The sequence below is a fragment of the Pseudoxanthomonas sangjuensis genome, assembly GCF_010211755.1.
In the GTDB taxonomy this organism is placed as follows: domain Bacteria; phylum Pseudomonadota; class Gammaproteobacteria; order Xanthomonadales; family Xanthomonadaceae; genus Pseudoxanthomonas_A; species Pseudoxanthomonas_A sangjuensis.
The window spans coordinates 1-91,898 of the sequence record NZ_PDWR01000012.1; the positions used below are offsets into that span (position 1 = coordinate 1).

The 91,898-nt window shown below is 69.5% G+C and carries 82 protein-coding genes, 2 tRNA genes and 2 pseudogenes; 33 read left to right on the forward strand and 53 right to left on the reverse strand.

Annotation, left to right across the window (positions count from 1 at the left end; genetic code table 11):
* Positions 1–143: 143 nt before the first annotated feature.
* Positions 144–1,448, forward strand: a complete 1,305-nt coding sequence (locus CSC71_RS07865; RefSeq protein ID WP_162373817.1) for a hemolysin family protein — start codon at positions 144–146, stop codon at positions 1,446–1,448.
* Complete coding sequence (locus tag CSC71_RS07870) at positions 1,429–2,082, forward strand: exopolysaccharide biosynthesis protein (protein ID WP_162373818.1); 654 nt, start codon at positions 1,429–1,431, stop codon at positions 2,080–2,082. Before CSC71_RS07865 ends, CSC71_RS07870 begins: the two co-directional genes overlap by 20 nt.
* Before the next feature lie 53 nt (positions 2,083–2,135).
* Here the strand turns inward: CSC71_RS07870 and CSC71_RS07875 are convergent, their stop codons facing one another.
* From CSC71_RS07875 to CSC71_RS07885, 3 genes are all read right to left on the reverse strand, one after another.
* Positions 2,136–4,286: a putative bifunctional diguanylate cyclase/phosphodiesterase gene (locus CSC71_RS07875; RefSeq protein ID WP_162373819.1), complete on the reverse strand. Its 2,151-nt coding sequence runs from the start codon at positions 4,284–4,286 to the stop codon at positions 2,136–2,138.
* Positions 4,283–5,221 (reverse strand): phosphate/phosphite/phosphonate ABC transporter substrate-binding protein, encoded by a 939-nt coding sequence (locus CSC71_RS07880; protein ID WP_425501933.1) that lies wholly within the window; start codon positions 5,219–5,221, stop codon positions 4,283–4,285. Before CSC71_RS07880 ends, CSC71_RS07875 begins: the two co-directional genes overlap by 4 nt.
* A gap of 96 nt (positions 5,222–5,317) precedes the next feature.
* The gene (locus CSC71_RS07885) at positions 5,318–6,091 is read right to left on the reverse strand and encodes an RNA methyltransferase (RefSeq protein ID WP_162373820.1); all 774 of its coding nucleotides are present in this window, start codon (positions 6,089–6,091) and stop codon (positions 5,318–5,320) included.
* 94 nt (positions 6,092–6,185) lie between these two features.
* On the opposite strand from CSC71_RS07885, the gene CSC71_RS07890 reads away from it, so the two are divergent.
* Positions 6,186–7,013 carry an inositol monophosphatase family protein gene (locus CSC71_RS07890; RefSeq protein WP_162373821.1) on the forward strand — a complete coding sequence of 276 codons (828 nt, stop codon included), beginning with the start codon at positions 6,186–6,188 and terminating at the stop codon, positions 7,011–7,013.
* Between the two features lie 74 nt (positions 7,014–7,087).
* Here CSC71_RS07890 and secF read toward each other — a convergent pair whose 3' ends face one another.
* From secF to CSC71_RS07920, 6 genes are all read right to left on the reverse strand, one after another.
* On the reverse strand, positions 7,088–8,089 hold the full coding sequence (secF, locus tag CSC71_RS07895; RefSeq protein WP_162373822.1) for a protein translocase subunit SecF: 1,002 nt from the start codon (positions 8,087–8,089) through the stop codon (positions 7,088–7,090).
* 22 nt (positions 8,090–8,111) lie between these two features.
* Positions 8,112–9,998, reverse strand: coding sequence for a protein translocase subunit SecD (secD, locus tag CSC71_RS07900; RefSeq protein WP_162373823.1), 1,887 nt, complete (start codon positions 9,996–9,998; stop codon positions 8,112–8,114).
* A 58-nt stretch (positions 9,999–10,056) separates the two neighbouring features.
* A complete protein-coding gene (yajC, locus tag CSC71_RS07905; RefSeq protein ID WP_162373824.1) occupies positions 10,057–10,398 on the reverse strand; it encodes a preprotein translocase subunit YajC in 342 nt (113 codons plus the stop codon).
* A gap of 123 nt (positions 10,399–10,521) precedes the next feature.
* Positions 10,522–11,670 (reverse strand): tRNA guanosine(34) transglycosylase Tgt, encoded by a 1,149-nt coding sequence (tgt, locus tag CSC71_RS07910; protein ID WP_162373825.1) that lies wholly within the window; start codon positions 11,668–11,670, stop codon positions 10,522–10,524.
* Positions 11,667–12,701 carry a tRNA preQ1(34) S-adenosylmethionine ribosyltransferase-isomerase QueA gene (gene queA / locus CSC71_RS07915; RefSeq protein WP_162373893.1) on the reverse strand — a complete coding sequence of 345 codons (1,035 nt, stop codon included), beginning with the start codon at positions 12,699–12,701 and terminating at the stop codon, positions 11,667–11,669. The genes tgt and queA overlap by 4 nt, the downstream gene beginning before the upstream one ends.
* A gap of 161 nt (positions 12,702–12,862) precedes the next feature.
* Complete coding sequence (locus CSC71_RS07920) at positions 12,863–13,294, reverse strand: Lrp/AsnC family transcriptional regulator (protein ID WP_162373826.1); 432 nt, start codon at positions 13,292–13,294, stop codon at positions 12,863–12,865.
* A gap of 132 nt (positions 13,295–13,426) precedes the next feature.
* Between CSC71_RS07920 and CSC71_RS07925 the strand changes: the two genes are divergently transcribed.
* Positions 13,427–14,923, forward strand: a complete 1,497-nt coding sequence (locus CSC71_RS07925; RefSeq protein ID WP_162373827.1) for an aminotransferase class III-fold pyridoxal phosphate-dependent enzyme — start codon at positions 13,427–13,429, stop codon at positions 14,921–14,923.
* Between the two features lie 146 nt (positions 14,924–15,069).
* Entirely contained in the window at positions 15,070–15,702 is a 633-nt protein-coding gene (gene upp / locus CSC71_RS07930; protein WP_162373828.1) for a uracil phosphoribosyltransferase, read from the forward strand.
* 6 nt (positions 15,703–15,708) lie between these two features.
* On the opposite strand, the gene CSC71_RS07935 is transcribed toward upp, so the two are convergent.
* The 7 genes from CSC71_RS07935 to rsmD form a co-directional block, all read right to left on the reverse strand.
* On the reverse strand, positions 15,709–16,599 hold the full coding sequence (locus tag CSC71_RS07935; RefSeq protein ID WP_162373829.1) for an MBL fold metallo-hydrolase: 891 nt from the start codon (positions 16,597–16,599) through the stop codon (positions 15,709–15,711).
* Between the two features lie 116 nt (positions 16,600–16,715).
* Positions 16,716–16,949, reverse strand: coding sequence for a hypothetical protein (locus CSC71_RS07940; RefSeq protein ID WP_162373830.1), 234 nt, complete (start codon positions 16,947–16,949; stop codon positions 16,716–16,718).
* A 19-nt stretch (positions 16,950–16,968) separates the two neighbouring features.
* Positions 16,969–18,702 carry a gamma-glutamyltransferase gene (gene ggt / locus CSC71_RS07945; RefSeq protein ID WP_162373831.1) on the reverse strand — a complete coding sequence of 578 codons (1,734 nt, stop codon included), beginning with the start codon at positions 18,700–18,702 and terminating at the stop codon, positions 16,969–16,971.
* Positions 18,699–18,986 (reverse strand): YfhL family 4Fe-4S dicluster ferredoxin, encoded by a 288-nt coding sequence (locus CSC71_RS07950; RefSeq protein ID WP_162373832.1) that lies wholly within the window; start codon positions 18,984–18,986, stop codon positions 18,699–18,701. The genes ggt and CSC71_RS07950 overlap by 4 nt, the downstream gene beginning before the upstream one ends.
* Positions 18,987–19,162: 176 nt before the next feature.
* Positions 19,163–19,651 (reverse strand): hypothetical protein, encoded by a 489-nt coding sequence (locus tag CSC71_RS07955; RefSeq protein ID WP_162373833.1) that lies wholly within the window; start codon positions 19,649–19,651, stop codon positions 19,163–19,165.
* Between the two features lie 79 nt (positions 19,652–19,730).
* Positions 19,731–20,237, reverse strand: coding sequence for a pantetheine-phosphate adenylyltransferase (gene coaD / locus CSC71_RS07960; RefSeq protein ID WP_162373834.1), 507 nt, complete (start codon positions 20,235–20,237; stop codon positions 19,731–19,733).
* Positions 20,238–20,273: 36 nt separating this feature from the next.
* A complete protein-coding gene (rsmD, locus tag CSC71_RS07965) occupies positions 20,274–20,834 on the reverse strand; it encodes a 16S rRNA (guanine(966)-N(2))-methyltransferase RsmD (RefSeq protein WP_425501934.1) in 561 nt (186 codons plus the stop codon).
* 65 nt (positions 20,835–20,899) lie between these two features.
* Between rsmD and ftsY the strand changes: the two genes are divergently transcribed.
* Genes ftsY through CSC71_RS07980 form a run of 3 tightly spaced genes read left to right on the forward strand, consistent with a single transcriptional unit; the run spans position 20,900 to position 23,316 of the window.
* Positions 20,900–21,964 (forward strand): signal recognition particle-docking protein FtsY, encoded by a 1,065-nt coding sequence (gene ftsY, locus CSC71_RS07970; RefSeq protein WP_162373836.1) that lies wholly within the window; start codon positions 20,900–20,902, stop codon positions 21,962–21,964.
* Between the two features lie 12 nt (positions 21,965–21,976).
* Entirely contained in the window at positions 21,977–23,041 is a 1,065-nt protein-coding gene (gene mutY / locus CSC71_RS07975; RefSeq protein ID WP_162373837.1) for an A/G-specific adenine glycosylase, read from the forward strand.
* 5 nt (positions 23,042–23,046) lie between these two features.
* Positions 23,047–23,316 carry an oxidative damage protection protein gene (locus tag CSC71_RS07980; RefSeq protein ID WP_162373894.1) on the forward strand — a complete coding sequence of 90 codons (270 nt, stop codon included), beginning with the start codon at positions 23,047–23,049 and terminating at the stop codon, positions 23,314–23,316.
* On the opposite strand, the gene CSC71_RS07985 is transcribed toward CSC71_RS07980, so the two are convergent.
* Entirely contained in the window at positions 23,298–23,771 is a 474-nt protein-coding gene (locus CSC71_RS07985) for a DUF6491 family protein (RefSeq protein ID WP_162373838.1), read from the reverse strand. The genes CSC71_RS07980 and CSC71_RS07985 overlap by 19 nt on opposite strands.
* Before the next feature lie 173 nt (positions 23,772–23,944).
* Between CSC71_RS07985 and CSC71_RS07990 the strand changes: the two genes are divergently transcribed.
* Positions 23,945–24,020: transfer RNA gene (locus CSC71_RS07990), tRNA-Phe, on the forward strand.
* Between the two features lie 67 nt (positions 24,021–24,087).
* Here the strand turns inward: CSC71_RS07990 and CSC71_RS07995 are convergent.
* Together CSC71_RS07995 and mrcB are read right to left on the reverse strand one after the other, a co-directional pair.
* A complete protein-coding gene (locus CSC71_RS07995) occupies positions 24,088–24,663 on the reverse strand; it encodes a tetratricopeptide repeat protein (RefSeq protein ID WP_211367933.1) in 576 nt (191 codons plus the stop codon).
* The gene (gene mrcB, locus CSC71_RS08000; RefSeq protein ID WP_425501935.1) at positions 24,660–27,062 is read right to left on the reverse strand and encodes a penicillin-binding protein 1B; all 2,403 of its coding nucleotides are present in this window, start codon (positions 27,060–27,062) and stop codon (positions 24,660–24,662) included. Before mrcB ends, CSC71_RS07995 begins: the two co-directional genes overlap by 4 nt.
* A gap of 93 nt (positions 27,063–27,155) precedes the next feature.
* Between mrcB and CSC71_RS08005 the strand changes: the two genes are divergently transcribed.
* Positions 27,156–29,258: a glycosyltransferase gene (locus CSC71_RS08005; RefSeq protein WP_162373839.1), complete on the forward strand. Its 2,103-nt coding sequence runs from the start codon at positions 27,156–27,158 to the stop codon at positions 29,256–29,258.
* Here the strand turns inward: CSC71_RS08005 and CSC71_RS08010 are convergent.
* The 3 genes from CSC71_RS08010 to hrpA form a co-directional block, all read right to left on the reverse strand.
* On the reverse strand, positions 29,255–30,796 hold the full coding sequence (locus CSC71_RS08010) for a hypothetical protein (protein ID WP_246192086.1): 1,542 nt from the start codon (positions 30,794–30,796) through the stop codon (positions 29,255–29,257). The genes CSC71_RS08005 and CSC71_RS08010 overlap by 4 nt on opposite strands.
* Before the next feature lie 85 nt (positions 30,797–30,881).
* Complete coding sequence (locus tag CSC71_RS08015; protein ID WP_162373840.1) at positions 30,882–33,032, reverse strand: RelA/SpoT family protein; 2,151 nt, start codon at positions 33,030–33,032, stop codon at positions 30,882–30,884.
* Between the two features lie 9 nt (positions 33,033–33,041).
* Positions 33,042–36,962 carry an ATP-dependent RNA helicase HrpA gene (gene hrpA / locus CSC71_RS08020; RefSeq protein ID WP_425501936.1) on the reverse strand — a complete coding sequence of 1,307 codons (3,921 nt, stop codon included), beginning with the start codon at positions 36,960–36,962 and terminating at the stop codon, positions 33,042–33,044.
* A gap of 112 nt (positions 36,963–37,074) precedes the next feature.
* On the opposite strand from hrpA, the gene CSC71_RS08025 reads away from it, so the two are divergent.
* From CSC71_RS08025 to CSC71_RS08035, 3 genes are all read left to right on the forward strand, one after another.
* Positions 37,075–37,599, forward strand: coding sequence for a Dps family protein (locus CSC71_RS08025; RefSeq protein WP_162373842.1), 525 nt, complete (start codon positions 37,075–37,077; stop codon positions 37,597–37,599).
* An 80-nt stretch (positions 37,600–37,679) separates the two neighbouring features.
* A complete protein-coding gene (gene recQ / locus CSC71_RS08030; RefSeq protein WP_162373843.1) occupies positions 37,680–39,491 on the forward strand; it encodes a DNA helicase RecQ in 1,812 nt (603 codons plus the stop codon).
* Positions 39,492–39,582: 91 nt separating this feature from the next.
* Positions 39,583–40,056 carry a hypothetical protein gene (locus CSC71_RS08035; protein ID WP_246192077.1) on the forward strand — a complete coding sequence of 158 codons (474 nt, stop codon included), beginning with the start codon at positions 39,583–39,585 and terminating at the stop codon, positions 40,054–40,056.
* A gap of 98 nt (positions 40,057–40,154) precedes the next feature.
* On the opposite strand, the gene CSC71_RS08040 is transcribed toward CSC71_RS08035, so the two are convergent.
* The 19 genes and pseudogenes from CSC71_RS08040 to aspS all read right to left on the reverse strand — a co-directional run bounded on the left by CSC71_RS08040 (position 40,155) and on the right by aspS (position 55,814).
* Positions 40,155–40,230 (reverse strand) — tRNA-Lys (locus CSC71_RS08040).
* 72 nt (positions 40,231–40,302) lie between these two features.
* Positions 40,303–40,983 carry a 7-cyano-7-deazaguanine synthase QueC gene (queC, locus tag CSC71_RS08045; RefSeq protein ID WP_162373844.1) on the reverse strand — a complete coding sequence of 227 codons (681 nt, stop codon included), beginning with the start codon at positions 40,981–40,983 and terminating at the stop codon, positions 40,303–40,305.
* A 95-nt stretch (positions 40,984–41,078) separates the two neighbouring features.
* Positions 41,079–41,168: pseudogene (locus CSC71_RS08050) on the reverse strand.
* Positions 41,169–41,188: 20 nt separating this feature from the next.
* Positions 41,189–41,869, reverse strand: a complete 681-nt coding sequence (gene queE / locus CSC71_RS08055) for a 7-carboxy-7-deazaguanine synthase QueE (RefSeq protein ID WP_162373845.1) — start codon at positions 41,867–41,869, stop codon at positions 41,189–41,191.
* Between the two features lie 93 nt (positions 41,870–41,962).
* Positions 41,963–42,763 carry a tol-pal system protein YbgF gene (ybgF, locus tag CSC71_RS08060; protein ID WP_162373846.1) on the reverse strand — a complete coding sequence of 267 codons (801 nt, stop codon included), beginning with the start codon at positions 42,761–42,763 and terminating at the stop codon, positions 41,963–41,965.
* A gap of 139 nt (positions 42,764–42,902) precedes the next feature.
* The gene (pal, locus tag CSC71_RS08065) at positions 42,903–43,415 is read right to left on the reverse strand and encodes a peptidoglycan-associated lipoprotein Pal (protein WP_162373847.1); all 513 of its coding nucleotides are present in this window, start codon (positions 43,413–43,415) and stop codon (positions 42,903–42,905) included.
* A gap of 125 nt (positions 43,416–43,540) precedes the next feature.
* Entirely contained in the window at positions 43,541–44,860 is a 1,320-nt protein-coding gene (gene tolB, locus CSC71_RS08070) for a Tol-Pal system beta propeller repeat protein TolB (RefSeq protein ID WP_162373848.1), read from the reverse strand.
* Between the two features lie 96 nt (positions 44,861–44,956).
* Positions 44,957–45,955 carry a cell envelope integrity protein TolA gene (gene tolA, locus CSC71_RS08075; RefSeq protein ID WP_162373849.1) on the reverse strand — a complete coding sequence of 333 codons (999 nt, stop codon included), beginning with the start codon at positions 45,953–45,955 and terminating at the stop codon, positions 44,957–44,959.
* A gap of 7 nt (positions 45,956–45,962) precedes the next feature.
* Entirely contained in the window at positions 45,963–46,391 is a 429-nt protein-coding gene (locus tag CSC71_RS08080) for an ExbD/TolR family protein (protein WP_162373850.1), read from the reverse strand.
* Between the two features lie 15 nt (positions 46,392–46,406).
* A complete protein-coding gene (tolQ, locus tag CSC71_RS08085) occupies positions 46,407–47,180 on the reverse strand; it encodes a protein TolQ (protein ID WP_162373851.1) in 774 nt (257 codons plus the stop codon).
* A 47-nt stretch (positions 47,181–47,227) separates the two neighbouring features.
* Positions 47,228–47,650, reverse strand: coding sequence for a tol-pal system-associated acyl-CoA thioesterase (gene ybgC / locus CSC71_RS08090; RefSeq protein WP_162373852.1), 423 nt, complete (start codon positions 47,648–47,650; stop codon positions 47,228–47,230).
* A gap of 36 nt (positions 47,651–47,686) precedes the next feature.
* Entirely contained in the window at positions 47,687–48,739 is a 1,053-nt protein-coding gene (ruvB, locus tag CSC71_RS08095; RefSeq protein ID WP_162373853.1) for a Holliday junction branch migration DNA helicase RuvB, read from the reverse strand.
* Positions 48,740–48,831: 92 nt separating this feature from the next.
* A complete protein-coding gene (locus tag CSC71_RS08100) occupies positions 48,832–50,739 on the reverse strand; it encodes a potassium transporter Kup (protein ID WP_162373854.1) in 1,908 nt (635 codons plus the stop codon).
* A 39-nt stretch (positions 50,740–50,778) separates the two neighbouring features.
* Positions 50,779–51,363, reverse strand: coding sequence for a Holliday junction branch migration protein RuvA (gene ruvA / locus CSC71_RS08105; protein ID WP_162373855.1), 585 nt, complete (start codon positions 51,361–51,363; stop codon positions 50,779–50,781).
* Between the two features lie 13 nt (positions 51,364–51,376).
* Complete coding sequence (gene ruvC / locus CSC71_RS08110; RefSeq protein ID WP_162373856.1) at positions 51,377–51,901, reverse strand: crossover junction endodeoxyribonuclease RuvC; 525 nt, start codon at positions 51,899–51,901, stop codon at positions 51,377–51,379.
* Between the two features lie 130 nt (positions 51,902–52,031).
* Complete coding sequence (locus CSC71_RS08115; protein ID WP_162373857.1) at positions 52,032–52,763, reverse strand: YebC/PmpR family DNA-binding transcriptional regulator; 732 nt, start codon at positions 52,761–52,763, stop codon at positions 52,032–52,034.
* A gap of 46 nt (positions 52,764–52,809) precedes the next feature.
* Positions 52,810–53,424 (reverse strand): esterase/lipase family protein, encoded by a 615-nt coding sequence (locus tag CSC71_RS08120; RefSeq protein WP_162373858.1) that lies wholly within the window; start codon positions 53,422–53,424, stop codon positions 52,810–52,812.
* Positions 53,425–53,443: 19 nt separating this feature from the next.
* Positions 53,444–53,971, reverse strand: a complete 528-nt coding sequence (locus CSC71_RS08125; RefSeq protein ID WP_162373859.1) for a GNAT family N-acetyltransferase — start codon at positions 53,969–53,971, stop codon at positions 53,444–53,446.
* A 94-nt stretch (positions 53,972–54,065) separates the two neighbouring features.
* Positions 54,066–55,814: an aspartate--tRNA ligase gene (aspS, locus tag CSC71_RS08130; protein WP_162373897.1), complete on the reverse strand. Its 1,749-nt coding sequence runs from the start codon at positions 55,812–55,814 to the stop codon at positions 54,066–54,068.
* A gap of 275 nt (positions 55,815–56,089) precedes the next feature.
* Between aspS and CSC71_RS08135 the strand changes: the two genes are divergently transcribed.
* Together CSC71_RS08135 and CSC71_RS08140 are read left to right on the forward strand one after the other, a co-directional pair.
* Positions 56,090–58,216, forward strand: a complete 2,127-nt coding sequence (locus CSC71_RS08135; RefSeq protein ID WP_162373860.1) for a phosphoglycerol transferase I — start codon at positions 56,090–56,092, stop codon at positions 58,214–58,216.
* Between the two features lie 85 nt (positions 58,217–58,301).
* Complete coding sequence (locus CSC71_RS08140; RefSeq protein WP_162373861.1) at positions 58,302–59,015, forward strand: SIMPL domain-containing protein; 714 nt, start codon at positions 58,302–58,304, stop codon at positions 59,013–59,015.
* Positions 59,016–59,022: 7 nt separating this feature from the next.
* Here CSC71_RS08140 and CSC71_RS08145 read toward each other — a convergent pair whose 3' ends face one another.
* The gene (locus CSC71_RS08145; RefSeq protein WP_162373862.1) at positions 59,023–59,376 is read right to left on the reverse strand and encodes an FmdB family zinc ribbon protein; all 354 of its coding nucleotides are present in this window, start codon (positions 59,374–59,376) and stop codon (positions 59,023–59,025) included.
* Positions 59,377–59,590: 214 nt separating this feature from the next.
* Between CSC71_RS08145 and CSC71_RS08150 the strand changes: the two genes are divergently transcribed.
* Positions 59,591–61,915 (forward strand): glycogen debranching protein, encoded by a 2,325-nt coding sequence (locus CSC71_RS08150; RefSeq protein WP_162373863.1) that lies wholly within the window; start codon positions 59,591–59,593, stop codon positions 61,913–61,915.
* A 45-nt stretch (positions 61,916–61,960) separates the two neighbouring features.
* On the opposite strand, the gene CSC71_RS08155 is transcribed toward CSC71_RS08150, so the two are convergent.
* Positions 61,961–63,211, reverse strand: a complete 1,251-nt coding sequence (locus tag CSC71_RS08155) for a cation:proton antiporter (protein ID WP_162373864.1) — start codon at positions 63,209–63,211, stop codon at positions 61,961–61,963.
* A gap of 64 nt (positions 63,212–63,275) precedes the next feature.
* Entirely contained in the window at positions 63,276–65,135 is a 1,860-nt protein-coding gene (locus CSC71_RS08160; RefSeq protein WP_162373865.1) for an ABC-F family ATP-binding cassette domain-containing protein, read from the reverse strand.
* A gap of 201 nt (positions 65,136–65,336) precedes the next feature.
* On the opposite strand from CSC71_RS08160, the gene CSC71_RS08165 reads away from it, so the two are divergent.
* Positions 65,337–67,727 carry a TonB-dependent receptor plug domain-containing protein gene (locus CSC71_RS08165; RefSeq protein ID WP_162373866.1) on the forward strand — a complete coding sequence of 797 codons (2,391 nt, stop codon included), beginning with the start codon at positions 65,337–65,339 and terminating at the stop codon, positions 67,725–67,727.
* A 63-nt stretch (positions 67,728–67,790) separates the two neighbouring features.
* Here CSC71_RS08165 and CSC71_RS08170 read toward each other — a convergent pair whose 3' ends face one another.
* On the reverse strand, positions 67,791–69,437 hold the full coding sequence (locus CSC71_RS08170) for an alpha/beta hydrolase-fold protein (RefSeq protein WP_162373867.1): 1,647 nt from the start codon (positions 69,435–69,437) through the stop codon (positions 67,791–67,793).
* Between the two features lie 137 nt (positions 69,438–69,574).
* Here CSC71_RS08170 and ybaL point away from each other — a divergent pair, with 137 nt between their 5' ends.
* From ybaL to CSC71_RS08195, 5 genes are read left to right on the forward strand one after another with little or no spacing between them, the layout of a single operon-like run.
* Entirely contained in the window at positions 69,575–71,248 is a 1,674-nt protein-coding gene (gene ybaL, locus CSC71_RS08175) for a YbaL family putative K(+) efflux transporter (RefSeq protein WP_162373868.1), read from the forward strand.
* Positions 71,249–71,290: 42 nt separating this feature from the next.
* A complete protein-coding gene (locus tag CSC71_RS08180) occupies positions 71,291–71,701 on the forward strand; it encodes a hypothetical protein (RefSeq protein ID WP_170295392.1) in 411 nt (136 codons plus the stop codon).
* Complete coding sequence (locus CSC71_RS08185; protein ID WP_162373870.1) at positions 71,701–72,264, forward strand: nucleoside deaminase; 564 nt, start codon at positions 71,701–71,703, stop codon at positions 72,262–72,264. The genes CSC71_RS08180 and CSC71_RS08185 overlap by 1 nt, the downstream gene beginning before the upstream one ends.
* Positions 72,264–73,307, forward strand: coding sequence for a 23S rRNA (cytidine(2498)-2'-O)-methyltransferase RlmM (gene rlmM / locus CSC71_RS08190; protein WP_162373871.1), 1,044 nt, complete (start codon positions 72,264–72,266; stop codon positions 73,305–73,307). Before CSC71_RS08185 ends, rlmM begins: the two co-directional genes overlap by 1 nt.
* 11 nt (positions 73,308–73,318) lie before the next feature.
* Positions 73,319–73,657, forward strand: a complete 339-nt coding sequence (locus CSC71_RS08195) for a hypothetical protein (protein WP_162373872.1) — start codon at positions 73,319–73,321, stop codon at positions 73,655–73,657.
* 16 nt (positions 73,658–73,673) lie between these two features.
* Here CSC71_RS08195 and CSC71_RS08200 read toward each other — a convergent pair whose 3' ends face one another.
* Positions 73,674–74,465, reverse strand: a complete 792-nt coding sequence (locus CSC71_RS08200; RefSeq protein ID WP_162373873.1) for an SGNH/GDSL hydrolase family protein — start codon at positions 74,463–74,465, stop codon at positions 73,674–73,676.
* 228 nt (positions 74,466–74,693) lie between these two features.
* On the opposite strand from CSC71_RS08200, the gene CSC71_RS08205 reads away from it, so the two are divergent.
* Positions 74,694–75,419, forward strand: a complete 726-nt coding sequence (locus CSC71_RS08205) for a hypothetical protein (RefSeq protein ID WP_162373874.1) — start codon at positions 74,694–74,696, stop codon at positions 75,417–75,419.
* A gap of 1 nt (position 75,420) precedes the next feature.
* On the opposite strand, the gene CSC71_RS08210 is transcribed toward CSC71_RS08205, so the two are convergent.
* From CSC71_RS08210 to ubiH, 3 genes are all read right to left on the reverse strand, one after another.
* A complete protein-coding gene (locus CSC71_RS08210; RefSeq protein WP_162373875.1) occupies positions 75,421–76,551 on the reverse strand; it encodes a Gfo/Idh/MocA family protein in 1,131 nt (376 codons plus the stop codon).
* Between the two features lie 157 nt (positions 76,552–76,708).
* Positions 76,709–77,902, reverse strand: coding sequence for a UbiH/UbiF family hydroxylase (locus tag CSC71_RS08215; protein ID WP_162373876.1), 1,194 nt, complete (start codon positions 77,900–77,902; stop codon positions 76,709–76,711).
* A complete protein-coding gene (gene ubiH / locus CSC71_RS08220) occupies positions 77,899–79,107 on the reverse strand; it encodes a 2-octaprenyl-6-methoxyphenyl hydroxylase (protein ID WP_162373877.1) in 1,209 nt (402 codons plus the stop codon). The genes CSC71_RS08215 and ubiH overlap by 4 nt, the downstream gene beginning before the upstream one ends.
* Before the next feature lie 180 nt (positions 79,108–79,287).
* Between ubiH and CSC71_RS08225 the strand changes: the two genes are divergently transcribed.
* From CSC71_RS08225 to CSC71_RS08270, 10 genes and pseudogenes are all read left to right on the forward strand, one after another.
* Positions 79,288–79,884 (forward strand): hypothetical protein, encoded by a 597-nt coding sequence (locus CSC71_RS08225; protein WP_162373878.1) that lies wholly within the window; start codon positions 79,288–79,290, stop codon positions 79,882–79,884.
* Between the two features lie 166 nt (positions 79,885–80,050).
* Positions 80,051–80,608: a cob(I)yrinic acid a,c-diamide adenosyltransferase gene (locus CSC71_RS08230; RefSeq protein WP_162373879.1), complete on the forward strand. Its 558-nt coding sequence runs from the start codon at positions 80,051–80,053 to the stop codon at positions 80,606–80,608.
* Between the two features lie 119 nt (positions 80,609–80,727).
* A complete protein-coding gene (locus tag CSC71_RS08235; protein ID WP_162373880.1) occupies positions 80,728–81,636 on the forward strand; it encodes a histone deacetylase family protein in 909 nt (302 codons plus the stop codon).
* A gap of 132 nt (positions 81,637–81,768) precedes the next feature.
* Positions 81,769–84,261, forward strand: a complete 2,493-nt coding sequence (lptD, locus tag CSC71_RS08240) for an LPS assembly protein LptD (protein WP_425501937.1) — start codon at positions 81,769–81,771, stop codon at positions 84,259–84,261.
* A 13-nt stretch (positions 84,262–84,274) separates the two neighbouring features.
* On the forward strand, positions 84,275–85,666 hold the full coding sequence (locus CSC71_RS08245; RefSeq protein ID WP_162373882.1) for a peptidylprolyl isomerase: 1,392 nt from the start codon (positions 84,275–84,277) through the stop codon (positions 85,664–85,666).
* A 2-nt stretch (positions 85,667–85,668) separates the two neighbouring features.
* Positions 85,669–86,658 carry a 4-hydroxythreonine-4-phosphate dehydrogenase PdxA gene (pdxA, locus tag CSC71_RS08250; protein ID WP_162373883.1) on the forward strand — a complete coding sequence of 330 codons (990 nt, stop codon included), beginning with the start codon at positions 85,669–85,671 and terminating at the stop codon, positions 86,656–86,658.
* Positions 86,649–86,987 carry a tRNA-binding protein gene (locus CSC71_RS08255; protein WP_162373884.1) on the forward strand — a complete coding sequence of 113 codons (339 nt, stop codon included), beginning with the start codon at positions 86,649–86,651 and terminating at the stop codon, positions 86,985–86,987. The genes pdxA and CSC71_RS08255 overlap by 10 nt, the downstream gene beginning before the upstream one ends.
* Positions 86,984–87,784, forward strand: coding sequence for a 16S rRNA (adenine(1518)-N(6)/adenine(1519)-N(6))-dimethyltransferase RsmA (gene rsmA, locus CSC71_RS08260; protein ID WP_246192084.1), 801 nt, complete (start codon positions 86,984–86,986; stop codon positions 87,782–87,784). Before CSC71_RS08255 ends, rsmA begins: the two co-directional genes overlap by 4 nt.
* 23 nt (positions 87,785–87,807) lie before the next feature.
* On the forward strand, positions 87,808–88,188 hold the full coding sequence (gene apaG / locus CSC71_RS08265; RefSeq protein WP_162373886.1) for a Co2+/Mg2+ efflux protein ApaG: 381 nt from the start codon (positions 87,808–87,810) through the stop codon (positions 88,186–88,188).
* Positions 88,189–88,198: 10 nt separating this feature from the next.
* A pseudogene (locus CSC71_RS08270) lies at positions 88,199–89,044 on the forward strand (symmetrical bis(5'-nucleosyl)-tetraphosphatase); the annotation flags it as partial.
* Positions 89,045–89,059: 15 nt separating this feature from the next.
* Here CSC71_RS08270 and CSC71_RS08275 read toward each other — a convergent pair.
* The 4 genes from CSC71_RS08275 to CSC71_RS08290 form a co-directional block, all read right to left on the reverse strand.
* Complete coding sequence (locus CSC71_RS08275; RefSeq protein WP_162373888.1) at positions 89,060–89,569, reverse strand: dihydrofolate reductase; 510 nt, start codon at positions 89,567–89,569, stop codon at positions 89,060–89,062.
* 4 nt (positions 89,570–89,573) lie between these two features.
* Entirely contained in the window at positions 89,574–90,368 is a 795-nt protein-coding gene (locus tag CSC71_RS08280; RefSeq protein ID WP_162373889.1) for a thymidylate synthase, read from the reverse strand.
* 22 nt (positions 90,369–90,390) lie between these two features.
* Positions 90,391–91,269, reverse strand: coding sequence for a prolipoprotein diacylglyceryl transferase (gene lgt, locus CSC71_RS08285; RefSeq protein WP_162373890.1), 879 nt, complete (start codon positions 91,267–91,269; stop codon positions 90,391–90,393).
* A gap of 70 nt (positions 91,270–91,339) precedes the next feature.
* Positions 91,340–91,828: a TPM domain-containing protein gene (locus CSC71_RS08290; protein ID WP_162373891.1), complete on the reverse strand. Its 489-nt coding sequence runs from the start codon at positions 91,826–91,828 to the stop codon at positions 91,340–91,342.
* Positions 91,829–91,898: the final 70 nt, after the last annotated feature.

Genomic DNA, 91,898 nt, shown 5'->3' on the forward strand with positions numbered 1-91,898 from the left:
CCTATTGGCTTGTTTTCAAGCAAAAGACGGCACACTAAATTCGCCTTGTTCTCGTGGCCTCGGAAATTTGTATAAGAGCCAGGCCGCCCGCCAGCGCCGCCCAGGTACTTCCCCGACTGTCCGCACGGGCTGGAGAACGGCGCGTGCTTGAGCTGTTCGCCATCGTCCTGCTGCTGATCCTGTGCAATGCGTTCTTCGCCTTGTCCGAAATGTCGGTGGTCACCTCGCGCAAGCCGCGGCTGAAACAACTGCGCGGCAAGGGCGCGGACAAGGCGCTGGAACTGGCCGAGAACCCGGAGCGGTTCCTGTCCACGGTGCAGGTCGGCATCAGCCTGCTCACCATCCTCACCGGCATGCTCGGCGGCGACGCGCTGAGCGCGATGATCGGCGCGCAACTGGCGGAAGCGGTGCCGGCGCTCGGCGACTACGCGAAGACCGCGGGCGACGTGCTGGCCGTGGGCGCGATCACCTTCGTCAGCATCGTGCTGGGCGAGCTGCTGCCCAAGCGCCTGGCGCTGCTGGCGCCGGAACGCCTGGCTGCGTTCGTTTCGCTGCCGATGCACTGGCTGTCGGTCATCGCCACGCCGGCGGTCTGGCTGCTGAGCGTCAGCACGCGCGGGTTCCTGAAACTGTTGCGCCTGGAAAATGCCGGCGAAGCCCAGGTCACCGAAGAAGAGATCCGCCTGCTGGTCAGCGAAAGCCACGAGCAGGGCGTGATCGACGACGACGAGCGCAACATGGTCAACCGCGTGCTGCGCCTGGGCGACCGCACCGCCGACAGCCTGATGACCCCGCGCACCCGGATCGCGTGGCTGGACGTGGCGGCTCCGTACGAAGAAAACCTGAAGGCCATGCGCGAAGCGCGCTTCTCGCGCTTCCCGGTATACCGCGGCAACGACAGCGACGTGGTCGGCGTGCTGGAAGTGAAGAGCCTGCTCGACAACCTGGGCGAGGCCGTGCCGGACCTGTTCGGCGAACTGCGCGAAACGCTGTTCGTCTCCGAATCCACCCACGCGATGAAGCTGCTGGAAATCTTCCGCGAGGAACAGCAGTCGCTGGCGCTGGTGGTCGACGAATACGGCGAGATCCAGGGCCTGGTGACGGTCAGCGACCTGATGGGCGCGATGGTCGGCCGCCTGCAGGCCACGGAAAACACCGCCGACGACGCGCTGGTGGTGACCCGCGACGACGGCTCGCTGCTGGTCGACGGCTCGCTGCCGAACGACGACCTGCGCGAACTGCTCGGCGGCGTGGCCTTGCCCGGCGACGAGGACGACTACAACACCCTGGCCGGCATGGTGATCGAGCATTTCGGCCGCATCCCGCAGGTCGGCGAACACTTCGACTGGGCCGGCTGGCGCATCGAGGTGGTCGACCTGGACGGCGCGCGCATCGACAAGCTGCTGCTGCAGAAACTGCCGGAACACGATGACGCCGACGCCGACTGATTCCGGGCCGCGGCACGACCGGCGCGCGGCGCGGACCAGCACCCGCGCGGTGCTGGACCATCTGGCCGACGGCGATCCGGAGCAGCGCCTGCCACTGGGCGAACTGCTGGCCGGCCTGCGCCAGAGCGCGTTCGGCCTGCTGCTGTTCCTCGGCGTGCTGACCGCCTTCATCCCGATCCCCGGCCTGGCCGGCGCGATCAGCGGGCCAGTGACGATGCTGGTCGGCCTGCAGCTGCTGTTCGGCCTGCGCCGGCCGTGGCTGCCGCGGATCCTCGCCGCGCGCGCGCCGCACCGGCGCGCGGTGGTGCGCTTTCGCAACATGCTGGCCGGCACGCTGCGCTGGCTGGAAGTGCTGGTGAAGCCGCGGCTGGAATGGGTGCTGGACCACCGGCTGGCCAGCGCGACCACCGGCCTGCTGTTGCTGGCGCTGGGCGCGCTGCTGTGGCTGCCGATCCCGTTCACCAACTACATCTTCGGCGGCCTGCTGCTGCTGTTCGCCATCGCCCTGCTGGAGCGCGACGGCGTGCTGATGCTGATCTCGTGGCTGGCCGGCGCGGCCGCGGTGCTCGTGTTCGGCACGGCCGCGGGCAGCCTGCTCGAACTGGGTTTGTCCCTGCTGCAGCGCTGGCTCTGAATGGATGCCTTGCCCCGCCGGGGTTCGTGGAACGGGTGCCCGCCCGCTTCGCCCTACGAAGACTGCGACTGCATCCCGCCGTCGCCGCGCAGCAATTGCGCGAACTCCTCCGCGCCCAGCGGGTAACCCAGCCAGAAGCCCTGCGCCAGGTCGCAGCCGCGCTCGAGCAGCAGCTGCAGCTGGCCTTCCTTCTCCACCCCTTCGGCGACCACGGTGATGCCCAGCGAATGCGCCATCGCGATGATCGCGGTGGTCAGCGCCAGGTCGTCGGGGTCGCGCAGCACGTCGGCGATGAAGCTGCGGTCGATCTTCACCCCGTCCACCGGCACCCGGCGCAGGTGGCTGAGCCCGGAGAAACCGGTGCCGAAATCGTCCAGCCAGACCTTGACCCCGGTGCGGTGCAGCCGCGCCAGCAGCGCGCTGGCATGGGCTTCGTCGGCGATCACCGCGGTTTCGGTCAGTTCCAGGTGCAGGCATGGCGCCGGCAGGCCGGTTTCGTGCAGCGTGGCGGCCACCAGGTCGGCCAGGTCGCCCTTGCGCAGCTGCCGCGGCGAAACGTTGACCGAAACGAACAGCGGCTCCCGCCCCTCGGCCTCGCCCGGCCAGCCCGCCGCCGCGGCGCAGGCCTCGCGCAGCGCCAGCGGGCCGATGGTTTCGATCAGCCCGCTCTGCTCGGCGACGTCGATGAACACCGACGGCGCGACCGCGCCCAGGCTCGGGTGCTGCCAGCGCAGCAGCGCCTCGGCGCCGACCAGGCGCCGGTCGGCGACCCGGTAGATCGGCTGGTAGACCACGCTCAGTTCGCCGCGGTCCCACGCGCCGCGCAGCTCCTGCTCCAGGTGCATGCGCCGCTCCACCGCCTGGTTCATCGCCCGGCTGTAGAAGCGATAGCAGTTCTTGCCGGCGACCTTGGCCTGGTACATCGCCACGTCGCCGTTCTTCATCAGCGCCGAGGCGGCGGAGGCGTCTTCCGGGAACAGGGTGATGCCGATCGACGTGCCCAGCGACACTTCGCGGCCCTGCACCGCCAGCGGCTTGCCGAGTTCCTGCACCAGGCGCTCGCCGAGCCGCGCAGCGGCGGTGCGCACGTCGCCGTTCTGGATCAGGATCACGAACTCGTCGCCGCCGAAGCGCGCCACCAGCGAATCGTCGCCGCCCAGTCGCTCCACCGCATCGCGGATGCGCCCAGCGACCTGCACCAGCACCTCGTCGCCGGCCTCGTGGCCCAGGCTGTCGTTGACCCGCTTGAAGTCGTCGATGTCGGCGAACAGCAGCGCCAGCTGGCGACCGCTGCCGTGCAGCATCAGCAGGCGGTGGTCGAGGCTTTCGCGGAACGCGAGCCGGTTGGTCAGCCCGGTCAGCGAATCGGTGTAGGCCATGCGCCGCACGTCGTGGCTGTGGCGGGCGACGCTGTCGCGCATGTCGGCGAAGGCGCGCACCAGCTCGCCCACCTCGTCGCGGCGCTGGCTGGTCAACGGCTTGCCGTCGTAGTTGCCGGTGCCGATCGCGCGCGCGGAATCGGCCAGCAGGCGGATCGGCGACACCAGGGTGCGCTGCACGTACCAGATCGCGAACAGGCAGACCCCGGCCAAGGCCAGCAGCAGCGCCGCCAGCCAGCCGGTGTGGCGCCGACCCAGCTGCAGCAGCCGGTCCTGCAGCAAGCCGGCCGCATGCTGCTCCTCGGCGTGGATGTCGGCCAGCGAATAGCCGATCCGCACCCCGCCCAGGCGCTGGCCGCCGAGGCTGATCGATTGCGTCACGTCCATCACCTGCGGCGACCACTGGGTCAGCAATCCCTCGGCGGCGACGGCGCGCGCGGCCAGCGGGTCGGTCATCGGCCGGCCGTACGCGGAAATGTCGTCGGAGCCGTCGTGGACGATGCGGCCTTCGGCGTCGTAGACCAGCACGTAGCTGACGTCGGGCTGGCGGTCGATGCCGCGAGCAAGCGCGCCGATCGCGCCCAGGTCGGAGTAGTACAGCGGGTTGGTCACCGCGTCGGCGAACTGCTGCGCCATCACTTCGCCGCGCCGGGTCAGGCCGTCGGTGGCCATCTGGTGCACGGCATCGCGGCCGAGCACGCCGACCTCGCGCTGCATGCCCGCCTGCCGCATCAGCAGCACCGCCAGCAACGCGCACACCACCGCCGTGGCGATCAGCATCGCGAGCAGGAAACGGGCCTGCAGGCCGAAACGCGGCTTCTTCATTCCAGCTGCTCGCGCACGTGCATGGTGTCCTTGCGCAGGCGCTCCAGCGCCAGCCGCGTCCTCGCATCCAGCGGAAGGAAGCGGGTGGTGCCGAAGAAACGCTCCAGCGCCGGCCGCGCGACCGGGTCGTCGGCGGCCTGCAGCAGCACCTCGCGCAGGCGTTCGCGCACCTTCGGATCCAGGTCGCCGCGCACCACTTCCAGCGCCCGCGGGTAATCCTCGGTTTCCGCGATGATCCGCAGGTCGAGGCGGAACGCCGCCGGCACCCGCTGCGGGTTGCTCCAGTCCAGGTTGCTGACCACGCCGGCGTCGACCATGCGCTTGTGCACCCAGGCGGCGATGTTCTGCTCGGAGCGCGCGAACACGTAGCCCACCGTGTCCGGCGCCGGCCGGTCCTTCGGCGACAGCAGGATTTCCGGGACCAGCCCGGCGTCGAGCAGCGACGCCGCCGGCACCATGTAGGCGCTGGTCGAGGCGGTGCTCTGGAAGGCGATGCTGCGGCCCTTCAGGTCGGGCAGCGAAGAGATGTCGCTGTCGCGGCGGGCGAAGAACACCGAGTGGTAGCGACTGACCCCGTTGCGTTCGGTCAGCAGCAGCGGCTCGGCGCCGGCGCGCTGCTGCAACAGCATCGCGTTGCCCGCGGTCTCGGTGACCCAGTCGACCCGGCTGCGGCGCAGGTAGCTGGTCATCTGCTGCGGATCGCGCGCCATCAGGATGCGCCCGCCGGTGATGCCGACGTCGCGCATGCGCGGCACCACGTAGTCGAGCAGCGGCTTCAGCTGCTCGTAATGGGCCTTCGGATCGTCGCTGATGCGACCCAGCACCAGGATGCGCTGGTCGTCGCCGCTTGCGGGCGGGGTCGCGCGTTCGGCGGCATCCGCCACCATGCCCGAGAACGCCAGGGCCAGGCCTATCCAGGCTATGCGCAACTTCATGGAATCCCGCGGAAAAATGCCGCTCATAGCCTAGCCGATAGCCCGGCCGCGGAACAGTGATGACGGCTGCGGAAATCCGGGCCGTCGGCCGCCCCTTCAGCCGGTCCCGGCGGCCTGCCGGGCCATGCGCTGGGCATCGGCCAGCACCCCGCGCAGCAGCCGCACTTCCCGCTCGCTGAGGTCGGCGCGCAGGAACAGCCGGCGCAGCTTGCGCATCGCCGAGTCGGGGCTGCGGCCCTTGTAGAAATCGATCTCGTCGAGGGTTTCGGCCAGCTGGGCGAAGAAGCTCTCCAGTTGCGCGTGCGAAGCCGGCTGTTCCCGGCCCGCCGCATCCCGGCCCGCCGGCCCGTCCCCGGCCGGACCGCGCGCCAGCCACGCCATCCGCACCTCGTAGGCCAGCACCTGTACCGCCGCGGCCAGGTTCAGCGAGCTGTACTCCGGATTGGCCGGGATGTGCACCGCGGCATGGCACAGCTGCAGTTCCTCGTTGGTCAGGCCGGTGCGTTCGCGGCCGAACACCAGCGCGACCGGGCCGTCGCCGGCGAGGGCCAGCAGCTTCTCCCCGGCCGCGCGCGGGACGAGCTCCTCCAGCTGCACGCGCCGGCTGCGCGCGGTGCAGCCGAGCACGAAGCGGCAGTCGGCCACCGCTGCAGCCAGGTCCGGCACGACCGCCGCCGCGGCCAGCACGTCCTCCGCCCCGGCCGCGCGGCGGCGCGCCTCCTCGGAGGGGAATTCTTCCGGCGCGACCAGCACCAGCCGCGACAGACCCATGGTCTTCAGCGCACGCGCCGCCGCGCCGATGTTGCCGGGATGCTGGGTGCCGACGAGGACGAAACGGATGTCCTGGGCGATGTTCGCGGGGGTTTCCATGGACGGGATGTTAAACTGCGCGGGCCGGCCGCCGCGCCGTGCCGCTCTTTTCCACCGCCCCGCCCCCGCACCGCCTGTCCGAGGTCCGTCCGCCATGCTCAATCCCGTCGTCACCGTCATGGTCAAGGCCGCCCGCGCCGGGGGCAACGTGCTGCTGCGTTCGATCAACAAGCTCGATGCGCTGAACGTGGTGCAGAAGGACCGCATGGACTACGCCAGCGAGGTGGACCAGGACGCCGAGAAGGCGATCATCAAGGAACTCAAGCGCGCCTATCCCGACTACGGCGTGGTCGGCGAGGAAGGCGGCGCGGTGCCGGGCCGCAACCCGCGCTACCACTGGGTCATCGACCCGCTCGACGGCACCAGCAACTACCTGCACGGCATCCCGCACTACTGCGTGTCGATCGCCCTGGTCGACAACGGCGAGCCCAGCGACGCGGTGATCTTCGACCCGTTGCGCAACGAACTGTTCACCGCCAGCCGTGGCGCCGGCGCGCAGCTCAACGAACGCAAGATCCGCGTGGCCGAACGCAAGGGCCTGGACGGCGCACTGGTCGTCACCGGCTTCCCGCCGCGCGAACGCGCCCGCGTCGACGCGCACCTGGACTGCATCAAGGCGCTGCTGAAGGACGCCGAGGACGTGCGCCGCAGCGGCTCGGCCGCGCTCGACCTGGCCTACGTCGCCTGCGGCCGCGCCGACGCCTACTTCGAGGCCGGCGTGAAGGCCTGGGACATCGCCGCCGGCGTGCTGCTGGTACGCGAGGCCGGCGGCCGCGTCTGCGACTTCCGCGGCGCCAATACCGCGCGCATGGACGGCACTGGCCCCGAGACCCGCCAGCTGGTCGCCGGCAATCTGAAGGTCAGCGATGCGCTGCAGAAGCTGATCGTGTCGTCGGGTTACGCGAAGGCGTTCGACAAGTAGGTCGGCCGGTTCTCCGTCGCCCACGAAAAAGCCGCGCAGTGCGCGGCTTTTTCGTTCCCGGCGATGCACGGGGCCTACGGCCGGCGCGCCAGCGCCTCCACGTCCTTCGCCTTCGGCATCAGGTCCTGCTTGGTCACCTTCAGGAAGCCGATGGTCAGCAGCGGGCAGGCGACGAAGATCGACGAGATGGTGCCGATGACGATGCCGATCATCTGCGAGACCGCCATGCCTTCCAGCGAACCGCCGCCGTACAGGTACAGCGCCAGCACGGTCAGGAACGCGACGAACGAGGTGATGATGGTGCGCGACAGGGTCTGGTTGACCGAGCGGTTCAGCACCTCGACCGGATCGACGCGCAGCGAGCGGAAGTTCTCGCGCACGCGGTCGAACACCACGATGGTGTCGTTGATCGAGAAACCCATCACCGACAGCAGGCCGGCGAGGATGGTCAGGTCGAACTCGCGCCCGGTCCAGGCGAAGTAGCCGGCGCAGATCAGCACGTCGTGCAGCGTGGTCAGGATCGCCGCGATGGCGAACTTCTTCTCGAAACGGAAGCCGATGTAGACCAGGAAACCGATCACCACGAAGGCCAGCGCGTACAGGCCGTTCAGCGCCAGGTCGCGGCCGACCTGCGCGCCGACGAAGGTCGGCTGCCCGTTCACCACGGCGACGTTGTCCGCGGTGGACGCGGCCTTCGCCACCTCGCCGGCGGTGCGCGCGAGCACCTCTTCGCTGCCGGCCTTCGCCGCGTCGTCGCCGCTGTGCGGCTGCAGGCGCACCAGCAGGTCGCTGCCGCTGCCGTAGGTCTGGACCTGCGCGCTGGCGTAGCCGGCCGCCTCCAGCCGGTCGCGCACGCCGTCAACGTCGGCCGGCCTGTCGAAGCGCAGTTCGATCGAGGTGCCGCCGGTGAAGTCCAGCGCGTAGTTGAAGGCGGCGCCCTTGCCGAACTGGTTGTAGACGATCGCCCCGACCGCCGCCACCGCCAGCAGCAGCGCCACGGTCAGCGAGACCCAGCGCAAGCGCATGAAGTCGACGTTGGTGTCGTTCGGGATCAGGTGCAACGGGAAGATTTTCATGTGCGTTTCTCTGGTGTTCCCGTCAGATCGCGAGGCTCTTGAGCTTCTTGCGGCGGCCGTAGACCAGCGTGGCCAGCGCGCGCGACACGGTCACCGCGGTGAACACCGAGGTCAGGATGCCGACGATCATGGTGATGGCGAAGCCCTTCAGCGGGCCGGTGCCGAACGCGTACAGCGCCACGCCGGCCAGCAGCGCGGTCATGTTCGAGTCGAAGATGGTGCCCGACGCCTTGTCGTAGCCGGTGGCGATCGACGCCAGCGGCGGCACGCCGGCGCGCAGCTCCTCGCGGATGCGCTCGTTGATCAGCACGTTGGCGTCCACCGACATGCCCACCGACAGCGCCAGGCCGGCGAAGCCCGGCAGGGTCATCGTCGCGCCGAAGATCGACATCACCGCGACCACCATCAACAGGTTCAGCAGCAGCGCCACGCAGGTGAACAGGCCGAACATGCGGTAGTAGACCGTGAAGAACAGCAGCGCGAACAGGAACGAGTACAACACCGCGCGGGTGCCGCGGGCCACGTTCTCGGCGCCGAGGCTGGGGCCGACCACGCGCTGCTCGACGAAGTCCATCGGCGCGGCCAGCGAACCGGCGCGCAGCAGCTTGGCCAGGTTGTCGGCCTCGACCTTGTCCAGGCCGGTGGTCTGGAAGTTCTTGCCGAACACGCCGGCGATGCGGGTCGGCGCCAGCGCCTCTTCCTTCACCCGCACCGTGCGCACTTCCTTGCCGTCGACCACGGTCACCTGCGGAACGCGCTCGATGTACACCACCGACATCAGCTTGCCGACGTTCTGGCTGGTGAAGTCGAACATGCGCTGGCCGGCGACGTTGTTCAGGGTCACGTCGACCGCGGGCAGGCCGTTCTGGTCGGTGCCGACGCGGGCATTGACCATCTGTTCGCCGGAGGCGAGCACGCGCTTGTTCAGCAGCACCGGGCCGCCGCCGTTGCGCAGGGTGTAGACCCTGGCTTCCGGCGGGACGAGGCCGGTGCGCACGGCCTCGGCGGCGTTGCCTTCGACCACGGCGCGGAATTCGATGGTCGCTGTCGCGCCGATCAGGCGCTTGGCCTCGGCGGTGTCCTGCACGCCGGGCAGCTGCACGACCACGCGGTCGTCGCCCTGACGCTGGATGATCGGCTCGGCCACGCCCAGTTCGTTGACGCGGTTGCGCAGCGTGGTGATGTTCTGCTCGATCGCGTCGCCGGCGATGCGCTGCAGTTCGCTTTCCGGCAGGCCGATGGTGATCCGGTTGCCTTCGACGTTGTAGGTCAGCGGTTGCGCGCCGACCAGCGCGGAACTTGCCGAACCGCTGGACGCCTGCAGCGCCTTGCCCAGCTCGGCGCGCGCCTTCTCCACGTCGGCGGCGTCGGCCAGGGTCACGACGATGTCGTTGTTGGCGCGGCGCTCGACCGACTGGTCCCTCACCCGCGCCTCGCGCAGGGTCACGCGAGCGTCTTCCAGGTAGCCTTCGACGCGCTTGTCCAGCGCCGCCTTCTGGTCCACCTGCAGCAGGAAGTGGATGCCGCCCTGCAGGTCCAGGCCCTTGACCATCGGCCGCGCATGGAACCAGTCCAGCCAGTCCGGCACGGTCGACGCCAGGTTCGGCGCGACCACGTAGTCCTCGCCCAGCGCGGGGCGCAGGGCGTCGTTGGCCTTGGTCTGCGCCTCCAGCGAGGGCAGGCGCACCAGCAGGTTGTCGTCCTGCTTTTCCACCGCCTTGGCCGACACGCCGGCCGACTGCAGCGCATCTTCGACGCGCCGGTTCAGCGCATCGTCGATGGCGAAGCCGCGGTTCGGGGTGATCTGCACCGAGGGATCCTGCGGGTACAGGTTCGGCAGCGCGTACAGCACGCTCACCGCCACGACCAGCAGGATGACGAAGTATTTCCAGCGCGGGAATTCGAGCATTGCGATGACCCGCGCCGACCACGTGCGCGGCCGGCGCCTTGGCGTTAGCGGGAAAGGATCAGGCGGACTTCAGCGTGCCCTTCGGCAGCACGTTGCCGATGGCGCCCTTCTGCACGCGGATGCGCACGTTGTCGGCGATCTCGACGGTGACGAAGTTCTCGCCGATCTCGGTCACGGTGCCGGCGATGCCGCCGTTGGTGATGACCTCGTCGCCCTTGGACAGCTTGTCGAGCATGGCGCGGTGTTCCTTCTGCCGCTTCATCTGCGGGCGGATCATCAGGAAGTACATGACGGCGATCAGGATGATCGGCATCAGCAGCATGCCGAGGCCGCCCCCCTGCGGCGCGGCGCCGGCGGACTGGGCGTAGGCGGAGGGGATCAGGAAATCGAGCAGAGTCATCTTGATTGGGTCCGTATGGGCCAAAAACAGCCGGGAATTATGCCATGAGGGCGGCCGGGGGTGTCCGCAAGCCCCGGAATGCCCGAAAAGCGACGGATTTCACCCAAATCCGCCGCACCCGGGTCAGGCGCGGCCTGCGCCGGCGCCGCCCCGGGCCGCATGGAACGACCGGCGGAACGCGTCGAAGGTTCCCGCCTCGATCGCCGCGCGCATCCCGGCCATCAGCCGCTGGTAGTACCACAGGTTGTGCAGGGTGCCGAGCATCGGCGCCAGCATCTCGTTGCAACGGTCCAGGTGGCGCAGGTAGCTGCGGGTGAAGCCGTTGCGGCAGGCGTAGCAGCCGCAGCCGGGCTCGATCGGGTCGAGGTCGTGCTCGAACTTCGCATTGCGGATGCGCACCGTGCCGAACGAGGTGAAGTAATGGCCGTTGCGCGCGTTGCGGGTCGGCATCACGCAATCGAACATGTCGACGCCGCGCGCGACGGCCTCGACCAGGTCCTCCGGACGGCCCACGCCCATCAGGTAGCGCGGCTTGTCCTGCGGCAGCAGCGGGTGCATGTGGTCGAGCACGCGGTTGCGCTCTTCCTCCGGTTCGCCCACCGCAAGGCCGCCGATGGCATAGCCGTCGAAACCGATCGTCTGCAGCCCTTCGGCCGAGATCGTGCGCAGGTCGTTGTAGACGCCGCCCTGGACGATGCCGAACAGCGCCGCGTCGTTCTGCAGCCGGTCGTGCTCGTCGCGCGATCGCCGCGCCCAGCGCAACGACAGTTCCATCGACTTCTGCACCGCCTTCGGGTGCACGCGCTCGCCGTTCTTCTCCACCGGCGGGCATTCGTCGAAGATCATCACGATGTCCGAATCCAGGGTTTTCTGGATCCGCATCGACTCTTCCGGACCGAGGAACACCCTGCTGCCGTCGACCGGCGAGGCGAAGGTCACGCCCTGCTCGGTCAGCTTGCGCCGGTGCGCCAGCGAGAACACCTGGAAGCCGCCGGAATCGGTCAGGATCGGCCTGTCCCAGCGGGCGAAGCCGTGCAGGCCGCCGTGCGCCTCGATCACCTGCAGGCCGGGACGCAAATACAGGTGGAAGGTGTTGCCGAGGATGATCTCCGCGCCGAGCTCGACCAGGTTCCCGGGCAGGATGCCCTTGACCGAACCGTAGGTGCCCACCGGCATGAACGCCGGCGTCTGGATGGTGCCGCGCGGGAACGCGAGCCGGCCGCGGCGGGCGACGCCGTCGGTCTTCAGCAGTTCGAACGACATGCGGCTCATGCGCGCGCCTCCGGGAACAGCAGCATCGCATCGCCGTACGAGAAGAAACGATACCGCTCGCGCACCGCATGTTCGTACGCGGCGAAGATGCGCGAACGCCCCGCGAAGGCCGACACCAGCATCAGCAGCGTGCTTTCCGGCAAGTGGAAGTTGGTGACCAGCGCATCGATGCTGCGGATGCGGTAGCCGGGGAAGATGAAGATCCGCGTCTCGCCGGCGAACGGCCTCAGTTCGCCGTCCTTCATGGCCGACTCCAGCGCGCGCAGCACCGTGGTGCCGACCGCGATCACGCGGCCGCCGTTGGCGCGCGCCTTCCTCGCCTGCGCGACCAGCTCGGCGCCGACGTTGAGCCATTCGCTGTGCATGCGGTGCTCGCGCAGGTCCTCGACCCGCACCGGCTGGAACGTGCCCGCGCCGACGTGCAGGGTCACGTGGCCGAACTCGACGCCGATGCCGCGCAACGCCTCCAGCAACGCATCGTCGAAATGCAGGCCGGCGGTCGGCGCGGCGACCGCACCCAGTTCCTTCGCGAACACGGTCTGGTAGCGCTCGTCGTCGTCCGCGCCGGGCTCGCGCTGGATGTACGGCGGCAACGGCAGGCGGCCGACCTGCTGCAGCCAGCTTTCCAGTGCGGCAGGCACGTCGAAGCGCAGGTGGTAGAACTCGCCGTCGCGGCCCAGCACCTCGGCCGAGCCGCCGCCGTCGAGCGCGATGCGGCCGCCCGGCTTCGGCGACTTGCTCGCACCGATCTGCGCGCGCGCCTCGTTGCCGGGCAGCAGCCGCTCGATCAGGATCTCGACGCGCCCGCCGGTTTCCTTCTGTCCGAACAGCCGCGCCGGTATCACCCGGGTGTCGTTGAACACCAGCAGGTCGCCCTTGCGCAGCAACTGCGGCAGGTCGCGGACATGGCGGTCGTCGAACGGCGCATCGCCCGGCGGCACGACCAGCATGCGGCTGGCCGAGCGCTCCGGCAGCGGCGCCTGCGCGATCAGCTCGGGCGGCAGGTCGTAGTGGAAGTCGGTCTTCTTCATCGTTGCGGGGCTTTCCCTGTCCCGTTCGCCCTGGGCGCAGGCGCGCAGCGCCGGGGCGGACGGACGGTGCTTCGACTTCGCCTGCCTGGCGCGGGCTACGCTCGGCACGAACGGATATCTTGACTGGCCGCGCATTGTACCGGCGCGGCAACCACCCCGCCCTATCGCTCGAACTTGGTCGACAGGATGATCGAGGTCGTGGTCCGCTCGACGCCGTCGATCAGGCCGATGCGGTCGGTCAGCACGTCCATCTCCTCGGCCGTGGCCGTCGCCGCCAGCGCGATCAGGTCGTGGCCGCCGCTGACCGAATGCAGCATCCGCACCTCCGGCATCGCCTTCAGCGCCTTGACCACGGCCGCGATCTGCTTCGGCAGCACGGTGATCGAGATGTGCGCGCGGATCCGGCTGCGCTCGTAGTCGTCGTGCACGCGCACGGTATAGCCGTCGATCACGCCCTTCGCTTCCAGCCGCTCGATCCGGTTCTGCACCGTGGTCCGCGACAGCTCGAGCCGGCGCGCGATCTCGGCCGTGGAGGCGCGCGCGTTCTCGCGCAGGACGGACAGCAGCAGTTCGTCGGCAGCGGAAAGTTTCATTTCGACCAAAATTGTCGTCTTTTCGACGAAATAGCCCCGTTATTCGGTCGGATCATACCTGTGAAATGGCGCAAATATCCAGATAATGAGGCCTTCGAGCCGAAACCGGCCATTTGCCGAGGGAAGAACACCATGTCGCTCACCGCCAAACTCGCCCCGCTGCGCGCCCACGCCGGCCAGCGCCTAACCACCGGCCTGGACGACGCCACCGTCGAAAGGCTGGCCGCCTCGCACCCCGCCCTCGGCGCCGCGATCGACGCCGCCGTGGCCGAGTACGCACGGCTGAAGGACGAATTCGCCGACCTGCTCGACCTCGACGAGGAGGCGCAGCTGCGCGCGGTGCAGGCCGGCTACGTCAACTTCTACGCCGACGACGCGGTGCAGCCGTACGTCGCGCTGGCCGCGCAAGGGCCGTGGATGGTCACCCTGAAGGGCGCGGTGCTGTACGACGCCGGCGGCTACGGCATGGTCGGCTTCGGCCACAACCCGCCGAGCGTGCTGGCGGCGATGGCGAAGCCGCAGGCGATGGCCAACATCATGACCCCGTCGCTGTCGCAGCTGCGCTTCGACCAGGCGCTGCGCAGGGAAATCGGCCACGCGCGCGGCGGCAACCCGTATGCGAAGTTCATGTGCCTGAACTCCGGTTCCGAGGCCGTCGGCCTGGCCGCGCGCATCGTCGACATCAACGCCAAGCTGATGACCGACCCCGGCGCGCGGCACGCCGGCCGCACGATCAAGCGCGTGGTGGTCAAGGGCAGCTTCCATGGCCGCACCGAACGCCCGGCGCTGTACTCCGATTCGTCGCGCAAGACCTACCAGCAGTACCTGGCCAGCTACCGCGGCGAGGACTCGGTGATCGCGATCGAGCCCTACGACGTCGACGCGCTGAAGCGCGCCTTCGCCGACGCCGACGCCAATGGCTGGTTCGTCGAGGCGGTGTTCCTGGAGCCGGTGATGGGCGAAGGCGACCCCGGCCGCACCGTGCCGCCGGCCTTCTACGCCGCCGCGCGCGAACTGACCCGCACGCACGGCAGCCTGTTTCTGGTCGATTCGATCCAGGCCGGCCTGCGCGCGCAGGGCGTGCTGTCGGTCGTCGACTATCCCGGCTTCGACCAGCTCGATCCGCCGGACATGGAGACCTACTCGAAGGCGTTGAACGCCGCGCAGTACCCGCTGTCGGTGCTGGCGGTCAACGAGCGCGCCGCCGGGCTGTACCGCAAGGGCGTGTACGGCAACACCATGACCACCAACCCGCGCGCGCTCGACGTGGCCTGCACGACGCTGGCGCTGCTGAGCCCGCAGGTGCGCGACAACATCCGCCGGCGCGGCGCCGAGGCGGTGCAGAAGCTGGAGCAGCTGAAGGCCGAGCTCGGCGGCCTGATCACCAAGGTCCAGGGCACCGGCCTGCTGTTTTCGTGCGAACTGGCGCCGCAGTTCAAGTGCTACGGCGCCGGCTCGACCGAGGAATGGCTGCGCATGCACGGCCTCAACGTGATCCATGGCGGCGCCAGCTCGTTGCGCTTCACCCCGCACTTCCTGATCGACGGCGACGAGCTCGATCTGCTGGTGTCGATGGTCGGCAAGGCGCTGCGCGAGGGACCGCGCAAGCAGGAAGCGCAGGCGGCCTGACGCCGGGGCAGCCCCGCGCGCCCGGTCCATGCCACGGGAAAAGCCGGCCTAGCGCCGGCTTTTTTCATGGGCCGGGAACACGGGCCGGCCTTCAAAGACCCAGGGCTTTGCTGCAGACTTCCCGCATCGCGCCCGAGGAAGCCCGCATGAAGCACGTCGAAGTCCGCCACCCGCTGGTGCAGCACAAGATCGGCCTGCTGCGCGACGCCTCGCTCAGCACCAAGGGCTTCCGCGAGCTGGTCACCGAGCTCGGCACGCTGCTGGCCTACGAGGCCACCGCCGACCTCGAGACCGAGGCGGCGACCGAGCAGGGCTGGGCCGGCCCGGTGCAGGTGCGACGCATCGCCGGCGCGAAGATCACCCTGGTGCCGATCCTGCGCGCGGGCCTGGGCATGCTGCCCGGCGTGCTGGCGCTGATCCCGGCGGCGAAGGTCAGCGTGGTCGGCCTGCAGCGCGACGAGGAAACGCTGCAGCCGCTGCCCTACTTCGAGCGCCTGGTCGGGCGCATGGACGAGCGCGATGCGCTGATCCTCGACCCGATGCTGGCCACCGGCGGCACGCTGGTCGCGACCATCGACATGCTCAAGCGCGCCGGTGCGCGGCGGATCAAGGGCATCTTCCTGGTCGCCGCGCCCGAGGGACTGAGGGCGCTGGCGGCCGCGCACCCCGACGTCGAGGTCTACACCGCGGCGATCGACGAACGCCTCAACGACAAGGGCTACATCCTGCCCGGCCTGGGCGACGCGGGCGACCGGATCTTCGGCACCCGCATCGACTGAGGGGGCTCACGCCGCCAGCGGCCTCGCCTGCAACGACGCGAGTTCGTGCGCGGTAGCGAACCTGCCCTTGTCGTCGCGCGTGACCTGCGCCAGCGCGCAGTCGGTGTCGTGGGTGAAGAACAGGCGCACGTTGCGCGCCAGCTTGTCCTCGAGGAAGACGCGCTTCTCGTCGATCAGCAGTTCGGCGTTGCGGTCGTAGCCCATCGTGATCGGCACGTGCACCCAGAAGCGGCCGGGGATCAGGTCGGCGCAGAACGCGACGCCGCCATGCGGTTGGCCGCCGACGGTTTCGGGGCCGGCGATCTCGGCCAGCATCAGCCCCGGCGTGTGGCCGTCGCTGAAGCCGAAGCGGACGCTGTCGCCGAGCGCCTTCGAACGCTCGCCGTCGACCAGCTCCAGGCGGCCGCTGGCTTCGAGCAGGCCGGGCAGTTCGGGGATGAAGCTGGCGCGGTCGCGCGGATGCGGATGCCGCGCGCGCTCCCAGTGTTCCTTGCCGACGACATAGGTCGCGTTCGGGAACAGCAGCGACGGGGCCTTGCCTTCTGCCCACGGCGCGAGCAGGCCGCCGGCGTGGTCGAAATGCAGGTGGCTCAGCACGACCACGTCGATGTCCTCGTGCGAGAAACCGGCCGCGGCCAGCGAGTCGAGCAGGACGTGGCGGTCTTCCTGGATGCCGTAGCGCTGGCGCAGCTTCGGTTCGAAGAACGCGCCGATCCCGGTTTCGAACAGCACGGTCTTGCCGTTGAGCGGCGACGCGAGCAGGGCGCGGCAGGCCAGGTCGATGCGGTTCTGTTCGTCGGGAGGCGCCCATTTCTCCCACATCGCCTTCGGCGCGTTGCCGAACATCGCGCCGCCATCGAGCTTCTGCGAATTTCCGATGATCGACCAGAGTTTCATGCGCTTCTCCACGTTGCGAATGGCCACGATTATCGCCCATTCGACCCGTAGCCCCGCGGCACGAGAAGCGGCGCAGGCCCGTCGCCCCGTTCAGGACGACGGCCGGGGAAGTTCCCTCATTTCCTGTCGCGGGAACCCGCGGACAGCACGAACACGCAAATCGTCAGGAAAACGGCCGCCAGCACGAAGACCGCCCCGGAGGCCAATGCGATCCAGAGCAGCCGGACCGCGGCCGGCCCGTGGCCCAGCCAGGCGGAGCCGATGGACAACAGGCCAAAGACGGCAAGCGCAAGCAATGCGAAGAAGGCGATCCGCTTCGCCGCCACGATCGCCTTGCCATCGACGTCCATGATTCGCGCCTGCCCGGATTCAGTTCGACGGCCCGGCAAGGCTGACCTCGCCGCTGCCGACCGGATTGCGCGGATCGCTGCCCGCCGACAGCGTGTTCGTCTTCTTGTCCCACGCCACCGTCTGCAGGTTGCCCCACGGATGGCTGGAGCCCAGCGTGCCGCCGCCGGCGCCGACCACCTTGTGCCCCATCGCCTCCAGGGCCTGCGCCGTTTCCGCCGTGATCGCACCCGGCTCGGCCTCGATGACGTCCGGCAGCCACTGGTGGTGGTAGCGCGGCAGCGCCGCGACTTCCTGCGCGCCCAGCCCGGCGTCGTAGCCGAGGATGCCCAGCAGCACCATCGTGATGATGCGCGTGCCGCCCGGCGTGCCGAGTACCGCGACCTGGTCCGCCGATTCCATGAAGGTCGGCGTCATCGAGCTGAGCATGCGCTTGCCCGGCTTCGGCGCGTTCGCCTCGAAGCCCATCACCCCGAACGCGTTCGGCGTGCCCGGTTTCAGCGCGAAATCGTCCATCTCGTCGTTGAGCAGCACGCCGGTACCCTTCGGGATCAGGCCCGAGCCGTACAGCAGGTTGACCGTCTGCGTGCCGGCGACGCGGTTGCCCTCGCCGTCGATGATCGAGAAGTGGGTGGTTTCTTCGTCCTCCAGCGGCGTTTCCTTGCCCGACAGCAGGTCGCTCGGCGTCGCCCTGTCCGGATGGATCGTCGCGCGCAGGCCCTGCGCATAGTCGCGGCTGGTCAGCACCGCCTGCGGGATGGCGGTGAAATCGGGATCGCCGAGGAAGAAGGTGCGGTCGCGGAACGCGCGGCGCATCGACTCGACCACCAGGTGCACGCGGTGCGCCGCGTCCATCTTCTGCAGGTCGTAGGGCTCCAGGATCTGCAGCATCTGCGCCAGCGCGATGCCGCCGGAAGAAGTCGGCGGCGCGGTGGTGATCTTCCAGTCGTGGTAGTCGAAGCTGATCGGCGTGCGCTGCTTCACCGCGTACGCGGCGAGTTCGTCCTCGGTCCAGTGGCCGCCGGCCTGCTTCACCCCGGCGATCAGCTTCTTCGCCGTTTCGCCGCGGTAGAAGCCGTCGAAACCCTTTTCCGCCAGCAGCTCCAGCGTGTGCGCCAGCTCCGGCTGCTTGAACACGTCGCCCTCGGCGATCGGCTTGCCGTTGCGCTCGTAGACTTCGCGCGTGCCCGGATAGCGGCGCATCACGTCCATGCGCTGGCGGTAGCCGCGCGCCATGCGCGGGTACCCCGGGAAACCTTCGCGGGCGATGCGGATGGCCGGTTGCAGCGACTGCTTCAGCGGCAGGCGCCCGTGCTTCGCCGCCAGGTCGACCAGCAGCGCCGGCAGGCCGGGGATGCCGGCCGACCAGGGGCCGTTCTGCGCGCGGTCGCGATCGAGCTTGCCGTCCTTGTCGAGGTATTTCTCCGGCGTGGCCGCCGCCGGCGCGTATTCGCGCCCGTCCAGGAACAGGTCGTCGCCGCTTTTCGCGTCGTGCAGCAGGAACAGGCCGCCGCCGCCGAGGCCGGAACTGATCGGCTCGACCACGCCGAGCGTCGACGACACCGCTACCGCCGCATCGAAGGCGTTGCCGCCTTCGGCGAGGATCTGCATGCCCGCGTCGGTCGCCAGCTTGTGCCCCGAGGCGATGGCTGCGCCGGGCGGATGCTGCGCCGTGCCGGAAGCCGCGTCGGCCGCCCATGCGGCCGGGGTGGAGAGGAAGGCGATCAGCAGCCAGCCAAGGGCGCGCGGTTTCATCTGGGCGTGGGCTCCGTGGTTTCGTAGAGTTCGGGGTGGTCGTGCTGCAGGCGGCGCAATTTGGCCAGTAGGTCTTCCTGCGTTTCCGGGCGTTCGGGGTCGGGGTCGATGCATTCGACCGGGCACACCGCCACGCACTGCGGCTCGTCGAAATGGCCGACGCACTCGGTGCAGAGCGCCGGGTCGATCACGTAGATGCTTTCGCCCATCGAAATGGCCTTGTTGGGACAGACCGGTTCGCAGACGTCGCAGTTGACGCAGAGTTCGTTGATCTTCAGCGACATGGGGCGGGATCATCCTTCGTCCGCTCGCGGGCGGAAGAAGGCCGTGTGGGGTTCGGGACAAGTCTAATGCGATCCGGGGCAACGATTCGTCGCGCCCCGCAAACGCTCGATTCCACGGGCCCCCATCCGCCCGCGGCGCCCTCTCCCGCGCGCGGGAGAGGGCCTGGAACCGGCGGTTACTTGGCTTCGATGAACACGAAGTCGGCGCCCGACGGCGCCACCGCGGCCGCGACGCGGTCCTTCTCGGTCGCCTGGCCGATGAACAGGATGCGCACGCCCTTCATCGTGTCCGCCGGCACATCCTTGAACCCGGCCTCGACGATCTCGGCCATCTTCGCCGATTCCGGCGAGGCGAAGGCGATCAGGTTGCCGCCGACGACGCCGCGGCCCAACGCCGTCTTGACCTGGTCGAGCTGGCGGTCGTACTTGTCCTGGAATTCCGGATCGGCCTGGCTGGTCAGGTAATACACGAAGGGCTGGTTGCTGATGTTGCCCATGTTGCGCGGGATCACGTCCCGCAGGTAGTCCTTCCACGCGTTGTCGTCGCCGTTGGTCGGCGCCGCCACCGGCGCGGCCTCGGCGGGCGCGGCGGCTTCCTGCTTCTTGCACGCGGCGAACGGCAGCACGATGCAGGCGATCAGCAGCAAGCGGGTAATGGCATTCATTGGTTTTCCCCTCCGGTGAGTCATGGTTGGATCGGTTGTTGTTGCGGACCGCGACGTCCGTGTGCCGCGCCTGCGTTCCTCAGGCGACGTTGCGCTGCTTCCACTGCTCGCGCAACGCGGCGACCACGCCGGGCGGCACGAAGCCGGATACGTCGCCGCCCAGGCGCGCGATCTCGCGCACCAGCGACGACGAGATGAAGCCGTATTGCTCGGCCGGGGTGAGGAACAGTGTCTCCACCTCCGGGATCAGGTGCCGGTTCATACTGGCCATCTGGAATTCGTATTCGAAGTCGGACACCGCGCGCAGGCCGCGCAGCAGCACGCCGCCGCCGACCGTGCGGACGAAATCCGCCAACAGCGTGTCGAAACCGCGCACCTCGACGTTGGCGTGGTGCGACAGCGCTTCCTGCGCCAGCGACACGCGCAGTTCCAGCGGCAGGGTCGGTCCCTTGGACGGGCTCTGCGCCACGCCCAGCACGACCTTCTCGAACAGCGGCGCGGCCCGGTCGACCAGGTCGACATGGCCGTTGGTGATCGGATCGAAGGTGCCGGGGTAAACGGCGATCCGGTTGCGTGCTGTCGTCATCCTGCAAACACCGCCGTTGCGTCGGCGCGCAGTGTATCAGCCATGCACCGCCGCGGCACGGAACAGGGCGTAGCGCACCTCGCGGGTACGGCCCTCGCGGTGCGGCACCCAGTCCTCGGGCAGTTCCGGAGCCACGCCGGCCGGCGATTCCAGGTACAGCCACGCGTCGGCGGCCAGCTTCGGCAGCAGCGCCGCCAGCGCCGGCCGCCACAGGTCCCGTGCGAACGGCGGATCGACGAAGGCGATGTCGAAACCGCCGTCGGCCTGCTGCGGCAGCCACGCCAGGGCATCGCCCTGGACGACTTCGACGCTGTCGCGCGCACCGAGCCGGTCCACGACCAGGCGCAGGTTCGCGGCCAGTGCCGCGTCGCGCTCGACCAGCACCGCGCTCGACGCCCCGCGCGACATCGCCTCCAGCCCCAGCGCGCCGGTACCGGCGAACAGGTCCAGCACGCGCGCGCCGGGCAGCTTCGGCATCAGCCAGTTGAACAGGGTTTCGCGCACGCGGTCGCCGCTGGGGCGCAGGCCGGGACGGTCCGGCACGACCAGTTTCGTACCCCGCCAGCGACCGCCAATGATGCGGACCGAGCCGGGCATGCGATTCATCGGGATGCTGCGAAAGCGGGTGGTAACATTCGCTCATTCGCCGCGATTTCCCCGCCATGGTCAGTTGGTTCCGCCGCAAGAAGCCCGATACGCCCGCCGACAACGCGGTACCGACCAGCCCCGAGGACGCCAGACCCGAAGCAACGCCCGAGGCCGGGGCAGCACTCGAACCCGCTCCCGCCCCGGCCGGCAGGCTCGGCTGGATGCAGCGCATCGGCAAGCTGCTGAACACCGACGTGGCCGAACTGATCGGCCGCAACCCGATCCTCGACGACGACCTGCTGGACGAACTCGAAACCGCGCTGATCACCGCCGATGTCGGCGTCACCGCCAGCAGCGAGATCGTCGACGACCTGCGCAAGCGGATGAAGGCGCGCGAATTCGCCGATGCGAACGCATTGCTCGCCGCGCTGCGCGCCGACCTGGTCGCGCTGCTGAAGCCGGTGGCGAAGCCGCTGGTCATCGATGCGAGCGCCAGACCCTTCGTCGTGCTGACCGTCGGCGTCAACGGCGTCGGCAAGACCACGACGATCGGCAAGCTGGCCAGGCGCTTCAAGGACGAAGGCCGCAGCCTGATGCTGGCCGCCGGCGACACCTTCCGCGCCGCCGCGGTCGCGCAGCTGCAGGCCTGGGGCGAACGCAACGGCGTCGCCGTGATCGCGCAGGGCCAGGACGCCGACCCGGCTTCGGTCGCGTTCGACGCGCTGCAGGCGGCGAAGTCGCGCGGCATCGACGTGCTGATCGCCGACACCGCCGGCCGCCTGCACACGCAACAGGGCCTGATGGCCGAACTCGGCAAGATCCGCCGCGTGCTCGGCAAGCTCGACCCGGCCGCACCGCACGAGGTGCTGATGGTCATCGACGGCACCACCGGCCAGAACGCGCTGTCGCAGCTGCGCCAGTTCAACGCCGCGGTGCAGGTGACCGGGCTGGTCGTGACCAAGCTCGACGGCACCGCCAAGGGCGGCGTGGTGTTCGCGCTGGCCCGCGAATTCGGCATCCCGATCCGCTTCGCCGGCATCGGCGAACGCCCGGAGGACTTGCGCGTGTTCGACGCCGAAGCCTTCGTCGACGCCCTGCTGCCGGAAGCCCTGGGCTCCTCACCCGCGGGAGCGGCGTAAGCCGCGACTGCCATGCCTCCGGCCGCGGCCCGCACCGCCCCCGCAAAAACTTTCGCCGGACGCCTGCTGTCGTGGTTCGACCGCCACGGCCGCCACGACCTGCCCTGGCAGCATCCGCGCACGCCCTACCGCGTGTGGTTGTCGGAAATCATGCTGCAGCAGACCCAGGTGGCGACGGTGATCCCGTACTTCCTGCGTTTCGTCGAAGCGTTCCCCACGGTAACCGCGCTCGCGAACGCGGCGACCGACGAAGTGATGGCGCACTGGGCCGGCCTCGGCTACTACGCCCGCGCCCGCAACCTGCACGACGCGGCGAAGCGCTGCGTCGAACTGCACGGCGGCGACCTGCCGCGCGACTTCGACGCCCTGCTCGCCCTGCCCGGCATCGGCCGCAGCACCGCCGGCGCGATCCTCGCGCAGGCCTGGGACGATCGTTTCCCGATCCTCGACGGCAACGTCAAGCGCGTGCTGGCGCGCTACCACGGCATCGCCGGCCATCCGGGATTGCCGGCCATCGAAAAACGGCTGTGGTCGCTCGCCGAATCGCACCTGCCTTCGTCGCGCCTTGCCGACTACACGCAGGCGCAGATGGATTTCGGCGCGACGCTGTGCACGCGCTCGAAGCCTGCGTGCGCGCTGTGCCCGCTGCAGGAAGACTGCGCCGCCCTGCGCGACGGCCTGACCGACGCGCTGCCGACGCCGAAACCGGGCAAGGCGATCCCGGAGCGCGAAGCCGTCGCGCTGTGGCTGGAGAACGCCGCCGGCGAAATCCTGCTGCAGCGGCGCCCGCCAAGCGGCATCTGGGCCTCGCTGTGGACGCTGCCGCAGGCCGACAGCGACGCGGCGATGCGCGAATGGTTCGACGAGGCGGTCCACGGCGATTACGGCCGCGCCGAGGCGCTGCCCGTCGTCGTCCACGCCTTCACCCACTTCCGCCTGCGCCTGCAACCGCTGCGCCTGCGCAAGGTCGCGTTGCGCGGAGTTGTGCGCGACAATGACGGGATGCGCTGGGTCGCGCGCGGCGAACTGGTTTCGCTGGGCCTGCCGGCGCCGATCCGCAAACTGCTGGAAGCATGACCGCGATGGCGAGGATGGTGTTCTGCGAATGCGAGAAGCGCGAGGCCGAGGGCCTCGACTTCGTGCCGTGGCCCGGCGAACTGGGCAAGCGCATCTACGCCCACGTCGGCAAGAACGCCTGGGCCGCGTGGCTGGCGCACCAGACCATGCTGATCAACGAGAACCGCCTGTCGCCGCGCGATCCGAAGCACCGCGCCTTCCTCGAGGGCGAGATGGAGAAGTTCCTGTTCGGCGACGGCGCGGAGAAGCCTGAAGGCTACGTGCCGGAAGGCTGAGCCTCGCGCTCGACCACCTTCGCTTCGCGCAACTCCTTCTCGGCCTGCTTCAGCGCCTTCACGTCGAGCGGGCGGATCGTCTCGATGCGGCACGGTATGCGGAAGTGCGACGAGCCGCCGCCATGGACGTAGACGTTGTCGAAGCGCGCCGACACCTGGCCCATCAGGTTGCTGATGCTGATCGCCGGCGCATAGTCCAGGTCCATGCACGGGCCGGTCAGCTCCAGCAGATAGGCCTGGCGGGGCCGTGTCCAGACCGCCAGCGCCTCGTCGCCCAGCGGGGTCCAGCCGCTCAGGCCGCTGCTGAAATAATGGAAGTCCTTGACCGGCTCGCCGGCGTGCTCGCGATACAGGGCCAGCCGCTCGGCATCGGTCTGCTTCGGATAGCTGGAGCAGGCGGCGATGGCGGCGATCAATCCCATTGTCAAACCCAACTGCGGAATCTGGCGCTTCATGACTTTCTCCCGGGCGTTCCTGACGATCCGGGGAAATGATGCCTCCGCGGCACGCGGCCGGGAGATCGCCGCCGAAGGCACATTCAGCGAACATCCGGCTTGCCGTCCGCCAGCTGTATCCGTATCATTCCGCATCTTTCGCGGCGCCTGCCGCGGCACAATCCGGTTTCTCTGGCCGGGTAGCTCAGTTGGTAGAGCAAGGGATTGAAAATCCCTGTGTCGGGGGTTCGATTCCCTCCCCGGCCACCATTTGAAATCAAAGGGTTGTGTGGAAGAAGGGGCCGCAAGGCCCTTTTCTTTGTCCGGCGTTTGCGCGCTACATGCGGTTGACGCCCGGCACGGTGCAGGATTCGAACTTGCCCGTGGCCTCCGCCACCTGCATCGCCAGGAACGCTACCTGACCGGCCTGCTTGGCGGCATCCTTCACTTTCGGCTGCGCCGATGCTTCATCCAGTCGCGCCTGGCGCACCTGGCGGATCGTTTCCCAGTGGCGGCGACACAAGGGGCCGACTTCCGAGCCCAGGCCAACGGCCCGCTGCGCCAGGGTTTCGGCGCGTTCGTACTCGCCCTGCACCAGCGCGACCTCGGCGCGTTCCTGCAATACCGCCGGGTCGTCGGCGACGATCAGCAGCGCCTGGTTCAATGCCTCGGCGGACGATGCGTAGTCGTGCGCGGACATCGCCTGCGCCGCCCTCATGCGCAGGTCCTCGACTTCCGGATCGCGCAATGGCTGCACCGACAACTCCTTGTCGTCGCCGCCGGCCGCGGCCAGCACCGCGGACAGGCGCTGTTGCGGCGACACCGCCGGCGCGGCGGGCTTGACCGGCTGCACCGGCGCGCAGGCCGGCACCGACAATACCGCCATGCAGGCGACGAGGGCGCAGCGTTTCATGGCGTTTCCCCTTCGGGTTGCGGTTGCGGCGTTTCTTCCCGCTTCGGCGGCAAGCCGAACCAGCTGCGCCAACCGCCGCCTTCCTGCGCCGGCCCGGGCTCGGCGCCGAACGTGCACGGCTGGTACGGCGGCGCATAACCGGCCACGAACGGCAGGCGGCGCGCACCCGGGCAACCGGCATCGGTGCTGTTGCTGCCCACCACCCACTGCCAGTCCAGGCCCTTGCCCGATACCCGCAGCGGCGCGCTGGGCAGGCGCGAGAAGATCCCCGACCACACCCGCATCGCGCCGGTGGCGCCGTACAGGCCGGTTTCCAGGTTCTGGTCGTTGCCCATCCACACCACCGCGAGGTGGTCGCCGGTGTAGCCGGCGTACCAGCTGTCGCGGCCGTCGTTGCTGGTGCCGGTCTTGCCGGCCGGCGACAGCCGGCCGAGGCCGTCGCCGAGCAGTTGCCGGCCGGTACCGCTGCTGACCACCTGCTGCAGGGCCACGGTGATCAGGTGCGCGGCGATCGAATCGCCTTCCTGCGCCGGCGCCGGCGCCTTGTCGTAACGTTTGAGCAGCTTGCCATCGGGGTCGAGCACGCCGCGCACCGCGTGCAGCGGCTGGATCTCGCCGCCGGAGGCGAGGAACTGGTACAGCTGCGCCATCGCGTACGGGCTCTGGTCGGTGGAGCCGAGGATCAGCGCCGGGTTCGGTTCGGCCTCGATGCCGGCGAGCACGCGCAGCAGCGAGGAAAGCCGCTTCGGATCGACCTTCATGCCCACGCGCACCGTGGCCTGGTTGTACGAATGCGCCAGCGCGTCGACCAGGCGCACCGTGCCGTGGCTGCGATTGTCGGCGTTGGCCGGCTGCCACTTGCGGTTCTTGCCCAGTTGCACGGTCACCGGCGAATCGTCGACCCAGGTGGCCAGCGACCAGTTGTCCGGCCGCGCCAGCGCCAGCAGGTAGACGAAGGGCTTGAGCAGCGAGCCGACCGGGCGCTTGGCCTCGACCGCGCGGTTGAAGCCCGGCTGCGCCACGTCGCGGTTGCCGACCACGGCCAGCACGTCGCCGTGGTGCACGTCGGTCAGCACCAGTCCCGCCTGCAGCGGCGGGCGGGTCTTGTGCTCCAGCGACTTGATCGTGCGCGCCACCGCGCCTTCGGCATAGGCCTGCGCCGACGGCGACATGCCGGTGAGCACGGAGAGGCCCGCGCCCTGCAGCGCGCTCTCCGGATAGTCGTGCGCCAGCTGGCGGCGGACCAGGTCGACGTAGGCCGGGAAGCGGTTCGCGGCGAGCAGGCCCGGCGCTTCGGTCACGCCCAGCGGCGCGGCGCGTGCGCGCTGGTATTCGGCATCGCCGATCAGCCCGCTTTCGTGCATCTTGTCCAGCGCCAGGTTGCGCCGGTCGAGCGCGCGCTCGGGATGCCGGCGCGGATCGTAGTACGACGGCCCCTTGACGATGCCGATCAGCAGCGCGATCTGCTCGGTGCTGAGCGAGTCGAGGTCGCGGCCGAACCAGAATTCCGACGCCGCCGACACGCCGTGGATCGCCTGCCTGCCGCGCTGGCCCCAGTAGACCTGGTTGAAGTAGGCCTCGAGGATGGTGTGCTTGTCGTAGCGCGCCTCCAGGATCAGCGCGTAGATGATTTCCTTGAACTTGCGCACCGGGGTCTGCTCCTTGCCGATGCCGAGCAGGCCGCTGCGCGCCAGTTGCTGGGTCAGCGTGCTCGCGCCCTGGCGGATGCGGCCGCCGGACTTGACCGCGACCCACAACGCGCGCGCCATGCCGCTGAAGTCGATGCCGTGGTGGCGGCTGAAGTCGCGGTCCTCGACCGCCTGCAGACCGGTGACCAGCTTCTCCGGCACGTCCTCGAGCCGGACCAGCCGGCGTTCCTCCTGCTTCTGCCCGTACAGCGTGGCGATCCGCGCCGGGTCCAGCCGCGCCGCCTTCAGGCCCTGCTTGCGATCGGCATCGCGCAGCGAAGCGACCTGGCCGCCGGACAGCGCCACCTGCACCCGGCGCGGCGCGACCCGACCGTCGACGTCGATGTAGCCCCGGCTGGAGATCGTGAAGCGTCCGCCGTCGCGCGCATAGGTGCCCGGCGCGGCGCCCTTGCCGTCGTCGCGGTACGCGGCCGCGTCCAGTTCGGTCTTCAGCGTCTGCGCGTCCATCGCCAGCCCCGGCGCCAGCTGCAGCGGCCGCGCGTAGACCCGGGTCGGCACCTGCCACTGCAGCGCGCCGAACCTCTCGCTGACCTGGTGGTTCAGGTAGAACACGTACGGGACCAGGAAGCCCAGGCCGAGGCCCAGCGCCGCCAACGCTCCCTTCAGCAACCAGTCGCGCCAGGCCGGCGCCCGGGTTCCACCCTCGTCTTCGTCGTCGAGGTAATCGTCTTCTTCGTCGTACTGGGCCACGGGGATGCGACAATGGGGACTCCGGCGAGTCTAGCGCAGCCCGTGGTGGCGCGGCCGGGAACCGGTCCATGCCTTGCGGGAGTCGTTCACATAATGCCGTTCCTTGCCGATGCGCGCTTCGGGTGGGCCAATGCGCGGTTCCTGCTGCGCCGCCTAGTCACCAGCCTGCGCGAGGACGACCTGGGCACCACATGGCAACGGATCGCGCGCCGGCTCTACCCGGCCAAGGTCGCGCTTGGGTTGCGTGGCGACCTCTACCAGCCCGCCGACACGCCTTTCGCCCCCTTCGCCCTGCCCCGCGACCCGGAGCCGTCGGCCAGCATCATCATCCCCGTCTATAACCAGGCCAGGCATACCCTTGCCTGCCTGCGGGCGATCGCCGAACACTCTCCCGCCGCCAGCATCGAGGTGATCGTCGTCGACGACGGTTCCAACGATGAAACCGTCGTATGGATGCCGCAGATCGAGGGCTTGCGCTACAGCCGCCGTACGCGAAACGAGGGCTTCATTGCCGCCTGCAACGGTGGTGCGGCGCAGGCGCACGGCAAGTACCTGGTCTTCCTCAACAACGATACCGTGCCACAGCCTGGCTGGCTGGACGCGCTGCTGGCGACTTTCGACCTGCACGCGAATGTCGGTCTTGCCGGCGCGCAGCTGCTGTATCCGGACGGCCGCCTGCAGGAGGCCGGCGGCGTGGTGTTCTCCGACGGCTCGGCATGGAACTACGGGCGCTTCGAATCGCCGTACGACCCGCGCTTCGGCTACGTGCGCGACGCCGACTACTGCTCCGGCGCAGCGATCGCGATCCCGCGCGCGCTGTTCGAATCGCTCGGCGGTTTCGACACGCGCTATACGCCGGCGTACTACGAAGACACCGACCTGGCTTTTGCAGTACGCGCCGCTGGCAAGCGCGTTCTGTACCAGCCAGAAGCGCGCGTTGTGCACAAGGAGGGCACCACCGCCGGCACCGACACGTCGAGCGGGACCAAGGCTTACCAGGCGCGAAACGCGAAGATTTTCGCCGAAAAATGGAAGCGGGCACTGGCGTCGCAATTGCTGCCGGATACGACTCTAGAACCGGCAAACCTGCACCGCCGCCAGCTACAGGTACTGGTGGTGGATGCGCTGCCACCGCAACCCGACCGGGACTCCGGTTCGATGCGCTTACTCAACCTGTTGCGCCTGCTGCACGACGAAGGTGCGCACGCATGCTTCCTCCCGCTGCATACCGCCGGACTGGAATCCTGCCTGCTCCCCCTGCAGCGGCTGGGCGTGGAGACCTGGTATAAGCCTTGGGCCGGACGAGTCGCGCGCTTCCTGCAGCGACAAGGCGCCCGTTTCGACGTAGTGATGCTCAGCCGCCACTACGTGGCCACGCCGCTGCTGCCGCTGGTCCGCCGGCACGCGCCGCAGGCGCGGATCGTGTTCGACACGGTCGACCTGCATGGCCTGCGCGAACAGCGCGCCGCCGATCTCGGCAACGATGCGGTGCTGCGGCGCACGGCGCGAGCCACGACCAAGGCCGAACTGGCGGTCGCCGCCACCGTCGACGCGACCGTGGTGGTCAGCGCCTACGAACGCGACTGGCTGCGCGAAAGGCTGCCGGACGCGCGCGTCGAGGTGCTGTCGAACCTGCACGAGGTGCGCGGCCCTGGCCTGCCGTTCGCGCAACGCCACGACCTGGTCTTCGTCGGCGGGTTCCGCCACCCACCGAACGTCGATGCGGTGCTGTGGTTCGCGAACGCGGTCTTCCCGCCGGTCCGCTCGCGCCTGCCGGGCGTGCGCTTCCACTGCATCGGCGGCGATTGCCCGCCGGAAATCCTCGCGTTGTCGGCGCTGGACGGCGTCGTCGTGCATGGCCACGTGCCCGACATCGCGCCGTACATGGACGGCGCGCGCGTCGCACTGGCGCCGTTGCGCTATGGCGCCGGGGTGAAGGGCAAGGTCAACCTGAGCATGGCGCACGGCCAGCCGGTAGTGGCGACCTCCTGCGCGGTCGAAGGCATGCACCTGCAGGACCGCTACGACGTGCTGGTCGCCGACGACGCGGCCGGGTTCGCCGACCGCGTGGTCGAACTGTACCGGGACGAAGCGCTGTGGAACCGGCTGTCCGCCAACGGCCTGGACAACGTGCGCACGCATTTTTCGCTGGAGGCCGCGCGCGGCACCGTGCGGCGCCTCTTCTTCGAAGGCTAGTTGCGCCCCGCCCGCGCGTCGCGCACCCGCTGCGCGAACTGCGCCAGCCCCGGCGCGCCCGGATCGAGTTCGCGCGCCTGCCGCGACGCCCGCTCGGCGAAGGCGATGTCGCCGGCGCCGAGGCGCTCGTCGCCGACCGCCAGCCATTTCAGCGCCAGCCGGTGCCGCGCCGTGGCCAGCGTCGCCTCGCCCGGCGCCATCGCCGCCCAGGCGTCGTAACAGGTACGCGCCAGGGCCGGGCGGTTCGCGTTGAGTCCGCCTTCGAAGCAACCGCGCACCGACGCCAGCAGCTTTTTCGCCGCGGCCGACACCGCCGGATCGCCCGGCGCCAGCGCCTGCGCGGCGCGCAGCCGGTCGTAGGCGCTTTCGCCCGGCGGCGTCAGCCAGTCGCCGCGCGCCTGTGCGGCATCGGCCTGCGCGAGCAGCGCCTGCACGCGCTGCCGGCGCTGCGGCGACGGCGGCGTGGCCGGCGCCTCCTGCGCGTGCGACTTGCGCACGCGTTGCAGGTATTGCCCGGCGGCGGCGACCTCGGCACCCTGCGGCGCGATCTCGCGCGCCTGCGCCAGCGCCTCCTCGGCTTCGGCGAAACGGAAATCCCCGGCCAGCCGGTGCGCCTTGTCCGCATAGGCCGCGGCAACGCGGGCCAGGCCCTGTTGCGCCGGCCCGGCCAGTTGCGCGTTGTCGCCCGCGGCCTCGGCCAGGGCGCGATAACCGGCCGCCGCGCGTTCCAGCCGGCCGTTGCGCAGGTCGGCATCGGCCCGCTTCGAAGCGGCTTCCAGCGCGGCCGACAGCCGCGCCTGCGCGTCGGGCAGGTCGATGTGCCCCGGGTCGTAGCCGCGCACGGCAGCGACCAGCGCCGCGCCGCGCTGCATTTCCCCGGCGGCCAGCGCCTTTTTCGCTTCCTGCAGCAGGTCGGTCAGCGCGTCCTCGCGCCCCTCCAGCGCGGCGGTGTGGTCCGGTTGCAGGGTGAGGATGCGCGAATACAGCGGCAACGCCGCGCCCGGATCGCCATCGAGATGGCCGGCGGCCTGCGCCTCCCGCGCCTGCCGCAGCAACTGGTCGAGGCCGGCGTGCGAAGCGTCGCGCCGGCGCAATTCATCGGCGACCGCGTTGGTTTCGACCAGCGGCGCCTGCAGTTCGCGGGCCAGCGCCAGCGCCCGCTCGGCCTCGTCGAGGCGGTTCGCGCGCAGCGCCGCGCGCGCCTGGCCCAGCGCCGCGTTCGCCACCCGGGTCAGGCCGGCGCGCGCCTCGCTGCGGTCGTTGTCGAGCGCCTGCGCGGCCTCGTACAGCTGGCGCGCGCCACTGCCGTCGGCGGCGTCGAGCTTGCCCGCCGCCAGCGCGGCATCGGCCGACTGCAGCAGTTGCTGCACCTGGCTGCCCGGCCAGAACGCATCGGCCAATGGCTTGCGCAACAGGAACAGCACCAGGAACACCGCGGCCAACACCCACAGCACCCGGCGCCACGCCCGGCGGTTGCGCCAGCCGGGCGCCGGCTCATATTCGGCCGAACGGAACTCGACGGTATCCCAGCCGCCCATCGTCGGCTCGACGCGTTGCCTGGCGTTCTTTCCGCGCTTGTCGTTCACGCGCGCAAGGATAAGCCCTGCACCTGAACGCCGGTCTTCACCCCGGGCGCCGTGCCGCCTCGACCCCCGGCAGCGCGTCCAGCTTGCCCAGCAGGGTCGACAACTGGCCGTAGTCGGCCACCTTCAGCCGCAGGCGCAGGCGGATGCGTCCGCTGTTGCGCAAATTCTCGCTGTGGATGGCCAGCACGTGCGCGTCCTCCTGCGCGATCAGGTTGGTCACGTCCTTCAGCAGCCACTTGCGGTCGATCGCGGTGACCTCGGCGTCGACCTCGTAGCCGCCGCCGGCCACGCCCCATTCCACCGGCAGCACCCGTTGCGGGTTGAGCGCGGCCAGGCGCCGCAGCGAAGCGCAATCGGCGCGGTGCACGGTGACGCCGCGGCCGCGGGTCAGGTAACCGGCGATCGGTTCGCCGGCGACCGGCTGGCAGCACTTGCCCAATTGCACCAGCAGGTTGCCGACGCCCTGCACGGTGAAGCGCGATTTCTCCGCGCCGGGCGCGCGCGAAGGAACGCGGCGCGACGCGCTGGAGACCGCGGGATGGACGACCGGCTGCGCGAGCCTGGCCTGCGCTTCCTCGTGCAGCGCGCGGCCGACCTGGTTCGGCCCGGTGTCGCCGAGCGCGACCTGCACGTACAGGTCGTCGACGTTGTCGGCGTGGAAGCGCTTCAGCACCGTGTTGAGATCGTGCTGGTGCAGGCCGAGGCGCTTGAGCTCGCGTTCGAGCATGTCGCGTCCGGCCTGCACGTTGTTGGCCTTGTCGAGCTTGTGGAACCATGCGCGCACCTTGTCGCGCGAACGCCCGCTGGCGAGGAAGCCGTTCGCCGGCAGCAGCCAGTCGCGGCGCGGCTCCGGCTCCTTCGCGGTGAGGATCTCGACCCGGTCGCCGCTGCGCAGCTTGTGGTTGAGCTGGACGATGCGGCCGTTGACCTTGGCGCCGCGGGTGCGGTGCCCGACCATCGTGTGCACGTGGTAGGCGAAGTCGAGCGGCGTCGAGCCGGTCGGCAGGTCGATCACCTCGCCCTTCGGGGTCAGCACGTAGATGCGCTCCTCGACCAGCTCGGCATCGAGCCCGCCGCCGACTTCGTCGCCCTGCTCCAGCAACTGCCGCATCCACGCGATCTTCTTCTCGAAGGCCTTGTCGCCGCCCTTGCCGCCTTCCTTGTATTTCCAGTGCGCGGCCACGCCGAGTTCGGCCTGCGCGTGCATCTCGTGGGTGCGGATCTGCACTTCCAGCGTGCGCCCCTCCGGGCCGACCACCGCGGTGTGCAGCGAACGGTAATCGTTGGCCTTGGGCCGCGCGATGTAGTCGTCGAATTCGCTGGGGATCGGCGCCCACAGCGCGTGGACCACGCCGAGCGCGGCGTAGCAGGCGGCGACGTCGTCCACCGCGACGCGCACCGCGCGCAGGTCGTAGAGCTCGTCGATCGACGCCTGCTTGCGCTGCATCTTCCGCCAGATGCTGTAGATGTGCTTCGGCCGGCCGCTGATTTCGGCGGCGATGCCGTGTTTCTCCAGTTCGACGCGCAGCTCGCGCTTGACCCGCTCGATGTAGCGCTCGCGCTCGGCCCGCTTCTCGTCGAGCTGCTTCGCGATCCGCTTGTAGGTATCCGGCTCGAGATGGCGGAACGCCAGGTCCTCGAGCTCCCATTTCAGCTGCCAGATGCCGAGCCGGTTGGCCAGCGGCGCGTGGATGTCGCGGGTCAGCAGCGCCAGTTCGCGGCGTTGCCCTTCGGGCAGCCTCGCTGCCGCGCGCATCTTCGCCAGTTGCCGCGCCAGCAGGATCGGCACCACGCGCAGGTCGCGGACGATCGCCAGCAACAGCCGGCGCAGGCCCTCGCTGTTGCCGCCGCGGCCGGGCGCCGCGTTTTCCGCATGCAGCGCCCAGACCTGCCCGGCCGCGGCCTGGCCTTCGAGCAGCGGCGCCACGCCCGGCAGCTTCGCCAGCACCGCCTTGCGCGAGTCCGCGGGCCATTCGGGCAACGCGAAACCGAGCGCGGCGACCAGCGTTTCCGCATCGGCCGACAGCTGCGCGAGGATGTCGAGGGTTTCGGCGATCTCATTGCCCGCGGCCGGTGCCGGTGGCGCAGCCTCCAGCGCGGCCCGCAACACATCGCGCACCGCCGGCGGCAGGGATTGCAGCGCCGGATGCGAAAGCAGCCTGGTCGGTTCGTCGCGGGGAATGCCCATGGCGGCATCCTAGCCCGCTTTCAGCGCCGAGAGGCGTTGCGCCAGCTTCTTCGCCGACACGCCGCCGCGCGCGGCGAGCTCCTGCGCGAACAGCGAAACGCGCAGTTCCTCGAGCTCCCAGCGCAAGGCCTGCCACTCCGGCTTCGCCGCGACGCCCCGCGCCGCGGCGTCCTTCAGCGCGTCGGCGAACGGCTTGAGCCCGAGCATGCGCTGCTGGTCGCGGGTCGGGTCGCGCTTGGCACGCTCGCAACGCAGGATCATCGCCTTCAGGTAGCGCGGGAACTGCGCCAGCGCGTCGGCCGGCGTGTCGCGCAGGAAGCCCGGGCGCACCAGCGCGGCAAGCTGTTCGCGCAGGTCGTCGAGGTTGCCCTTCGCCCAGCCCATCAATGGCGATTCCAGCTGCGGCTTGAGCTCGCCGGCGAGGGAAAGGATGCCTTCGGCGAGCTTGAGCCGCTCCATCGCCTCGCCGAACAGCTTCTTTCCCGCCTCGTCGCGACGCCCGTCGAACGCGGCGCGGTCGCGGATCCCGCCCAGCCCCTGCGCGAGGACCGCATTCATCGCCGCATCGACCAGGTCGCCACGCAACCGTTCCTGCGATTCGATGGCCGCGTACAGCAGCCCGGTCTTCGGCGACACCGGCAACTGCTTGCGCGCCTGCCTGGCCTTGTCGGCGAGCGCGATCTCGAGCAGGCGGCGCACGCCCTGCGGATGCGCGGCGTCCGCCTCGTTGCGGTCGGCGAACATGCGCAACGCGACCGATTCGCCTTCGTCCGCCAGCGCCGGGTACGCCGGCACGCCGGCCTCGCCGGGGACCTGCAACGGAATCGGCTGCCGCGGGAATTCGCGCAGGCCCTCGGCCGCCATCGCCCGGCCCGCGCGCGCGGCGAAGGCATGGCCGGCGCGTTCGCCGAACTGCGCGCGCAAGGCATCGAGGTCGCGCGACTCGGCGATCACCCTGCCCCTGTCGTCGCGCAGGCGCAGGTTCATGCGCAGGTGCGGCTCGACCGCGGCCTCGTCGAAATCGATCGCCGCGACCGGCGCGCCGGTGGCCTTCGACAGGAAGCGGGCGAGTTCGCCGCGGATGTCGTCGGCGCCCGGCTTCGGGAACGCCTCGAAGAACGCGCGGCCGAAATCCGGCGCCGGCACGTAATGGCGGCGCTGCGCCTTCGGCAGGCTGCGGATCAGGCCGGAGGCCTTGTCGGCGACGAAGCCCGGCGCCAGCCACGACAGCCGCGCCGGATCGAGCGCGTTGAGCAGGTGCAGCGGCACCTCCAGCGTCACGCCGTCGTCCGGCGCGCCCGGCTCGAACTTGTAGTGCAGCGGCAACCGCGCGTCGCCGAGCGCGAAATACTTCGGATAACGGTCTTCCTCGCTGCCCTCGCCCGGCAGCAGGTCGGCGGGCGACCAGTGCAGCGCACGGCGCTTGTCCGGCGCGAGCGACTTCCACCACGCATCGAGGCCGGCGGCGGAATGGATGTCCGGCGGCACGCGGTCCAGGTACCAGCGCGCCTGCCAGTCCTCGTCGGCGACGATGCCGGCGCGGCGCAGCTTGGCTTCCTCTTCGCGCGCCTGCTCCAGCGCCTTCAGGTTGTCGGCGACGAAGCCCGCCCGGGTGTTGATTTCGCCGGTGACCAGCGCCTGGCGCACGAAGATGTCGTGCGCGCCGACCGGGTCGATGCGACCGTAATGCACCGGCTTGTTGGGGGCGAGCACCAGGCCGAACAGGCCGATCTGCTCCGACGCGACCACGTGGCCTTGCGCGCGCGACCAGTGCGGATCGAAATGCTTGCGCGCCAGCAGGTGCGGCAGCTCGGCGACGACCCAGTCCGGCTCGATCGCGGCGTTGGTCAGGCCCCAGACGCGCGCGGTGTCGAGCAGGTTGGCGCTGAGTACCCACGGCGGCGGTTTCTTCGCCAGCGCCGAGCCGGGAAACAGGTGGTAGCGGCGCTGGCGCGGGCCGGTGTAGTCGCCCTTTTCGGTGCGGTGGCCGACCTGGGTCGGCAGGCCGGCGATCAGCGCGCGATGCAGGAACAGGTAGGCGCCCTGCTTCTGCTTCTCGGTGGCGCCTTCGTCGAGCAGCGGCGAACCGCCGTTCGGCTTCCAGCCGAGTTCTTCGCACAGCAACAGCAGTTGCCGGTGCAGCTCGCGCCACTCGCGCATGCGCAGGAAACCGAGGAAATGCCTGCCGCACCAGTCGCGCAGCTTCGACTGGGTGAGGTCCTCGTGCGCGGCGCGGTAGGCCTCCCACAGTTTCAGGATGCCGACGAATTCGGAACGCGGGTCGGCGAACTTCGCGTGCGCGTTGTCGGCGGCCTCGCGCGCTTCCGGCGGGCGTTCGCGCGGGTCCTGGATACCGAGGAACGACGCGATCACGAGCATCTCGCGCAGGGTGCCGTTCGCCTGCGCGGCGACCAGCATCCGCGCCAGCTTCACGTCCACCGGCAGGCGCGCCATCTGCCGGCCGATGCCGGTCAGCTTGCGCTCCTTGTCGACGGCGCCGCGTTCGGACAACTGCTGCCAGCCGTCGGCGATGGCGCGTTCGTCCGGTGGTTCCAGGAACGGGAAGTCCTCGATCCGGCCGAGCCCGAGCTGCAGCATGCGCAGGATCACGCCGGCCAGCGACGAACGGCGGATTTCCGGATCGGTGAACTCGGGGCGCGACGCGAAATCCGCTTCCGCGTACAGCCGGTAGCAGATGCCTTCGGCGATGCGTCCGCAGCGGCCCTTGCGCTGGTTGGCGCTGGCCTGCGAGATCGGTTCGATGTGCAGGCGGTCGAGCTTCTGCCGCGGGCTGTAGCGCTTGACCCGCGCGTAGCCGGGATCGACCACGTAACGGATGCGCGGCACGGTCAGCGACGTCTCGGCGACGTTGGTGGCGAGGACCAGGCGCCGCTTCGTGCCGGGGTTGAACACGCGGTCCTGGTCCTTCGCCGACAGCCGCGCGTACAGCGGCAGCACTTCGGTCTCGCGGTACTTGCGCCGTTCCAGCGACTGGTGCGCGTCGCGGATCTCGCGCTCGCCCGGCAGGAACACCAGCACGTCGCCGCGCGGGTCGTGGCGGGTGATCTCGTCGATGGCGGACACGATGGCGTCGTTGACGGTGCGATCGCTTTCGCGCGCCTCGCCTTCCCCGTCGACCTCGCCTTCGAGCGGGCGATAGCGGACTTCGACCGGGTAGGTGCGGCCTTCGACCGAGATCACCGGCGCGCCGTCGAAATGGCGGGCGAAGCGCTCGGTGTCGATGGTCGCGGAAGTGACGATCAGCTTCAGGTCGCGGCGCTTGCGCAGCAGTTGCTTCAGGTAACCGAGCAGGAAGTCGATGTTGAGGCTGCGCTCGTGCGCCTCGTCGACGATGATGGTGTCGTAGGCGGACAGCCAGCGGTCGGAAGCGATCTCCGCCAGCAGGATGCCGTCGGTCATGAACTTGATGCGGGTGTCGTCGCCGACGTTGTCGGTGAAGCGCACCTGGTAGCCGACCGCGCCGCCGACCGGCGCCTTCAGTTCCTCGGCCACGCGCCGCGCCACCGCGCGTGCGGCGATGCGGCGCGGCTGGGTGCAGCCGATCATGCCGGCGGCGCCGCGGCCGGCGGCCAGGCACAGCTTCGGCAACTGCGTGGTCTTGCCGGAGCCGGTTTCGCCGGCGACGACCACGACCTGGTGGCCGCGGATCGCGGCGACGATGCTTTCCGCCTCGCGCGCGATCGGCAACGCCTCGTCCAGCGTCACTTCCGGCGCCGAGGCTTCGCGCGCCTGCCGCGCCGCCAGCGACGCGGCCAGCGCCTGCGCGAACGCGGCCTGCGCGGCGGCGTCCTTCTGCTGGCGCTGCCAGCGCGACCACAGGCCGTGCAGGCGGCCGTGGTCGCGGCTCAGCGCGCGGGCGATCGCGCGGCGGCCGGCCTCGAGCCCGGTCGTTCGGGAAGGGGATTCCATCGGTTCCATCAATGCAAATAAGCCGGAACGGCCATCGGTCCGGGAAGTTGAAGCGCGCTATTGTGCCGCCATATAAGATGTGGCATCGAGACCCGAACCCAAGGAGCGCCCCATGGCCAAGGCCAAGCCGAAGAGCAAGCCCGCGATTTCCGCCGCCGGCACGCCCGCGATCGACATCGGCATCGACGCCGGCGACCGCAAGAAGATCGCCGATGGCCTGTCCGCCTTCCTCGCCGACAGCTACACGCTGTACCTGAAGACCCACAACTTCCACTGGAACGTCACCGGGCCGATGTTCAACTCGCTGCACCTGATGTTCATGGAGCAGTACAACGAGGAATGGACCGCGCTGGACGAGATCGCCGAGCGCATCCGCGCCCTCGGCTTCAAGGCGCCCGGCTCCTACGCCGAGTACGCCCGGCTGTCCACGGTCGTGGAACAGGCCGGTCGCGACGCGCCGGAATGGATGGAAATGGTGCGGCAGCTGGTCGCCGGCAACGAAGCCGTGTGCCGCACCGCGCGCAAGGCGCTGCAGCTCGCCGACAAGGCCGGCGACGATCCCAGCGTGGACCTGCTGACCCAGCGCCTGCAGGTCCACGAGAAGAACGCGTGGATGCTGCGTTCGTTGCTCGAATGAGGCGCTCCCCCGGCGTTTCCCGACGTTCCGCCGGGCCGCACCCCGACTGACCCGCCGCCCCGGCGGGTCGAACTGATCGCATGACCGAAACTTCCCCCGACCTGCCGCCCGCACGGCGATTGCTGCGCGACGTGTTCGGCTACGACGCCTTCCGCGGCCCGCAGCAGGCCATCGTCGAGCACGTCGCCGCCGGCAACGACGCGCTGGTGCTGATGCCCACCGGCGGCGGCAAGTCGCTGTGCTACCAGGTGCCGGCGCTGCTGCGCGACGGCTGCGGCATCGTCGTTTCGCCGCTGATCGCGCTGATGCAGGACCAGGTCGAGGCGCTGCGCCAGCTCGGCGTGCGCGCCGAATACCTCAATTCGACGCTGGACGCGGAGACCGCGGCGAAGGTCGAACGCGGGCTGCTGGCCGGCGCCATCGACCTGCTCTACGTCGCGCCGGAACGGCTGCTGACCCCGCGCTTCCTGTCGCTGCTGGACCGGGCGGACATCGCGCTGTTCGCCATCGACGAAGCGCACTGCGTCTCGCAATGGGGCCACGACTTCCGCCCCGAATACCGCGAACTGACCGTGCTGCACGAGCGCTGGCCCCGCGTGCCGCGCATCGCCCTGACCGCGACCGCCGACCCACCCACCCAGCGCGAGATCGCCGAGCGGCTGCAACTGAACGATGCACGCCGTTTCGTCAGTTCGTTCGACCGCCCGAACATCCGCTACCACGTGGTGCAGAAGGACAATGCGCGGCGGCAGTTGCTCGACTTCCTGCGCGGGCGCGCCGGCGAGGCCGGCATCGTCTATGCGATGTCGCGCCGCAAGGTCGAGGAAACCGCGCAGTTCCTCGCCGACCACGGCCTCGCAGCCCTGCCCTACCACGCCGGCCTGCCGGCCGAGGTGCGCGCCGCCAACCAGCGCCGCTTCCTGCGCGAGGACGGCGTGGTGATGGTCGCGACGATCGCCTTCGGCATGGGCATCGACAAGCCCGACGTGCGCTTCGTCGCCCACGTCGACCTGCCCAAGTCGATGGAAGGCTATTACCAGGAAACCGGCCGCGCCGGCCGCGACGGCGAAGCCGCCGAGGCCTGGCTGTGCTACGGCCTCGGCGACGTGGTGCTGCTGAAGCAGATGATCGAGCAGGGCGAGGCGAGCGAAGAGCGCAAGCGGCTGGAGCGGATCAAGCTGGACCAGCTGCTGGCCTATTGCGAATCGACCGAATGCCGGCGCCGGGTGCTGCTCGCGGGTTTCGGCGAAGCCTATCCGCACGACTGCGGCAACTGCGACAACTGCCTGGAGCCGGCGGCGACCTGGGATGCCACCGTCGCCGCGCAGAAGGCGCTGAGCTGCGTCTACCGCAGCGGCCAGCGCTTCGGCGCGGCGCATCTCATCGACATCCTGCGCGGCGGCGAAAGCGAGAAGGTGCGCCAGTTCGGCCACGACAAGCTGAGCACCTACGGCATCGGCGCCGACCTCGACGCGAATGCATGGCGCGGCGTGTTCCGCCAGCTGGTCGCCGCCGGCCTGCTCGCGGTCGATGCCGAGGGCTACGGCGCATTGCGCCTGACCGAAGCCAGCCGTGAAGTGCTCCAGGGCAAACGCCGGATCACGATGCGCCGGCAGCAACCGCGCAAACGCGACCGCAGCGGGCAGCGCACCGGCCTGTCGGTGCTGCCGCAGGACCTGGCGCTGTTCAATGCGTTGCGCGAATTGCGCGCCGGGCTGGCGCGCGAGCAGAACGTGCCGGCCTTCGTGATCCTGCACGACAGCACGCTGCGCGCCATCGCCGAGGAACGCCCGACCTCGCTCGACCGGCTGGCGCGGATCGGCGGCATCGGCGGCAGCAAGCTGGCCCGCTATGGCGAACGGCTGGTCGAAGTGGTGCGCGAACACGGCTAGCCGGCGCGACAGCACGCGTTCAAGCGGCGCTTGCTAGCTTGCCGGCAGCGGGCATTCCCGTCCGCCGCACGACCACAGGTGGTATCCGCACATGAAGACTGCCCTTCCGCTGCTTGCCTGCCTGCTGGTCGCCGTTCCGGCACTGGCCGAAGACAGGCCCGCCGGCGCAGACGCCGCGACCAGCGCCGGGAAACTGGACCTGAGCCTGCCCCGGTCCGCGGCCGACTACCGCAACGATCCGCCCGGTACCTGGTACGGCGACACCAGCGGCGTTCCCGCTTCCGCCGAATCCAAGGAGCGCGGGGAAGCGACGGCGCGCGAGGAACAGTGCCAGGGCGAGCTGCACGGCAGCGTCGCCGCCGGCATCGGCCATGCCAGCCGCGGCGGCAACAGCAACTGGCAGGCGGTCAACCTGCACGGCTGCAAGACCTACTACAACGACGACGGCGAAGCCCGCGAAGTCGGGGTCAGCATCAGCGTCGGCCAGTACGACGGGCCCGATGGCCGTTACCGCGGCGGCCGGCGGCCGATGGCGCCGCCCCCGGCGGGCGGTCCGCGGCGCTGAAGATGCGCACGCACTTCGCCGACCGCACATGCACCGAAAGCCCCGCGCTTCGCGGGGCTTTTCGCATCCGTTCGCCGGATGCCCGGCGGCGTCCTGCATGGTGGGCCGTGTTGGAATCGAACCAACGACCAGCGGATTAAAAGTCCGATGCTCTACCGACTGAGCTAACGGCCCGGGTTGCAGAAAACGCGTCCCGGCCTTGCGCCGGGGTGCGAATTCTAACCCACGCCGCGCAGCATCGCGAAATCATGCGTAGCGCGTCGGATCGGCCACGCCGGCGTCGGCGAACCCCTGCGCGCGCAGGCGGCAGGCATCGCAGTGGCCGCAGGCACGGCCGTCGGCGTCGGCGCGGTAGCACGACACGGTCTGCGCGAAATCCACGCCCAGGCGCGCGCCTTCGCGGACGATGTCGGCCTTGCTCAGGCGGATCAGCGGCGCCTGGACGCGCAGGCCCGCGCCTTCGACGCCGGCCTTGGTCGCCAGGTTGGCCAGCTTCGCGAAGGCCTCGATGAATTCCGGCCGGCAGTCCGGGTAGCCCGAGTAATCGACCGCGTTGACCCCGCAGAAGATGTCGCTGGCGCCGAGCACTTCGGCCCAGCCCAGCGCGATCGACAGCATCACCGTGTTGCGCGCCGGCACGTAGGTGACGGGAATGGCCGCCGCGTTCGGATCCTTGTCGGTATCGACCGGCACCTCGATGTCGTCGGTCAGCGCCGAGCCGCCGATGCTGCGCAGGTCGACGTTCACCGTCTTGTGCGCGACCGCGCCGAGCGACTGCGCCACGCGCGCCGCGGCCTCCAGTTCCGAAGTATGGCGCTGGCCGTAGCTGACGCTGAGCGCGTGGGCGGCGAAACCCTGCTCGCGGGCGATGGCGAGGACGACGGCGGAATCCATGCCGCCGGAGACGAGGACGACTGCTTTTTTCATCGCATTAAACTTGAAATTAAAGATTTAGAGGGAGTCATAACCATTTCTGCCCGCCATCCAGCGAGACAGGAATACGGCGCGGCAGCAACTCAAGGAGCCGACGACAGGGCTTGAACCTGCACCCTTCCGGGATATCCCATGGAGACCACTGTAGTGGTACGTCTACCAAATTCCGTCACGTCGGCGAAAACGATTGTGTAGCTTCTTACCTGCCCGGCTCGTCGTTCCAGAGCAGCTTGTGCAGTTGCATCTGGAAGCGTACCGGCAGGCGGTCGGCGACGATCCAGTCGGCCAGGTCGCGCGCCGGCAGTTCCGACTTGCTCGGCGAGAACAGCACGTCGCAACGCTGGTCCAGCCCGTGCTCACGGACCACGTCGCGCGCCCATTCGTAGTCGGCGCGGCCGCACAGCACGAACTTGACCTGGTCGCGCGCGGTCAGCAGCGGCAGGTTTTCCCAGCGGTTGCGCCCGGCCTCGGCCGAGCCCGGCGTCTTGATGTCGAGCACGCGCGACACGCGCGGGTCGACCGCGGCGATGTCGATGGCGCCGGACGTCTCCAGCGACACGTCGTGGCCGGCGTCGCACAGCCGCTTCAGCAGGCCGATGCAGCGTTTCTGCGCCAGCGGCTCGCCGCCGGTCACGCAGACGTGGCGCACGCCGTAACCGGCGACCTCGGCCAGGATGTCGTCGATCTCCCGCCACTTGCCGCCGTGGAAGGCGTAGGCGGTATCGCAGTACTGGCAGCGCAGCGGGCAGCCGGTCAGGCGCACGAACACGGTCGGCCAGCCGACGGCGTCGGCCTCGCCCTGCAGCGACAGGAAGACCTCGGTGATCTTCAGCCGGTCGAGCGACGACTGCACGATTTCGCTGGGAACGGAAAAGTCCATGCGCCCATTGTAGAGCGGGGCTTGCCCCGCTGCCTTGGCTTGCATGTCGGAAACGGCGAGAGCAGCGGGGCAAGCCCCGCTCTGCGGCGCGAATCAGCGGATGCTGCGGCCGAACTGGATCGATTTCAGGCGATCGTCGGCGGTACGGGCGACGTCGCTGCCGGGATACTTGCTGACCACGGTGGCCAGCGTGCTCTCGGCCTGCTCGACCTTGCCCAGGCCGTATTCGCACAGGCCGAGCTTCAGCAGCGCGCCCGGCGCCTTGTCGTGGGTCGGATAGCGGCCCAGCAAGGTATTGAACTGGTCGGCGGCGAGCTGGTAGTTCTGGGTGACGTAATAGCTCTCGCCCAGCCAGTACAGCGCGTTCGGCGCGTACACGCCGCCCGGGTACAGTTCGAGGAAGCTGGTGAACAACCGCGCCGAATCGACGTAGTTGCCGGCCTTCAGCGCGTCGAAGGCGACGTTGTAGGCGGCGCGTTCGTCGCCGGCCTGGGCCATCGCACCGACATCGCCATGCACCGACGGCGCGCTGTCGGCGGCCACGGCGGGCGCCGCCGCGGGCGCATTGGCCGCGGAAGGCGGCGCGGGCAGGGCCACCGGCGGCGCAGCGGAGGGCGGTGCACCGCCCTCGATGCGGCTCAGGCGGCTGTCGAGGTCCAGGTACTGGTCGCGGTTGCGCTGCTTGAGCTGCTCGTTCTCGTTCTGCAACTGCTCGACCATGCCGCGCAGCTGGACAACCTCCCTGCGCAGCTGGTCCAGCTGGTTCAGCAGGTCGACGTTGCCGCGGTCGTTGGCCGCGCGTTGCTCCAGCGCGGCCACGCGGTCGGCCAGGCTGACGCGCTGCGCGTGCGCCGGCGCGGCGCCGAGGCCGAGCAGCACGGGAACGAGCAGCATGGGGGCGAGCGACGTGTGGAGCGGACGGAACGGATTCATGGTCGTCGGTTATCGCAGGGCTGGAACGGAGGGCCGAAAAACGGATGGCTCGCGGCAGGATACCCGCCGCGAGCCATCTTTGCCTTTCCCGCCTGAACGGTTACTTGGCCGTGTAGATGATCTCGACGCGGCGGTTGCGGGCCCAGCACTCCTCGTTCGACTCGGTGCAGACCGGGCGCTCTTCGCCGTAGCTGACCACGCTCAGCTGGCCGCCGGAGCCGCCGTTGGCCTGCAGCGCGGACGACACGGCGTTGCCGCGGCGCTCGCCCAGGCCCTGGTTGTAGTCGCGGCTGCCGCGCTCGTCGGCATTGCCTTCCAGGGTGATGCGCGAGGACGGACGGTCGCGCAGGTACTTGGCGTGGCAGCCGACGATGGCCTGGAATTCCGGCTTCAGCGCATCCTGGTCGAAATCGAAGTAGATCACGCGCTGGCGCAGGCAGGCGTCGGTGTCCAGGTCCTCCGGGCCGTACAGGCCGTCGTCGACCGGGGCCGGGGTGGTGGCGACCGGGGCCGGGGTTTCGGCCGGCGGGGTTTCCTTGACCTGCTTCTTGCAGCCGGCGATGACGGCCACGGACAACATCGAAAGCGCGATGACTCGAATGCTGGTGTTCATGGGGAAAAATCCTCGGGTTCAGCGGGGTGGAAAACGCTCGGCAGTCTACTCCGGAATCGGTTCAGCTTGTGCGAACCGGACCCCGGAACCTGCACCGGATTCCGGTTGTTCACTGCAGCATGGCCTCAGCGCGGGGTGCGGAACGGCCCCCACGCCGGTTCGCGCACGTCGCCGTCGGCCAGCACCAGGCGCTGGCGCACGCGCGCATCGGCCGAGACCGCGTACAGCACGCCGCGCCCGCCTTCGCGCGCCGCATACAGCACCATGCTGGCATTCGGCGCGAAGCTGGGCGATTCGTCCAGCGAGCCCGGCGACAGCGTGTTCCAGCGCGGCGAACCGAGGCTGCTGTCCATCAGCACGATGCGGTAGGTGTTGCCGCTGCCCTGCGCCAGCGCGATCTTCTGGCCGTCGTAGGACACGCTGGCCGAGGCGTTGTAGCTGCCCTGGAAGCTCACCCGCGTGGCGCTGCCGCCCGAGGCCGGCATGCGGTAGATCTGCGGGCCGCCGCTGCGGTCGGAGGTGAAGTAGAGGGTATTGCCGTCGGCGCTCCAGGTCGGCTCGGTATCGATGCCGAACTGGTTGGTCAGCTGGGTCAGCGCCTTGCTGCCCAGGTCCATCACGTAGATCTCGGGGTTGCCGCTGCGCGACAGGGTCAGCGCCAGCTTGCGGCCGTCGGGCGAGAACGCCGGCGAGCCGTTGATGCCGCGGAACGCGGCGACCAGTTCGCGCGCGCCGGTGGACACGTCCTGGATGTAGATCGACGAATTGCCGCGTTCGAAGCTGACGTAGGCCAGCTTGCGCCCGTCCGGGCTCCACGACGGCGACAGCAGCGGCTCGGACGAACGCACGATGGTCTGCGGGTTGAAGCCGTCGGAGTCGGCCACCATCAGCGTGTAGCGCGCGGCGCTGCCGACGCCGGTCTGGGTGATGTAGGCGATGCGGGTCCAGAACGCGCCGCGCACGCCGGTGATCTTCTCGTAGATGGCGTCGGCCATCTGGTGGGCGACGTCGCGCATCGCGTTGGCGCGCGCGGTCAGCGCCAGGCCGAGCAGGCGCTCCTGCTTGGCGATGTCGTACAGCTCGTATTCGACCCGGTAGCCGCCATCGCCGCCGTCGACCACGCGGCCGACCACGATGTAGTCCTGGCGCAGCGCCTTCCAGGTCGGGTAGTTGATCTCGCCACCCCGGACCGGATGCTCGACCATGGCGCCCTCGGGCAGGGTGCGGAACTGGCCGGAGCGGTTCAGGTCGGCGGCGACCACCTTGGCCACGTCGGTCTGCGGGGCCGCGGCCGACCCCTGGTACGGCATCGGCACCACGGCGATCGGCAACGCCGAGGCGTTGCCGCCGATGATGTCGATTTCCAGTCCCTGCTGCTGCGCCGAAGCGGCCAGCGGAACCAGGACCAGGGCGATTGCGGCGAGCCAGCGCGGCAGTGTCTTCATGGGCACGTCGTGTGATTTTTGGGGCCGGCTAGGGATACCAGCCCGAGCGTGAACGTTTTCGCAATTGTGAACGAAAACCGGGAAATATCGGCCGGGTCAGCGATCCTGCGCGACGAAATTGAAGTTGAGCTGGCGGCTGAACACCGGCTCGAAGCCACGGTATGGCAGCGGCTGCGCCTTCAGCACCGCGCGCTCCAGCGAGTCCCGCCCGGCCTGATCCATCGCGCAGCCCGGCTGCACCTGCGCGTCGATGACCTCGCCGCCCGGCAACTGCTTGATGATGACGCGGCACTTGGTGCCCAGCGGCACCGAATCCGGCCGGGTCCACTGCTGGCTGACCGCGGCCTGGATCGCCGCGACGTACTGCGCCAGCAGGCCATCGTCGGTACCGCCCTGCCCGACCGGACCTGTGGCGGCGGCCGGGGCCGTGGCGGCGGCGTTGCGCGAACGCGCGTCGGCCAGCTGGCGCAGCTTCTGCTCGGCCAGTTGCGCCTCGCGCGCGGCCTGCTCGCGCTTGCGGCGGATCTCGGCCAGCTTCTTCTGCTTTTCCTCTTCGGCCAGCCGCTGCCGCTCCTCTTCCTGCTGCCGCGCCAGCCGCTGCCGCTTCTCGGCCTCTTCCTGGCGCTGGCGTTCGGTCAGGTCGATCTGCTCCTGGCGGCGCTTGGCTTCCTGTTCCTGGCGCAGCTTCTCCTGCGAGATCGCCTCGCGCCGCGCCTCTTCCTGGTCGATCTGGTCGGGAACGGGGATGCGTTCCTGCGCCTCCACCTGCCGCGGCACCGGCGAATCCTGCGGCACCGGCTCGGGCAGCGGCTGCGGCGGCGGCGCGGCTTCCTCCTCGACCGGCTCCGGCTGCGGCGGGACCACGGGCTCGGCGTTCAACGCGCGCTGCACCGCGCGGTCCTCCGCCGCGCTGCTGACCATCGTCGCCTCGATCGTCGCGCCCGCCGCCGAGGAAACGTCGTGGTCCCACTTCAGCCACGACGACAGCCACAGGAACAGCGCCAGCAGCACGTGCAGGCCGATCGCGAAGGCGAGCGGTCGGCCGATGCCTTCTTCGTCGTAGCCGTTGTTGCGCGGAAGCGTTCCGGCGTTCACTGCCAACCTATTGCTTGGTCCACAGCACGACGTTGGTCACCTTGGCCTTCTTCAGCGCCTCGGTGGCGTCGATGACGCGCTGGTACGGGGCTTCGCCATCGCCGGCGAGCAGGACCCGCAGGTCGTTGCCCTGTTGCTCCCTGATCGGGGCGAGCAACGTCGCCAGCCCCGCTTCGTCCACCTGCCGCGGCTGCTTGTCGCCGGGCAGTTGCAGGCCGAAACGCCCGTCCGGGTAGGCGATGACGATGATCGGCTCCTGCTTGCTGTCCAGCGCCTTCGCCGTCGACGACGGCAGCTTGACGTCGACCGACAGCGTCAGCAGCGGCGCGGTGACCATGAAGATGACCAGCAGCACCAGCATCACGTCGATGTACGGCACGACGTTGATCTCGGACTTCAGCTTGTGCCGCTTGCGGTGGAAGATTCCGGAGGCCATGGCGGATCGGGTCCGTTACTCGTGCGTCGCCTGGCGCTGCAGGATCGAGCTGAATTCCTCGGCGAAGGTCTCGTAGCGCACCGACAGCCGGTCCACGCGCGTGGTGAAGCGGTTGTAGGCCCACACCGCCGGGATCGCCACGAACAGGCCGATCGCGGTGGCGAACAGCGCCTCCGAGATGCCCGGCGCCACCGAGGCGATGCCGGCCTGCTCGCCGCTGCGGAGCATGTCGTGCATCGTCACCATGATCCCGAACACGGTGCCGACCAGGCCCACGTACGGCGCGGTCGAGCCGATGTTGGCCAGCAGCTCGAGGTTGCGCTCCAACTGGCCGACCTCGCGCACGTAGGTCGCGCGCATCGCGCGCTGCGCGCCTTCCAGTTGCGCGCGCCCGTCGTGCACGCGCTTGTCGCGCAGGCGGGTGAATTCGCGGAAGCCGGCCTCGAACACCGCTTCCAGCCCGCTGACCACGCGGTTGCGGTCGGCCGCGGCCGAATACAGCTTGTGCAGCTCGGCGCCGGACCAGAAGCGGCCCTCGAACTCGTCGGCGTCGCGGTCGGCCAGCTTGAAGACGCGCGCCTTGCGGAAAATGATCACCCAGCTGATCAGCGAACCGAGCAACAGCAGCACCACGATCAACTGCACCGGCAGGCTCGCCTTCGCCACCAGTTCGAAGTAGTTGATGCTGCCGTGCGCGGCCTCGGCGGCGGCCGCCGCGGCGGTCGAGGCCGCGTCTTCCGGCAGCGCTTCGGTCACGGTGGCCAGCAGGGCCGTGGGCATCGCGATCATCCGTTTTCCTCAGTCATTCTTTCGGTTCGTTCGGGGGAGGTCCGGCTTCAACCAGGCGTTTCCAGCGCCTTCAGTTGCCGGTACAACGCATCGGGGATCGCGACGGGGTTGAACGCCGAGGCCCGCACCGCCGCCGCCCGCACCGTCGCGGTCAGCAGTACGGTCCCGTCGCGCGCGATCGACTGCGCGAACACGAAGCTGGCCTTGCGGCACTGGCGCAGTTCCGCGCGCACCTCGAGCAGGTCGTCCAGCTTCGCCGGTTTCAGGAAATCGATCTGCATTTCCCGCACCACGAACACCACGTCGTGCTCCTCGCGCAGCTTCTCCTGCCCCAGCCCGATGGCGCGCAGCCACTCGGTCCGCGCGCGCTCGAGGAAGGCCAGGTACTGCGCGTGGTAGACCACGCCACCGGCGTCGGTATCTTCCCAGTAAACCCTTGTCGGAAGGCTGAACACCCGGTTATCGGCCATGACGCAGTCCACGTTTTCGGCAATCCGGCATCGCGCTCAGGCTCCGCCCCCGGTTTCCCCGCCGGCGGCGTCGAACAGGTCCGCCGCCGCCGATTTCGGCTTCAGCCCGAGGTGCAGGTACGCCTTGCGCGTGGCCATGCGCCCGCGCGCGGTGCGGACCAGGAAGCCCTGCTGGATCAGGTACGGCTCGACCACGTCCTCGAGCGTGCCGCGCTCTTCCGACAGCGCCGCGGCCAGCGAGTCCACGCCGACCGGGCCGCCGTCGAAGCTGTCGACGATGATGCGCAGCAGGCGGCGGTCCAGCTCGTCGAAACCCTCCGGATCGACCTTCAGCATCGCCATCGCCGCCGCCGCGACCGCGGCATCGATGCGACCGCCGGCCTTGACCTGCGCGTAGTCGCGCACGCGCCGCAGCAGGCGGTTGGCGATGCGCGGGGGGCCGCGCGAGCGCTTGGCGATTTCCGCCGCGCCCTCGGCCGCGCACTCGATGCCGAGGATGCGCGCCGAACGCTGCACGATGCGGGTCAGCTCGTCGGCGGTGTAGAACTCCAGCCGCTGCACGATGCCGAAGCGGTCGCGCAGCGGCGCGGTCAGCAGGCCGGCGCGGGTGGTCGCGCCGATCAGGGTGAACGGCGGCAGGTCGAGCTTGATCGAGCGCGCGGCCGGGCCCTCGCCGATCATGATGTCGATCTGGAAATCCTCCATCGCCGGGTACAGCACTTCCTCGACCAGCGGCGACAGGCGGTGGATCTCGTCGACGAACAGCACGTCGTGCGGCTGCAGGTTGGTCAGCAGCGCGGCCAGGTCGCCGGCCTTCTCGATCACCGGGCCGGAGGTGACGCGCAGGTTGACCCCGAGCTCGTTGGCGATGACGTGGCTCAGCGTGGTCTTGCCCAGCCCCGGCGGGCCGAAGATCAGCACGTGGTCGAGCGCCTCGCCGCGGCCGCGGGCCGCCTCGATGTAGATGCCCAGCTGCTCGCGCACCGGCTGCTGGCCGAGGTATTCGTCCAGCCGCTTCGGGCGGATGCTGGCCTCGAGGGCGTCGTCCTCGCGGGTGGCGCCGGCGGAAATGATGCGGTCTTCGCTCATGCGACGGGGAACGGGAGGCGGGAAACGGGGGACGGAACGATCCGGAGCATGGCTTTATCGTCTCACGTCTCCCGTTTCCCGTCTCCCGGGCTTCAGATCTCCACCTGCGACCCCAGCTCCACCAACCGGTTGCCGGGGATGCGGAAGAAGCCGGTGGCCGGCGCGGCGTTGCGGTGCATCAGCGCGAACAGCTTGTCGCGCCAGATCGGCATGCCACGGCGCGCGCTGGCGACCACGGTTTCGCGGCTGGCGAAGTAGGTCGTCTCCATCGGGTCGAACAGCGGCCCGCCGCGGTCGCAGCTGAGCATCAGCGCCTGCGGCACGTCCGGCGTCTCCATGAAGCCGAACTTGACCACGACCCGGTAGAACTCGTCGCCGATCGGATCGATCTTCAACCGCTTCTCCTTCGGCGCGTACGGCACGTTGAGGGTTTCCACGGTCAGGAACACGTTGCGCTCGTGCAGCACCTTGTTGTGCTTGAGGTTGTGCATCAGCGCGTGCGGCACCACGTTCTTGTCGGCGGTCATGAACACCGCGGTGCCCGGCACCCGCACCGGCGGCGCCAGCATCAGCCCGGGCAGGAAGGTGTCGAGCTGGATGCCTTCCTTGCGGACTTCCGCATGCAGCAGCTCGCGGCCGCGGCGCCAGGTGCGCATGATCGTGAACAGGACGACGCCCAGCACCACCGGGAACCATGCCCCCTGCAGCAGCTTGGCGCCGTTGGCGACGACGAAACCGACGTCGCCGACCACGAAGAACGCGCACAGCGGCAGCACCCACACGCGCCATTTCGGCCACAGCGCGCGCGCGACCAGCGCCAGCAGCACCGTGTCGATCAGCATCGTCGCCGACACCGAGATGCCGTAGGCCACCGCCAGGTTGCTGGAACTGCGGAACGCCAGCACCAGGCCGATGACGACGAGCATCATCGACCAGTTGATCGCCGGGATGTAGATCTGGCCGATGGTGTGCTTCGAGGTGTGCTTGACGATCATGCGCGGGATGTAGCCGAGCTGCATCGCCTGCCGGGCCACCGAGAAGCCGCCGGTGATCACCGCCTGCGAGGCGATCACCGTCGCCGCCGTGGCCAGGACGATCATCGGGATGCGCCCCCATTCGGGCACGCCGATGTAGAACGGGTTGCGGATGGCTTCGGGGTGCTCCAGCACCAGCGCGCCCTGTCCCAGGTAGTTGAGCATCAGCGCGGGCAGCACGAAGAAGTACCAGGCGTAGCGGATCGGCTTGGCGCCGAAGTGGCCCATGTCGGTGTAGATCGCCTCGCCGCCGGTGACCGCCAGCACCACCGCGCCGAGGATGAAGACGCCGTGCCAGCCGTGGGTGGCGAAGAAATTCACCGCCCAGTACGGGTTGATCGCCTTCAGCACTTCCGGGTCGTGCAGGATGTTGACCGCGCCCAGCACCGCCAGTATCGCGAACCACAGCATCGTGACCGGGCCGAACACCTTGCCGACCTTCTCGGTGCCGTAGCGCTGCATCACGAACAGCGCGACCAGGATCGTCACCGTCAGCGGCACGATCAGCGCGTGCATTTGCGGCGCCACCACCTCCACGCCCTCGACCGCCGACAGCACCGAGATCGCCGGGGTGATCACGCCGTCGCCGAAGAACAGCGAGGCGCCGAAGATGCCGACGATGCCGATCACGTAGGCGGTCCTCGAACCGGACGGGAACGTCCGCTGGGCCAGCGCCATCAGCGCCATGATGCCGCCCTCGCCGTCGTTGTCGGCGCGCATGATGATCGCGACGTACTTCAGCGTCACCACGACCATCAGCGACCAGAAGATCAGCGACAGGACGCCGAGCACGGTGTTGTGGTCGGCGACCAGCCCGTAGTGCGGCGAGAACGCCTGCTTGATCGTGTACAGCGGGCTGGTGCCGATGTCGCCGAACACGACGCCGATGGCCGCCAGCACCAGCCCGGCCAGTCCGGCCTTGCCGTGGCTGTCGGGATGGGAGGCCGTGTGGGAAGCGTTGGACATGCGGTGTTCCAAACCCTGCTGGTACTGGCCCGGCGGCGCTCAGCGCAGCGCCGATTGCAACGCCTTGCGGATGATCGCGGCGGCATCGTCGCCGGCCTTGGCGGCATCGCGCGCCATGCGCGCGGCCTCGGCCGGCTTGTAGCCCAGTTGCTGCAGGGCGACGGTCGCCTCGGACTGCGGGTCGCCGGGCAGGCCGGTCAGGCCCGGCGCCGCGCCGCCGAAGTCGCCGACGCGATCGCGCAGTTCGACCACGATGCGCTCGGCGGTCTTCTTGCCGACGCCGGGGATCTTGGTCAGCGCGGCCACGTCGCCGGCCTGCACCAGTCGCGCGAACTCGTCGACCGGCACGCCGGACAGGATCGCCAGCGCGATCTTCGCGCCGATGCCGCTGACCTTCTGCACGTCGCGGAACAGGCGGCGCTCGCCCTCGCGCAGGAAGCCGTACAGCGACACGCTGTCCTCCTTCTGCGCGTAGTGGGTGAACAGCGCGACTTCGCGGCCGAGGTCGGGCAGGTCGTAGAAGGTGCTCATCGGCGCCTCCAGCTCGTAGCCGACGCCGCCGACGTCGATCACCAGCCAGGGCGGCGACTTGGACGCGAGGATGCCGCGCAGGCGACCGATCATGCCATTCCCCCTGTTATTTCCGGCTCCACGCCGTGCGCGCATCGACGCCGATGCGGTTCGCCGTCGCGCGCCCGTGCGCGTGGGTGATCGCCACCGCCAGCGCGTCGGCGGCGTCGGCCTGCAGCTTGCCCTTGAGGCCGAGCATCAGCCCGACCATGTGCTGGACCTGTTCCTTCTCGGCGCCGCCCTTGCCGACCACGGCCAGCTTGATCTCGCGCGCCGCGTATTCGTGCACCGGCAGGTCGCGCAGCACCACCGCGCCGATCGCCGCGCCGCGCGCCTGCCCCAGCTTCAGCGCCGAATCCGGATTGCGCGCCATGAACACCTTCTCGATCGCCACTTCCTGCGGCCTCCAGGTTTCGATGACCCCGGTCAGTTCCTGCAGCAACAGCTTCAACCGCTGCGGGAAACCGTCGGCCCCCAGCAGCACCAGCGGCGCATGATAGACGTGATGCGTGCGTCCCGCCGCATCGACGTCGATGATGCCAATGCCAGTCCTCTGCGAACCGGGGTCGATGCCGAGGATTCGGGTGCGCATGCTAGCGGGCGCCCTCGAGGCGCACGCTGCGCACCCGGCTGCCCGGCCATGCATGACCGGGCAGGACTGTCCGAAGCCGCACGATTGGCGCCATGGACGGCAGCGATTTCATTCGACTGGATCCTGCACCTTACGCGTAGGCGTCGGCACCGAGCTCGGCGTTCGAGTAGACGTTCTGCACGTCGTCCATGTCCTCCAGCCAGCCCAGCAGCTTGACCACCTGCTGCGCGGTCTCGCCGGACACGGCGATGTCGTTGTCGGCACGGAAGGTGACTTCGGCCAGGTCCGGCTTCAGGCCCGCGGCCTCGATCGCGGACTTCACCGATTCGAACGATTCCGGCGCGGTGATCACGTCGATCGAACCGTCGTCCGGATAGACCACGACGTCGTCGGCGCCGGCCTCGATCGCCGCCTCGGTGATCTTCTCCTCGTCGGCGCCCGGGGCGAAGCTGAGCACGCCGAGCTTCTTGAACATGAAGGCGACCGAGCCTTCGGTGCCGAGGTTGCCGCCGAACTTGCCGAAGGCGTGGCGCACGTCGGCCACGGTACGCACGCGGTTGTCGGTCAGGCAGTCGACGATCACCGCGACGCCGCCGGGCGCGTAGCCTTCGTAGCGGATTTCCTCGAATTCGACGCCTTCCAGCTCGCCGCTGGCCTTCTTGATCGCGCGCTCGATGGTGTCCTTCGGCATGTTGACCGCCAGGCCCTTGTCGATGGCGGTACGCAGCGCCGGGTTGTTGGCCGGATCCGGCACGCCCTTGCGGGCGGCAACCGAAATCTCGCGAATGATCTTGGTGAAAATCTTGCCGCGCTTGGCGTCGGACGCGTTCTTGCGCGCTTCGATGGAGGGGCCACGACCCATGTGTCAATCCAGCGGTGGTCTGTTGCGAAGCGGCAATTTTAGCCGATCAGCGCCGGAAGCGGCCTTCGCGCAGGAATTGCCCCGCCTGCCCCGCCGCCTCGGCCGAAAACACCAGCCCGGTATGGCTGCTGTGGACGACGCAGTGGTCGGCCAGCCCCGGCAGGCGGGTTTCGTCGAGGCCGACGGTGCCGTCCGACGCCCCGTCGATGCGGGAAAACAGCCGCCCCGCGCCGCGCGCCACGTCGCCGGCGACCATGCCGACCTCGGCCGGGCCGGTCCACTCGCCCAGCCCGCTCTGCAGCAATCCCGCGCTGCGGCCGAGCAGCGGGCGGCTCCAGGCACGCGCGGCGAGGCGGCGCGCGGTATGGCTGCCGCGCAGCGGCGACCCCAGGCAGACCACCCGCGCCACCGGCAGGCCGGGGGCGCGGCGCAACGCCTCCAGCGCGATCAGCCCGCCCAGGCTGTGCCCGACCAGCGCATCGAACGGCTCCTCGCGCAGGCGTTCGACCAGCCCCGGTATCGCCCGTTCCGGGCCGTCGAGGAGGCTGGAATAGCCGAAGATCTCCGTCGCGAAGCCCTGCGCGCGCAGGCGCGAGGCCAGCCGCCACAGCCAGCAGTTGGCGTTGAGCAGGCCATGGATGAGCAGGACGCGCCGGGTCACCGCGCGAGTGTCGCCAATGTCAGGCGGCTTGGCGAGCGGCGCGGCGCAGGATGAACTCGTCGTCGAGGGTCTTGCCGACCGGGAACTTGTAGCCGCCGACCTTCTCGAAGCCGTGGCGCATGTAGAAGCGCTGCGCGCCGAAGTTCTCCGACCATACGCCGATCCACAGCGTGCGCGGGCCGTCGCGTTCGAGCCATTGCAGCGCGGTCTCGAACAGCTTGCCGCCCCAGCCGCCGTTGTGGAATTCGCGCAGCACGTACAGCCGCTTCAGCTCGCCGTCGCCCTCGGCCACGTCCGGATGCGGCAGCCCGCACGGACCGGCGAAGGCGTGGCCGACGGCGACGCCGCCCTTCTCCAGCAGCCACATCGCCTTGCGCGGGTCTTCGAGGTCCCTGCGCTGCGCCTCGATGGCGTAGCTGGTGCGCAGGAAGAAGTCGAGGTCTTCCGGCGGATACAGGTGGCCGAAGGTCTCGGTGAAGGTCGCCGCGGCGATCTTCGTCACCGTTCCGGCGTCGTCCGGGGTCGCGCGGCGGATGGCGAAGTCCATGGAATCGGTCGCTGGTTCGTGGTTGTCGGTTGTCGGAAACAGACGGTTGCCGGCCTGGGCCATCAACCAGGAACCAACGACCCGGATCCCGCCGTCATTGCTTCGCCCGCACCTGCACGTGCACCTCGGCCAGTTGCGCGTCCGGCACCGGCGACGGCGCACCGGTCATCAGGCACTGTGCGCTGGTGGTCTTCGGGAACGGGATCACGTCGCGGATCGACTCGGTGCCGGCCATCAGCGCGGCGATGCGGTCGATGCCGAAGGCGATGCCGCCGTGCGGCGGCGCGCCGTACTTCAGCGCGTCGAGCAGGAAGCCGAACTTGGCCTCGGCCTCTTCCGCGCCGATGCCCAGCAGTTCGAACACCGCGCTCTGCATCTCCGGGCGGTGGATGCGGATCGAACCGCCGCCGATCTCGTTGCCGTTCAGCACCATGTCGTAGCCGCGCGACACCGCGGTCTTCGCGTTCGCCTTCAGGTCGGCGATGTCGTCGACCGCCGGCGCGGTGAACGGATGGTGCAGGGCGACGTAGCGCTGCTCTTCCTCGTCCCATTCGAACATCGGGAAGTCGGTGACCCACAGCGGGCGCCAGCCTTCGGCGACCAGGTTGAAGTCCTTGCCGGCCTTCAGCCGCAACGCGCCCATGAAATCGGAGACCTTGTTGTACTTGCCGGCGCCGAAGAACACGATGTCGCCGTTGCCGGCGCCGACGTAGCGGAGCAGCGCGGCGAAGGCTTCCGCGGGGAAGAACTTGGCGATCGGCGAGGTCAGCTCGCCGTTCTCGGCGATCTTGGCGTAGGCCAGGCCCTTGGCGCCGAACTTGGCCGCGTGCGCGGCGTAGTCGTCGATCTGCTTGCGCGACAGCGCGGCGCCGGCGGGGATGCGCAGCGCGGCGACGCGGCCGTCGGCGTCGGCGGCGGCATCGGCGAAGACCTTGAATTCGCTGTCCTTGACCAGCTCGGCGACGTCGACCAGTTCCAGCGCGATGCGCAGGTCCGGCTTGTCCGAACCGTAGCGGCGCATCGCCTCGGCCCAGGTCATGCGCGGGAACTGCGCGTCGAGTTCGACGCCGATGGTTTCCCTGAACGCGGCGCGGATCAGGTCCTCGACGGTGTCCTGCACGTCGCGCTCGCGGACGAAGGCGAATTCCATGTCGAGCTGGGTGAACTCGAGCTGGCGATCGGCGCGCAGCGCCTCGTCGCGGAAGCAGCGCGCGATCTGGTAGTAGCGGTCGAAGCCGGCCATCATCAGGATCTGCTTGAACAGCTGCGGGCTCTGCGGCAGGGCGTAGAACTCGCCCGGGTGCATGCGCGCCGGCACCAGGAAGTCGCGCGCGCCTTCCGGGGTGGCCTTGGTCAGGATCGGGGTCTCGATGTCCTGGAAGCCGCGCGCGTCCAGCCAGCGGCGCAACGCCTGCACCAGCTTGATGCGGGTGCGCTGCATGCGCTGCATCTCCGGGCGGCGCAGGTCGAGGTAGCGGTACTTGAGGCGGATTTCCTCGTTGGCGTTCTCGTGGGCGTGGAACGGCAGCGGCGCGGCCTTGTTCAGCACCACGATCTTCGTCGCGACCACTTCGACCTTGCCGGTGCGGATCTTGTCGTTGACCGCATGGCGCGCCCGTACCGTGCCCTCGACCTGCAGCACGTCCTCGTAGCCCAGCCCGGCGGCGACGGCGAACACCTCGGCGTTGTCGGGTTCGACCGTGACCTGGACGATGCCTTCGTGGTCGCGCAGGTCGATGAAGCAGACGCCGCCGAGGTTGCGGGCGACGTCGGTCCAGCCGCACAGGGTGACGGCCTGGCCGATCAGGGTCTCGTCGACGAGACCGCAGTAATGGGTACGCATGGACAAGGGAAACTCCGGATAAAGACGTTCCGGCCGGCGCCGGATGGATTTACAACGGCCGAAGGCTGGTCAAGCCGCGTAGTTTAACTTGCGGCCAGCCTTTGCGGCTTTTCCGCGCCCTCCGCCGGCCCATGGCGGCCCGCCGCAACATTTCTTTCATGTGGACTTGGGCATGTTGCGCCCGTCGGCCGCCGCACCGTGGCCGGCCATGACGGCCCTCGGCCGCCGCCCCCGCGGCGGCACGGTGGCTTCCCTGACTCCTACCCGGGAAACGCATGCACCCCCTGCTTCCGCTGGCCCTCGTGGCCCTGCTCTGCCTGCTGGCCGCTTCGCGCAAATGGATCTGGACCAAGGCGGCGCTGCTCGCCCTGCTGCTGCTGGCGCTCAGCGCCTGGTGGCTGGTCGACCGGCTCAGCGGCGACGGCATCAACGCCGCCACCCTGTACCACCTGCGCGCCGGCGTGGACGGCGCCGGGATCAGCGACTTCAGCGACCAGATCGCGGCCTTCCTCGCCCTGGCGGCGGTTTCCCTGGTGGTACCGCTGGGCCTGGCGTGGCTGAGCCCGGCCCGCGGCGGCGGCCGCCGCGGCGCATTGGCGCTGGCCGGGTTCGTCGCCCTCTTCGCGCTCACCGTGCGGTTCAGCCCGTTGTACACGGACGGCCAGCGCATCGCCCGATCGCTGCGCCCGGCCGATGCCGCCGCGGTCGCCGCCGAATACCGGCAACCGGCCGTGCCGTTGCGCAACCGCAAGAACATCGTCTGGATCTACGGCGAAAGCCTGGAACGCACCTACCTGGATCCGCAGGCCTTCCCCGGGCTGATGCCGAACCTGTCGCGACTGGCCGGCGAAGCGCTGGATTTCCGCGACGTAGCCTCGGCCGAAGGCAGCGGCTGGACCATCGCCGGGCTGGTGGCGTCGATGTGCGGGGTGCCGCTGACCACCGCGCCCGGCGACGAGAACAGCATGGGGCGGATGGACCAGTTCCTGCCCGGCGCGCACTGCCTGGGCGACTACCTGAAGGAACAGGGCTACGCCACCCGTTTCCTCGGCGGCGCCGACGCCGATTTCGCGGCCAAGGGCGCGTTCCTGGCCAGCCACGGCTTCGACCGGGTCAAGGAAAAGAACGACTACCGCGCCGCCGGGGTATCGCGGCGGCACTTCTCCAACTGGGGCGTGCACGACGACGTGCTGCTGGACGACGCCTGGGACAGCTTCCAGCAGCTGTCGCGCGCCGGCCGGCCGTTCCTGCTGACCGCGCTGACCATGGATACGCACCACCCGGCCGGGCACCTGCCGGTGAGCTGCCGCGACATCCGCTACGACAGCCCCTATGGCGACATCGGCCTGCTGAAGGCGCTCAAGTGCAGCGACCGACTGATCTCGCGGCTGGTGGAAAGGATCCGCCGCAGCCCCTGGGCCGACGACACGATCATCGTCGTCGCCTCCGACCATCTGGCCATGCCCAACGACCTCAGCGAGGTGCTGGCCGGGCTGCACCGCGAGAACCTGCTGCTGTTCCTCGGCCCCGGCATCCGGCCGCGCAGCATCGCCCGCGGCGGCAGCACGCTGGACAGCGGCGCGACCCTGCTGCAGTTGCTGGATCCGGACAAGCAGGCGCTCGGCTTCGGCCGTTCGCTGCTGGCTGCCGGTGCCACGGCCAGCGCCAGCGCCGCCGCCAGCCGCGACGGCGGCAAGGACTACCCGCGCTACCTGGCCTTCGCCCGCCAGCTGTGGACCGGCACCGACACGCGCACCCTGCGCGTCGACGACGACGGCCGGGTCGTGGTCGGCCGGCAGCGGATCCAGCCGCCGCTGATGCTGGAATACGACCGCGACTGGAACATCCGCGCGATGGTGCTCAACGACGCGCCGCGCCAGTTCATCGACCGCCAGCCGGACAACGTGCTGGCCTACGTCGACCGCTGCACCGCCTTCCTCGACGATTCGCTGCGCGGCGAGTGGTGCGCCGCGCTGTGGGACCGCAACGACAACCTGCAGCTGTACACCGGCGCGCAGTTGCGGCACGGGGTGCAGGTCAGCGCGTCGCCGGCGTACACCGACGTGCCGCGGCCGCGGCCGCGCCGGCCGCTGACGATCGGCGTCGAGGACCAGCGCATGCGCGCCGGCGGCTACCAGTTGCTGCTGCGCGCGCGCGACCTGCCGGCGCATCCGTTCTGGCTGGAAGCGGTGTCGTCGCAAGGCAGGGTCATCCATGCCCGCGAATGGATACAGCCGGGCGCGCAGGCTGGCGACCTCCTGCGCCTGCCGCTGTGGCTGGACACGAGCGTGGAAGGCCTGGAAGTCCGGGCCTGGCTGGACTACACCGAGTTCATCCAGGTCGACCGCATGGCCGTGGTGCGCGACCGCAATGCGCGCGTGGCCCAGGCCACGCACGGTTGACCCCGGCGCGCCGCCGCCGGCACCGGCCCGCGCAACCTGCGCGCCGCGGGATTAAGCTAGCGGCCGACGCCCCGGGGGACATCGCATGCAGACGGCTTCCAACCATCGCAACCTGATCGCCGCGCTGCTGGTCGCCGCCGGCCTGGCCGCCGCCGGCTGGTTCGCCGCGCAGGGCATGGCGCGGCTGCGCACCGCCGACCGCTTCGTCACGGTCAAGGGCTCGGCGGAAAAGATCGTCGACGCCGACCTGGTGGTCTGGCCGCTGGCGCAGACCGTGGTCGGCAACGACCTGGCCGCGGTGCAGGCCGGGCTGGAAAGCAACAACGCGACGATCCGCGCCTTCCTGACCGGGGCCGGTTTCAAGGACGACGAGATCGTGGTCTCGCCACCGCGGCTCGAGGACCGCTGGGCCTGGTCGTACGGCGACAACCGCCCGCCGGAGCGCTACCGCTATTCGAACACCGTGACCCTGCGCAGCAACCGCGTCGCCGAAGCGCTGGCGGCGTTGCGCCGCAGCGGCGACCTGGTCGGCAAGGGCGTGATGCTGAACGCCGAGGAAGGCGGCGGCCCGGATTTCGAATACACCCGGCTCAACGAGATCAAGCCGGCGCTGATCGCCGAGGCGACCGCGAACGCGCGCAAATCGGCCGAACAGTTCGCCAAGGATTCCGGCGCGCGGCTGGGAGGCATCCGCAGCGCCAACCAGGGCGTGGTGTCGATCACCGACCGCGACCGCGGCAGCCCGCAAGTCAAGACCGTGCGCGTGGTGACGACGGTGGAGTATTTCCTGAAGGACTGAGCGCGGCTCAGCCCGACGTCGCCGCCGGCTTGCTCTCGGCCTTCGCCGGCGCGGACTCGGCCGGCTTCGATTCGGCCGGCTTCGATTCGGCCGGCTTCGATTCGGCCGGCTTCGATTCGGCCGGCTTCGATTCGCCACCGCCGGCGCCGTCGCCGGCGAGGTTGCGTTTCTTGTCGCCGTCCTTCTTGAAGTCGGTCTCGTACCAGCCGCCGCCGGCCAGCCGGAACGACGGCGCGGTCAACTGGCGCCTGATCGCCGGCTTGCCGCAGGACGGGCAGTTCTCCGGGTCGGGATCGGACAGCTTCTGCAGGCGGTCGAAACGATGGCCGCATTCGGCGCATTCGAAGGCATAGATCGGCATGGCGGGCGTTGGCGGAGAATGGAAGCTGCCGCCGATTTTAGGGCAAACGCCGCGTTTTCAAGCCTTTCCGGCGCCGCGACCGGGGGGCCGCGCCCGGCGCCCGCGGGATTGGGGCCCGCGATGAATACGAATGCAGCCGCCCATGTTGCGCCCGCACCGTCCCCGATACTTTGCCCGCCCCCACGCATATCCACTTCCCGAAAAGGACGACGTCATGCGGAACCGGTTGTCGTGGCTGTTCCTCCCGCTGTTGCTGTCCCTCGCGGCATTGCTGTTCGCGCCATCGGCGAACGTGCAGGCGGCGATCAACGCGCAGAACCTGGGCGCCAAATACGACGCGTCGCAGGGCAACATCACCTTCCGCGTCTATTCGTCGCGGGCCAGCCGCATCGAGGTGTGGCTGTACAAGACCGCGTCCGGCGCGCAGGAAAGGGTGCGCTACGTGCTGACCAAGGACGCCGCGAGCAACGTCTGGTCGAAGACGGTTTCGGTGGCCACGCTGCGGAACTCGTACGGCATCACCGGCACGGTCTACTACGGCTACCGCGCGTGGGGCCCGAATTGGCCTTACAACAGCGGCTGGACCAAGGGCAGCGGCACGGGCTTCGTCAGCGACGTCGACGCCGGCGGCAACCGCTTCAACCCGAACAAGCTGCTGCTCGACCCCTATGCGGTCGAAATCAGCCAGGACCCCCAGACCGCCAGTTGCACCGACGGCACGATCTACGCCAGCGGCGCCAGCCACCGCAACAAGGACAGCGGCGCCTGCGCGCCGAAGGGCATCGTGCTGGCGGCGGACGCCACTTCCACCGGCACCAAGCCGACCCGCGCCTTCAAGGACGACATCGTCTACGAGGTGCACCTGCGCGGGCTGACGATGAACGACACCTCGCTGCCGGTGGCGCTGCGCGGCACCTATGCCGGCGCGGCGACGAAGGCCGCGTATCTCGCCGGCCTCGGGGTCTCCGCGGTCGAGTTCCTGCCGGTGCAGGAAACCCAGAACGACCAGAACGACATCGACCCGGATTCGGACAGCGGCGACAACTACTGGGGCTACATGACCCTGAACTGGTTCGCGCCGGACCGCCGTTATTCGTCGGACAAGAGCCCCGGCGGCCCGACCCGCGAATGGAAGTCGATGGTCAAGGCCTTCCACGATGCCGGCATCAAGGTCTACATCGACGTGGTCTACAACCACACCGGCGAGGGCGGCGCGTGGGGCGGCACCGATGGGGTGAGCGTCTACAACGTCCTGTCGTGGCGCGGCCTCGACAACCCAACCTACTACTCGCTGACCGGCGACTACCAGCATTCGTGGGACAACACCGGCGTCGGCGGCAACTACAACACCCGCAACACGATCGCGCAGGACCTGATCGTCGACTCGCTGGCGTACTGGCGCGACGCGCTGGGCGTGGACGGCTTCCGCTTCGATCTCGCCTCGGTGCTCGGCAACACCTGCCAGCACGGCTGCTTCAACTTCGACAAGATGGATTCCGGCAATGCGCTGAACCGCATCGTCGCCGAACTGCCGCCGCGCCCCGCGGCCGGCGGCAGCGGCGTCGACCTGATCGCCGAGCCGTGGGCGATCGGCGGCAACTCCTACCAGGTCGGCGGCTTCCCCAGCGGGTGGTCGGAATGGAACGGCGGTTTCCGCGATGCCGTCCGCAAGAAGCAGAACAAGCTCGGCGTCGAAACCGTCACCACCGGCACGCTGGCGACGCGCTTCGCCGGTTCGTCCGACCTGTACGGGGACGACGGCCGCAAGCCGTGGCATTCGGTGAACTTCCTCGTCGCCCACGACGGCTTCACGCTGAACGACCTGTACGCCTACAACAGCAAGCAGAACAACCAGGCCTGGCCGTACGGACCGTCCGACGGCGGCGAGGACAACAACAACAGCTGGAACCAGGGCGGCGTCGCCGCCGACCAGCGCAAGGCCGCGCGTACCGGCATGGCCCTGCAGCTGCTCAGCGCCGGCGTGCCGATGCTCACCGGCGGCGACGAAGCGCTGCGCACGCTGTTCGGCAACAACAATCCGTACAACCTGGATTCGCCGGCGAACTGGCTGTACTGGACCCGCGACGGCTACGAGGCGGATTTCCAGACCTTCACCCAACGTCTGATCGCGTTCCGCAAGGCGCATCCGTCGCTGCGCCCGTCCGCGTTCTATTCGGGCGCGGACAACAACGGCAACGTGATGGAACAGCTGCGCTGGTTCAGGCCGGACGGCGCGCAGGCCGACGCCGCCTACTTCAACGACGTCAACAACCACGCGATCGCTTGGCGCATCGATGGCAGCGAATTCGGCGATCCGGCCAGCGCGATCTACGTCGCCTACAACGGCTGGTCCGGGCAGGTGAACTTCACGCTGCCGTGGCCGGGCAACGGCAAGCAATGGTACCGGGTCACCGACACCGCGACGTGGAACGAAGGCGGCGGGACGGTGAAGCTGCCCGGCACCGAGGATTTCATCGGCGGCGAATGGACGAGCTACGGCCTGCAGGGCCGCTCGGTGCTGGTGCTGATCGCGAAGTGACCCCGATGCGGCCCGTCCGGCCGTGGTGCGGCGCGGGCGGCGGGGTCAAGGATCCGGTGGCGCGGACTTCCCGCCGCCGGCATGCAGTTCCGAGGTTCCCGGGGGAAGCAGCGTCGCGGCCGCACCGCCGGCCGCCGGCGCGCGCGGCTCGCTCGGCTCGTTCTCGATCGGATCGATGTCGAACGGCGAACGGAACACCAGCGACGGCAGCAGGGTATTCAACGCGGCGTACAGCAACAGGCCGCCGAACAACGCGTCGGGCACGGCGAAGCGCGTGCGCAGGACCGCCGCCAGCACCAGGGTGAACACCAGGGTCGGGGTCAGCGCCAACGACACGCGCAGGCTGCTGCGCGCGCTTTCGCCGAACAGCAACCGCCGCTGCACCCAGACCATGCCGATGCGCAGCGGCAGCACCAGCAGGGTCATGGCCAGGCCGATCGCCAGCGCGTCCACGCTCAGCGCCCCGGCCGGCACCTTGGTGCCCGCCTCGAAGAAATAGAACGGCACGAAGAACGAGGCGAACAGGCGCAGCGCGTGCAGGTTGTCGTGCGAGGCCAGCGACGGCATCCGCGCCTGCAGCAGGCGCGCGACCAGGCCGGCGATGAAGGCGCCGACCAGGTAGTACACGCCCAGCTTGTAGGTGATGAAGGCCGCGACCATGCCCACCATCACCAGCAGCGAGAATTCCGAACCCGGCGCGTGCGGCGCCACCCAGCGGCCCATGGCCACGAAGAACAGCGGCAGCCCCGCCAGCATCGCCAGCATGGCCGCGGTGGACAGGCCCATGCGCAGCGGGTCGCCGGCCTGCAGCACCACGAACAACGCGGCCAGGGCGAGGATTTCGCCGGCGATGGCCTTGCTGGTGACCCAGAACCGCTCGTTCGCGTCCAGGCCCAGCCGGGCCAGGGTGTCGAGGATGAAGCCGGTCGAGGGAGTCAGCAGGGCCAGCGCCAGCAACGCCGCCGGCTGCCACGGCAGGTCGAAATAGCGCCACGCCAGCCACGCCGTGCCGGCCAGCGTGGCGCCGCGCACGGCCAGGTGCGCCAGCAGCGGCCACAGGCCGCGGCGCAGTTCGGCCAGGTCGACTTCCAGGCCGGCGAACAGGAACAGCGAGGAAATGCCCAGCGTGGACAGCAGCACGATCACCGGGTCGTGCGTGCGCTCGCCCAGCCACAGCATCGCGCCGATGCCGAACGCCAGGCAGGTCAGCGGCGCCGGGATCTTCCAGCGCTGCAGCGCGCGCGGGATCACCAGCAGGGCGAAGATCAGCAGCAGGTAGACCAGTTCCTTGCTCATGCGGTCCTTCCGTGGGGGGGGGCAGTTCCCGCCAATTCCTAATCGCTGGCGGCTTAGGGAATGGTTAAGCGGCGTCGTACAGCGCCGACCACGCCTGCTCGGCCGCTTCCAGCCCGCGCTGCACGGCTTCGCGCTCGCGGCCCAGTTCGGCCAGCTTCGCCGCATCGGAGAAGAATTGCGGATCGGCCAGCTGCGCGTCGATGGCGGCGAGCTTTTCCTCGAACTTCGCCACCTTCGCCTCGGCCTCGGCCAGCTTGTGCGGGTTCGGCGGTTTCTTCGCCGGCGCGGACACCGGCTTGGGCGGCGGCGCCGGCGCGAGCTCGGCCATCTTCTGCCTGGTGCCCTGCGCCGCCGGGCGCGTGCGCAGCCACGCCGCGTATTCGTCCAGGTCGCCGTCGAACGGCTCGACCGCGCCGTCGGCGACGCGCCAGAACGTGTCGCAGACCAGGCCGATCAGGTGGCGGTCGTGGCTGACCATGACGATGGCGCCGTCGAAGTCGCTCAACGCCTCGGCCAGCGCTTCGCGCATCTCCAGGTCGAGGTGGTTGGTCGGTTCGTCGAGCAGCAGCACGTTCGGCTGCTGCCACGCGATCAGGGACAGCGCCAGGCGCGCGCGTTCGCCGCCCGAGAAGCCGTCGACCGGCTCGAACGCGCGGTCGCCGGGGAAGTTCCACTTGCCGAGGAAATCGCGGAACGCCTGGGTCGGCGCGTCCGGCGAGATCTCGCGGAAGTGGTCGATCGGCGACTGGCCTTCGTGCAGCGACTCGACCGTGTGCTGGGCGAAGTAGCCGATGCGCAGGTCCGGGTGCGCGCTGCGCTCGCCGGCCAGCAGCGACAGCTCGCCGACCAGCGTCTTCACCAGCGTGGTCTTGCCGGCGCCGTTGGGACCGAGCAGGCCGATGCGGTCGCCGGCCTCCAGGCCGAAGCCGACGTCGCGCAGGATCACCGCGTCGCGGCCGTAGCCGGCTTCGCCATGGTTGATGCGGATCAGCGAGTGCGGCAGCTTCGGCGGCGGTGCGAACTCGATGCGGAACTCGCGCTCCACGCGCACCGCCTCGGTGCCGGCGAGCTTGGCCAGCCGCTTCATCCGGCTTTGCGCCTGCCGCGCCTTGCTCGCCTTGGCCTTGAAGCGGTCGATGAAGCTCTGCAGGTGCGCGCGCTCGGCCTGTTCCTTCTCGAACGCGATTTGCTGTTGCCGCAACTGTTCCGCGCGCTGGCGTTCGAAGTCGGTGTAGCCGCCGACGTACAGTTTCGCGCCGCCGCCGTGCAGGTGCAGCGTGTGGGTGGCGACGTTGTCGAGGAACTCGCGGTCGTGCGAGATCAGCAGCAGCGTGCCCGGATACTTCAGCAGCCACTGCTCGAGCCACAGCACCGCGTCCATGTCGAGGTGGTTGGTCGGCTCGTCGAGCAGCAGCAGGTCCGACGGCATCATCAGCGCGCGGGCCAGGTTCAGGCGCACGCGCCAGCCGCCGGAGAACGCCGACACCGGCCTGCGATGGGTGTCGGCGGGGAAGCCGAGGCCGTGCAGCAGCCGGCCGGCGCGCGCCTCGGCGTCGTAGCCGTTGAGTTCGGCGATGCGCAGGTGCGCGGCGGCGACCGCGTCCCAGTCCTCGGCGGCAGTGGCATCGGCCTCGGCCTTCAGCGCCGCGGCGACCTCGGTGTCGCCGCCCAGCACGAAGTCGATCGCGGCGTCCGGCAGCGACGGGGTTTCCTGCGCGACGCTGGCGATGCGCAGGCGGCCGGAAACCTCGATGTCGCCCTTGTCCGCCTCGATTTCGCCGCGCAGCGCGGCGAACAGGCTGGACTTGCCGGCACCGTTGCGCCCGACCACGCCGACCCTGTAGCCCGCGTGCAGGGCCAGGTCGACGTTGGACAGCAGCAGGCGTTCGCCCCGGCGCAGGGCGAAATTGCGGAAGGAAATCATCGGGATTGCTGGCTAATAACCGGAAAGAATATGCAGATGAACAGGATTCCTGCGACGCAATTCTATCGCTTAACCATTATTTGACTTCGGTGCCCCGGGTTCGAACCGCCTCATGGCGACACGATTCGACCCGCCCGGCCCGGCGACCCGACCTGGCGCCGGTGCCCGCTCCCCCTCCCCCCTCGTTTCCGGAGTCCTTCCATGCCCCGCAAGATTTCCCCGCTGGCTTCCGCCATCGCCGCCGCCCTGATCGCCGCCCCCGCCTTCGCCCAGGACGGCGCCGCGGACAGGCAAGCCAGCACGCTGGACACGGTGATCGTCACCGGCACCCGCGTCAGCGACCGCACCGTCGCCGAATCGCAGTCGCCGATCGACATCATCACCCCCGAAGCGCTGCAATCCACCGGCACCACCGAACTGGCCACCGCGCTGGCGCGCGCGCTGCCGTCGCTGAACTTCCCGCGCCCGGCCATCACCGACGGCACCAGCGGCGTGCGCCCGGCGCAGCTGCGCGGGCTGTCGCCGGACCAGGTGCTGGTGCTGGTCAACGGCAAGCGCCGCCACGTCTCGGCGCTGGTCAACGTCAACGGCACCATCGGCCGCGGTTCGTCGGCGGTGGACCTGAACGCGATCCCGGTTTCCGCCATCGAACGCGTCGAAGTGCTGCGCGACGGCGCCTCGGCGCAATACGGTTCCGACGCCATCGCCGGCGTGGTCAACATCGTGCTGAAGGGCTCGGGCAAGGGCGGCAGCCTGGCGGTCGACGCCGGCCAGTATTCGGCCGGCGACGGCGCGCTGCTGCAACTGTCCGGCGACGCCGGCGTCGGCTTCGCCGACGGCCGCGGCCAGCTGCACGTGGCCGCGCAGCTGGCCAGGCAGGATGAAACCGACCGCGCCGGCCCGTACCAGGGCACCGCGCCGAACACCGGCAACAACCCCGACGTCGGCGAAGTCGCCTTCGTCTACGGCGACCCCAAGGTCGATGCCGGCGTCGTGTCCGCCAACGCCGCCTTCGACTTCAGCGACAACGCCAGCGCCTACGCCACCGCGATCGCCGGCAACCGCGACATCACCTCGTTCGCGTTCTACCGTTCGCCGAACCACAGCGGCCAGGGCGCGTTGCTGGCGCAGGTCTACCCCGACGGCTACGTGCCGGAGATCAACCAGCTGTCGCAGGACCGCTCGCTGGTGCTTGGCGCGAAAGGCGGCACCGACGGCGGCTGGAACTGGGACGTCAGCTACGACTACGGCTACAACCACCTGTTCTTCCACACCCAGAACAGCATCAACTACAGCCTGGGCGCGGACAGCCCGTCGCGCTTCTACGACGGCGCGCTGGAATACACCCAGAACGCGCTGAACGCGGATTTCTCGAAGACCCTCGACTGGGGCCTGGCCTATCCGGCGACGCTGTCGTTCGGCGCCGAATACCGCGAAGAGAAGTGGAACCAGTCGCCGGGCCATCCGGATTCCTACACCGGTTCGGGCGCGCAGGGCTTCGCCGGCTTCACCCCGCTCAACGCCGTGCATTCGGACCGCCACAACTACGCCGTGTACGCCGGGCTGGAAGCCGACATCACCGACAGGTTCTCCGCCGGCGCCGCCGGACGCTACGAGGACTACTCGGACTTCGGCAGCGAAACCTCCGGCAAGCTGTCGGCGCGCTACGCCTTCAGCGACAAGGTCGCGCTGCGCGGCCCCGTGGCCAGCGGTTTCCGCGCGCCGTCGCTGGCGCAGCAGAACTACCAGGCGGTGACCAGCAACTCCGTCAACGGCCAGTTCTTCGAATCCGGCACCTTCCCCGCCGCCAGCGCCGCCGCGCAGGCGCTGGGCGCCGACCCGCTGCGGGCGGAAACCTCGCTGTCGTCCGGGCTGGGCCTGGTGCTGCAGCCGGTCGACCGCCTGTACGTGACCATCGACGCCTACCGGATCGGGATCGACGACCGCATCGTGCTGTCGTCGAACATCCCGCTGGCCGGCAACGCCGCCGCGCAGGAACTGCTGGCCGGCCTCGGCATCAACGGCGTCACCAGCGCGCGCTACTTCACCAACGCCATCGACACCACCACCAAGGGCGTCGACCTCGTCGGCACCTACGCGCTGCCGCTGCAGTCCGGCACGCTGAACCTGACCGCCGGCTACAACTACAACAAGACCGAGGTGACGCGCGTGGCGCCGAACCCGGAGGAACTGGAGGCGCTGGGCGCCAACCTGGAGCGCATCGGCCGCGACGAACGCGGCCGCATCGAGGAAGGCTTCCCGCGCGACAAGCTGGCGCTGGGCGCGGCCTGGAACCTGCAGCGCTGGGACTTCAATCTCGGCGCGACCCGCTACGGCGAGTTCACCACCCGCAATTCCAGCAACCCGGCCAACGACCAGACCTACGGCGCCAAGTGGCTGCTGGACGCGTCCGTCGCGTTCAAGGCGGACGCGAACTGGACGCTGACCATCGGCGGCGACAACATCCTCGACGAGTACCCGGACGAAACGATCTTCGCCAACTCCAACAGCGGCCAGTTCCCCTACAGCAGCCAGTCGCCGACCGGCTTCAACGGCGCCTACCTGTACGCGCGCGCCGCCTACAAGTGGTGAGCCGAACCCGGCGCGACGGAACGGGAACCCCCGCATCCGCGGGGGTTCCCGCCTTGTCCCGGTTCAGTGCGCGGCCCCGGCCTCGGGCTGCGTCCGCACCGGCGGCCTGAGCGCGGAACCGGGCCGCGCGACGGCCCACATCTCCCACGCGATCCTCTTCGCCAGCGCCTGGCGGTCGTCGCCCTCGGCGTACAGGTCGAAATGGCTGCGACCGGGGACGAAGCGCACCTCGGCCTTCGCGCCGAGGCCGTCCAGCACTTCCTTCAGCCTGCGCGCGGCGCCATCCAGGTAGAAGGTGTCGGCGTCGCCGACGATGACGTGGATCTTGCCGTCCAGGTCCGGCTTCAGCGCCGGCCACTGCGTCTTCAGCCGGTAGGCGATGTCGTAATGCTCGCGCCAGTACGCGGCGACCTGCGGATCGACCGCGCCGCTGTCGCGATCGAACATCGGCTGCGGCCGGCCGTCCGCGCCGCGCGGCGAGAACACCCAGTCGAACGAGGCCATCTGCCCGCCGTATTCGCCGAGCACGCGCTCGAGTCTGGCGAACTGTTCGAACGTGGCCATCACCTTGCCGTCGCCGCGCACCAGCGGATACGCCGAGCCGTCCGGCTTGCGGTAGACGTTCGCGTTGGCCGCGTAGATGTCGGGGCCGGTGAAGTCGCGGAAGTCGCTGGAATCGGGCGAAGTCGACCAGGTGCCGCCGAACAGCTTCGGGTACGCCACCTGCAGCCACAGCGTGGCCCAGCCGCCGGACGAATGCCCGGTGAGGAAGCGCCCGGACGGCTTGCCGTCCATGCGGTACTGCGTTTCCAGCCACGGGATCAGTTCTTCGGTCAGCGCCCGGCCCCACGGGCCGTTGTTGACCGAATCGGCGAACTCGTGGGTGCCGGTGGGGCCGGATTCGTCCAGGAACACCCAGACCATCGGCGGGATCTGCCCTTCGGCCATCGCGCCGTAGTACATCGCCGCGCTGGCGCTCAGGCGGTCGAAATTGCCGCCGAAGCCGTGGGTGAAGTAGACGGTGGGATAGCGGCCCTCGCCCGTTGCGTAATCCGGCGGCAGCAGCACCCAGCCGCGCATGCGCACCTCGCGGCCCCAGAACGCGGCCAGCGCCGGGCTGGCGAATGCGAAGGGCTTGGCGTGCTCGCGCGCGGCGTCGAGGTGCTTCTTCGTGGCTTCGCTCATCGCCTGCGCCGGCATCTGCCACGGCCCGCCGCGCGCCGGCAGGGTTTCGTCCAGCGACAGGACCGGCGGCTTCTTCGCCGGCAGTCGCGTCGCGACGACCTTGCTGACCAGGTCGCCGGCGCCGCGGCCGCCGTAGTTGTAGTCGTGGTTGCGGTCGAGCACCGCCTGCAGGTAGTAGTCGCCCTTCGGCAGCGCCGAGAAGCCGGCGGGGAACGCCAGCGCGTCGGTATCCAGCGCGACCGCGCCGCCCGGCGCCAGGTGCGCGACCTCGGTCGCGGCGACGCTGACCAGGGTTGGCCGGGAAAGGCTGGCATCGACCTTGTCGACCTTGCCGTCCTTCGCCATCGCCTCCGCCTCGGCGGCGGGGATCGCGAACACCAGCAGCCGGCCCGCGGCCGGTTGCGCCATCGACGCGTCCAGGCGCACCTGCACCGGGTTCGCCGCCACCGCCGCGAACGCCGGCAGCGACAGCAACAACAGGAGTGCGGCGCGCTTCGCCAGCGCGCTTGCTTGCGTGTCCACCATGACCATCCCCTCGTCGGATTCTCCGCGGCCGAGTCTGGCCATGGCCCCGGCGCGAGTCAAACGCCACGGGCCGCGGAGGTTTGCGGCGGAACCCGCGCATCGGCGACACTGCGCCTCCTGCAATACGAAACCGACCGATGCACCACGACACCGACCTGATCAGCATCATCGCGGTGGGCCTGGCCGTGGCCTTCGTGCTCGGCGCGCTCGCCAACCGGTTGCGGCTGTCGCCGCTGGTCGGCTACCTGCTGGCCGGCGTGGTGGTCGGCCCGTTCACCCCCGGCTTCATCGCCGACCAGGCGCTGGCCAACCAGTTGTCGGAAATCGGCGTGATGCTGCTGATGTTCGGCGTGGGCCTGCACTTCTCGCTGGAAGACCTGCTGGAAGTGAGGACCATCGCGATCCCCGGCGCGATCGCGCAGATCGCCGTCGCCACGCTGCTCGGCTGGGCGCTGGCCTGGGGCATGGGCTGGAACCCGTTCGAGGGCTTCGTGTTCGGTCTGGCGCTGTCGGTGGCCAGCACCGTGGTCGTGCTGCGCGCGCTGGAGGAACGCCGCCTGCTCGACACCCGGCGCGGGCGCATCGCGATCGGCTGGCTGATCGTCGAGGACCTGGCGATGGTGCTGGCGCTGGTGTTCCTGCCGGTGCTGGCCTCGGCCGCGCACGGCGACGGCGGCAGCCTGGCCGGCACGCTGAAGTCGCTGGCGTGGACGCTGCTCAAGCTGGGCCTGTTCGTCGCATTCATGCTGCTGGTCGGCCGCCGCGCCATCCCGTGGACGCTGGCGCGCGTGGCGCACACCGGCCTGCGCGAACTGTTCACCCTGTGCGTGCTGGCGATCGCGCTGGGCGTGGCCTTCGTGTCGGCGCAGCTGTTCGGCGTGTCGTTCGCGCTGGGCGCGTTCTTCGCCGGCATGCTGCTCAACGAGTCGGAACTGAGCCACAAGGCCGCCGCCGACTCGCTGCCGCTGCGCGACGCATTCGCGGTGCTGTTCTTCGTCTCGGTCGGCATGCTGTTCGACCCGCGCGTGCTGCTCGATCACCCGTGGCAGGTGCTGGCGGTGCTGGGCATCATCCTGGTCGGGCAGTCGCTGGCCGCGTACGTGCTGGTGCGCGCGTTCCGCCAGCCGAAGCTGACCGCGCTGACCGTGGCGGTCAGCCTGGCGCAGATCGGCGAATTCTCCTTCATCCTCGCCGCGCTCGGCCTGGAGCTGGGCATCCTGCCGAAGGCCGGCCACGACCTGATCCTGGCCGGCGCCCTGCTGTCGATCATCGCCAACCCGCTGATGTTCGCCGCGGTCGACCGCTGGCAGGCGAAACAGGAGGCCGAAGCGCCGCGGCCGGCCGAACCCGAAGCGCCGCCCGGCCCTTCGCTGGAACTGAGCGATCACGCCATCGTGATCGGCTATGGCCGGGTCGGCAGTTCGCTGGTGCGCGTGCTGCGCGAACGCGGCGTGCCGGTGATCGTCATCGACGACAACCGCGACCACGTCGAACACGCGCATGCCGCCGGCATCCCCGCGATCCGCGGCAGCGCCGCCGCCGACAAGGTGCTGGCCGAAGCGCACCCCGATCGCGCCAAGATCGTGGTGCTGGCGATCCCGCAGCCGCTGGAGGCCGGCGAGGCCATCGCCAAGCTGCGCGCGATCAACCCGTCGCTGACCCTGCTGGCGCGCGCGCACAGCGACGCCGAGGTGAAGCACCTGCTGGAGCACGGCGCCGACGGCGCGGTGATGGCCGAGCGCGAACTGGCCTACTCGCTGGCCGAAATGGTGATGGCCACGCCGCCCTACCGCGCGCTGCGCCGCACCTGACTTAGAATTTCCGCATCGCCCGCCGCGACCAAGGAGATGCCCATGCGCCGGATGCTTGCCCTGCTCCTCGTGCTGGCGCTGGCCGCCTGCGCCGCGCCGGAAGCCGCGCCGCCCGCCGGAACCGCGGCGGCACCCGCCGAAATGACGCCGTTGCCGGCCCCACCGCCGCAAGCCGACGCGCCGGCGCGGGTCAGGTCGGGCAAGGTCGAGCTCGACCTCACGTGCCGGACCGACGCCGACTGCGCGGTCAAGGACGTCGGCAACTGCTGCGGCTACTACCCGATGTGCGTCAACAAGGACAGCCCCACCGACCCCGCCGGCGTGCAGGCGGAATGCCGCGCCAGCGGCCGCGTCGGCGTGTGCGGCTTCAGGAACATCGACTCGTGCAAGTGCGTCGCGAACCGGTGCGAAAGCGCGGGCGTGGTGATGGAAAACGCGGTGCCGGTGCGCTGATGCTGTACGCGCAGGTCCATCTCACGCTGCCGGCATGGGTGCACGAACGCATCGACGCCGCGGCGACGTATCCCGGCGACGAGGACAAGGTCGCGCTGGCGATCGAACTGGCGCGCATCAACGTCGAGGCGGCGAGCGGCGGGCCGTTCGGCGCGGCCGTGTTCGACCCGCAGCACCGCATCGTCTCGGTCGGCGTCAACCGCGTGGTGCCGCAGAACGCGTCGCTGGCGCACGCCGAGAACATGGCCTTCCTGCTGGCGCAGCAACGCCTGCAGGCGTTCCGCATCAACGACCGCTACGACGGCCCGGTGACGCTGGCGACCTCGGCGCAACCGTGCTGCCAATGCTATGGCGCGACGGTCTGGGCCGGCGTCGACCGCCTGCTGATCGGCGCGCGCGCCGAGGACGTGATGGAGCTGACCGAATTCGACGAAGGCCCGCTGCCCGCCGACTGGATCGGCGAACTGGAGAAGCGCGGCATCGAGGTCGTGCGCGACATCCGGCGCGAGCAGGCGCGCGCAGTGCTGCGCGCCTACGGCGAGCACGGCGGCCAGCGCTATTGATGGACGGCCTGCTGTGCTACTGCCGCCAGGGCTTCGAGCCGGAACTGGCGGCCGAGCTGACCGAGCGCGCCGCACAGGCCGGCATCGCCGGCTATGCGCGCGCCAGCCGCAACGACGGCTACGCGGTGTTCGCCAGCGACGACGCGCGCATCGCTTCCGCCTTGCGCTGGCGCGAGCTGGTCTTCGCGCGGCAGAAGCTCGCGCTGATCGCCGAACTGCGCGGCCTGGACCCGAAGGACCGCATCGCGCCGATGCTGGAGGCGATGCGCGGACGCGGGCGTTTCGGCGACGCATGGGTGGAGCATCCGGACTCCGACGCCGCCAAGCCGCTGGCCGGCCTCGCGCGCAGTTTCGGCAACGCGCTGCGGCCGGCGTTGCGCAAGGCCGGGCTGCTGACCGAGAAGGAGAATCCGAAGCTGCCGCGCCTGCACGTGACCTTCGTCGATGGCGACCACGCTTTCCTCGCCGTCGCCGATCCGGCCGACAGCGCGCCGTGGCCGCTCGGCATCCCGCGGCTGAAGCTGCTGCCGGACGCGCCATCGCGTTCGGCGCTGAAGCTGGAAGAAGCCTTCCTCGTCCTGCTCGACGCGCGCGAACGCGAAGCGTTGCTGAAACCGGGCATGGCCGCCGCCGACCTCGGCGCCGCGCCGGGCGGCTGGACCTGGGTGCTGACCCGGCACGGCATCCGCGTCAGCAGCATCGACAACGGCCCGCTGCGCCAGCACGTGCTCGACACCGGGCTGGTCACGCACCTGCGCGAGGACGGTTTCCACTGGCAACCGCCGCGGCCGCTGGACTGGATGGTCTGCGACATGGTCGAACAGCCGCGCCGCGTGGCCGAGCGCATGGCCGCGTGGTTCCGCGAAGGCTGGTGCCGGCACGCGGTGTTCAACCTGAAACTGCCGATGAAGAAGCGCTGGGACGAAACCCGGCTTTGCCTGGACCTGTTCGCGCAGAAGGCCGGCAAGCCGCTGACCGCGCGCGCGAAACAGCTTTACCATGATCGCGAAGAGATCACCGTGTTTGCGACGCCAAGGCAATGAGGAAACCGGAAATGGCAAGCTCCTGGATCGCCGTCGCGGCGCCCTACCTGCCGGATATCATCCGCATGGCCAAGCCGCTGTTCACGCGCACGCCGCCGCAGGCGGACAATTCGCAGCAGCTGCGCATCGACATACTCAACGAGCAGATCGCGGAGTTGCAGAACGCCGCCGCGACCAACGCCGATTCGATCGGCAAGCTTGCCGCGGACATGCAGAAGACGCTGGAGGTGCTGCAGCTCGGCGCGGAGCGGGTCGAGAAGCGGGTACAGTCGGCCCAGTTGCTTGCGTGGATCTCGGTGACCGCGGCGTTGCTGTCGTTCGGGCTGGCGGCGTACGCGTTGGCGTCCTGACCGCACAGCGCCCTGTTCAATCTTCCTTCAACGCGGCATCGATGGCCTTCTGCGCCAGCGGCGCCATCACCCTGTAGCCCTCCGGCGTCGGATGCACGCCGTCGGCCGCGAGCTTCGGATCGAGGCCGCCCTCGGCGTTGGCCATCGCCGAGTGGTAATCGAGATAAACCAGCCCTTTGTCCTTCGCGTACTGGCGGATCCATTCGTTGAGCGCGCGGATCTTCGCGGCGGGTTTGTAGCCGGGTCGCCACGGATAGGCGCTGGCGGGCAGGACCGAGGCGAGGACAGCACGGATGCCGTTGGCCTTGGCGAGCTCCACCATCGAGCGCAGGTTGTCCTCGATCATGTCGAGCGACGCGGGACCGGTGTTGCCGGCGATGTCGTTGGTGCCGGCGAGGATGACGACGGCTGCGGGCTTGAGTTCGATGACGTCCTGGCGGAAGCGCAGCAGCATCTGCGCGGTGGTCTGCCCGGAGATGCCGCGGTTGACGTAGGGCTTGCCGGGGAAGAATTCGGTGCCGTCGACGCGGCCCCAGCCGTCGGTGATGGAGTCGCCGTAGAACACGACCCTGCCCTCTTCCTCTGCCGGCAGCCTGGCGTTGTCGTCGCGGTAGCGGGCGAGTTGCGGCCAGTCGAGCAGCTTCTTCTGCATCCACGCGATCTTTTCCTGGTCCAGCGAGGATGGATCGGCGACGTAGTTCGGTTCGACCGAAGGCGGCTGATCGTCCGGTTCGGCCTGCTGCCCGTGCACAGGAAAAGTGGCGACTGCCACAAGGAATGCGATTATCGCCAACGACGAAAATTTCATGCCGCCCCCGAAAGATTCGAAAATTCGTAGAACCATTGAAGCATAGGGCGGGTCATGGCCCGCCATTGAGCATCCTGCAAGATCGCGCAAGGCGGGTCGAGACCCGCCCTACCAGTTCTGACCAGCATTCATTTTCAACGCCATACCTGACCATTCAGAACAGCAATATCCGGTCTCACTCTCTGCAACCTCGCCATGGCAAGCTATCCGCCTAGTGGAGGCCCCGCCATGCAGAACCCCATCGAACTCAAGAACCCCGCCGCGTTCGCCGACGAATTCCTGCGCCTGACCCTGCTGCAGGGCTTCCAGTCGCTGACCAAGCGCGACCTGGAACTGCTGATCTTCGTCCTGCTGGAACGCGACGGCGCCATCGGCCGCGACGAAGGCAACGCCGCCGTCGCCGCGAAACTGCGCGTCACCCCGGCCAAGGTCAAGGCGCTGCGCCGCGACGGCTACGCCCGCTGGCGCGCCCTCGTGCCCGAGGACGACGACACCGCGCTGCGCCGCATCGTCGCCAACGTGCTGACCGAGGCCAACCTGCGCAGCGGCGCCAAGCACGTCAGCGAACGCAGCCGCAAGGACGGCTTCCTCGCCGTGCGCATCGAACACCCCGACGACGCCCAGCGCTTCGACCAGGCCATCCTCGACGTCGGCGCGCTGCCGGTGTACGAACGCAACCGCGAAGTCGTCGCGGTGCGCTTCGACACGCTGCTCAAGATCGCCGAGAAATGGGGTTACCTGCAGCCGGACGCCGGGAAGATCGCGAAGGAACTGAAGAAGCTCGCCCCGGCCTCCGAGGAGGTCGCCGACCTGCTGAAGAAGGACATCACCAAACTGCGCTGGGAAGACGCGCGCAACGCGCTCAACAGCCTCGGCGCCAAGGCGATCGCCAGCACCGCCGAGGGCGGATTGAAGGGACTGCTGAAGATCGTGTTTCCCTTCATCCCCGGCTGATTCAGCCCCGCGCGATCTCCACCCGCTTCCCCTCCGCCTTCGCCGAGGCGAAGGTCGCGTCGATCACCCGCAGGTCGCGCAGGCCTTCTTCGCCGGGCGCGATGAACAGCGCGCCCTGCATCAGCGCCAGCGCGTCGTCGTCCATCTGCTTCGCCTGCATGCGCGGCTGCGGGCCGAGCGACGCATCCAGCGCCTTGCCGTCGCTGGTCCGGCCGCGGTTGCCGGAATAGACCTGGAACGGCGAAACCTCGTGCCACCCCCTCTCGCAATCGACCCGCAGGATGTTCGAATTCTCGCCGTAGCTGGTCATGCAATCGGCGAACAGGCCGCCGGGGAATTCCAGCCGGAAGCGCATCGTCTCTTCCATGCCGCGGAAGATCTCTGGCCGCTTCACCTCCGCCTTCGCGGTCACCGCGACCGGCTCCAGCCCGCTGGCGTAGCGCGCGGCGTTGATCGCATACACGCCCATGTCGTACAGCGGGTTGCCGCCACGCTTCGGGTCCAGGCGCCAGTTGTCCGGGTCGTAGCCTTCGCTGTAACCGCGGTAGCCGGCCTCGGCGCGCAGCTTCAGCGGCTTTCCGTACGGCTTCTCCTTCGCCCAGGCGACGACCTGCTGCGTGATCGGCTCGTGCTGCAGGCGATAGCCGATCGCCAGCCGCACCTTGTTCTTCGTGCAGGCGTCGATCATCGACCGCGCCTCGGCCGCGGTCATCGCCATCGGCTTCTCGCACCAGACGTGCTTGCCGGTGCCGGCGGCGCGGATCGTGTACTCGGCGTGCATCGACGTCGGCAGTACGATGTAGACGACGTCGATGTCCGGGTTGTCGGCGATGCGCTCGAAGTTGCCGTAGTCGTAGACATTCTTGTCGGGGATGCCGTACTTGCGTTGCCACGGCGCGATCTTCTCCGGCGAACCGGTGACGATGCCGGCCAGCCGGCAGTGCTTCGTCAGTTGCAGCGCCGGCGCCAGCAGGTTGCCGGCATAGCCGCCCAGCCCGACCAGGGCCACGCCGAGCTTGCGTTCCGGCTTCGACTTGCCGAAGGCGGGAAGCCACGGCGACACGCCGGCCAGGGCCAGCGATTGCAGCGTGCGACGGCGCGCGGGCGAGCGCGGGGGAACCGTATTCGGCATGCGACACCTCGTTTCGGTCCTGCAGCGGCGCACAGACTAGCGCAGGAATCGTTAAGCGATGTCCTTTGCACCAGCGGCGTGGGCCGCGGCCGGAAACCGGGCGGCCCGGCGGAATGGTCCGCAAGCGCCGATCGCGGCGGCGCGGCCTGCGCCGCTGCTACAGACCCGAGGCCTTGCGCCACAGCAGGTTGGTCAGCGGCGGCAGCCGTCCGGCGAGGCCGAGCAGCGGGCCGCGCAGCAGGGTCAGGTGCATCTCGTCGTTGGAGAACAGCCGGTTGATGCCGTCGAAGGTCCAGGCGGCCGCCGTGTTCTCGCTGCGGCGCGTGCGCGCCCAGCGCGCGAGGCGGTGCGGCGTGGCCCAGTCGACGCGCTTGCCCTGCGCGTCGACGACGAGCTCGCGCAGGCCGGCCACGTCGCGCAGGCCCAGGTTGACGCCCTGCCCGGCCAGCGGATGCACCGTGTGCGCGGCGTCGCCGACCAGCAGCACGCGGCCGGCGACGTAGTGCGTGGCGAGCTGGCGGCGCAGCGGGAAGGCGGCGCGTTTCGACGCCACGCGCACCGCGCCGAGCATGCCGGCGCTGGCCGCGGCCAGTTCGCGGTCGAAACTTTCGTCGTCGAGTTCCAGCACGCGCGCGGCCTCGTCGTCCGGCAAGGTCCAGACGATCGAGGTGCGGCCTCCGGCGAACGGCAGGAAGGCCAGCGGCCCGGTGGCCAGGAAGCGTTGCCACGCGGTGTCTTCGTGCGGCTTCTCCGTTTCGATGAAGCAGACCACGCCGCGTTGCGCGTAGTCGTGCGCCTCCGTTTCGATGCCGGCGAGCCCGCGCAGCGTGGAGTTCGCGCCATCGGCGGCGATGGCGATGCGCGCATCGACGCGACTGCCGTCGTCGAGACGGACGCGGACGCCGTCGTCGTCCTGCTCGAACGATTCGACCCGCGCCGGGCAATGCACGCGCACGCCGGCCGCGGACAGCGCCGACCACAGCCGGTCGACCAGCAGGTCGTTCTCGACGATCCAGCCCAGTTGCGCGCGGCCCAGCGAATCGGCATCGAACACCAGCTCGCCGCCGCCTGCCGCGTCCCATACGCGCATGCGCCGGTACGGCTGCGCGCGCGCCTCGCACACGGACGGCCACACGCCGAGCGCATCGAGCAGCGCCGCGTTGTCCGGCGAGAACGCATAGACGCGCAGGTCCGGTTGCGAAGGCGACCAGCGCGGCGGTTCGCGGCCCTCGACGATGGCGACGCCGAGGCCCTGCTTCGCCAGCATCAGCGCGCAGGCCGAACCGACCACGCCGCCACCGACCACGACCGCATCGAGCCGGCCGCGCCGGTTCCTCGGCTGTGCGCTCATGCGGCGTCCTCCCGGCACAGCGCCGGCACGTCGCCGCGGAAACCCATCGCGCCGCCGACCAGCATCGACTGCACCGCCGGCACGTGGCTGGCGGCGAACAGGCCGCTGCTGCGCAGCGGCCGCAGCAGCGGGGCGTCGTTGGAAGTCAGCCGTGCAAGGCCGTCCGAGAACTTCAGCGTGCGCGCACGGTCCTCGCGGCGGCGCTGCGCGTAGCGCTCGAGCAGTTCGGCGGAACCCGGATCGGCGGCTTCGGCGACCAGTTCGGCCAGGGTCAGCGCATCGCGCAGGCCGAGGTTGAAGCCCTGCGCGCCGATCGGGTGGATCGTCTGCGCCGCGTTGCCCAGCAGCACCGCGCGTTCCGCGATGGTGCGCGTGGCGACGACGCGGATGATCGGGTAGGCGCTGCGCTCGCCGCTGGCAACGAAACGACCCGCGCGCCAGCCGAAGGCCTGCTGGATGCGTTCCAGCCACGCCGCTTCGCCGAGTTCGGCGACCGCGCCGGCGTCGTCGCGGGCCACGCCATGGACCAGCCCGTAGTGGCGGTCGCCGCGCGGCAGCAGCGCAGTCGGGCCGTGGTCGCCGAAGCGTTCGTAGGCGGTGCCGTCCGGCGCGCGTTCGCCACGCACGCGGGCGACGAACAGGGTCTGCCGGTAATCGTGCTCGTCGGCGGCGATGCCCAGCGCCTCGCGCACGCCGCTGCGGGTGCCGTCGGCGGCGACCAGCAGGCGCGCGGCGATCTCGCGTTCGCCGCTGGCATCGGCGATGCGGACCCCGCGCGCATCGCCAGTGCCGGCGGCGAGGCCGACGAAGCGCGCCGGGCGGTAGCGGGTCAGTTTCGACAGTTCGCCGAGCCGGGCTTCGAGCGCCTCGCCGAAGTCGCGGGCGACGACGACCTGGCCGAACCACTCGCGGCCATAGTCGGCGGCGTCCAGCTTCACCTGGCCGAAGTCGCCTTCGCGGCTGACGTGGATGCGGCGGATCGGCCCGCTCGGCGCGCGCAGCTTCTGCATCACACCGAGCGCGGTCAGCGCATTGACCGTGGCCGCGGCGAAGCTGAGGTTGCGCTGGTCGAAAACCGACGGCAGCGCACCGGCCGGGGCGGCCTCGACCATGCCCACGTCGACGCCACAGCGGTCGAGCGCGATGGCGAGGCTGGCCCCGACCAGGCCGCCGCCGACGATCAGGACATCGTGTCGTTCAGTCATGCGCCCATGATACCGGTCGCTCCCGCGGGAGCGGGCCCTGCCCCCGACCGCCATCCCGGGCGCTTCGCGGGCCGGTTCGTCGCGGCGGGCGGTCTCGCGGCCGCGGGCATGGCCCGCTCCTACGGTGGGTGCGGTAATTGGCTAGAATGTCCCGGAGCCACCCGCAACCCGACCGGAAGAATGAACACCAACACCCAGCGCGCCGTCGTCCTCGTCCTGCTGCTGTCGCTGATGGCGGCCACCCGCAGCTACCTGTTCTACCACTTCGCGCCGGTACCGGACGCGTCGTGGGGCGTGTTCTTCATCGCCGGCTTCTACCTGCGCAACTGGACGAAATGGGCGTTCCCGCTGTTCATGGCGGTCGCGGTCGGCGCGGACTATTTCTCGATCGCCGCGCAGGGCATCGATTTCTGGTCGCACTACTGCGTGTCGCCGGGTTACTGGTTCCTGGTGCCCGCTTATCTGGCGCTGTGGCTGGGCGGCAGCTTCGCCCGCCGCGCGTATTCGGAAGCCAACCCGGGCAAGTCGCTGGCTGCGGTCGCCGGCGGCCTGGTCGCATCGGTCGTGGTCTGCCAGCTGTTCGCGCAGGGCAGCTTCTACTGGCTCAGCGACAGCGTGCCGCAGCCGGCCACCGTCGCGGGCTGGTGGAAGAACTACACCGACTGGCTGCTGCCGTACCTGCGCACCGCCGCCATCTACACCGGCCTGGCGGTAATCGCCCATGTCGGCGTGCAGCAGGTCGCGCGGCTGGCGAAGCCGCAACGCAGGTCGGTTTGATTGTTTCATCCCTTCTCCCCTCGCGGGAGAAGGCGCCCCTTAGGGGCCGATGAGGGGACGCGAGCGCCGCGGGCTGCGCGCGAAAAGCCGGGCCTCCTCCCTCGCACGCTCCGCGTGCGTTTCCCTCTCCCGCTCGGGGGAGAGGGCGGAAAAAGCCGGAGTGCGCATGGGCAATCGGTTGTCGAAAATCTACACCCGCACCGGCGACGACGGCAGCACCGGCCTCGGCGACGGCACGCGCACCGGCAAGGACTCGCTGCGGGTCGATGCCTACGGCACGGTGGACGAAGCCAATTCCGCGATCGGCGTGGTGCTGGCCGCGCCGAAGGTACCCAATGGCATCCGCGACCTGCTGACGAAGGTGCAGCACCAGCTGTTCGACCTGGGCGGCGAACTGTGCATCCCCGGCCACGCGGCGATCTTCGAGGCGGACATCGAGGCGCTGGAACGCCAGCTCGACCATTACAACGACGACCTGCCGCCGCTGAAGGACTTCATCCTGCCGGCCGGCGGCGAGGCCGCGGCGCGTTGCCACCTGGCCCGCACCATCGTGCGCCGCGCCGAGCGTGCGACCGTCGCGCTGTCGCGCCACGAGGAAGTGCGCGGCGAAGCGATCCGCTACCTCAACCGCCTGTCCGACCTGCTGTTCGTGCTGTCGCGCGTGCTGGCGCGGGTGGATGGGCAGGGCGAGGTGTTGTGGAAGCACGAGCGGCGGCACGGGTGAGCATAAATCCCGCTCCACGGGAAAGCCGGACAAATAGCGAGCCGGGATAACGGACCGTAAAGGCGGCTGCGACGAATCGACAATTCCGCCGGCCCGGATTTCGTGTCAACCTCGCCGCAATGATCGTCTTCACCCACCCCGCCTGCCTGCTGCACGACACCGGCCCGGACCACCCGGAACGGCCGGCGCGGCTGGAGGCGGTACTGGAGGGCCTGCGCGGGAACTTCGACGACCTCGACTGGCGCGAAGCGCCGTTGGCCAAGCTCGGCGACCTGAAGCGCGTGCACGGGCCGGAGCACATCGAGACCGTGCTGGAAGCCGACTTCGACGGCTACCGCATGCTCGACCCCGACACCGTCATGGTCCCCGCGTCCCGCACTGCCGCGCTGCGCGCCGCCGGCGCCGGCGTGGCCGCGGTCGACGCGGTGATGAACGGCGAAACCGACACCGCGTTCTGCGCCGTGCGCCCGCCCGGCCACCACGCCACCGCGCTGGCCGCGATGGGCTTCTGCCTGTTCAACAACGTCGCTGTCGCCGCCGCCTATGCCATCGAACAGCACGGGCTGGAGCGCGTGGCGATCGTCGATTTCGACGTGCACCACGGCAACGGCACCCAGGCGATCTTCTGGGCCGAGCCGCGCGTGGCCTACTTCAGCACGCACGAATCCGGCATCTACCCGCACAGCGGCCTGACCGGGGAACGCGGCGCCGGCAACATCCACAACGCGTTGCTGCAACCGGGCAGCGGCGGCTTCCGCTTCCGCAACGTCTGGGCCGACGAGATGCTGCCTTTGCTGGACGACTTCCAGCCGCAGTTGCTGTTCGTTTCCGCCGGCTTCGACGCGCACATGCGCGACCCGCTGGCCGACCTGATGGTGGAGACCGAGGACTTCGCCTGGCTGACCCGCGAACTGCGCGCGCTCGCCCGCCGCCATGCCGGCGGGCGCGTGGTCTCGCTGCTGGAAGGCGGCTACGACCTGCAGGCCCTGCGCGAGGCCTGCGCCGCCCATGTGGCCGAACTGCGTTGAGCCGATCCATTCCGGTCAAGGGCTTGCAGGGCGCAAATGAACCCAGCCCGACGCCGGGGCATGGACTTCATTGCCCGTGTGCGGCCCATGCGGCAAGCTAACCGGCGTTTTCACCCCGGACTTTCGCATCGCGTGCGTTCCTCCCTGCGCCTGCTGCCCATTCCCCTGGCCATCGCCGCCGCCCTGCCGGCGTTGGCGGCCGACCGCAAGCCCGACAACTGGGGGCTGTGCCCGGTCCAGGACGCCATACCCGCGTTCACCGGCGCCCAGCCACCTGCCGCCGATCCGGCCAAGGCCCGCGCCGAACGCGCCGGACTGCCGACCGTGATCGAGGGCGACTCGCAGTCCGGTACCGACCAGACCCTGGAATACAACGGCAATGTCACCCTGCAGCAGGGCGACAAGTACCTGCACGCCGACAACCTGGAATACAACCAGGGAGACAGCACCTACATCGCCACCGGCAGCGTGCAATACCAGGACTCGGCGATGCGCGTGGTCGCCGAACGGCTGCACGGCAACCAGGAAACGGAAAGCCACCAGCTGGAGAACGTGAAATACCAGCTGGTCTCGCGTCGCGGCAACGGCGGCGCCGAGCGCATCGAGATGGGCGGCGCGGAAGGCCGCCTGACCGGTGCCACCTATTCCACCTGCGACCCCGAGGACCGGCACTGGGAATTGCGCGCGCGGCGCATCGACGTCGACACCGACGAAGGCTGGGGCGTCGCCCACGGCGCCAGCATCCGCATGGGCAAGGTGCCGGTGCTGTACATGCCGTGGATCAAGTTCCCGATCGACGATCGCCGCCATACCGGCCTGCTGTACCCGTCGATCAGCCATTCCGGCCGCAACGGCTTCGACTGGCGCCAGCCGATCTACCTGAACCTGGCGCCGAACTACGACGCCACCCTGACCCCGCGCTGGATGAGCAACCGCGGCGTCCAGCTTGGCGCCCAGTTCCGCTATCTGTACCCGGGCGGGAAGGGCAGGCTGGAGGGCACCTGGATCCCGCACGACGACCTAGTCGAGCGCCGCATCGACGACGCGGCCCTGCCGGTCGGCGACCCGAACCGCTACGACCCGCGCAACGACCCGCTGCGGACCGACAACCGCGGCATGCTGCGCTTCTCCGGCAGCCACAACATCGACAGCCATTGGCAGGCGCGGGCGAACCTGGCGTGGATCAGCGATCCGCGCTATCTCGAGGATTCGGGCAATTCGCTGTACGGCGTTTCCGCCGCTCGCCTGAACAGTACGGTTGGCCTGTACGGGCTCGGCCACTACTGGAGCGCCGGGGTGATGGCCAATTCATGGCAATCGGCCGACTACACGCTCAACGAGGCCAACCTGCCCTATCGTCGCCAGCCACGACTGTATTTCGATTGGGAACAGCCATTCGGACACTGGTTCGCCGCCGGCTTGCACAGCGAGGCGGTACGCTTCCAGCACGACGAAAGGGACGGCGGCAGCCGCCTGGACCTGAAACCCTACGTCTCGATGCCGCTGCAGGGCGCGGCCTGGTACATCACCCCGACCATGGCGTGGCGCTACACCGGCTATCAGCTGGATGGTGGCCTGGCCAACAGCATCGCCCGCTCCCGCGCCGCCACCGAACTGGGCATTGCCGGAAGCGCCGTCACGCCGGAACAACTGGCACCGTATCGCGACGCCAGGCCGACGCGCAGCCTGCCGATCGGCTCGCTCGACGCCGGCCTGTACTTCGACCGCGATACCGAGATCAAGGGCCAGCACTACCTGCACACGCTGGAACCGCGCCTGTTCTACCTCAATGCCCCCTACCGCGAGCAGGACGGCCTGCCGGTGTTCGACACCCGTGCATTCACCTTCAGCTGGGGCCAGTTGTTCCGCGACAACCGCTACACCGGCCCCGACCGGCAGACCGATGCCAACCAGCTGACCCTGGCCTTGTCCAGCCGCCTGCTGCGCCAGGCCGACGGCCATGAACGGTTGGCGGTGAGCCTGGGCCAGATCCGCTATTTCGAGGACTCCCAGGTCACCCTGTCGACAAGGGAAGCGCCGATCGAACAGGGCAAATCGGCCTGGGTCGCCGACATCAGCTATGCGCCGACCGACCGCTGGACCATCGGCACTTCCTACCAGTGGAACCCGAAGTACCGCCGCGACGACCTGGCCAGCGCGCGCGCGCGCTACCTGTTCCCCGACGACGGCGTGATCAACCTGACCTACCGCCACCGGCGCAACCCCTCCACCGGCAACTACCAGCTCAAGCAGGCCGACTTCTCCTTCCTGTACCCGATCAGCCCGAACTGGAGCGTGGTCGGCCGCTACTACTATTCCCTGCTGAACACCGCGACCGAAGACCCCAAGCTGCTGGAAGCCCTGGCCGGCGTGCAGTGGGACAGCTGCTGCCTCGCGGTACGCGTGCTGGCGCGCCGCTACGTGCGCAACCGCGAGGGCGAGCTCAACAATTCGATCGGCGTGGAATTCGTGCTGAAGGGCCTGGGTTCGGCCGGTCGCGACACGGAGCGCGTGCTGCGCCGTGCTATCCTCGGTTACTACCGCGACGACCTGTACCTGGTGCCGCCGAGCAACACCACGCCGGATCCCGACGACGACGATTCCGACCCCGACATGCTTCCCTGAGAAGCGCCCGAGCATGAACAAGACGAACTCCCGCAAGAACTTTCCCGCGCTCCGTCTCGCCGGTGCGCCGGTCTTCGCTCTGCTGCTGGCCGCCGCGCCGCTGGCCGCGCAACAGCTGCAGGCACTGGACCGCATCGCCGCCGTGGTCGACGAGGACGTGATCCTGCAGAGCGAACTGGAGCGCGCCGAGCACAACGTGCGCGCCCAGTACGCCAACAACCCCCGGCAATTGCCGCCGGCCGACGTGCTGCGCCGGCAGGTGCTCGAGCGCCTGGTGCTGATGAAACTGCAGGTGGCGCGCGCCAACGACAGCGGCATCCGCGTCGGCGACGACGAACTGAACAACGCGGTGGCCGCGGTCGCGCGGCAGAACGGCCTCGACGTCGACGGCCTGCGCCAGCGCCTGGCCGCGGACGGCATGTCGTTCGACGATTTCCGCAATTCGATCCGCGACGAGATCGTGGTGCAGCGCCTGCGCCAGAGCTTCGCGCAGAGCCGGATCCAGGTCAGCGAGGCGGAAGTCGACGCCGCGCTGGCGCAGCAGTCCGGCAACGGCGTGCAGTACCACCTGGCGCACATCCTGGTCGGCCTGCCCGAGGGCGCCACCGCCGAGCAGATCGCCACCGGGCAGAAGAAGATCGACGGCATCAAGGGCCTGATCGACAAGGGCGAGATGGACTTCTCCGCCGCCGCGGTGCGCTACTCCGACAGCCCCAACGCGCTGGAAGGCGGCGACCTGGGCTGGCGCAGCGTCGACGAGATCCCGACCGCCTTCGTCAACACGCTGCGCAGCATGTCGCCCGGCCAGGTCGTCGGCCCGATCCGCGGACCCAGCGGCTTCCAGCTGCTGAAGCTGGTCGAAACCCGCGACGCCGCACAGGGCGCGACGCAGCAGGTCACCGAATACCAGGCGCGGCACATCCTGGTGCGCGTCACCGACGTGCAGGATTCGGCGGCGGCCAAGGCCAAGATCGACACGCTGCGCGCGCGCATCGCCGGCGGCGCCGACTTCGCCGCGGTGGCGAAGGAATCGTCGGAAGACCCCAACACCCGCAGCAGCGGCGGCGAGCTGGGCTGGTTCGCGCTCGACGCCTTCGGCCCGGACTTCGGCCAGCAGGTCGCGGCGATCCAGGACGGCCAGGTCAGCCAGCCGTTCCGCACCGAGGCCGGCTGGCACATCGTGCAGCGCGAAGGCGTGCGCCAGACCGACGTCACCGACCAGAACAAGCGCGCGCAGGTGCGCGAAACCATCGGCCGGCGCAAGCTGGAGGACGAGTACAACCGCTTCCTGCGGGAAATGCGCGGCGAAGCCTACGTCAGCGTGCACGACGCCAGCGCGAAGACCCCCGCCCCAACGCCCGCGCCCCCGGTAACGCCGCCGGCGACGGGCGACAACGGCGGCTGACCGTGCTGCCCAGGCTGGCGCTGGTACCGGGCGAGCCGGCCGGCGTCGGCCCCGAACTCTGCGTGCGGCTGGCGCAACAGCCGCACGCCAGCCACAGGCTGGTCGCGTTCGGCGACGCCGACACGCTGCAGGCCGCCGCCACGGCCCTGCGCCTGCCGCTGCGCCTGCTCGACGGACACGAAACCGCCACCGCCCCTGGCGACCTGCCGCTGCATCCGCTGCCGAACGCCGTCGCCAGCATTTTCGGCCGGCCCGACCCGCGCAACGCCGCCGCGGTGATCGCCGCGCTCGATGCCGCCGCCGATGCCTGCCTGCGCGGCGAATTCGACGGCCTCGTCACCGGCCCCACCCACAAGGCCACGATCAATGCCGGCGGCATCGCCTACACCGGCACCACCGAGCGCCTGGCCGAGCGCGCCGGCCGCGACGTGGTGATGATGCTGGCCAACGACGTGGTCCGCGTCGCCCTGGCGACCACGCATCTTCCGTTGCGCGAGGTCGCCGACGCGATCACCCGCGACGGCATCGAGCGCGCGCTGCGCATCGTCCACGCGGCGATGCGGAAGGATTTCGGCATCGCCGAACCGGTCATCGCGGTGCTCGGCCTGAACCCGCACGCGGGCGAAGCCGGGCACATGGGCCGCGAGGAAATCGACACGATCGCGCCGGCGATCGCCGCGCTGCGCGACGAAGGCATGCGGCTCGAAGGCCCGCTGCCGGCCGACACCGCCTTCCTGCCGCGCAAGCTCGAAGGCTTCGACGCGGTACTGGCGATGTACCACGACCAGGGCCTGCCGGTGCTGAAGTACAGCGGCTTCGAGCAGGCGGTGAACCTGACCCTGGGCCTGCCCTACCCGCGCGTCGCGGTCGACCACGGCACCGCGCTCGACCTCGCCGGCAAGGGCGTCGCCGATCCGTCCAGCCTGTTCGCCGCGGTCGCGACCTGCGCGCGGTTCGTGGCGACGCGGCGTAAACTCGCCGCATGGACCTGATCGACTGGAACGATTTCGCGAGGGTTGAACTGCGCGTCGGCCGCGTGCTGTCGGCCGAACCGTTCCTCCAAGCGCGCAAGCCCGCCTACGTGCTGCAGGTCGATTTCGGCGACGGGATCGGCGTGCGCAAATCCAGCGCGCAGATCACCGCGCACTACCGCCCCGACGATCTGGTCGGACGCCTCGTGGTCGGCGTGGTCAATTTCCCGAAGAAGCAGATCGGTCCGCTGATGTCCGAATGCCTGGTCACCGGCTTCCACGACGCCGACGGCAACGTCGCGTTGTGCGTGCCCGACCGCGACGTGCCGCTGGGGGCGAAACTGCTGTGAACCCCCATTCGCCCGCCAGGACCTTCGGCGCCGCCAAGAAGCAGCTCGGCCAGCACTTCCTGCACGAACGCGGCTTCATCGAGAAGATCGTGCTCGCGGTGAACCCGCAGCCCGGCGACCGCCTCGTCGAGATCGGCCCCGGCCAGGGCGCGATCACCTTCCCGCTGCTCGACCGCCACGGCGAGCTGACCGTCATCGAATTCGACCGCGACCTGATCTTCCCGCTGACCGAAGCCGCCCGCGCGCACGGCACGCTGGAAGTGATCCACCGCGACGTGCTCGAGGTCGACTTCACCCGGCTCGCCAGCGACGGCCGCAAGCTGCGCCTGGTCGGCAACCTGCCCTACAACCTGTCGTCGCCGATCCTGTTCCATGCGCTGGAACACGCCGCCGCGATCGTCGACATGCACTTCATGCTGCAGAAGGAAGTCGTCGACCGCATGGCCGCCGAACCGGGCAGCAAGGTCTACGGCCGCCTCAGCGTGATGCTGCAGGCGCATTGCCGGGTCGTGCCGCTGCTCACCGTGCCGCCGGGCGCGTTCCGGCCGCCGCCGAAGGTCGATTCGGCGGTGGTGCGGCTGCTGCCGAAGCCGGCAAGCGAAATCGGCGTGCGCGACCCGAAGCGTTTCGAGGAAGTCGTCCGCGCCGCCTTCGGCCAGCGCAGGAAGACCCTGCGCAACGCGCTGTCCGGCACCTGCACCGCCGAGCAGATCGAAGCCGCCGGCCTGCGCCCCGATGCGCGCGCCGAGCAGATCGAGGTGGAAGGCTTCGTGAAGCTGGCGAACTTGCCGGGCTAGGCGCTGTTGATAGACTGTCGCGCATGGACAGTCCGGACTACGCCATCGACGTCGACGTCGCCACCCGTTTCCTCGCCGAGCAGTCGGTGCCCGAGGACGGCCGCTACGTGTTCGCCTACACCATTCGCATCCACAACAGCGGGCGGATATCGGCGCGACTGATCGACCGGCACTGGATCATCACCGACGCCAATGGCAAGGTCGAGGAGGTGCGCGGCGAAGGCGTGGTCGGCGAGCAGCCGTGGCTGCGTCCCGGCGACGACTACGAATACACCTCGGGCGCGGTCCTGGACACCGCGCACGGCGTGATGCGCGGCAGCTACGGCATGCTGGCCGACGACGGCACCCGCTTCGACGCGCCGATCGCGCCGTTCTCGCTGTCGATCCCGCGGACCCTGCACTGATGGGGCGCGCATGAGCGTTTGGGCGATCGGCGACCTGCAAGGCTGCTACGACGCGACGCAACGATTGCTGGAACGCATCCGCTTCGATCCCGCGCGCGACACCCTGTGGTTCTGCGGCGACCTGGTCAATCGCGGCGGGCAGTCGCTGGAGACGCTGCGCCTGGTGCACTCGCTGCGCGAACGCAGCGTCGTCGTGCTCGGCAACCACGACCTGTCGCTGCTGGCGGTCGGCGCGCGCACTCCGGAGGAACAACGCAGGGTCAACCCCGACCTGCAGCGCGTGGTGCTGGCCGAGGACCGCGATGAACTGCTCGGCTGGCTGCGCATGCAGAAACTGGCGCACGTCGATCGCGAACTCGGCTGGATGATGGTGCACGCCGGGCTGGCCCCGCAGTGGACCATCGAGATGGCCGAGCGCCACGCGGCCGAAGTCGAGAAGCAACTGCGCGGCGACGGCTACCACAAGCTGCTGCGCAACATGTACGGCGACAAGCCGAACTGGGGCCCGCAGTTGCGCGGCCACGACCGCTGGCGCGCGATCATCAACCTGCTGACGCGGATGCGCTACTGCACCCCGCGCGGGCGCATCGCGATCGAGGAGAAGGGCGCGCCGGGTTCGCAACCCAGCGGCCTGTACCCGTGGTACGAGGTGCCGGGCCGCGTGCAGCGCGAGTTGAACATCGTCTGCGGGCACTGGTCGACGTTGGGCCTGATGATCGGCCACGGCGTGTACGCGATCGACACCGGCGCGGTCTGGGGTGGGAAGCTGACCGCGCTGCAACTGGATACCGACGAACTGCGCGTCGTGCAGGTGCCGGGCCGCGACGTGCCGCCACCGCCGAAGGGCGAGTTGCCGAAGGATTGAACGCCGTCAGCGGCGTTCGTAATCCACGAACTCGAAATCGAACGCATGCTTCGCATCCTCCGGATGCGTCTCGCGCGACACGACTTGCCATGGCGAAGGATCGAATCCCGGGAAGAACGCATCGACGCCTTCGACTTCGGCATCGACATGGGTCAGGTGCAGCACGTCCGCGAACGGCAAGGCAAGCGCATAGATTTCCGCGCCGCCGATGACGCACAGTTCTTCGGCGCCCTGTTCCTCCGCGATCCGCATCGCCTCGTCGATGGAGCCGACCGCACGCATGCCTTCGAACGGCACGCGCCCGGAGCGGGTCAGCACGAGGTTCAGTCGCCCGGGCAAGGCACGGCCGAGCGACTCCGCGGTCTTCCTCCCCATCAGGATCGGCTTGCCGAGCGTCAGCGCCTTGAAGTGCCGGAAATCGTCCGGCAAATGCCACGGCATCGCGTTGCCGCGGCCGATGGCGCTGTTGCGGTCGAGCGCCGCGATCAACGAGACGCGTGGTCGAGGGGCCGGCATCGGCTCACACCGCCACCGGCGCCTTGATCGCGGGGTACGGATCGTAGCCGTGGATCTCGATGTCGTCGTAGCAGAACGAGAACAGGTCGGCGACGTCCGGGTTCAGCCGCAGCGTCGGCAGCTTGCGCGGCGTACGCGCGAGCTGTTCGCGCGCCTGTTCGTAATGGTTCGAATACAGGTGCGCGTCGCCCAGCGTGTGCACGAAGTCGCCGACGCCCAACCCGGTGGCCTGCGCCACCATGTGGGTCAGCAGCGCGTAGCTGGCGATGTTGAACGGCACCCCGAGGAAGATGTCGCCGCTGCGCTGGTACAGCTGGCAGCTGAGCCTGCCGTCGACCACGTAGAACTGGAACAGGTTGTGGCACGGCATCAGCGCCATCTTCGGCAGGTCGGCCACGTTCCAGGCGCTGACCACGAGGCGGCGCGAGTCCGGGTTGCGCCTGATCTCGTCCACCAGCCACTTCATCTGGTCGATCTGCTGGCCGCCGGCGCCTTCCCAGCTGCGCCACTGCTTGCCGTAGACCGGGCCGAGTTCGCCGTTCTCGTCGGCCCACTCGTCCCAGATGCTGACCTTGTTCTCCTTCAGGTAGGCGATGTTGGTCTCGCCCTTCAGGAACCACAGCAGCTCGTGCACGATCGAGCGCAGGTGCAGCTTCTTGGTGGTGACCAGCGGGAAGCCCTCGTTGAGGTCGAAGCGCATCTGCCAGCCGAACACGCTGCGCGTGCCGGTGCCGGTGCGATCGCCCTTCTCGGCGCCGTGCTCGAGCACGTGCCCCAGCAGGTCGAGGTATTGCTTCATTCCTTGCCTCCGGCGAATGGCCTCATGCACCGCCTCCGGCGGGTTGCACGGTCGGCGCGCGACGCGACAGCCACAGCAGGAACAGGCCGAGCAGGACCAGCGGCAGGCTCAGCAACTGGCCCATCGTGACCCAGCCCAGCGCAAGATAATCCAGCTGCTGGTCGGGCACGCGGACGAATTCCACCACGAAACGGAACACGCCGTACAGCAACGCGAACAGCCCCGACACCGCGTAGCGCGGGCGCGGCTTGCGCGAGAACCACCACAGCACCGCGAACATCACCAGCCCTTCCAACCCCGCTTCGTACAACTGCGTCGGATGCCGAGCGAATTGGTCCAGCGCGCCGGCGGCGTATTGCGCCTGCAGCTGCGCGGCGCTGAGCTTGAGGTCGACCACGTTCGGGTCGGTGGTCGGGAAGATCACGCCCCACTTCGTGCCGGTGTACTTGCCCCACAGCTCGCCGTTGACGAAATTGGCCAGGCGGCCGACAAACAGTCCGGACGGCACCAGCGGCGCGAGGAAATCGACGGTATCGAAGAAATGCAGGCGATGCTTGCGCGTCCACCATGCCGCCGCGGCCAGCACGCCGAGCAGGCCGCCGTGGAAGCTCATGCCGCCCTGCCAGACCTTGAACACGCTCAACGGTTCGGCGACGTACGCCGGCAGGTCGTAGAACAGGATGTAACCGAGGCGGCCGCCGAGGACCACGCCGAGCATGCCGTAGAACATCAGGTCGGACAGGCCTTCCTGGTCGATCCCGGGCAGGCGCCCGGCGCGGATGCGCAGGCGGGCCAGCCACCACGCCAGCACGAAGGCCACGGCGTAGGCGATGCCGTACCAGTGCACCTTCAGCGGGCCGAGGGAGAAAGCGATGGGGTCGAGCTGGTGGAGATAGGGCATGCGGCCGGCCGGCTGGGAATGTCGATGGTTATTTTGCCCCAAGCCTACGCCGGCAAGGACGGGCCATCGGTCACAGGATATAGGGGCGGTTCGGCAATTCGTCCTCGTCGGGCGCGCCGCCGTCCTGCGGGAAGTGCGCGGCGAGCAGGTCGGACACGGACTCGATGCCGGCGACGACCGCCGCCTCGGGCTCGCCGGCGTGCAGTCGCTCCTCCATCAGCTGGCACACGCCGCGCCACTGCTCGGCGCTGACCTTTCCGTCGAGGCCGCGGTCGGCAACGATCTCGATGCGATGGTCGGCCAGCAACAGGTAGACCAGCACGCCGTTGTTGGCCGCGGTGTCCCAGGTGCGCAGGCGGGCGAAGGCCTCCAGCGCGCGCTGGCGCGCCTGCACGCCGCGCAGGACCTGGCCGACCGGCAACTCGGATTCGACCGCGAACATCACTTCGCCGGTGTGCCGGCGCTCGCCCGCGGCGATCGCATCGGCGATGCGGTGCAGGCTGTCCTCGGGGAACAGCGCGCGGGCCGAACGGGCGAACAGGTGGCGCAACAGTCTCATCGTCTACCCGGCTCCCATTCACCAACTTCCCGAAGCACCGCCGCCGCCGGACATGCCGCCACCGCCCGAC

Coding starts and splice junctions, on each gene's coding strand:
- CSC71_RS07955 (WP_162373833.1), bottom strand. CDS start 19,651: ATGAATGCCATTACCCGCTTGCTGCTGATCGCCTGCATCGTGCTGCCG.
- secF (WP_162373822.1), bottom strand. CDS start 8,089: ATGAAAATCTTCCCGTTGCACCTGATCCCGAACGACACCAACGTCGAC.
- CSC71_RS07875 (WP_162373819.1), bottom strand. CDS start 4,286: ATGAAGAAGCCGCGTTTCGGCCTGCAGGCCCGTTTCCTGCTCGCGATG.
- ybaL (WP_162373868.1), top strand. CDS start 69,575: ATGCACCACGACACCGACCTGATCAGCATCATCGCGGTGGGCCTGGCC.
- rsmD (WP_425501934.1), bottom strand. CDS start 20,834: ATGCCCGGCTCGGTCCGCATCATTGGCGGTCGCTGGCGGGGTACGAAA.
- CSC71_RS08170 (WP_162373867.1), bottom strand. CDS start 69,437: ATGGTGGACACGCAAGCAAGCGCGCTGGCGAAGCGCGCCGCACTCCTG.
- tolB (WP_162373848.1), bottom strand. CDS start 44,860: ATGAAGACACTGCCGCGCTGGCTCGCCGCAATCGCCCTGGTCCTGGTT.
- CSC71_RS08215 (WP_162373876.1), bottom strand. CDS start 77,902: ATGAGCGCACAGCCGAGGAACCGGCGCGGCCGGCTCGATGCGGTCGTG.
- ruvC (WP_162373856.1), bottom strand. CDS start 51,901: ATGCGCACCCGAATCCTCGGCATCGACCCCGGTTCGCAGAGGACTGGC.
- CSC71_RS08290 (WP_162373891.1), bottom strand. CDS start 91,828: ATGAGACTGTTGCGCCACCTGTTCGCCCGTTCGGCCCGCGCGCTGTTC.
- queA (WP_162373893.1), bottom strand. CDS start 12,701: ATGAAGAAGACCGACTTCCACTACGACCTGCCGCCCGAGCTGATCGCG.
- hrpA (WP_425501936.1), bottom strand. CDS start 36,962: ATGGAATCCCCTTCCCGAACGACCGGGCTCGAGGCCGGCCGCCGCGCG.
- aspS (WP_162373897.1), bottom strand. CDS start 55,814: ATGCGTACCCATTACTGCGGTCTCGTCGACGAGACCCTGATCGGCCAG.
- CSC71_RS07935 (WP_162373829.1), bottom strand. CDS start 16,599: ATGAAACTCTGGTCGATCATCGGAAATTCGCAGAAGCTCGATGGCGGC.
- lgt (WP_162373890.1), bottom strand. CDS start 91,269: ATGCCCTATCTCCACCAGCTCGACCCCATCGCTTTCTCCCTCGGCCCG.
- CSC71_RS07950 (WP_162373832.1), bottom strand. CDS start 18,986: ATGTCGCTGAAGATCAACGAACTCTGCGTCAACTGCGACGTCTGCGAA.
- pal (WP_162373847.1), bottom strand. CDS start 43,415: ATGAACACCAGCATTCGAGTCATCGCGCTTTCGATGTTGTCCGTGGCC.
- CSC71_RS08160 (WP_162373865.1), bottom strand. CDS start 65,135: ATGATTTCCTTCCGCAATTTCGCCCTGCGCCGGGGCGAACGCCTGCTG.
- queE (WP_162373845.1), bottom strand. CDS start 41,869: ATGGACTTTTCCGTTCCCAGCGAAATCGTGCAGTCGTCGCTCGACCGG.
- ybgF (WP_162373846.1), bottom strand. CDS start 42,763: ATGCTGCTCGTTCCCGTGCTGCTCGGCCTCGGCGCCGCGCCGGCGCAC.
- CSC71_RS08145 (WP_162373862.1), bottom strand. CDS start 59,376: ATGCCGATCTATGCCTTCGAATGCGCCGAATGCGGCCATCGTTTCGAC.
- upp (WP_162373828.1), top strand. CDS start 15,070: ATGAAGCACGTCGAAGTCCGCCACCCGCTGGTGCAGCACAAGATCGGC.
- CSC71_RS07880 (WP_425501933.1), bottom strand. CDS start 5,221: ATGAAGTTGCGCATAGCCTGGATAGGCCTGGCCCTGGCGTTCTCGGGC.
- CSC71_RS08100 (WP_162373854.1), bottom strand. CDS start 50,739: ATGTCCAACGCTTCCCACACGGCCTCCCATCCCGACAGCCACGGCAAG.
- CSC71_RS08275 (WP_162373888.1), bottom strand. CDS start 89,569: ATGCCGGCCCCTCGACCACGCGTCTCGTTGATCGCGGCGCTCGACCGC.
- CSC71_RS08210 (WP_162373875.1), bottom strand. CDS start 76,551: ATGCCGAATACGGTTCCCCCGCGCTCGCCCGCGCGCCGTCGCACGCTG.
- CSC71_RS07980 (WP_162373894.1), top strand. CDS start 23,047: ATGGCGAGGATGGTGTTCTGCGAATGCGAGAAGCGCGAGGCCGAGGGC.
- CSC71_RS07920 (WP_162373826.1), bottom strand. CDS start 13,294: ATGAAACTTTCCGCTGCCGACGAACTGCTGCTGTCCGTCCTGCGCGAG.
- CSC71_RS08180 (WP_170295392.1), top strand. CDS start 71,291: ATGCGCCGGATGCTTGCCCTGCTCCTCGTGCTGGCGCTGGCCGCCTGC.
- mutY (WP_162373837.1), top strand. CDS start 21,977: ATGCCTCCGGCCGCGGCCCGCACCGCCCCCGCAAAAACTTTCGCCGGA.
- CSC71_RS08195 (WP_162373872.1), top strand. CDS start 73,319: ATGGCAAGCTCCTGGATCGCCGTCGCGGCGCCCTACCTGCCGGATATC.
- ftsY (WP_162373836.1), top strand. CDS start 20,900: ATGGTCAGTTGGTTCCGCCGCAAGAAGCCCGATACGCCCGCCGACAAC.
- recQ (WP_162373843.1), top strand. CDS start 37,680: ATGACCGAAACTTCCCCCGACCTGCCGCCCGCACGGCGATTGCTGCGC.
- CSC71_RS08140 (WP_162373861.1), top strand. CDS start 58,302: ATGCAGACGGCTTCCAACCATCGCAACCTGATCGCCGCGCTGCTGGTC.
- apaG (WP_162373886.1), top strand. CDS start 87,808: ATGGACAGTCCGGACTACGCCATCGACGTCGACGTCGCCACCCGTTTC.
- ybgC (WP_162373852.1), bottom strand. CDS start 47,650: ATGGCCGATAACCGGGTGTTCAGCCTTCCGACAAGGGTTTACTGGGAA.
- ruvB (WP_162373853.1), bottom strand. CDS start 48,739: ATGAGCGAAGACCGCATCATTTCCGCCGGCGCCACCCGCGAGGACGAC.
- CSC71_RS07925 (WP_162373827.1), top strand. CDS start 13,427: ATGTCGCTCACCGCCAAACTCGCCCCGCTGCGCGCCCACGCCGGCCAG.
- yajC (WP_162373824.1), bottom strand. CDS start 10,398: ATGACTCTGCTCGATTTCCTGATCCCCTCCGCCTACGCCCAGTCCGCC.
- CSC71_RS07995 (WP_211367933.1), bottom strand. CDS start 24,663: ATGAAACGCTGCGCCCTCGTCGCCTGCATGGCGGTATTGTCGGTGCCG.
- CSC71_RS07985 (WP_162373838.1), bottom strand. CDS start 23,771: ATGAAGCGCCAGATTCCGCAGTTGGGTTTGACAATGGGATTGATCGCC.
- CSC71_RS07870 (WP_162373818.1), top strand. CDS start 1,429: ATGACGCCGACGCCGACTGATTCCGGGCCGCGGCACGACCGGCGCGCG.
- CSC71_RS08115 (WP_162373857.1), bottom strand. CDS start 52,763: ATGGGTCGTGGCCCCTCCATCGAAGCGCGCAAGAACGCGTCCGACGCC.
- CSC71_RS08255 (WP_162373884.1), top strand. CDS start 86,649: ATGGACCTGATCGACTGGAACGATTTCGCGAGGGTTGAACTGCGCGTC.
- CSC71_RS08005 (WP_162373839.1), top strand. CDS start 27,156: ATGCCGTTCCTTGCCGATGCGCGCTTCGGGTGGGCCAATGCGCGGTTC.
- CSC71_RS08205 (WP_162373874.1), top strand. CDS start 74,694: ATGCAGAACCCCATCGAACTCAAGAACCCCGCCGCGTTCGCCGACGAA.
- secD (WP_162373823.1), bottom strand. CDS start 9,998: ATGCTCGAATTCCCGCGCTGGAAATACTTCGTCATCCTGCTGGTCGTG.
- CSC71_RS07940 (WP_162373830.1), bottom strand. CDS start 16,949: ATGGACGTCGATGGCAAGGCGATCGTGGCGGCGAAGCGGATCGCCTTC.
- CSC71_RS08150 (WP_162373863.1), top strand. CDS start 59,591: ATGCGGAACCGGTTGTCGTGGCTGTTCCTCCCGCTGTTGCTGTCCCTC.
- CSC71_RS08185 (WP_162373870.1), top strand. CDS start 71,701: ATGCTGTACGCGCAGGTCCATCTCACGCTGCCGGCATGGGTGCACGAA.
- ggt (WP_162373831.1), bottom strand. CDS start 18,702: ATGAAACCGCGCGCCCTTGGCTGGCTGCTGATCGCCTTCCTCTCCACC.
- CSC71_RS08125 (WP_162373859.1), bottom strand. CDS start 53,971: ATGGACTTCGCCATCCGCCGCGCGACCCCGGACGACGCCGGAACGGTG.
- ruvA (WP_162373855.1), bottom strand. CDS start 51,363: ATGATCGGTCGCCTGCGCGGCATCCTCGCGTCCAAGTCGCCGCCCTGG.
- CSC71_RS08080 (WP_162373850.1), bottom strand. CDS start 46,391: ATGGCCTCCGGAATCTTCCACCGCAAGCGGCACAAGCTGAAGTCCGAG.
- rlmM (WP_162373871.1), top strand. CDS start 72,264: ATGGACGGCCTGCTGTGCTACTGCCGCCAGGGCTTCGAGCCGGAACTG.
- CSC71_RS08035 (WP_246192077.1), top strand. CDS start 39,583: ATGAAGACTGCCCTTCCGCTGCTTGCCTGCCTGCTGGTCGCCGTTCCG.
- tgt (WP_162373825.1), bottom strand. CDS start 11,670: ATGAGCCGCATGTCGTTCGAACTGCTGAAGACCGACGGCGTCGCCCGC.
- CSC71_RS08230 (WP_162373879.1), top strand. CDS start 80,051: ATGGGCAATCGGTTGTCGAAAATCTACACCCGCACCGGCGACGACGGC.
- CSC71_RS08200 (WP_162373873.1), bottom strand. CDS start 74,465: ATGAAATTTTCGTCGTTGGCGATAATCGCATTCCTTGTGGCAGTCGCC.
- CSC71_RS07890 (WP_162373821.1), top strand. CDS start 6,186: ATGCTCAATCCCGTCGTCACCGTCATGGTCAAGGCCGCCCGCGCCGGG.
- coaD (WP_162373834.1), bottom strand. CDS start 20,237: ATGACGACAGCACGCAACCGGATCGCCGTTTACCCCGGCACCTTCGAT.
- CSC71_RS08025 (WP_162373842.1), top strand. CDS start 37,075: ATGGCCAAGGCCAAGCCGAAGAGCAAGCCCGCGATTTCCGCCGCCGGC.
- queC (WP_162373844.1), bottom strand. CDS start 40,983: ATGAAAAAAGCAGTCGTCCTCGTCTCCGGCGGCATGGATTCCGCCGTC.
- ubiH (WP_162373877.1), bottom strand. CDS start 79,107: ATGACTGAACGACACGATGTCCTGATCGTCGGCGGCGGCCTGGTCGGG.
- CSC71_RS08280 (WP_162373889.1), bottom strand. CDS start 90,368: ATGAAGCAATACCTCGACCTGCTGGGGCACGTGCTCGAGCACGGCGCC.
- CSC71_RS08225 (WP_162373878.1), top strand. CDS start 79,288: ATGAACACCAACACCCAGCGCGCCGTCGTCCTCGTCCTGCTGCTGTCG.
- CSC71_RS08165 (WP_162373866.1), top strand. CDS start 65,337: ATGCCCCGCAAGATTTCCCCGCTGGCTTCCGCCATCGCCGCCGCCCTG.
- CSC71_RS08015 (WP_162373840.1), bottom strand. CDS start 33,032: ATGGGCATTCCCCGCGACGAACCGACCAGGCTGCTTTCGCATCCGGCG.
- CSC71_RS08235 (WP_162373880.1), top strand. CDS start 80,728: ATGATCGTCTTCACCCACCCCGCCTGCCTGCTGCACGACACCGGCCCG.
- CSC71_RS08155 (WP_162373864.1), bottom strand. CDS start 63,211: ATGAGCAAGGAACTGGTCTACCTGCTGCTGATCTTCGCCCTGCTGGTG.
- CSC71_RS08245 (WP_162373882.1), top strand. CDS start 84,275: ATGAACAAGACGAACTCCCGCAAGAACTTTCCCGCGCTCCGTCTCGCC.
- CSC71_RS08135 (WP_162373860.1), top strand. CDS start 56,090: ATGCACCCCCTGCTTCCGCTGGCCCTCGTGGCCCTGCTCTGCCTGCTG.
- tolQ (WP_162373851.1), bottom strand. CDS start 47,180: ATGATCGCGATGCCCACGGCCCTGCTGGCCACCGTGACCGAAGCGCTG.
- CSC71_RS07885 (WP_162373820.1), bottom strand. CDS start 6,091: ATGGAAACCCCCGCGAACATCGCCCAGGACATCCGTTTCGTCCTCGTC.
- CSC71_RS08010 (WP_246192086.1), bottom strand. CDS start 30,796: ATGGGCGGCTGGGATACCGTCGAGTTCCGTTCGGCCGAATATGAGCCG.